The 114538-nt window shown below is 65.4% G+C and carries 106 protein-coding genes and 4 tRNA genes (2 of these 110 only partly in view); 23 read left to right on the forward strand and 87 right to left on the reverse strand.

The window, feature by feature from the left end:
• The 5 genes from pyrH to ACSF9G_RS11960 form a co-directional block, all read right to left on the reverse strand.
• Positions 1 to 215: the start of a UMP kinase gene (gene pyrH, locus ACSF9G_RS11940; RefSeq protein WP_436641789.1), read on the reverse strand. The gene continues 505 nt to the left of window position 1, outside the view; 215 of the gene's 720 nt are visible here — the first part of the coding sequence; it begins with the start codon at positions 213 to 215; the stop codon falls past the left edge of the window.
• 27 nt (positions 216 to 242) lie between these two features.
• Positions 243 to 1169, reverse strand: coding sequence for a translation elongation factor Ts (tsf, locus tag ACSF9G_RS11945; RefSeq protein ID WP_436641791.1), 927 nt, complete (start codon positions 1167 to 1169; stop codon positions 243 to 245).
• Positions 1170 to 1251: 82 nt separating this feature from the next.
• Positions 1252 to 2349: a 30S ribosomal protein S2 gene (locus tag ACSF9G_RS11950; RefSeq protein WP_436641793.1), complete on the reverse strand. Its 1098-nt coding sequence runs from the start codon at positions 2347 to 2349 to the stop codon at positions 1252 to 1254.
• Positions 2350 to 2549: 200 nt separating this feature from the next.
• Entirely contained in the window at positions 2550 to 5978 is a 3429-nt protein-coding gene (gene dnaE, locus ACSF9G_RS11955; RefSeq protein WP_436641795.1) for a DNA polymerase III subunit alpha, read from the reverse strand.
• 130 nt (positions 5979 to 6108) lie between these two features.
• On the reverse strand, positions 6109 to 6237 hold the full coding sequence (locus ACSF9G_RS11960) for a hypothetical protein (protein ID WP_436641797.1): 129 nt from the start codon (positions 6235 to 6237) through the stop codon (positions 6109 to 6111).
• 202 nt (positions 6238 to 6439) lie between these two features.
• Here ACSF9G_RS11960 and ACSF9G_RS11965 point away from each other — a divergent pair, with 202 nt between their 5' ends.
• On the forward strand, positions 6440 to 6910 hold the full coding sequence (locus tag ACSF9G_RS11965; protein WP_436641799.1) for a hypothetical protein: 471 nt from the start codon (positions 6440 to 6442) through the stop codon (positions 6908 to 6910).
• Between the two features lie 8 nt (positions 6911 to 6918).
• On the opposite strand, the gene ACSF9G_RS11970 is transcribed toward ACSF9G_RS11965, so the two are convergent.
• The 22 genes from ACSF9G_RS11970 to ACSF9G_RS12075 all read right to left on the reverse strand — a co-directional run bounded on the left by ACSF9G_RS11970 (position 6919) and on the right by ACSF9G_RS12075 (position 29064).
• A complete protein-coding gene (locus ACSF9G_RS11970) occupies positions 6919 to 7632 on the reverse strand; it encodes an ABC transporter ATP-binding protein (RefSeq protein WP_436641801.1) in 714 nt (237 codons plus the stop codon).
• The gene (locus tag ACSF9G_RS11975) at positions 7632 to 8903 is read right to left on the reverse strand and encodes a lipoprotein-releasing ABC transporter permease subunit (RefSeq protein ID WP_436641803.1); all 1272 of its coding nucleotides are present in this window, start codon (positions 8901 to 8903) and stop codon (positions 7632 to 7634) included. Before ACSF9G_RS11975 ends, ACSF9G_RS11970 begins: the two co-directional genes overlap by 1 nt.
• Positions 8904 to 8949: 46 nt before the next feature.
• On the reverse strand, positions 8950 to 10269 hold the full coding sequence (gene proS, locus ACSF9G_RS11980) for a proline--tRNA ligase (protein ID WP_436641805.1): 1320 nt from the start codon (positions 10267 to 10269) through the stop codon (positions 8950 to 8952).
• A gap of 426 nt (positions 10270 to 10695) precedes the next feature.
• A complete protein-coding gene (locus ACSF9G_RS11985) occupies positions 10696 to 10977 on the reverse strand; it encodes a DUF1467 family protein (RefSeq protein ID WP_436641807.1) in 282 nt (93 codons plus the stop codon).
• A gap of 16 nt (positions 10978 to 10993) precedes the next feature.
• Positions 10994 to 11398, reverse strand: coding sequence for a methylmalonyl-CoA epimerase (mce, locus tag ACSF9G_RS11990; protein WP_436641809.1), 405 nt, complete (start codon positions 11396 to 11398; stop codon positions 10994 to 10996).
• Between the two features lie 42 nt (positions 11399 to 11440).
• On the reverse strand, positions 11441 to 13111 hold the full coding sequence (locus ACSF9G_RS11995; protein WP_436641811.1) for a ribonuclease J: 1671 nt from the start codon (positions 13109 to 13111) through the stop codon (positions 11441 to 11443).
• A gap of 11 nt (positions 13112 to 13122) precedes the next feature.
• On the reverse strand, positions 13123 to 13911 hold the full coding sequence (locus ACSF9G_RS12000; RefSeq protein WP_436641813.1) for a biotin--[acetyl-CoA-carboxylase] ligase: 789 nt from the start codon (positions 13909 to 13911) through the stop codon (positions 13123 to 13125).
• A 2-nt stretch (positions 13912 to 13913) separates the two neighbouring features.
• The gene (gene nuoN, locus ACSF9G_RS12005) at positions 13914 to 15344 is read right to left on the reverse strand and encodes an NADH-quinone oxidoreductase subunit NuoN (RefSeq protein WP_436641815.1); all 1431 of its coding nucleotides are present in this window, start codon (positions 15342 to 15344) and stop codon (positions 13914 to 13916) included.
• Between the two features lie 12 nt (positions 15345 to 15356).
• Positions 15357 to 16868 (reverse strand): NADH-quinone oxidoreductase subunit M, encoded by a 1512-nt coding sequence (locus ACSF9G_RS12010; protein ID WP_436641817.1) that lies wholly within the window; start codon positions 16866 to 16868, stop codon positions 15357 to 15359.
• Position 16869: 1 nt separating this feature from the next.
• Complete coding sequence (gene nuoL / locus ACSF9G_RS12015; protein ID WP_436641819.1) at positions 16870 to 18900, reverse strand: NADH-quinone oxidoreductase subunit L; 2031 nt, start codon at positions 18898 to 18900, stop codon at positions 16870 to 16872.
• A gap of 8 nt (positions 18901 to 18908) precedes the next feature.
• Positions 18909 to 19217, reverse strand: a complete 309-nt coding sequence (gene nuoK, locus ACSF9G_RS12020; RefSeq protein WP_436641821.1) for an NADH-quinone oxidoreductase subunit NuoK — start codon at positions 19215 to 19217, stop codon at positions 18909 to 18911.
• A 2-nt stretch (positions 19218 to 19219) separates the two neighbouring features.
• Positions 19220 to 19834 (reverse strand): NADH-quinone oxidoreductase subunit J, encoded by a 615-nt coding sequence (locus tag ACSF9G_RS12025; RefSeq protein WP_436641823.1) that lies wholly within the window; start codon positions 19832 to 19834, stop codon positions 19220 to 19222.
• Positions 19835 to 19934: 100 nt separating this feature from the next.
• Positions 19935 to 20426: an NADH-quinone oxidoreductase subunit NuoI gene (gene nuoI, locus ACSF9G_RS12030; RefSeq protein ID WP_261617979.1), complete on the reverse strand. Its 492-nt coding sequence runs from the start codon at positions 20424 to 20426 to the stop codon at positions 19935 to 19937.
• 17 nt (positions 20427 to 20443) lie between these two features.
• Positions 20444 to 21466, reverse strand: coding sequence for an NADH-quinone oxidoreductase subunit NuoH (gene nuoH, locus ACSF9G_RS12035; RefSeq protein ID WP_436641825.1), 1023 nt, complete (start codon positions 21464 to 21466; stop codon positions 20444 to 20446).
• Positions 21459 to 23549, reverse strand: a complete 2091-nt coding sequence (gene nuoG / locus ACSF9G_RS12040; RefSeq protein ID WP_436641827.1) for an NADH-quinone oxidoreductase subunit NuoG — start codon at positions 23547 to 23549, stop codon at positions 21459 to 21461. Before nuoG ends, nuoH begins: the two co-directional genes overlap by 8 nt.
• A gap of 12 nt (positions 23550 to 23561) precedes the next feature.
• Positions 23562 to 24863 carry an NADH-quinone oxidoreductase subunit NuoF gene (nuoF, locus tag ACSF9G_RS12045; RefSeq protein WP_436641829.1) on the reverse strand — a complete coding sequence of 434 codons (1302 nt, stop codon included), beginning with the start codon at positions 24861 to 24863 and terminating at the stop codon, positions 23562 to 23564.
• A gap of 3 nt (positions 24864 to 24866) precedes the next feature.
• Complete coding sequence (nuoE, locus tag ACSF9G_RS12050) at positions 24867 to 25865, reverse strand: NADH-quinone oxidoreductase subunit NuoE (protein WP_436641831.1); 999 nt, start codon at positions 25863 to 25865, stop codon at positions 24867 to 24869.
• Positions 25865 to 27055: an NADH-quinone oxidoreductase subunit D gene (locus tag ACSF9G_RS12055; RefSeq protein ID WP_436641833.1), complete on the reverse strand. Its 1191-nt coding sequence runs from the start codon at positions 27053 to 27055 to the stop codon at positions 25865 to 25867. The genes nuoE and ACSF9G_RS12055 overlap by 1 nt, the downstream gene beginning before the upstream one ends.
• The gene (locus ACSF9G_RS12060) at positions 27048 to 27482 is read right to left on the reverse strand and encodes a GFA family protein (RefSeq protein ID WP_436641835.1); all 435 of its coding nucleotides are present in this window, start codon (positions 27480 to 27482) and stop codon (positions 27048 to 27050) included. The genes ACSF9G_RS12055 and ACSF9G_RS12060 overlap by 8 nt, the downstream gene beginning before the upstream one ends.
• Positions 27479 to 28093 (reverse strand): NADH-quinone oxidoreductase subunit C, encoded by a 615-nt coding sequence (locus tag ACSF9G_RS12065; RefSeq protein WP_436641837.1) that lies wholly within the window; start codon positions 28091 to 28093, stop codon positions 27479 to 27481. Before ACSF9G_RS12065 ends, ACSF9G_RS12060 begins: the two co-directional genes overlap by 4 nt.
• Before the next feature lie 33 nt (positions 28094 to 28126).
• Positions 28127 to 28708 (reverse strand): NuoB/complex I 20 kDa subunit family protein, encoded by a 582-nt coding sequence (locus ACSF9G_RS12070; protein ID WP_436641839.1) that lies wholly within the window; start codon positions 28706 to 28708, stop codon positions 28127 to 28129.
• Positions 28699 to 29064 carry an NADH-quinone oxidoreductase subunit A gene (locus ACSF9G_RS12075; RefSeq protein WP_436641841.1) on the reverse strand — a complete coding sequence of 122 codons (366 nt, stop codon included), beginning with the start codon at positions 29062 to 29064 and terminating at the stop codon, positions 28699 to 28701. Before ACSF9G_RS12075 ends, ACSF9G_RS12070 begins: the two co-directional genes overlap by 10 nt.
• Positions 29065 to 29339: 275 nt before the next feature.
• On the opposite strand from ACSF9G_RS12075, the gene ACSF9G_RS12080 reads away from it, so the two are divergent.
• Complete coding sequence (locus ACSF9G_RS12080; RefSeq protein ID WP_436641843.1) at positions 29340 to 29969, forward strand: hypothetical protein; 630 nt, start codon at positions 29340 to 29342, stop codon at positions 29967 to 29969.
• 360 nt (positions 29970 to 30329) lie between these two features.
• Here ACSF9G_RS12080 and ACSF9G_RS12085 read toward each other — a convergent pair whose 3' ends face one another.
• From ACSF9G_RS12085 to ACSF9G_RS12110, 6 genes are all read right to left on the reverse strand, one after another.
• Positions 30330 to 31988: an FMN-binding glutamate synthase family protein gene (locus ACSF9G_RS12085; RefSeq protein WP_436641845.1), complete on the reverse strand. Its 1659-nt coding sequence runs from the start codon at positions 31986 to 31988 to the stop codon at positions 30330 to 30332.
• A 272-nt stretch (positions 31989 to 32260) separates the two neighbouring features.
• Positions 32261 to 32467: a hypothetical protein gene (locus ACSF9G_RS12090; protein ID WP_436641847.1), complete on the reverse strand. Its 207-nt coding sequence runs from the start codon at positions 32465 to 32467 to the stop codon at positions 32261 to 32263.
• Between the two features lie 213 nt (positions 32468 to 32680).
• Complete coding sequence (locus ACSF9G_RS12095) at positions 32681 to 33184, reverse strand: NUDIX hydrolase (RefSeq protein WP_436641849.1); 504 nt, start codon at positions 33182 to 33184, stop codon at positions 32681 to 32683.
• Between the two features lie 532 nt (positions 33185 to 33716).
• Complete coding sequence (locus tag ACSF9G_RS12100) at positions 33717 to 34535, reverse strand: heme ABC transporter ATP-binding protein (protein WP_436641851.1); 819 nt, start codon at positions 34533 to 34535, stop codon at positions 33717 to 33719.
• A 1-nt stretch (position 34536) separates the two neighbouring features.
• Positions 34537 to 35601, reverse strand: coding sequence for a FecCD family ABC transporter permease (locus ACSF9G_RS12105; RefSeq protein WP_436641853.1), 1065 nt, complete (start codon positions 35599 to 35601; stop codon positions 34537 to 34539).
• Positions 35598 to 36584, reverse strand: a complete 987-nt coding sequence (locus ACSF9G_RS12110; protein ID WP_436641855.1) for a heme/hemin ABC transporter substrate-binding protein — start codon at positions 36582 to 36584, stop codon at positions 35598 to 35600. The genes ACSF9G_RS12105 and ACSF9G_RS12110 overlap by 4 nt, the downstream gene beginning before the upstream one ends.
• A gap of 227 nt (positions 36585 to 36811) precedes the next feature.
• Between ACSF9G_RS12110 and ACSF9G_RS12115 the strand changes: the two genes are divergently transcribed.
• Genes ACSF9G_RS12115 through hmuQ form a run of 7 tightly spaced genes read left to right on the forward strand, consistent with a single transcriptional unit; the run spans position 36812 to position 42576 of the window.
• Complete coding sequence (locus ACSF9G_RS12115; protein ID WP_436641857.1) at positions 36812 to 39004, forward strand: TonB-dependent hemoglobin/transferrin/lactoferrin family receptor; 2193 nt, start codon at positions 36812 to 36814, stop codon at positions 39002 to 39004.
• 18 nt (positions 39005 to 39022) lie between these two features.
• On the forward strand, positions 39023 to 39553 hold the full coding sequence (locus tag ACSF9G_RS12120) for a hypothetical protein (RefSeq protein WP_436641859.1): 531 nt from the start codon (positions 39023 to 39025) through the stop codon (positions 39551 to 39553).
• Between the two features lie 12 nt (positions 39554 to 39565).
• Positions 39566 to 40318, forward strand: a complete 753-nt coding sequence (locus tag ACSF9G_RS12125; protein WP_436641861.1) for a MotA/TolQ/ExbB proton channel family protein — start codon at positions 39566 to 39568, stop codon at positions 40316 to 40318.
• Positions 40308 to 40700 carry an ExbD/TolR family protein gene (locus ACSF9G_RS12130; RefSeq protein ID WP_436641863.1) on the forward strand — a complete coding sequence of 131 codons (393 nt, stop codon included), beginning with the start codon at positions 40308 to 40310 and terminating at the stop codon, positions 40698 to 40700. Before ACSF9G_RS12125 ends, ACSF9G_RS12130 begins: the two co-directional genes overlap by 11 nt.
• A 9-nt stretch (positions 40701 to 40709) precedes the next feature.
• Positions 40710 to 41117, forward strand: a complete 408-nt coding sequence (locus ACSF9G_RS12135) for an ExbD/TolR family protein (RefSeq protein ID WP_436641865.1) — start codon at positions 40710 to 40712, stop codon at positions 41115 to 41117.
• Positions 41114 to 42199: an energy transducer TonB family protein gene (locus ACSF9G_RS12140; protein WP_436641867.1), complete on the forward strand. Its 1086-nt coding sequence runs from the start codon at positions 41114 to 41116 to the stop codon at positions 42197 to 42199. The genes ACSF9G_RS12135 and ACSF9G_RS12140 overlap by 4 nt, the downstream gene beginning before the upstream one ends.
• Before the next feature lie 47 nt (positions 42200 to 42246).
• A complete protein-coding gene (gene hmuQ, locus ACSF9G_RS12145) occupies positions 42247 to 42576 on the forward strand; it encodes a heme-degrading protein HmuQ (protein ID WP_436641869.1) in 330 nt (109 codons plus the stop codon).
• A 197-nt stretch (positions 42577 to 42773) separates the two neighbouring features.
• Here hmuQ and ACSF9G_RS12150 read toward each other — a convergent pair whose 3' ends face one another.
• From ACSF9G_RS12150 to ACSF9G_RS12250, 21 genes are all read right to left on the reverse strand, one after another.
• Complete coding sequence (locus ACSF9G_RS12150) at positions 42774 to 43703, reverse strand: ABC transporter permease (RefSeq protein WP_436641871.1); 930 nt, start codon at positions 43701 to 43703, stop codon at positions 42774 to 42776.
• Entirely contained in the window at positions 43696 to 44733 is a 1038-nt protein-coding gene (locus ACSF9G_RS12155; RefSeq protein ID WP_436641873.1) for an ABC transporter permease, read from the reverse strand. The genes ACSF9G_RS12150 and ACSF9G_RS12155 overlap by 8 nt, the downstream gene beginning before the upstream one ends.
• The gene (locus tag ACSF9G_RS12160; RefSeq protein ID WP_436641875.1) at positions 44730 to 46310 is read right to left on the reverse strand and encodes an ABC transporter ATP-binding protein; all 1581 of its coding nucleotides are present in this window, start codon (positions 46308 to 46310) and stop codon (positions 44730 to 44732) included. The genes ACSF9G_RS12155 and ACSF9G_RS12160 overlap by 4 nt, the downstream gene beginning before the upstream one ends.
• 13 nt (positions 46311 to 46323) lie before the next feature.
• Positions 46324 to 47280, reverse strand: coding sequence for a BMP family protein (locus tag ACSF9G_RS12165; protein WP_436641877.1), 957 nt, complete (start codon positions 47278 to 47280; stop codon positions 46324 to 46326).
• Between the two features lie 67 nt (positions 47281 to 47347).
• A complete protein-coding gene (locus tag ACSF9G_RS12170; protein ID WP_261618007.1) occupies positions 47348 to 48019 on the reverse strand; it encodes an isochorismatase family protein in 672 nt (223 codons plus the stop codon).
• 14 nt (positions 48020 to 48033) lie between these two features.
• Positions 48034 to 48603, reverse strand: a complete 570-nt coding sequence (locus ACSF9G_RS12175; RefSeq protein ID WP_436641880.1) for a helix-turn-helix domain-containing protein — start codon at positions 48601 to 48603, stop codon at positions 48034 to 48036.
• Positions 48604 to 48607: 4 nt separating this feature from the next.
• Positions 48608 to 48898: an acetone carboxylase subunit gamma gene (locus ACSF9G_RS12180; RefSeq protein ID WP_436641882.1), complete on the reverse strand. Its 291-nt coding sequence runs from the start codon at positions 48896 to 48898 to the stop codon at positions 48608 to 48610.
• Complete coding sequence (locus tag ACSF9G_RS12185) at positions 48898 to 50706, reverse strand: hydantoinase B/oxoprolinase family protein (RefSeq protein WP_436641884.1); 1809 nt, start codon at positions 50704 to 50706, stop codon at positions 48898 to 48900. The genes ACSF9G_RS12180 and ACSF9G_RS12185 overlap by 1 nt, the downstream gene beginning before the upstream one ends.
• A 5-nt stretch (positions 50707 to 50711) precedes the next feature.
• Positions 50712 to 52826 carry a hydantoinase/oxoprolinase family protein gene (locus tag ACSF9G_RS12190; RefSeq protein WP_436641886.1) on the reverse strand — a complete coding sequence of 705 codons (2115 nt, stop codon included), beginning with the start codon at positions 52824 to 52826 and terminating at the stop codon, positions 50712 to 50714.
• Between the two features lie 20 nt (positions 52827 to 52846).
• A complete protein-coding gene (locus tag ACSF9G_RS12195) occupies positions 52847 to 53422 on the reverse strand; it encodes a helix-turn-helix domain-containing protein (RefSeq protein ID WP_436641888.1) in 576 nt (191 codons plus the stop codon).
• Positions 53423 to 54288: 866 nt separating this feature from the next.
• Positions 54289 to 54365, reverse strand: a tRNA-Asp gene (locus ACSF9G_RS12200).
• 177 nt (positions 54366 to 54542) lie between these two features.
• Positions 54543 to 54618: transfer RNA gene (locus tag ACSF9G_RS12205), tRNA-Val, on the reverse strand.
• A 147-nt stretch (positions 54619 to 54765) separates the two neighbouring features.
• Positions 54766 to 55113, reverse strand: a complete 348-nt coding sequence (locus ACSF9G_RS12210; protein ID WP_495542736.1) for an HU family DNA-binding protein — start codon at positions 55111 to 55113, stop codon at positions 54766 to 54768.
• Between the two features lie 87 nt (positions 55114 to 55200).
• Complete coding sequence (gene lon / locus ACSF9G_RS12215; protein WP_436641891.1) at positions 55201 to 57624, reverse strand: endopeptidase La; 2424 nt, start codon at positions 57622 to 57624, stop codon at positions 55201 to 55203.
• Positions 57625 to 57849: 225 nt separating this feature from the next.
• Positions 57850 to 59118: an ATP-dependent Clp protease ATP-binding subunit ClpX gene (clpX, locus tag ACSF9G_RS12220; protein WP_436641893.1), complete on the reverse strand. Its 1269-nt coding sequence runs from the start codon at positions 59116 to 59118 to the stop codon at positions 57850 to 57852.
• A 256-nt stretch (positions 59119 to 59374) separates the two neighbouring features.
• Entirely contained in the window at positions 59375 to 60019 is a 645-nt protein-coding gene (locus ACSF9G_RS12225) for an ATP-dependent Clp protease proteolytic subunit (protein ID WP_436641895.1), read from the reverse strand.
• A 202-nt stretch (positions 60020 to 60221) separates the two neighbouring features.
• The gene (gene tig, locus ACSF9G_RS12230) at positions 60222 to 61670 is read right to left on the reverse strand and encodes a trigger factor (protein WP_436641897.1); all 1449 of its coding nucleotides are present in this window, start codon (positions 61668 to 61670) and stop codon (positions 60222 to 60224) included.
• 69 nt (positions 61671 to 61739) lie between these two features.
• Positions 61740 to 61824 (reverse strand) — tRNA-Leu (locus tag ACSF9G_RS12235).
• 177 nt (positions 61825 to 62001) lie between these two features.
• The gene (locus ACSF9G_RS12240; protein ID WP_436641899.1) at positions 62002 to 62145 is read right to left on the reverse strand and encodes a hypothetical protein; all 144 of its coding nucleotides are present in this window, start codon (positions 62143 to 62145) and stop codon (positions 62002 to 62004) included.
• A gap of 73 nt (positions 62146 to 62218) precedes the next feature.
• Positions 62219 to 63820, reverse strand: a complete 1602-nt coding sequence (locus ACSF9G_RS12245; RefSeq protein ID WP_436641901.1) for a vWA domain-containing protein — start codon at positions 63818 to 63820, stop codon at positions 62219 to 62221.
• A 112-nt stretch (positions 63821 to 63932) separates the two neighbouring features.
• Positions 63933 to 65384, reverse strand: coding sequence for an NAD(P)H-hydrate dehydratase (locus tag ACSF9G_RS12250; RefSeq protein ID WP_436642142.1), 1452 nt, complete (start codon positions 65382 to 65384; stop codon positions 63933 to 63935).
• Positions 65385 to 65632: 248 nt separating this feature from the next.
• Here ACSF9G_RS12250 and ACSF9G_RS12255 point away from each other — a divergent pair, with 248 nt between their 5' ends.
• From ACSF9G_RS12255 to parE, 4 genes are all read left to right on the forward strand, one after another.
• Positions 65633 to 65971 carry a P-II family nitrogen regulator gene (locus ACSF9G_RS12255; RefSeq protein WP_261618019.1) on the forward strand — a complete coding sequence of 113 codons (339 nt, stop codon included), beginning with the start codon at positions 65633 to 65635 and terminating at the stop codon, positions 65969 to 65971.
• A 120-nt stretch (positions 65972 to 66091) separates the two neighbouring features.
• Positions 66092 to 67501: a type I glutamate--ammonia ligase gene (gene glnA, locus ACSF9G_RS12260; protein WP_436641903.1), complete on the forward strand. Its 1410-nt coding sequence runs from the start codon at positions 66092 to 66094 to the stop codon at positions 67499 to 67501.
• A gap of 901 nt (positions 67502 to 68402) precedes the next feature.
• Positions 68403 to 68795, forward strand: coding sequence for a hypothetical protein (locus tag ACSF9G_RS12265; RefSeq protein ID WP_436641905.1), 393 nt, complete (start codon positions 68403 to 68405; stop codon positions 68793 to 68795).
• A gap of 118 nt (positions 68796 to 68913) precedes the next feature.
• The gene (gene parE / locus ACSF9G_RS12270) at positions 68914 to 70977 is read left to right on the forward strand and encodes a DNA topoisomerase IV subunit B (protein WP_436641907.1); all 2064 of its coding nucleotides are present in this window, start codon (positions 68914 to 68916) and stop codon (positions 70975 to 70977) included.
• A gap of 34 nt (positions 70978 to 71011) precedes the next feature.
• Here the strand turns inward: parE and ACSF9G_RS12275 are convergent, their stop codons facing one another.
• Complete coding sequence (locus ACSF9G_RS12275) at positions 71012 to 71707, reverse strand: alpha/beta fold hydrolase (protein WP_436641909.1); 696 nt, start codon at positions 71705 to 71707, stop codon at positions 71012 to 71014.
• A 153-nt stretch (positions 71708 to 71860) separates the two neighbouring features.
• Between ACSF9G_RS12275 and ACSF9G_RS12280 the strand changes: the two genes are divergently transcribed.
• From ACSF9G_RS12280 to ACSF9G_RS12295, 4 genes are all read left to right on the forward strand, one after another.
• Positions 71861 to 72307 (forward strand): hypothetical protein, encoded by a 447-nt coding sequence (locus ACSF9G_RS12280; RefSeq protein ID WP_436641911.1) that lies wholly within the window; start codon positions 71861 to 71863, stop codon positions 72305 to 72307.
• 155 nt (positions 72308 to 72462) lie between these two features.
• On the forward strand, positions 72463 to 72825 hold the full coding sequence (locus ACSF9G_RS12285; protein ID WP_436641913.1) for an SH3 domain-containing protein: 363 nt from the start codon (positions 72463 to 72465) through the stop codon (positions 72823 to 72825).
• 288 nt (positions 72826 to 73113) lie between these two features.
• The gene (locus ACSF9G_RS12290; RefSeq protein WP_436641915.1) at positions 73114 to 74496 is read left to right on the forward strand and encodes a DEAD/DEAH box helicase; all 1383 of its coding nucleotides are present in this window, start codon (positions 73114 to 73116) and stop codon (positions 74494 to 74496) included.
• Between the two features lie 153 nt (positions 74497 to 74649).
• Positions 74650 to 75711: a GGDEF domain-containing protein gene (locus ACSF9G_RS12295; RefSeq protein WP_436641917.1), complete on the forward strand. Its 1062-nt coding sequence runs from the start codon at positions 74650 to 74652 to the stop codon at positions 75709 to 75711.
• Between the two features lie 6 nt (positions 75712 to 75717).
• Here the strand turns inward: ACSF9G_RS12295 and ACSF9G_RS12300 are convergent, their stop codons facing one another.
• The 8 genes from ACSF9G_RS12300 to ACSF9G_RS12335 form a co-directional block, all read right to left on the reverse strand.
• Complete coding sequence (locus tag ACSF9G_RS12300) at positions 75718 to 76080, reverse strand: TfoX/Sxy family protein (RefSeq protein ID WP_436641918.1); 363 nt, start codon at positions 76078 to 76080, stop codon at positions 75718 to 75720.
• 50 nt (positions 76081 to 76130) lie between these two features.
• The gene (gene sufA / locus ACSF9G_RS12305) at positions 76131 to 76508 is read right to left on the reverse strand and encodes a Fe-S cluster assembly scaffold SufA (RefSeq protein ID WP_436641920.1); all 378 of its coding nucleotides are present in this window, start codon (positions 76506 to 76508) and stop codon (positions 76131 to 76133) included.
• A gap of 46 nt (positions 76509 to 76554) precedes the next feature.
• Positions 76555 to 76965, reverse strand: coding sequence for an SUF system Fe-S cluster assembly protein (locus ACSF9G_RS12310; RefSeq protein WP_436641922.1), 411 nt, complete (start codon positions 76963 to 76965; stop codon positions 76555 to 76557).
• A 12-nt stretch (positions 76966 to 76977) separates the two neighbouring features.
• The gene (locus ACSF9G_RS12315; protein WP_436641924.1) at positions 76978 to 78249 is read right to left on the reverse strand and encodes a cysteine desulfurase; all 1272 of its coding nucleotides are present in this window, start codon (positions 78247 to 78249) and stop codon (positions 76978 to 76980) included.
• Positions 78210 to 79523 (reverse strand): Fe-S cluster assembly protein SufD, encoded by a 1314-nt coding sequence (gene sufD, locus ACSF9G_RS12320; RefSeq protein WP_436641926.1) that lies wholly within the window; start codon positions 79521 to 79523, stop codon positions 78210 to 78212. The genes ACSF9G_RS12315 and sufD overlap by 40 nt, the downstream gene beginning before the upstream one ends.
• Before the next feature lie 23 nt (positions 79524 to 79546).
• On the reverse strand, positions 79547 to 80299 hold the full coding sequence (gene sufC / locus ACSF9G_RS12325) for a Fe-S cluster assembly ATPase SufC (RefSeq protein ID WP_436641928.1): 753 nt from the start codon (positions 80297 to 80299) through the stop codon (positions 79547 to 79549).
• 130 nt (positions 80300 to 80429) lie between these two features.
• Entirely contained in the window at positions 80430 to 81899 is a 1470-nt protein-coding gene (gene sufB / locus ACSF9G_RS12330) for a Fe-S cluster assembly protein SufB (protein ID WP_436641930.1), read from the reverse strand.
• A 43-nt stretch (positions 81900 to 81942) separates the two neighbouring features.
• Complete coding sequence (locus ACSF9G_RS12335) at positions 81943 to 83097, reverse strand: cysteine desulfurase family protein (protein WP_436641932.1); 1155 nt, start codon at positions 83095 to 83097, stop codon at positions 81943 to 81945.
• Positions 83098 to 83382: 285 nt separating this feature from the next.
• Between ACSF9G_RS12335 and ACSF9G_RS12340 the strand changes: the two genes are divergently transcribed.
• Entirely contained in the window at positions 83383 to 84048 is a 666-nt protein-coding gene (locus tag ACSF9G_RS12340; protein ID WP_436641934.1) for an alpha/beta hydrolase, read from the forward strand.
• 111 nt (positions 84049 to 84159) lie between these two features.
• Here ACSF9G_RS12340 and ACSF9G_RS12345 read toward each other — a convergent pair whose 3' ends face one another.
• On the reverse strand, positions 84160 to 85767 hold the full coding sequence (locus ACSF9G_RS12345; RefSeq protein ID WP_436641936.1) for a carboxyl transferase domain-containing protein: 1608 nt from the start codon (positions 85765 to 85767) through the stop codon (positions 84160 to 84162).
• A 164-nt stretch (positions 85768 to 85931) separates the two neighbouring features.
• On the opposite strand from ACSF9G_RS12345, the gene ACSF9G_RS12350 reads away from it, so the two are divergent.
• Complete coding sequence (locus tag ACSF9G_RS12350; RefSeq protein WP_436641938.1) at positions 85932 to 86198, forward strand: hypothetical protein; 267 nt, start codon at positions 85932 to 85934, stop codon at positions 86196 to 86198.
• A gap of 182 nt (positions 86199 to 86380) precedes the next feature.
• On the opposite strand, the gene ACSF9G_RS12355 is transcribed toward ACSF9G_RS12350, so the two are convergent.
• The 6 genes from ACSF9G_RS12355 to ACSF9G_RS12380 form a co-directional block, all read right to left on the reverse strand.
• Positions 86381 to 86716 carry a cupin domain-containing protein gene (locus tag ACSF9G_RS12355; protein ID WP_261618038.1) on the reverse strand — a complete coding sequence of 112 codons (336 nt, stop codon included), beginning with the start codon at positions 86714 to 86716 and terminating at the stop codon, positions 86381 to 86383.
• Positions 86713 to 87135: a rhodanese-like domain-containing protein gene (locus ACSF9G_RS12360; protein ID WP_436641940.1), complete on the reverse strand. Its 423-nt coding sequence runs from the start codon at positions 87133 to 87135 to the stop codon at positions 86713 to 86715. Before ACSF9G_RS12360 ends, ACSF9G_RS12355 begins: the two co-directional genes overlap by 4 nt.
• Positions 87136 to 87616: 481 nt before the next feature.
• Positions 87617 to 88420 (reverse strand): YdcF family protein, encoded by an 804-nt coding sequence (locus ACSF9G_RS12365; RefSeq protein ID WP_436641942.1) that lies wholly within the window; start codon positions 88418 to 88420, stop codon positions 87617 to 87619.
• 98 nt (positions 88421 to 88518) lie between these two features.
• A complete protein-coding gene (locus tag ACSF9G_RS12370; RefSeq protein ID WP_436641944.1) occupies positions 88519 to 88647 on the reverse strand; it encodes a hypothetical protein in 129 nt (42 codons plus the stop codon).
• A 149-nt stretch (positions 88648 to 88796) separates the two neighbouring features.
• Positions 88797 to 90383 (reverse strand): APC family permease, encoded by a 1587-nt coding sequence (locus tag ACSF9G_RS12375; protein ID WP_436641946.1) that lies wholly within the window; start codon positions 90381 to 90383, stop codon positions 88797 to 88799.
• Between the two features lie 153 nt (positions 90384 to 90536).
• Positions 90537 to 91358, reverse strand: coding sequence for an aldo/keto reductase (locus ACSF9G_RS12380; RefSeq protein WP_436641948.1), 822 nt, complete (start codon positions 91356 to 91358; stop codon positions 90537 to 90539).
• 188 nt (positions 91359 to 91546) lie between these two features.
• Here ACSF9G_RS12380 and ACSF9G_RS12385 point away from each other — a divergent pair, with 188 nt between their 5' ends.
• Positions 91547 to 92923 carry a cation-efflux pump gene (locus ACSF9G_RS12385; RefSeq protein ID WP_436641950.1) on the forward strand — a complete coding sequence of 459 codons (1377 nt, stop codon included), beginning with the start codon at positions 91547 to 91549 and terminating at the stop codon, positions 92921 to 92923.
• Between the two features lie 21 nt (positions 92924 to 92944).
• Here the strand turns inward: ACSF9G_RS12385 and ACSF9G_RS12390 are convergent, their stop codons facing one another.
• The 11 genes from ACSF9G_RS12390 to ACSF9G_RS12440 form a co-directional block, all read right to left on the reverse strand.
• Entirely contained in the window at positions 92945 to 94096 is a 1152-nt protein-coding gene (locus ACSF9G_RS12390) for a GGDEF domain-containing protein (RefSeq protein ID WP_436641952.1), read from the reverse strand.
• Between the two features lie 111 nt (positions 94097 to 94207).
• A complete protein-coding gene (locus ACSF9G_RS12395) occupies positions 94208 to 95383 on the reverse strand; it encodes an isovaleryl-CoA dehydrogenase (RefSeq protein WP_436641954.1) in 1176 nt (391 codons plus the stop codon).
• A gap of 345 nt (positions 95384 to 95728) precedes the next feature.
• Complete coding sequence (locus ACSF9G_RS12400; protein WP_436641956.1) at positions 95729 to 97381, reverse strand: acyl-CoA dehydrogenase family protein; 1653 nt, start codon at positions 97379 to 97381, stop codon at positions 95729 to 95731.
• A 130-nt stretch (positions 97382 to 97511) separates the two neighbouring features.
• A complete protein-coding gene (locus ACSF9G_RS12405; RefSeq protein WP_436641958.1) occupies positions 97512 to 97958 on the reverse strand; it encodes a PaaI family thioesterase in 447 nt (148 codons plus the stop codon).
• Positions 97955 to 98344 carry a MerR family transcriptional regulator gene (locus ACSF9G_RS12410; RefSeq protein ID WP_436642144.1) on the reverse strand — a complete coding sequence of 130 codons (390 nt, stop codon included), beginning with the start codon at positions 98342 to 98344 and terminating at the stop codon, positions 97955 to 97957. The genes ACSF9G_RS12405 and ACSF9G_RS12410 overlap by 4 nt, the downstream gene beginning before the upstream one ends.
• Positions 98345 to 98495: 151 nt before the next feature.
• Positions 98496 to 99260, reverse strand: a complete 765-nt coding sequence (locus tag ACSF9G_RS12415; RefSeq protein ID WP_436641960.1) for a glycoside hydrolase family 25 protein — start codon at positions 99258 to 99260, stop codon at positions 98496 to 98498.
• A 203-nt stretch (positions 99261 to 99463) separates the two neighbouring features.
• Positions 99464 to 99934, reverse strand: coding sequence for a GNAT family N-acetyltransferase (locus tag ACSF9G_RS12420; RefSeq protein WP_436641962.1), 471 nt, complete (start codon positions 99932 to 99934; stop codon positions 99464 to 99466).
• Entirely contained in the window at positions 99931 to 101100 is a 1170-nt protein-coding gene (locus ACSF9G_RS12425; RefSeq protein ID WP_436641964.1) for a DegT/DnrJ/EryC1/StrS family aminotransferase, read from the reverse strand. Before ACSF9G_RS12425 ends, ACSF9G_RS12420 begins: the two co-directional genes overlap by 4 nt.
• Before the next feature lie 23 nt (positions 101101 to 101123).
• Complete coding sequence (locus tag ACSF9G_RS12430; protein WP_436641966.1) at positions 101124 to 102107, reverse strand: Gfo/Idh/MocA family oxidoreductase; 984 nt, start codon at positions 102105 to 102107, stop codon at positions 101124 to 101126.
• Between the two features lie 12 nt (positions 102108 to 102119).
• Positions 102120 to 103526 (reverse strand): magnesium transporter, encoded by a 1407-nt coding sequence (gene mgtE / locus ACSF9G_RS12435; protein ID WP_436641968.1) that lies wholly within the window; start codon positions 103524 to 103526, stop codon positions 102120 to 102122.
• 170 nt (positions 103527 to 103696) lie between these two features.
• On the reverse strand, positions 103697 to 104842 hold the full coding sequence (locus ACSF9G_RS12440) for an NAD(P)/FAD-dependent oxidoreductase (protein WP_436641970.1): 1146 nt from the start codon (positions 104840 to 104842) through the stop codon (positions 103697 to 103699).
• A gap of 352 nt (positions 104843 to 105194) precedes the next feature.
• On the opposite strand from ACSF9G_RS12440, the gene ACSF9G_RS12445 reads away from it, so the two are divergent.
• The gene (locus tag ACSF9G_RS12445; protein WP_436641972.1) at positions 105195 to 106421 is read left to right on the forward strand and encodes a sulfotransferase family protein; all 1227 of its coding nucleotides are present in this window, start codon (positions 105195 to 105197) and stop codon (positions 106419 to 106421) included.
• A gap of 293 nt (positions 106422 to 106714) precedes the next feature.
• Here ACSF9G_RS12445 and ACSF9G_RS12450 read toward each other — a convergent pair.
• Together ACSF9G_RS12450 and ACSF9G_RS12455 are read right to left on the reverse strand one after the other, a co-directional pair.
• A tRNA-Leu gene (locus tag ACSF9G_RS12450) sits at positions 106715 to 106801 on the reverse strand.
• 114 nt (positions 106802 to 106915) lie between these two features.
• Positions 106916 to 107299 (reverse strand): FliM/FliN family flagellar motor switch protein, encoded by a 384-nt coding sequence (locus tag ACSF9G_RS12455; protein ID WP_436641974.1) that lies wholly within the window; start codon positions 107297 to 107299, stop codon positions 106916 to 106918.
• Positions 107300 to 107376: 77 nt separating this feature from the next.
• Here ACSF9G_RS12455 and lipB point away from each other — a divergent pair, with 77 nt between their 5' ends.
• Positions 107377 to 108087 carry a lipoyl(octanoyl) transferase LipB gene (gene lipB, locus ACSF9G_RS12460; protein ID WP_436641976.1) on the forward strand — a complete coding sequence of 237 codons (711 nt, stop codon included), beginning with the start codon at positions 107377 to 107379 and terminating at the stop codon, positions 108085 to 108087.
• Here lipB and ACSF9G_RS12465 read toward each other — a convergent pair.
• From ACSF9G_RS12465 to ACSF9G_RS12480, 4 genes are all read right to left on the reverse strand, one after another.
• A complete protein-coding gene (locus tag ACSF9G_RS12465; RefSeq protein ID WP_436641978.1) occupies positions 108068 to 108343 on the reverse strand; it encodes an acylphosphatase in 276 nt (91 codons plus the stop codon). The genes lipB and ACSF9G_RS12465 overlap by 20 nt on opposite strands.
• Positions 108344 to 108781: 438 nt before the next feature.
• Positions 108782 to 110029 (reverse strand): class I SAM-dependent methyltransferase, encoded by a 1248-nt coding sequence (locus ACSF9G_RS12470; RefSeq protein WP_436641980.1) that lies wholly within the window; start codon positions 110027 to 110029, stop codon positions 108782 to 108784.
• A gap of 222 nt (positions 110030 to 110251) precedes the next feature.
• Positions 110252 to 112264: an acetyl-CoA carboxylase biotin carboxylase subunit gene (accC, locus tag ACSF9G_RS12475; protein ID WP_436641982.1), complete on the reverse strand. Its 2013-nt coding sequence runs from the start codon at positions 112262 to 112264 to the stop codon at positions 110252 to 110254.
• Between the two features lie 97 nt (positions 112265 to 112361).
• Positions 112362 to 113645, reverse strand: a complete 1284-nt coding sequence (locus ACSF9G_RS12480; RefSeq protein WP_436641984.1) for an MgtC/SapB family protein — start codon at positions 113643 to 113645, stop codon at positions 112362 to 112364.
• A 142-nt stretch (positions 113646 to 113787) separates the two neighbouring features.
• On the opposite strand from ACSF9G_RS12480, the gene rimO reads away from it, so the two are divergent.
• Positions 113788 to 114538, forward strand: partial view of a 30S ribosomal protein S12 methylthiotransferase RimO gene (gene rimO, locus ACSF9G_RS12485; RefSeq protein ID WP_436641986.1) — the 5' portion only. 566 nt of this gene lie beyond the right edge of the window; the window shows 751 of its 1317 coding nt (coding positions 1-751); its start codon is at positions 113788 to 113790; the stop codon falls past the right edge of the window.

Raw genomic sequence — 114538 nt, forward strand, 5'->3', positions numbered from 1 at the left:
GCGCGGTCCATCCCGCGCGCGGCACCAGCGACACCGCGAAAGAGGTTGCCGCCACCGACGACGATCGCGATCTGAGTGCCGCCCCTTGATGCTGCGACAACTTCAGCGCCGATCCGCCCAAGGACGCCCACGTCTATACCGAAAGCCCCCTCGCCCATCAAAGCCTCGCCCGAGACCTTGAGCAGGACGCGTTTGAATTCGGGAACTTCCGGCATAAGAGGCGGGCCCCTTCGAGTTACGCTTCAGCCACGCGCTGCGGCGGCGACCTCGGCGGCGAAGTCGGCTTCTTCCTTCTCGATGCCTTCACCGAGAGCGAACCGCACGAAGCCGACGACCTTGATCGGCGCGCCGACATCGGCTTCTGCGGCCTTCACCGCCTTCTCGACGGTGTTATCCGGATCGATGACGAACGCCTGCTTCAGAAGCACGGCCTCCTCGTAGAACTTGCGGATGCGGCCCTCGACCATCTTCTCGACGATCTCGTCCGGCTTGCCCGATTCCTTGGCCTGCTCGCGATAGACAGCGCGCTCACGATCGACCACCGAGGCATCGAGGCCGTCGACGTCGACGGCGAGCGGATTGGTTGCCGCCACATGCATCGCGATCTGCTTGCCGAGGGCAGCGAGCTTGTCCTTGTCGCCGGAAGACTCGAGCGCGACGAGTACGCCGATACGGCCAAGGCTCGGCCCGGTGACCGAATGGATGTAGGAGGCAACCGCACCTGGCGTCACTTCGAAACCGGCGCTGCGGCGCAGCGTCATGTTCTCGCCGATCTGGCCGACCATCTCCTGGACGTGGTCCGCGACGGTCCTGTCGGTGCCCGGGAAATTCGCCTGCGAAAGCGCCGCGAAGTCGCCGCCGACGGACAGCGCGACTTCGGCGATCTTGCGGACCATCTCCTGGAACATGTCGTTGCGCGCAACGAAGTCGGTCTCGGCGTTGACCTCGACGACCACGCCCCTGTTGCCGTCACCGGCAACGGCGACCAAGCCCTCGGCGGCCACGCGGCCGGCCTTCTTGGCGGCCTTGGACAGACCCTTGGCCCGCAGCCAGTCGACAGCCGCCTCCATGTCGCCATCGGTTTCGGCCAGAGCCGCCTTGCAATCCATCATGCCGGCGCCGGTCTGGTCGCGCAGCTCCTTCACCATGCTCGCGGTGATGTTAGCCATATCGGCCTCCTGAACTTTTTGACGTCAACGCGGCCGGCCGGGCCGACCGCGCGCGTGATTCCATGACTGCAACGCAGCCGTCTTACTCGGCTTCGCCTTCGGCAAGACGACGGGCCTGGTCGATCCAGCCGTCGCGAGTGATGCGGCCGTGCAGGGTCAGCTCCTCGTCGATCTTCTGGATATCGTCCTCGCCCAGAGCGACGATCTGCCAATAGTGGAAGACGCCCATGTCGTTGAGCTTCTGCTCCAGCACCGGGCCGACGCCGGAGATCTTCTTCAGATCGTCCGGAGCGCCGCGCGGCGCCGCCAGGAGTTCGAAGGTCGGCGCCACCACTTCCGGCACCACGATCGTTTCCTCTGCGGCCGGCTTCGCCTCCGGGGCCGGCTCTTCGGCCTTGGGCTTGGCCTTCGGCTTCGGCGCTTCCGCCAGAGCGGGCTCGATCACGGGCTCCTCGGAGGCGCCGATATCGACGCCCATGTCGCCTTGACCGCGCGAAATGCCGTCGATCGCCGCACGCGCGACCATGTCGCAATAGAAATTTATGGCGCGACCGGCGTCGTCGTTGCCCGGCACCGGAAAGGTGATGCCGTCGGGATCACAGTTCGAGTCGACGATCGCGGCGACCGGGATGCCGAGACGACGCGCTTCCTTGATCGCGATCGATTCCTTGTTGGTATCGATCACGAACAGCATGTCGGGCTGGCCGCCCATGTCCTTGATACCGCCGAGAGACCGTTCCAGCTTCTCGCGCTCGCGGGTGAGCTTGAGGCGCTCCTTTTTCGTCAGCGCCATCGCCTCGCCCGAATCGCCGAGCAGCTGCTCGAGCTTGCGCAGCCGCTGGATCGAATGGGAAATGGTCTTCCAGTTGGTCAGCGTGCCGCCAAGCCAGCGCGCATTGACGTAGTACTGGGCGCTGCGGCGCGCCGCGTCCGCGACCGACTCGGAAGCCTGACGCTTGGTGCCGACGAACAATACCCGGCCGCCACCGGCGACCGTGTCGCTCACCGCCTGCAGCATGCGATGCAGCATCGGCACCGTCTGGGCGAGATCGAGGATGTGAATATTGTTGCGCTCGCCGAAGATGTACGACGCCATCTTCGGGTTCCAGCGGTGGCTTTGATGTCCGAAATGAACGCCCGCTTCCAGAAGCTGACGCATGGTAAAGGTGGGCAGAGTCATGGCCCTAGGTCTCCATATCCGGTTGATCCTCCGCAGGCAGGAGCCGGAACCCTCGGTCCCGACACCGGACAGCGCGGCCACGGCAAAGTGGCACGCGCGGATTTGCCCGCGTGTGTGATGGGCGCCTTATATGGCGTCTTCGGCCTGGTTTCAAGCGGTCTCGGGCAATGGCCGAACGCGCGCGGCGTTCACGGCCGACTTCAGAATTCGTGCACGTCGACGACGCCTGGAGCGGCCCGGATCGCCGCGGTCACCTGCGGCGCGACCCGATAGCGATTGGGCAGGCGGATCTCGACCTCCGAACGCGGTTCGTCGACCATCACCACGATCGAGACCTCGCCGTCACCGGCCTGGTCGAGGCGCCTGGCGACACTTTCGACCGAGGCCTGGCCGCGCACGAAGATGCGGATGCCCCCCGTGACCGTCTCGGCGATATCGTCGAGCTTGCGCAGTGACTGCAGACGGACCCGCTGCATGTCGCCGAACTGGTCGACCTGGACCAGCGCCTCGATGCAGGTGCCCGGCTCCAGTATCGGCCGCGCCTCCGCGAGCAGCTCCGAGAAGGCGACCGCCTCGACCTGACCGGTCGGGTCCGACAAGGTGATGATGCCCATGCGGCTGCCATTGCGCGTGCGGGTTTCCGATTTCGAGCCGATGAAACCGGCCAGCCGCCCCGCGGTCGCCCCGCGGCGCATCGCCTCCTCAAACTCGGCGATCGGCTGGACTCGCCGCCGCTCCAGCACCGCCTTGTAGCCATCGAGCGGATGACCGGACAGAAACATGCCGATGGAATCGTACTCGCGCGCCAGCCGGTCTTCCGGCAGCCAGGGATCGATATCGGCAAGTGGCAGCGGTTCCGGCTTGCCGCCGCCGAACAGCTCGGACTGGCCGTTGATGCGGGCATCCTCGCTGCGCGCCGCCGTCGACAGGATCATCTCGACGCCCTTGGCCACCCGCGCGCGGTTCTTGTCCAGTTCGTCGAAGGCGCCGGCCGCCGTCAGACTTTCCAGCGCCCGCTTGTTGACGAAGCGCGGACTGATGCGGTTCGCGAAATCGGCAAGATCGCTGAACGGCTTGGATCCGCGCAACTCGACGATGTGCTCGACCGCCTGTCGGCCCACGTTGCGCAGGGCGGCGAGCGAATAGCGGATGGCTCCGTTCTCCACCGAGAAATCGGCCAGTGACTTGTTCACCGAGGGCGGCTCGACGTCGATCCCCATCCGGGCCGCCTCGCGGCGGAACAGGTTGATCTTGTCGGCATTGCCCATATCGAGCGTCATCGAGGCGGCAAGGAACTCGGTCGGATAGTTCGCCTTCAGATAGGCGGTCTGATAGGCGACGAGCGCATAGGCCGCCGCGTGCGACTTGTTGAAGCCGTAGTCGGCGAACTTCGCCAAGAGCTCGAAGATGTACTCGGCCTGATGGCTCTCGACGCCATGCTCCACCGCGCCGTCGACGAAGCGCTTGCGCTGCTTTTCCATCTCGGCGCGGATCTTCTTACCCATCGCCCGGCGCAGCAGGTCGGCTTCGCCGAGCGAGTAGCCGGCGAGCTCCTGGGCGATCTGCATCACCTGCTCCTGGTAGATGATGACGCCGAAGGTCTCCTTCAGGATCGGCTCGATCTTGGGATGGATGTAGTCCGGCGTCTCGCGGCCGTGCTTGCGGTCGTTGTAGGTCGGGATGTTGGCCATCGGCCCCGGCCGGTAGAGCGCGACCAGCGCCACGATGTCCTCGAAGCGGTCCGGCTTCATGCCGACGATAGCCGAGCGCATGCCGCCCGATTCCAGCTGGAACACGCCGACCGTCTCGCCGCGCGACAACATCTCGTAGGTTTTTTCGTCGTCGAGCGGCAGCGCGTCGAGATCGATCTTGATACCGCGCTGCGCCGCCAGGTGGATCGTGATATCCAGAACCGTCAGGGTCTTCAGGCCGAGGAAGTCGAACTTCACCAGCCCCGCCGCTTCGGTCCATTTCATGTTGAACTGGGTCGCCGGCATCGCCGACCGCGGGTCCTTGTAGAGCGGAACCAGCTGGTCGAGCGGACGGTCGCCGATGACGACGCCGGCGGCATGCGTCGAAGCATGCCGGAAGAGACCTTCGAGCTTCAGCGCGATATCGAGCAGCCGGCCGATCGCGGCATCCTCGTCCCGGGCCTGCTGCAACCGCGGCTCGCCGGCGATAGCATCGGCCAGCTTCACCGGGTTGGCCGGGTTGGCCGGGATCATCTTCGACAGCTGATCGGCGCGGCCATAGGGGATCCCGAGCACCCGGGCGACGTCGCGCACCACGGCACGCGCCTGCAGCGTTCCGAAGGTGATGATCTGAGCGACCTGGTCGTGACCGTACTTGTCCTGCACGTAACCGATCACCCGGTCGCGGCCGTTCGGACAGAAGTCGATGTCGAAGTCGGGCATCGACACGCGTTCGGGATTGAGGAAGCGCTCGAACAGCAGGCCGAACCGGATGGGATCGAGATCGGTGATGGTCAACGTCCAGGCCACCAGCGAACCGGCACCGGAACCACGGCCCGGCCCGACCGGGATGTCGTGAGCCTTCGCCCATTTGATGAAATCGGAAACGATCAGGAAGTAGCCCGCATAGGCCATGCGCTCGATGACGCCGAGCTCGAATGCGAGCCGTTCGCGATACGTTTCCGCGTCCGTTCCCGGCGCCGTCCCGTGCATGCCGAGCCGCCGCTCCAGGCCCTCTTCGGCCTGCCGGCGCAGCTCGGCCGCCTCGTCGACCTCCGCCCCCTCCCCGTCGCCGACGGTGAAGCGCGGCAGGATCGGGTTGCGCGTCATCGGCCGGAAGCTGCACCGCTCGGCGATCTCGACCGAAGACCGAAGCGCTTCAGGCAGATCGGCGAACAGCGCCGCCATCTCGGCGCGCGACTTCATGTAATGTTCCGGCGTCAGCTGTCGACGGTCGGGATCGGCGACCATGCGGCCTTCGGCGATACAAATCAGCGCGTCATGAGCCTCGAAGTCCTCTCGCGCGGCGAAGAACGTCTGGTTGGTGGCGACGAGCGGCAGATCGAGATCGTAGGCGAGATCCACCAGCGTCGGCTCGACCGCCCGCTCCGCGTCGATACCGTGCCGTTGCAGCTCGACATAAATGGAATTCGGGAATAGCGCCGCCAGCCGTTGCAGCACCTCACGCGCCACGTCGCCGTTGCGCTGCGCTATCTGCCGGTCGATGGGCCCTTCCGGGCCGCCCGTCAGCGCGATCAGACCGTCGGTCCGCCCCGACAGGAGCGCCTCGGGAATGCTCACGTCCCCTGGCCCGTCGCCGTCGATCCAGGCGCGCGAGACCAGGTGCATGAGATTGCCGTAGCCGGTCTCGTCGCGCGCGATCAGCACCAGCGACGGCAGCGGCGCCTTGCGCACGCCGCGATTGCCTTTCTCCTCGAGACCGAAATCAACGGCGAGCGTCACCCCTATGATGGGCTGGATTCCGGCGCCCGCCGCCTTCTCGGAAAATTCTAGGGCCCCGAACAGGCTATTGCGATCGGCGATGCCGAGCGCCGGCATCGCGTCCTTGCCGGCAAGATCGATAAGCCGCGCGATGGGCAGCGCCCCTTCGAGCAGCGAAAAGGCCGAATGGGATCTGAGATGAACGAAGCCCGGCATCGAGGTCTCCCCGGCCGACTATACCGGCCGTTACCGCCACCATACAGGCCCTCTCGATTCGCGCCGCCCGGCCTCTATCCAATTCCGCACGCCACTGTGGACAATCCCCCGTCCACCGTCCGTGCGGCGGTCAGCCCGCGCCGACGGCAAGTCCGGCCCAGACGAAGACCGATTGCGCGAATGCAACGACTGCGAAAAACGCTGCGAGATCCTGGACCATTGTCCCCTCCTCGATATCACTTTCCATAATGATGTTCATGCTTTGTTCCTTATGTCAATATCCGATGGCAATCGCCGATATCAGGCTTGATGATGCGCCGAAGGCGCGGCCGCCAATCCGCCCGATCTGACACGTGCGCAACACTGCCGGAAATTCCAGTCCCTCACGGTATCGCAGCGGAAACGCGACACCGATCTCGTGCTAAGTTCTCGCCCGATCTGTCAGATGGTGGTGCACGCCAATGCGCACAATTCCGAACGCGGCTGTTTCGCTACTCCTTGCCCTGACGGCCACCCCGGCCGCAGCGCAGGAGCGCGCGTGGGTCACCGGCACGTCCGAAACCGGCGTCGAGATGATGTACGGCACGCCGGACAGCGACGACATCGTGTTCGCCATTCGTTGCGACGCGAAGTCCAAGGAAATCTTCGTCGGCTTTGCCCATATGCCGATTGGTGTGCGAAACGGCGACGCGATCGATCTGACGCTGGTCTCCGAAGCCGGCGAAACCGTGCTGCCGTCTCAGGTGACCTATCTGGAGCCGATGGATATCTGGCTTGTCGAGTCGACGGACGCCCCCGCCGACGACCTGCGCCGCATCGTCACCGGAGGCTCGGCGCTGAATGTGATGGTCCGGGATGGCGGGGAGGAAATCCCCCTTGCCGGCGCCGCCGAAGGCTTCGAGGCGTTGTTTTCGGCCTGCAGCCCGCAATAACGCACCCTTCAGAGCTCGATCAGTCTGCCTTCGCGCAGGGTCACGCGCCGGTCCATGCGTTCGGCGAATTCCAGATTGTGCGTGGCGATCAGCGCGGCCAGCCCCGTGCCGTGCACGAGGCGCAGCAGGATATCGAACACATACTCGGCGGTATCGGGATCGAGATTGCCGGTGGGTTCGTCGGCGAGCAGGATATGCGGCGCATTGGCGACAGCGCGGGCGATGGCGACACGTTGCTGTTCGCCGCCCGAGAGCTCGCCGGGCCTGTGGGTCTTGCGCTCGCCGAGACCGAGGAAGGTCAGCAATTCGCCCGCCCTCTCCTCCGCGACGTCCTGGCCGAGGCCGGCGATGCGCTGCGGCAACGTCACGTTTTCGAGCGCGGTGAATTCCGGCAGCAGGTGATGGAACTGATAGACGAAACCGATCTGGCGCCGCCGCACGGCGGTGCGCTGGCCGTCGTCCATCAGCGTGGTATCGACACCGTCGATGAACACAGTTCCCGTGTCCGGCCGCTCCAACAGACCGGCGACATGCAGAAGCGTCGACTTGCCCGCGCCCGATGGCCCAACTAGTCCGACGATCTCGCCGGGCTTCATTTCCAGCTCGATCCCGCGCAGGACGTGCAAGGCGCTGTCGCCCTGCCGGTAGGTGCGTTCCACGCCCGTCAGCGCCAACGCCGGCGCGATCTCGGACTCGCTGTAGCCGCCCTCCGTCATTGCCATCACTCGTAGCGCAACGCGTCGACCGGATCGAGCCGCGCGGCCCGCCAGGACGGATAGAGGGTAGCGAGGAACGACAGGACCAGCGCCATCACGACGACGGAGACCACTTCTTGCACGTCCATCTCGGCCGGCAGTCGGCTCAGGTAATAGAGTTCCGGCGAGAACAGCTCCGTTCCGGTCAGCCGCGACAGGAACTGCCGGATCGACTCGACGTTCCAGCACACCAAAGTCCCCAGGATTAGGCCGGCAAAGGTGCCGACCACCCCGATCGCCGCGCCGGTAATGAAGAACACCCGCATCACCGTTCCGCGCGTCGCCCCCATCGTGCGCAGAATGGCGATGTCGTGGCCCTTGTCCTTCACCAGCATGATCAGGCCCGAAATGATGTTGAGGGCGGCGACCAGCACGATCATCGTCAGGATCAGGAACATGACGTTGCGCTCCACCTCGAGGGCGGAAAAGAAGGTCTGGTTGCGCTGGCGCCAGTCACTGACGAAGATCGGCCGCTCGATAGCCGTGTCGAGCGCCATTCGGAAATCGTCGACGGAATCGGGATCATCCAGGAACACCTCGATGCCGCTGGCCAGCGTGTCGAGGTTGAAATAGGCCTGCGCCTCATCGAACGGCATGAAGATGAAGGCGCCGTCGTATTCGGACATGCCGATCTGGAAGATCGCGGCGACCGGATAGGACTTGATGCGCGGCGTCGTGCCGAACGGCGTCACCGCCCCGCGCGGAGAGATGATCGAGATCCGATCCCCTACCCGCAGCCCCAGCTTTTCGGCGAGCCGGATGCCGACCGCCACGCCGCCGCCGTCGTCGAAGCCATCGAGCGTGCCCTGCAGGATGTTCTGGGAAATCGTTCCCAGCCGCTCCAGGTCCGCCTGCCGCATGCCGCGCACCAGGGCGCCGAAGCCGCCCACGGCGGACGAGGCCATCGCCTGCCCTTCAACGAACGGAAAGGCCAGGGTCACGCCGTCCATCTGGTCGATTTTCGCGTCGACCTCGTCGAAGTCCGTGAACGGCGTGTCGTAGACCTGAACGATCACGTGACCGTTGAGACCGAGGATCTTGTCCATCAGCTCGGTGCGAAAGCCGTTCATCACCGCCATGACGATGATCAGCGTGGCGACACCCAGCATGATGCCGAGGAAGGAGAAGCCGGCGATCACCGAGATGTAGCCCGCCTTGCGCTGCGCCCGCAGGTAGCGCATGGCGATCATCCACTCGAATGCCGCAAATGGCCGGGTTTCGTGGGCAGTGTCGCTCATCGTCCCGCCATTCGTACCAGATTCACGCGTATCGGGTGCGAAAAGCTCAACCGATCAATCTGGCGAGCGCGGAGTCCACCGACAGCGACTGTTTCTCGCCGGTCGCACGGTTCTTCAGCTCGACACTGCCTTCGGCCAGCCCCTTCGGTCCGACAACGAGCTGCCAGGGCAGCCCGATCAGTTCGGCGGTGGCGAATTTCGACCCGGCCCGCTCGGCCGTATCGTCGTAAAGAACGTCGAGCCCGGCCGCCGTCAGTTTCGCGTAGAGGTCCTCGCATGTTCCGTCCGTCGCGGCATCGCCGCTCTTCAGGTTGATCAGCCCCACATCGAACGGGGCGACGGACTGAGGCCAGATGATTCCGGCATCGTCGTGGCTTGCCTCGATGATTGCGGCGACAAGTCGCGACGGACCGATTCCGTACGATCCCATATGCACCGGCTTCTCGGTTCCGTCGGGCCCGGCGACGACCGCCTTCATCGGCTCGGAATACTTGGTGCCGAAGTAGAAGATGTGGCCGACCTCGATGCCGCGCGCCGAGATGCGTCGGTCCTCGGGAATGTCGGCCTCGAACTTCGCGGGATCGTGCTTCTCGTCGGTCGCGGCATACGAGCCGAGCCATTCGTTGACGATCGGCGAAAGGTCGCCGTCGAAGTCGGTGTCCTCGCCCGGGATCGGCAGGTCGAGAAGCGCCCTGTCGCAGAAGACCTCGCTCTCGCCGGTCTTCGCCAGGATGATGAACTCGTGGCTCATGTCGCCGCCGATCGGCCCCGAATCGGCTGCCATCGGGATCGCCTTCAGACCGAGCCGCGCGAAGGTGCGCAGGTAGGCGACGAACATCCTGTTGTAGGAACGCCGCGCCGACTCCTGATCGAGATCGAACGAATAGGCGTCCTTCATCAGGAACTCGCGCGACCGCATGACGCCAAAGCGCGGGCGCACCTCGTCGCGGAATTTCCACTGGATGTGATACAGGTTGAGCGGCAGGTCCTTGTAGGAGCGGACATAGGCCCGGAAGATCTCGGTGATCATTTCCTCATTCGTCGGACCGAACAGCATGTCGCGCTCGTGCCGGTCCTGGATGCGCAGCATCTCCTTGCCGTAGTCGTCGTAGCGTCCGCTTTCGCGCCACAGGTCGGCGGCCTGGATCGTCGGCATCAGCAGTTCGATCGCACCGGCGCGATTCTGCTCCTCGCGGACAATCTGCTCGACCTTCTTCAGGACGCGGTGGCCGAGCGGAAGCCAAGCATAGATGCCGGCAGCCTCCTGGCGGACCATGCCTGCGCGAAGCATCAGTCGATGCGAGACGATCTCGGCTTCCTTGGGTGTCTCTTTGAGGATCGGCAGGAAGTAGCGTGACAGGCGCATAGGGTCTGGGAATCCAATGTGTTGGGTGTCGCGCGCGACACAAGCGCATCGGCGACGAAAAGACAAGGCCGGCGATACCCTCCCCCGCAACGCCCGACTGGCGGCCACTCGAAATTCCGGTCAGCCGGACCGCCAGGCAACGGATGCATAAATGTTCATATTGCGAACAACCGAACGGATTGCGGACGAAATGTTGCGAATGGCATTCACAACAAGAAACATATTGCAACGGTCGAATGGCTGCGTATTGTAGCTTCCACAAAAGACCAAATGCCCACGCGCACCTTCGAAAAGGTGACATCGGCCCAGGTCTCGGGAGGAAACGGCTCGAATGCCGGCGAAGTTCGGCCTAGAGCACTGTGGTCAGGTGGAGGCCGCCGGACCATAGCGGTAGACTTTTAGAAGCAAGGCGAAAGCCTTGCTTTTTTATTTCCAGTCCTTCGGCGTGAAATCCGGCAGCAAGGGGATGTCGTCTATCGTCAGCCCGCCGTAGCCGATGACGACGTACAGGATCGCGAAGATCACGGCCGACACCACCGTCGTGGCGATGAGCTTGCGCACCAGAAGCGGCCGCTCCGGCGCGCTTTCCGTAGACCCCGGAACCACCTCGCCCGTCTCCTCCTGGGAGCGCACGCCCCAGGGCAAAACGGCGAACAAGACGATCCACCAAAGTACGAAATAGACGGCAAGAGCGCTTGTGATCGGCACGGTCAGACCCTCCGGCTCAAGCCTGTTCCAACTCGACGAGCGTACCGCAGAAGTCCTTCGGGTGCAGGAAAAGCACGGGCTTTCCGTGCGCCCCTATCTTCGGCTCGCCGCTGCCGAGCACCCGCGCGCCGTCCGCGAGAAGCTTGTCGCGGGCGGCGATGATGTCGTCGACCTCGTAGCAGATATGGTGGATGCCCCCATCCGGGTTGCGCTCCAGGAACCGCGCGATCGGTGAATTCTCGCCATAAGGCTCGAGCAGCTCGATCTTGGTATTGGGCAAGATGATGAACACCGTGGTGACACCGTGGTCCGGCTGCGGAACGGCTTGCGACACCTCCGCGCCCAGCGTGTCGCGATAGGTGGCCGTGGCGGCCGCGATATCGGGCACGGCGATGGCCACGTGGTTCAGACGCCCGAGCATGATGTCCCCTTTACCAGGCGCGAATACAAACTTCGCCGCGGCTCATACCGCGACGACGAAGACATGACAAACGGGCTTTTTGCCCCAACCCGCCATCACGGCGTTGCGCACGGCCCGCCGGATCGAATCCTCCAGCGCGTCGGGATCGCGCCGCCGCGCCCGCGGCATCCCCGCCATCACCTTCTCGACCGCGTCGTGGACGATCTCGAGGAACGGCTCGTTCTTGCCGTCACGCTCGGGAACGCCGTCGAGCTCCACCTCAACATCGCCGACCAGATCTCCCCGATCGTTGACCGCGAGGGCCACGCCGACGAGGCCGACATAAGCGAGTTTGCGCCGCTCGCGGACCGAATCGCTGTCGGAGCGGACGATCAGCCGCCCGTCCTTGTAGAGGCGCCCGACCGGCACCTTTTCCACGATCTCGGCGGCCTCCGGACCGAGCCGCACCATGTCGCCGTTATAGGCGGTGACGACCTGCCCGACCTTCATATCGCGGGCAAGCCGCGCATGCGCGGCCAGGTGCTGCGCCTCTCCGTGGACCGGAATGGCGATGTCGGGCCGCACCCAGGCATACATGTCGCGCAATTCGTCCTGACGCGGATGTCCCGACGTATGAACGAGCGCGTCACGGTCCGTGACGATCTCGATCCCGGCCCTGACCAGCGCGTTGACGACCGTGCCGATTTCCCGTTCGTTGCCCGGTATGGTGCGGGCCGAATAGACGACGCGGTCGCCTGCGACCAACTTGACGTTCGGGTGGCTACCGGCCGCGATCCGCGTCAGCGCGGCACGCGGCTCGCCCTGGCTCCCGGTACACAGCAGCACGACCTTGTCGCGCGGCAGCGTGTCGTACGTCTCTTCGCCCAGAAATGCCGGCAATCCGTCCAGCAGGCCGTTTTCGCGCGCCACCGTGATCACACGCTTCATCGCGCGCCCGACCACGACGACGCTGCGATCGGCCGAAGCGGCCGCCTCGCCGATCGATCGGATGCGCGCGACGTTGGAGGCGAACGCGGTCACCGCGACCCGATTCGGCGCGTTCGCGATCACCTCGGCCAGTCCCTTGCCGACGTCCCCCTCCCCCGGCGACCGGCCGTCGCGCAGGACGTTGGTCGAGTCGCAGATCATCGCCCGGCAACCTTCGTGCCCGAGCGCGATGAAAGGTGCCGGATCGAAAGGCGCACCGACCACCGGATCCTTGTCGATCTTCCAGTCCGCGGTATGCAGGACCGTGCCCGCCGGTGTGCGGATGACCACGGAGTTCGGCTCCGGGATGGAGTGCGTCACGGGTATCAGCTCTATGTCGAACGGACCGACCGAGAAACGCCCTCCGACCGGAACGGTCTCGATTGGGATATCCGGCGCCCCTGGCTCCTCCTGGATTTTCGCCGCCAGAAGACTGCCGGTGAACGGCGTCGCGTACACCTTCGCCCCGAGTCGCGGCCAAAGGTCGGGGAGCGCCCCGAAATGGTCCTCATGGGCGTGCGTCAGCAGGATGCCGACGAGTTCGCCGCGCTCCGCCTCGATAAACGAGATGTCGGGCAGGATGAGATCGATACCCGGCAGATGCTCCTCCGCGGCGAAGCTGACGCCGCAATCCACCATCAGCCAGGACCGCCGGCCCGGCGTACCGTAGCCGTAGAGGGCGAGGTTCATGCCGATTTCGCCGACACCCCCGAGCGGCAGGAACACGAGATCCGGTTGGCGCGCCATGGTGGGCTCCTCTAATTTGTCCGCGGCATCGATGCGGCATCGCCGAAATGAACGTCCCCGGCCGATACCAGAACGCGCTCGCCGGCGTCGGTACGCACGACCAGCCGGCCGTCGGCATCGAGCGTCTCGAAAGTACCGTGAACCTCGCGCGGTCCCGATTTCACCGCCACCTGCCCGCCGATTCCCGACGCCCGTTCGAGCCAGGTCGACCGGATCGATTCCATGCCCTGACCGTCATTCCATTGAGCACACCGCTCGATCCAGCAATCCGACAGCACGGCGAACAGCTCTTCGGCCGTAACGGTCGCCCCGAGACCGGCGAGGCACACGGCGGGATACGGCACGCCCTGCGGCGCGGCGACGACGTTGACGCCAATGCCGACAACGACGGCGGACGCGTCGTCGTCGCGAGGCTCGCCTTCCAGCAGGATGCCGGAGATCTTTGCCCCGTTGACAAGCACGTCGTTGGGCCATTTGAGCGAGATCGACGCTTCGCCGATATCCAAGCGCATCAACGCATCCGACAAGGACAGTCCGGCAACGAAGCCGAGCGTCGCGGCGATATTCACCGGAACCGATGTCGTCAGAAGCAGGCTGGCAGCGAGATTTCCGGGAGGCCCCTGCCAGGCTCGGCCCCGACGTCCGTGGCCGCTCGTCTGCGAGGAAGTGACCAACCAGATCGGCCCGCTCTCGCCGGCCCGGATGCGCTTCAGGGCCTCGTCGTTGGTCGAGCCGATGGCATCAAAGGATTCGAGGCGATAGCCGGCGCGGGCGGCCGCGGACCCGAGCACGAATCCCATGGTCAGAAGAGCGACTTCGCAGCCGCCCCCGCAGCCTCGACCAGCGGCGCCGGATAGACGAAGTAGAGCAGCACGACAACGCCGCTGACGCCGAGCACGGCCTTCAGTTCGCCGCCCATATGCTCGAACGGCGCCACGGGCTCGTCGAAATACATGATCTTGACGATGCGCAGATAGTAGAAGGCGCCGACGACGCTGGTCAGCACGCCGATGACCGCAAGCGCGTAAAGCTCGGCCTCGATCGCGGCTAGGAACACGTAGAACTTGGCGAAGAAGCCGGCCAGCGGCGGGATGCCCGCGAGCGAGAAGAACAGCACCGCGAGGAAGAACGCCGCTGTCCCGTTGGTCCGCGACAATCCGGCGAGATCGTCGATCGTCTCCACGGTCGTGTCGCCGCGCCGCATGGCAAGGATGAAGGCGAAGGTGCCAAGCGTCATGGCGAGATAGATCGTCATGTAGACGATGACGCCCTGCACGCCGGCCTCGCTGCCGGCGGCCAGCCCGACGAGCGCGTAGCCCATATTGGCGATCGACGAGTAGGCCATCAGCCGCTTGATGTTGCGCTGACCGATCGCGGCGAACGCCCCGAGCGCCATCGATGCGATCGAGATGAAGACGATGATCTGCTGCCAGTCGGTGGTGACCGTCGGAAAGGCTTCGACGACGACACGGATCAGCATGCCGATCGCCGCGATCTTCGGCGCCGAGGCAAAGAAGGCGGTAACCGGCGTCGGCGAGCCCTCGTAGACGTCCGGCGTCCACATGTGGAATGGCACGGCCGAGATCTTGAAGGCGAGACCGGAGAGTAGGAAAACGAGCCCGATCACGACCCCGATCGATGAGCCTCCGGCGGCCACCGCGTCTGCGATCCCCTCGTAGGTGACCGTTCCGCAGAAGCCGTAGATCAGCGAGGCGCCGTAGAGCAACATGCCGGACGCGAGCGCGCCGAGCACGAAATACTTCATGCCCGCTTCTGTTGAGCGCACCGAATCCCGCTGGATCGCCGCGAGCACGTAGGCTGCCAGACTCTGCAGTTCGAGGCCCATGTAGAGCGAGATCAGGTCGGTGGCCGAGACCATGACGAACATGCCCGCCGTCGCAAGCACGATCAGCACCGGATACTCGAACCGGGTGAGCCGGCCGAACCGCATGTAGTCGACAGACAGAAGGATCGCGACGGCCGAGCCGATCGCGATCAGGGTCTTCATGAACTTCGCGAACGGATCGAGCTGGAAGCTGCCGCCGAAAATCGGCTCGGGGTCGGCCGGGACCAGCCAGACCAGCACACCGGCGGCGATCACCAGCGCCATCGAAAGGCCCGCGGTTATGGAAACCGAAGCGCTGTCCTGGCGAAACGCGCCGAACATCAACGCAGCCATAGCGCCGACGACCAGCAGGATTTCGGGGGCAATCGACATGAGGTTCAGGGTCATCGGATCACCTCGTCAATTGCCGATGGTGGCAAGCTGGGCGGCATGCTGCAGGGCCGCTTGGTATTCGGTTACGAGATTTTCGACGGAGACCGCGGTCACGTCGAAGACCGGCATCGGATAGACGCCGAACAGGATCGTCAGGAAGACGAGCGGAGCCAGGATCACCACTTCGCGGGTGGTCAGGTCCTTGATGCCGCGCAGGTTCTCTTTCTCGATCGTGCCGAAGATCACCCGTCGGTAGAGCCACAGGGCATAAGCCGCAGACAGGATTATGCCAAAGGTGGCGAATACCGCGACCCATGTGTTCACGGAGAACGCGGCGAGCAGCGACAGGAATTCGCCGACGAAACCCGACGTGCCCGGAAGGCCGACATTCGCCATGGTGAAGACCATGAACGCGGCGGCATAGAGCGGCATCCGGTTGACCAGCCCGCCATAGGCAGCGATCTCGCGGGTGTGCAGACGGTCGTAGACAACGCCGACGCACAGGAACAGCGCGCCCGAAACGATGCCGTGCGAGAGCATCTGGAAGATGCCGCCCTGGATGCCCTGGACGGTGCCGGTGAACACGCCCATGGTCACGAAGCCCATATGGGCAACCGACGAATAGGCGATCAGCTTCTTGATATCGGTCTGCACCAGCGCGACCAGCGAGGTGTAGATGATCGCCACCACTGACAATGTGAACACGAACGGCGCGAACATGTCGGAGGCTTCCGGGAACATCGGAATCGAGAACCGCAGGAAGCCGTAGCCGCCCATCTTCAAAAGGATGCCGGCCAGGATCACCGAGCCCGCTGTCGGCGCCTCGACATGCGCGTCCGGCAACCAGGTATGTACCGGCCACATCGGCATCTTGACGGCGAAGGAGGCGAAGAACGCAATCCACAGCCATGTCTGCATGTTCGCCGGGAAATCGTGGGCGAGCAGCGTGGGAATGTCGGTCGTGCCGGCGTCCCAGTACATCGCCATGATGGCGAGCAGCATCAGCAACGAGCCGGTCAGCGTGTAGAGGAAGAACTTGAAGGCCGCGTAGACGCGCCGCTTGTGCCCCCAGATGCCGATGATCAGGAACATCGGGATCAGGCCGCCCTCGAAGAACAGGTAGAACAACACGAGGTCCAGCGCGGTGAAGACGCCGATCATCAGCGTCTCGAGCACCAGGAATGCGATCATGTATTCCTTCACGCGAACGTCGATCGCGAACCAGCTTGCCAGGATGCAGGCCGGCATCAGGAAGGTCGTCAGGATCACGAACAGCATCGAGATGCCGTCGACGCCCATGTGATAGGAGATCGCCCCGCCCAGCCAATCGCGCTTCTCGACGAACTGGAAGTCGGCCGTCGAGGGATCGAAGTAGATCCAGATCAGCAGCGAAAGCAGGAAGGTGATTACCGTCGTCCACAGCGCCACGAAACGGGCGTTGCGCACGGCGATCTCGTCGTCGCCGCGGATGGCGAAGATGAACAGCGCCCCGACAAGCGGCAGGAACGTTACGACGGAGAGGATCGGCCAACCGGTCATATCAGTGCGCCCCTCCGGCGAACATGTACCAGGTGATGAGCGCGGTGACGCCGATCAGCATGGCAAAGGCATAGTGGTAGAGATAGCCGGTCTGCAGCTGCACGACCCGGCGCGTCACGTCGATGACGCGCGCCGAGATACCGTCCGGCCCGAAACCGTCGATCAGCCAGCCGTCGCCCTTCTTCCAGAGGAAACGGCCGAGCCACTTCGCGGGCCGGACGAACAGGAAGTCGTAGATCTCGTCGAAGTACCACTTGTTGAGCAGGAATTTGTAGAGAAGGTCGAACTGCCGGGCGAGCGCCGGGGCGGCCGCGGGGTTGCGGATGTACATGTACCAGGCCACCGCGAAACCGGTCAGCATCATCACCGTCGGCATCCACACGACGATCGCGGGAACCTCATGCATGGCGTGCAGGACGTGGTTCTCCTCGCCGAGGAAGATCGCCCCGCGCCAGAAGGCCTCGTAGTCCGCACCGATGAAGAACGACTTGAACGCGAGCCCCGCGCCCAGAGCGCCGATTGCCAGCACGAACAGCGGCACGAGCATCACCATCGGCGACTCGTGCACGTGCGCCTGCACTTCGGCCGAGGCACGCGACTTGCCGTGGAACGTCATGAAGATAAGCCGCCAGGAGTAGAACGCGGTCAGCAGGGCGGCGAACAGCGTCAGGCCGAAGGCATAGCCCGCCATCGGGTTCTCGCCCACGAACGTCGCCTCGATGATCGCGTCCTTCGATACCCAGCCGGCCGTCAGCGGGAACCCGGTCAATGCCAGGGTGCCGATCACCATCATCCAGTAGGTCACCGGGATCTTGGTGCGTAGGCCGCCCATCTTGCGCATGTCCTGTTCGTCCGACATCGCGTGGATCACCGCGCCGGACCCGAGGAACAGGAGCGCCTTGAAGAAGGCGTGCGTGAACAGGTGGAAGATGCCCGCCGAATAGGCACCCACGCCGATCGCGGCGAACATGTAGCCGAGCTGCGAGCACGTCGAATAGGCGATCACCCGCTTGATGTCGTTCTGGACGAGACCGATCGTCGCCGCGAAGAACGCCGTCGTCGCGCCGATGAAGGTGACGACGGTCAGCGCGGAGTAGGACAGCTCGAACAGCGGCGACAGGCGCGCGACCATGAACACGCCCGCGGTCACCATGGTGGCGGCATGGATCAGCGCGGAGACCGGCGTCGGGCCCTCCATCGCATCCGGCAACCAGGTGTGCAGCAGGAACTGGGCCGACTTGCCCATCGCGCCCATGAACAGCAGCAGGCAGACGATGGTCAGCGCGTCGATGTCGCTGCCGAAGATGTGCAGCGTCTTGCCGGTGGCGTCGGCGGCATTGGCGAACACGGCATCGAAATTGATCGAGCCGAACAGCACGAACACGCCGAAGATGCCGAGCGAGAACCCGAAGTCGCCGACCCGGTTGACCACGAAAGCCTTGATCGCGGCGGCGTTCGCCGACGGGCGCTGGTACCAGAAGCCGATCAGCAGGTACGAGGCCAGGCCGACACCTTCCCAGCCGAAGAAGAGCTGCAGGAAGTTGTCCGCCGTCACCAGCATCAGCATGGCGAAGGTGAACAGCGACAGATAGGCGAAGAACCGCGGCCGGTTCGGATCGTGCGACATGTACCCGATCGAATAGACGTGCACGAGCGCCGAAACCGTGGTGACGACGACCAGCATGACCGCGGTCAGCGTATCGATGCGGAAGGCCCAGTCGACCGACAGCGAGCCGGACGAGATCCACGGCAGCACGGAGACCTGAACGTCGCCGTCCTTGAGACCGACGTCGAAGAACGCGACCCACGACAGGATGGCGGCGATGATCAGGAAGCCGGAGGTGATCAGCTCGGCCGCGCGCGAGCCGTGCGCGGCAGGGTCATGGCCGTGCCCGTCGCCATGCGCCTCGCGGCCGCTGTTGTCGGCATGCATGTCGAGGCCGCCGGGATGGCGGCTGTGCGCCCCGACCAGAGAAATGATGCCGCCGAGAATGGCCCCGAGCAGCGGCAGAAAGACGATCGCCGAATACATTTGAGCGCTCAGCCCTTCATCATGTTGACGTCCTCGACCTCGATCGAGCCGCGGTTGCGGAAGAAAACCACCAGGATGGCGAGACCGATGGCCGCTTCGGCGGCCGCGACGGTCAACACCAGCAATGCGAAGACCTGCCCGACGATGTCGCCGAGATGGGTGGAGAAGGCCACCAGGTTGATGTTGACGGCGAGCAGCATCAGCTCGATCGACATCAGGATGACGATGACGTTTTTCCGGTTCAGGAAAATGCCGAAGATGCCGAGCGTGAACAGGATCGCGGCAACGGCGAGAAAATTGGAAAGGCCGATTGCCATGTTCAAATCCCCTTTCCGCTCTCGACCTTGCGCACCTCGATGGCGGTCTCGGGATTGCGCGCCACCTGGGCGGCGATCGACTGGCGCTTGACGTTCGGCTTGTGGCGCAGCGTCAGCACGATCGCGCCGATCATGGCGACCAGCAGGATCACGCCGGCCATCTGGAAGAAGAAGACGTAGCGCGTGTACAGCACCTCACCGATCGCCTGGATGTTGCTGACCGACGGGTCGGCGGGGATCGGCGCGGCGATATTGGCGGCGACGTTCGGCGATATCACCCAGCCGCCAAGGACGAGAAGCAGTTCCACGAGCAGGATGAAGCCGATCAGCGCGCCGACCGGCAGGTAGTTGAGGACACCCTCGCGCAGCTGCACGAAATCCACGTCGAGCATCATCACGACGAACAGGAACAGCACCGCGACCGCGCCGACATAGACGACGATCAGGATCAGGGCGAGGAATTCAGCGCCCATCAGGATGAACAGGCCAGCGGCGTTGAAGAACGCGAGAATCAGAAACAGCACGGAATGGACCGGGTTTCGCGACGCGATCACCATCACCGCGGAGGCGATCATCACCGCGGAGAACAGATAGAAAAAGGCAGTCGCGACGATCATGGTCCGGCAGGTCCCCCGGTGAGGCAGAGCGCCGGGAATCCGGCGAGCGCGGCCTCTATAGAACGGTTACGGATACGCGTCTACCAACCCTCGGAAGGGTTCAGCGGTAGGGCGCGTCGAGCTCGATACTCTTGGCGATCTCCCGCTCCCAGCGGTCCCCGTTCGCCAACAGTTTGTCCTTGTCGAAGTACAGTTCCTCGCGTGTTTCCACAGCGAATTCGAAGTTCGGTCCCTCGACGATGGCGTCCACCGGACACGCTTCCTGGCAGAAGCCGCAGTAGATGCACTTCACCATGTCGATGTCGTATCGGGTGGTGCGGCGGGTTCCGTCGTTGCGCCGCGGCCCCGCTTCGATCGTGATCGCCTGGGCGGGACAGATCGCCTCGCACAGCTTGCAGGCGATGCAGCGCTCCTCGCCGTTGGGATAACGGCGCAGCGCGTGCTCGCCCCTGAAGCGCGGCGAAATCGGCCCCTTCTCGAAGGGATAGTTCAGTGTCGCCTTCGGCTTGAAGAAGTAACGCATCGCCAGAAAGAAGGCGGATACGAACTCCTTCAGAAAGATCGAACGGGCGGCCTGATCCAGCATGGCCATGTTGAAACCTCTTGGTTCTACGGCGCCCAGCCGGTGAATTGCAGGACTCCTGCCACGGCAGCGACCATGAACAGGGAGATAGGCAGAAAGACTTTCCAGCCAAGCCGCATCAGCTGGTCGTAGCGGTAGCGCGGCACGAACGCCTTGACCATGGCGAACATGAAGAACACCGCGCAAACCTTGAGGACGAACCAGACGACGCCGGGGATCCAGGTAAACGGCGCGACCTCGAACGGCGGCAGCCATCCGCCCAGGAACAGAATCGTCGTCAGCGCACACATCAGCACGATGGCGACGTATTCGCCGAGCATGAACAGCAGATACGGCGTGGAGGAATACTCCACCATGTAGCCGGCCACGAGCTCCGATTCGGCTTCGGCCAGATCGAAGGGCGGCCGGTTGGTCTCGGCCAGCGCCGAGACGAAGAAGATGACAAACATCGGCAGGAGCGGCAGCCAGAACCAGCCGAACAGCCCCCACGACCCGCGCTGGGCCTCGACGATGTCGGTGAGGTTCAGCGAACCGACCAACAGCAGCACCGTGATCAGCACGAACCCGATCGAGACTTCGTAGGAGACCATCTGCGCGGCGGCGCGCAGCGCGCTCAGGAACGGATACTTCGAGTTCGACGCCCAGCCGCCCATAATGACGCCGTAGACGCCGAGCGAGGAGATCGCGAAGATATAGAGGATGCCGAGATTGATGTCGGCGATCACCCAACCCGAATTGACCGGGATCACCGCCCAGGCCGAAAGCGCCAGGATACAGGTGACCAACGGGGCGAGCAGGAACACGCCCTTGTTGGCGCCGTCCGGGATAACCGGCTCCTTCAACACGAACTTGAACAGGTCCGCGAAGGACTGGAACAGACCGAAGGCGCCGACGACGTTCGGGCCCCGCCGAAGCTGCACCGCCGCCCAGATCTTGCGGTCGGCGAGCAGCAGATATGCGATGACCACCAGCAGGCAGACCAGCAGCAGAAGACTCTGCGCGGCAATGATGATCAGCGGCCAGAGCCAGGTCCAGAAAAACTCAGCCATGGGTACCGGTCGCCTCCCCTCGGCGCGCCCGAGCCAGCGCGCTCATCTCCGCCATCACGGCCGAGGCGCGTGCGATCGGATTGGTCAGATAGAAGTCGCCGACCGCGCCGACGAACGCCGCCTTGTCGAGCTTGCCGCCCGCCTTCGCCAGCGTGGCGACCGCGTCGGCCGGCGCCGCTTCGACCGATTCGCGCCGCAAGAAATGCGGATGCGCGTCGTACAGCGCGCCGCGCAACTGCGCCAGCGTGTCGAACGGCAGCTTGTTGCCGACCACGTCGGACAGGGCGCGCAGGATCGCCCAGTCTTCCCGCGCGTCACCGGGCGGGAAACCGGCGCGGTTGGCCACCTGCACCCGTCCCTCGGTATTCACGTAGGTACCCGACTTCTCGGTATAGGCGGCGCCCGGCAGGATCACGTCGGCGCGATGGGCGCCGCGGTCGCCATGCGTACCGATATAGACGACGAACGGCCCTGCGGGCACTTCGACCTCGTCGGCGCCGAGCAGGAACAGCACATCCGCGCCGCCGCCGAGCATGCCGGCGACATCATTGCCGCCCTCGCCCGGAACGAAACCGATGTCGAGCCCGCCGACGCGCGCTGCGGCACTATGCAGCACACAAAAGCCGTTCCAGTCGCCCTCGATCGCGCCGCTTTCGGCCGCGATCTTCGCGGCCGTCGAAAGGACCGCCGCGCCATCGGCACGGGCCAAGGCGCCCTGCCCGACGATGACCATCGGCCGCTTGGCCTCCTTCAGCACCTTGGCGAAGGCGTTGCCGCCCGAGGCGATCTCGGAAAGCGTGTCCGGCCCGGCACCGAGATACTCGTAGTCGTAGGTCAGGTCCGGCTGCTCGCCGTGCACCACGCCGACCTTCAGGTCTCCGAGCAGCCAGCGCGCGCGAATGCGTGCGTTCAGCACCGGCGCCTCGTGGCGCGGGTTCGACCCGACGATCACGATCGCGTCGGCCGCATCGATGCCGGCGACGCCCGCGTTGAACAGATAGGACGCGCGGCCCGCCTTCGGATCGAGCTTCGCACCGTCCTGGCGACAGTCGATGGAGGCCGCGCCGAGATCGTCCATCAGGCCTTTCAGCGCGAACATGTCCTCGACGCTGACGAGATCGCCGGCGATGGCACCGATCTGCTCGGGGCTTGCCGCCTTCACCTTCTCCCCGATCGCGGCGAACGCATCGTGCCAGGAGGCCGGCTTCAGCTTGCCGTTCTCGCGCACATAGGGCTTGTCGAGACGCTGGGTTCTCAGGCCGTCCCAGATGAACCGTGTCTTGTCGGAGATCCACTCCTCGTTCACGTCGTCGTTGTTGCGCGGCATCACCCGCATCACTTCACGACCGCGCGTATCGACCCGGATGTTCGAGCCGAGCGCGTCCATGACGTCGATCGACTCGGTCTTGTTCAGTTCCCACGGCCGCGCCTGAAAGGCGTAGGGGCGCGAGGTCAGCGCCCCGACCGGGCACAGGTCGATGACGTTGCCCTGAAGCTCCGACGACATCGCCGACTCCAGGTACGTGGTGATCTCCATGTCCTCGCCGCGACCGATCGCGCCGAGTTCGGGAGCGCCAGCGACTTCCGTTACGAAGCGAATGCAGCGCGTGCAATGGATGCAGCGCGTCATGATCGTCTTGACCAGCGGACCGATATACTTGTCCTCGACCGCGCGCTTGTTCTCGTGGAACCGGCTGGAGTCGAGGCCATAGGCCATGGCCTGATCCTGCAGGTCGCATTCCCCGCCCTGATCGCAAATCGGGCAGTCGAGCGGGTGGTTGATGAGCAGGAACTCCATCACCCCTTCGCGCGCCTTCTTGACCATCGGCGTCTTGGTGAACACCTCCGGCGGCTCGCCGTTCGGCCCCGGCCTGAGATCGCGTACCGCCATGGCGCAGGACGCGGCCGGCTTCGGCGGACCGCCCTTCACCTCGACCAGGCACATACGGCAATTGCCGGCGATCGAAAGCCGCTCGTGGAAACAGAAACGCGGGATTTCGACGCCCGCAACCTCGCACGCCTGCAAAAGCGTGTACTCGGCCGGGACGTCGACCTCGGTGCCGTCGATGAGGATCTTGGTCATCCGTCTCGCCTCTTACTCCGCCGCCACCAGAGCGGGTTCGGCCTTCGGGTTGGCCGCGTATTCGTCTATGCGCCGCTCGATCTCGCCGCGGAAATGGCGGATCAGGCCCTGGATCGGCCAGGCCGCCGCGTCACCCAGCGCGCAGATCGTGTGGCCCTCGATCTGATGGCTCACCTCGAGCAGCATGTCGATTTCGCGCTTCTGCGCCTGGCCGCGCGCCATGCGTTCGACGACGCGCCACATCCAGCCGGTGCCTTCCCGGCACGGCGTGCACTGGCCGCAGCTCTCGTGCTTGTAGAAATAGGAGATGCGCGCGATCGCCCGGACGATGTCGGTGGACTTGTCCATGACGATCACCGCGGCGGTGCCCAGCCCCGTCTTCAGGTCGCGCAGCGTGTCGAAATCCATCGACAGGTTCTGGCAGGTGTCGGCAGGCAGGCACGGCACCGACGAACCGCCGGGGATTACCGCGAGCAGGTTGTCCCAGCCGCCGCGCACGCCACCGGCGTGCTTGTCGATCAGCTCGCGCAGCGGGACGCCCATCTCCTCTTCCACGTTGCACGGATTGTTCACGTGGCCGGAGATGCAGAACAGCTTGGTTCCGGTGTTGTTCGGCTTGCCCAGGCCCGCGAACCAGGCCGCGCCGCGGCGCAGGACTTCCGGAACGACGGCGATTGACTCGACGTTGTTGACCGTCGTCGGGCAACCGTAGAGGCCCGCGTTCGCCGGGAACGGCGGCTTCAGGCGCGGCATGCCCTTCTTGCCCTCGAGGCTTTCAAGCAGCGCGGTCTCCTCGCCGCAGATATAGGCGCCGGCGCCGTGATGGACGTAGATGTCGAAGTCCCAGCCGTTCTTGTTATTCTTTCCGACCAGGCCGGCCTCGTAGGCCTCCTCGATGGCGGCTTCCAGGTGCTCGCGCTCGCGGATGAACTCACCGCGAATGTAGACGTAGCAGGCATGGGCGCGCATGGCGAAGGACGCGATCATGCAGCCTTCGATGAGCTGGTGCGGCTCGAAGCGCAGGATGTCCCGGTCCTTGCAGGTGCCAGGCTCGGATTCGTCGGCGTTGACCACCAGATAGTGCGGCCGATCGCCGACTTCCTTGGGCATGAACGACCACTTGAGCCCGGTCGGGAAGCCGGCGCCGCCACGGCCGCGAAGCCCGGAGGCCTTGACCTGGTCGATGACCCAGTCCTGCCCCTTGGCCAGCATTTCCTTGGTGTTCGACCACGTACCCCGGCCGCGCGCGCCCTTCAGGCGCCAGTCGTGGATGCCGTAGATATTGGTGAAGATGCGGTCCTTGTCGGAAAGCATTGGCTATTTCCTCTTTCCGGTCCGCTTGGAGAATTCGGTCTCGCCGCCCTTCGCAAGGGTCTTGGCCTGGGAAATCCAGTCCTCGCGCCCGATGCGGCCCTTGAACTTCAGGTAGCCGTCGACCCACTCGACCTGATCCGGCGTCAACGCGGCGATCTGGTCGAAGTGGAAGATGCCGAGCGAGTGCAGCAGCCCCTCGATCTTCGGGCCGACGCCCGAGATCTTCTTCAGGTTGTCCGCCTTTCCCTCGCGCGGCGCCTCCAGGCCCGTCGGCTTGTGTTCATCGGACAGCGCAGCCGGCTCGGGCTTCGCCGCCGCCTTTTCCTGCTTCGCCGGTGCCTTCTTCGGCTCCTTGGCTGCCTTCGCGGGGGCCGGCTTCGAGGGGGCCGCCTTGGCGGGCTTCGCCTCGCCGTTCAGAACGGTCGGTCCGCCCTGCGGCGCGGAATAGTGGCGGTCGACCTGCGGACCCGGCTTTGGCGTCCGGCCCGCGGCGAAATCGTCCAGCAGTGCCTCGAAGCTCTCCGGCGTCAGATCCTCATAGGTGTCCTTGAAAACCTGCACCATCGGCGCATTGACGCAGGCGCCCAGGCATTCGACCTCTTCCCAGGAGAAATCGCCGTCGGCGGACAGCTCGTGCGCGTGCCCGGCGATGCGCGTCTTGCAGATCGAAATCAGCTCGCCAGCCCCGCGCAGCATGCACGGCGTCGTGCCGCAGACCTGCACGTGCGCCTTCTTGCCGACCGGCTGCAGCTGGAACATCGTGTAGAAGGTCGCGACCTCCAGCACCCGGATGTTCGGCATGTCCAGCATATCGGCGACATAGCGGATCGCGGGCTCGGAAACCCAGCCTTCCTGTTCCTGAACCTTCCACAGAAGCGGAATCACCGCCGAGGCCTGACGACCTTCGGGATAGCGTTTGATGGCTTTTTCGGCCCAGGCCGCGTTGTCCGCCGTGAAGGCGAACGAGTCGGGCTGTTCGTGCCAAAGACGACGCACAGACATCAGCGATCCACCTCGCCGAAAACGATGTCGATAGAGCCCAAAATCGCCGAGCAGTCGGCGAGCATATGGCCGTGGCTCAGGAAATCCATCGCCTGCAGATGGGCGAAGCCGGGCGCGCGGATCTTGCAGCGATACGGCCGGTTGGAGCCGTCGGAGACCAGGTAGACGCCGAACTCGCCCTTCGGCGCCTCCACCGCGGCGTAGACCTCCCCCTCCGGCACATGAAAGCCTTCCGTGTAGAGCTTGAAGTGATGGATGAGCGCCTCCATGGAGCGCTTCATCTCGCCGCGCTTCGGCGGCACGATCTTCTGGTCGGTCGAGCTGACGGGCCCCTGCCCGTTCGCCGATGAGAGCTTCTCAATGCACTGCTTCATGATGGCGGTCGACTGGCGCATCTCCTCCATACGGATGAGATAGCGGTCGTAGCAATCGCCGTTCCTGCCGACGGGAATGTCGAATTCCATTTCCTCGTAGCACTCGTAGGGCTGCGCCTTGCGCAGATCCCACGCAGCGCCCGAGCCGCGCACCATCACCCCGGAGAAACCCCAGGCCCATGCGTCCTCTAGTTTGACGACGCCGATATCGACGTTGCGCTGCTTGAAGATGCGGTTGTCGGTGAGAAGCCCCTCGATGTCGTCACAGAGATCAAGGAACGTATCGCAGAACGTGCCGATGTCGTCGATCAGGTCCGGCGGCAGATCCTGGTGCACGCCGCCGGGCCGGAAATAGGCTGCGTGCATGCGCGCGCCCGACGCCCGCTCGTAGAAGATCATCAGCTTCTCGCGCGCCTCGAAGCCCCAAAGCGGCGGCGTCAGCGCGCCCACGTCCATCGCCTGCGTGGTGACGTTGAGCAGATGCGACAGGAGCCGGCCGATTTCCGAGTAGAGCACCCGAATGAGCTGCGCGCGGCGCGGCACCTCGATGCCCAGCAGCCGCTCGGCAGCGAGCGCGAAGGCGTGCTCCTGGTTCATCGGCGCGACGTAGTCGAGCCGGTCGAAATAGGGAATCGCCTGCAGATAGGTCTTGGTCTCGATCAGCTTCTCGGTGCCGCGATGCAGCAGGCCGATATGCGGATCGCAACGCACGATCACCTCGCCGTCGAGCTCCAGCACCAGGCGCAGCACACCATGCGCGGCGGGATGCTGCGGACCGAAGTTGATCGAGAAATTGCGGACTTCTGCCTCAGCCATCACGCGACTCCGGCTTTCCAGTCATCATGGCGACCAGTTCCGGGCCGGTCATTCGTTGTGTCTCGTTGGCGAACGCATAGTTTGACGGCTGCTCATCGACGAAAATCTCGCTGACGAACCGGAACGCCGCCGGCTCATCGAGGGCTTGCGCCGATACCGCGATATGCGACCCGTCGCGCATGCGCCAGAACAACGTCGATCCGCATGAAGAGCAGAAGGCGCGCTCGCCCCACTCCGACGACGTGTAGACGCCAAGGCTGCTGTCGTCGCCGACCTCGATGGCGTCGCACTCGACCGCCATGAAGACGCCGCCGGACCAGCGCCGGCACATGCTGCAATGGCAGACCGCCATCTCGTCGCTCTTGGGCGTCGCCGTGAAGCGCACCGCCCCGCACAAACAGTGGCCTTGCCGATTCTCCCCGCTCACGAGCCCGCTCCCTTGCCCGCCTTCTCGTCACCCGGCAGCACGTAGTCGACGCCTTCCCACGGCGACAGGAAGTCGAAATTGCGGAATTCCTGGTTGAGCCTGACCGGCTCGTAGACGACCCGCTTGGCCAGATCGTCGTAACGCACCTCGACAAAACCGGTGAGCGGGAAATCCTTTCGCAGCGGATGCCCCTCGAAACCGTAGTCGGTGAGCAGACGGCGCAGGTCCGGATGGCCGGAGAACAGGATGCCGTACAGGTCGTAGGCTTCCCGCTCGAACCAGTCCGCGCCCGGCCAGATCTCGGTGAGACTGGGCACCGGCGTGGCCTCGTCGACGGCGACCTTTACCCGGATTCGCTGATTCTGGCGCGGCGACAGGAAGTGATAGACGACGTCGAAGCGCTGTTCGCGCTCCGGCCAATCGACGCCGCACACATCGATAATGCAGACGAACTGGCAGCGCGCGTCGTCATGAAGGAAACGCGCGGTCTCGAGCAGCTTGCCGGCGGGCACCGTCACCGTCAGATCGCCATGGGCGATGACCCACGCGACATCCTCCGCCCCCAGGGCGTTGACAATGTACTCGGCAAGTTCGGTCAGGGCCTCGTCCATACCGCTCCTCTCGGAATTCCGCCGGTTCTGGAATCAGCGTTCGATCGTGCCGGTGCGCCGGATCTTCTTCTGAAGAAGCAGCACGCCGTAGAGCAACGCTTCGGCAGTCGGGGGACAGCCGGGAACATAGACGTCGATCGGGACGATCCGGTCACACCCGCGAACGACGGAATAGGAATAGTGATAGTAGCCGCCGCCATTGGCGCAGCTGCCCATGGAGATGACATAGCGCGGCTCCGGCATCTGGTCGTAGACCTTGCGCAACGCCGGCGCCATCTTGTTGGTCAGCGTGCCGGCCACGATCATCACATCGGACTGGCGCGGGCTCGCGCGCGGTGCGAAGCCAAATCGTTCCGCGTCGTATCGCGGCATCGACATTTGCATCATCTCGACGGCGCAGCAGGCCAGTCCGAACGTCATCCACATGAGCGAGCCGGTGCGCGCCCAGTTAATCAGCTCGTCGGTCGCCGTGACGATGAACCCCTTGTCGGCGAGCTGGGCGTTGATATCGGTGAAGAACGGATCGTTGGCGCCGACCGGGCGCCCTGTCGCAGGATCGATGACACCCTTCGGCGACGGCGCAACGAGCGGCTGGTCCTTGTGGATCAATCCCATTCCAGTGCTCCCTTACGCCATTCGTATATGAAGCCGATCGTCAGCACGGCAAGGAAGATCATCATCGACCAGAAGCCGAATAGGCCGACTTCCTTGAAGGCGACCGCCCAGGGAAACAGGAACGCCACTTCCAGATCGAAAATGATGAAAAGGATCGCAACGAGATAGAATCGCACATCGAACTTCATACGAGCGTCGTCGAAGGGATCGAATCCGCACTCGTAGGCCGACAGCTTCTCCGGATCGGGATTCCGGTAGGCGATGACAAAGGACGAGACCATCAGGGCCAGCCCGATTACCGCCGAAATTCCGATGAATATGGCGACGGGCAGATAGTCGTGTAGGATATCCGGCATGTCGCCTCGGTACCGCTTTGCGCCGACGCGGAAATGCCCGGCGCTGGTCGATTAACGGCGGTAGGCTTAGCCCACGCTCCGGATGAGGGCAAGCGTACGAAGGCCCAATTTCCCACGAATTTTTGACTGTTGCCAGCATACTATTCCACCATTGATGGTACATATGCCAAGATGCCGCTCGCGGCGCAGCCTGCTGCACCGCACAACTGCGGCATTTTGCCGGTCCGGCCTCCGGGTGATTCTGTAGCGTGCTGACCTTGTTCCAGGAGGATTGGGTGTCGGTTGGACTGAAAATTCTGCCATTTGCGTTGGCTGGTATGGTGCTCGGCGGCTGTGCGAATACGCAACAAGGCCCCCAGACCCAGTCCTACGGCTTCGCCAGCAACGCCGCGGCCGGTCCGCCTCCGGCATTCCGGCCCGCTTCGGCACCGGTTCCGAACTCGTACGCGCCGTCGGCCGATATCCCTGCCGGAGCGCCAATCGTCGAATTCCGCTCCCGAACCGGGCCGGACATCATAGGACATACTTATCTGATCTTCGGGTATCAGGGCGAGGACGGCTCGATCGTGAAGCCGGACCAGATCGGCCTGTATCCCAAGGATCTGTCCGGATTCGCCGTCGGCGTCAGCGGGATGGCGGAAGCCACCACCGAGCCGGTTTCCCTCGACCTCTCGATTCCGCCCAGCAATGTCTATCGCCACCAGTTGACCGAGGACGAGTACGCACGCCTGTCGGCGGCTGCGGCGGAGGCGCGCGCCAATCCGCCGCAGTGGAACTGGACGCGCTACAACTGCAACACGTTCGTGGCCGACATGGCCGAGACCGTGGGCATGCAGACACCCGCCGGCGGCACGCTGCTTGCCCCCGTGCTGTTCATCCAGCAACTCAGGTCGCTGAACACCTGACCGCTGAATACCTGACCGGCAGGGCCGCCTGGCGGTCCCGGGCGGGCACCGCTATCGCCCGGGACTACTCTTTGTCACGCTGGTGCCCCTGCGATTTCGCTGTGGGATGAAGCCTGTGGTCACTCGGCGGCGAGAAAAGATGTTCCGGAATGACCGCGGGCGAATGGTGCGGCCTCCGGCACCAGGCGCACAGATGAAACGAAAGATCACGGGTTCCCGAACAGGACGGACAGAACCTCGATCCAGACACAGCGATTCTCCATTCTAGGGCTGCATTTAAAGGGAAATATGGTTCGTTCGGCTTTTCCGAAGCCGGCGCGACGTCAGACATTTGAGGGGCTGTATGGTTTCGTCTGCGCCCTACGCCACGTTGCGGCGTTGAAACGGCCCAGACGGGATCTCCGGCGGAGCGAAGCTTTCGGCATCGGCGCGTTCCCAGCGGCCGTGCCAATCGGCAAGCTCGGGGATTTCCGCGCCTGAAACAAGAAAGCCGTCCGGCAGGTAGGGATGGGCCTCGTTACCGTCGACGAAGCTGTTGTCTTCCTGACGGAACATCAGGTGATAGGGCAGGAAATTGCTGGGGTGGCTGAGTCCGGCCGCGCCGGCGATCTCGCCGAGCGCCTTCATGGTGTTGCGATGGAAACGCGCGACGCGGTCGCTCTTGTCCCCGACGTCGATCGCGCGTTGACGAACCGGGTCCTGCGTTGAGATGCCGACCGGACAGCAATTTGTGTGGCAGGATTGCGCCTGGATGCAGCCGATGGCGAACATGAAGCCGCGCGCGGCGTTGCACCAGTCCGCTCCCAGCGCCAGCGTGCGGGCGATGTCGAACGCGGAAACGATCTTGCCTGCCGCACCGATGCGCACCTGATCGCGGATTCCCGCCCCGCGCAGCGTGTTGTGAACGAAGGTCAGCCCCTCCAGCATCGGCATGCCGACCCTGTTGGCGAACTCCACCGGAGCCGCGCCCGTTCCGCCCTCGGCGCCGTCCACGACGATGAAGTCGGGCACGATGCCGGTCTCCAGCATCGCCTTGACCATGCACATGAATTCGCGGCGATGACCGATGCACAGCTTGAAGCCGACCGGCTTGCCGCCGGAGAGGTCGCGCAACTGGCCGACGAACTGCATCAGGCCGATCGGGGTCGAAAAGGTGGCGTGCGCGGCCGGCGAAACACAATCGATCCCCATCGGGATACCGCGTGCCTCGGCGATTTCCGGCGAGATCTTGGCCGCCGGCAACATGCCGCCATGGCCGGGCTTGGCGCCCTGGCTCAGCTTGATCTCGATCATCTTGATCTGCGGATCGGCGGCGAGTTCGGTAAACTTCTCCGGCGAGAAGCTGCCATTCTCGTTGCGGCAACCGAAGTAGCCCGACGCGACCTGGAAGATCAGATCGCCACCGCCCTGGCGGTGATAGCGGCTGATGCCGCCTTCGCCGGTATCGTGCGCGAAGCCGCCCTTTCCGGCGCCGGAATTGAGCGCCAGAATCGCATTTGCCGACATCGAGCCGAAACTCATCGCCGAAATATTGAAGAGGCTGGCGTCGTAGGGCTGCTTGCAGGCCGGTCCGCCGACACGCACGCGGAAATCGGTGTCGGCAATCGTCACCGGCGTCGCGGAATGCGTCAGCCATGCGTAGCCCGAGCCGTAGACATTTTCCATCGTGCCGAAGGGTCGCTTGTCCTCCGCGCCCTTGGCACGTTGGTAGACAAGGCCACGATCTTCCCGGCTGAACGGCACCTCGTCGTGATCGCTCTCGATGATGTACTGGCGGATTTCCGGCCGGAAGCTCTCCAGCAGGAAACGCATGTGTCCCGCGACCGGATAGTTGCGCAGGATCGCGTGCTTGCGCTGGCGCACGTCATAGATGCCGAGCAGGAACAGCGCGCCCGCGAATAGGGCGGGCACGAGCAGCCACTTGCTGTAGACCGCGGCGCCGACAAGCGAGGCGAGCAATACGAGCGCCACGATGACGAAAACGGCATAGCGCTGATAGTTGAAAAGGATTTTCATCATCGCGGTGTGATCAAGCCAAACTTTCCGGGGGGAGACAAGAGACCGTGCGGATCGACATCGTGGTGACCCGGTAGCGACAAACGACAGCCTCGAGCGTCCCGGACCATGGCGGATATTCATGAAGAATTGCTTCCGATCCGAGTCGCGGGCCCGTCGTTTTCCCTGCGCCTTGTCGGCCGCGGCATCGGACCGGGACGTCCTTGCGCGTCCCGGTCCGATCCGCGAACGAAGAGATGGGGCAACGTGCCGCATCCCTCGGGATTCGCAACGATCTAGAAATCCGCGCCTTCCAGCTTGGCGATCAGCGCATTGCGGTCCTCTACCGATTTGATCCGCACCGTCAGTGCCGTGCTTTTCGACGGCACCTGCGGCGGCAACGAAAACGCGACATCCGGCAGGGCCTCGGCCGCCCACAGTTTGAAACGGGGCAGCTTGTTCGGGCCGCGAAGCGGGAAGGTATGGCTGTATCTGAAGCTCATTGCTGGCTCCTGTCTGCAAATGAGGGGGAACCCGCCCGCGCACCCGTGCGCGGCGCCGGCTCTCCAGTCCTTTGTTTCTGGGGAGATGCGTCCGACCTGGTGCCGCCCTTGCCATGGCAGGTGGCGACACCAGGCTGTCAGCCGATTTTCGGGTTGCCCTTGAGAAGAGCCGACGTGGCAGCAAGGAAGACCGGCACCACCGCCGTTTCGGCGTCACAGTCCATCGGGACACCGTTCCACCTGCACCTTTGTGCTCGGTGGCACCCTGCAGTTGGATAGGACGAAATCGGCAAGCCCGGCATCGTCGAGCCGGTCCGCAGCCTCCTCCACGGAAAACCAGCGGCGCTGCCTTTGCTCCTGCTCTCGCCAGGTGCTCAGCGTGCCGTGCACCCTCATGCCGAACACGGTGACGCGGCACGGCTCGACCGAACCGTCGTCCAGGACCTTCATGTAGAGGTAGTCGGTCAACGGGCCGGGATTGATGTCGCCGATGATCCCGGCTTCCTCGAACGCTTCGCGCGAGGCGGCAAAGACCGGCGGCTGATTCTCGATCGGCCATCCCTTGGGAATGATCCAGCGCCCTCGCCTGCGCGAGGTGATCAGCAGGATCCGCATCTTCCCGTCGCGCCTCGTGCGCCAGGGCAGCACGCCGAACTGCTGCAACGCGGTGCTGTCGGTATTGGGATCCGGCTGCCCCACTCGCGTCCCTTTGCTCATTGCAGACCTCCCTCGCCCCGCGGCAGGACGGACGCGGCCTGGGAATCGCGCGCGGTGTCGGCGCGAGGCGTCGCGCGCGGCGTCGGGACCGTTTTAAGGGTCTTGCACCACGGGCAGCGGTTGGCGGCGCGCGGAAGCTGCCTGTTGCACGCAGGACAGAAAGGACGGGATCGGGAAAGGGCCATGGATTCGCTCCGACGCGGCGACACGTGAGCGTCGCAGAAATAAACCGCGGTTTTTGAAGATTGGTCCCCGGAGCGGAGAAATTATTGCGGCGTTATGGGTTCACGGGACGCCCGCTCCGGGTTGCGGAGCGTGCTTGATCCATGAGCCTCGATATCCTGACGAGCGTTTCCATGCACATGGCGTCCATCTAGGCATCGATTGTGGCGAATTGAAGGGCCGCGCCTCTCCTGCCGCCTTGTTTTCTACTTTATTTCAGTGCGTTAGGCCGGTCTGGGCCCGGCAGGCGCGTTTCGACCGGCGCGAGCCGCCGGCGACGGCCGGCCCGCCCGTCGCCTGGAATCGGGACCTAGAGCAAGGCCGGGCGCGTTGCGGCGCTTTCGGCATCCCTTCGCGGGTCACGAAGGACACGCCTGGCGCTGACCTGGAATACGCTTTCGACAAGCTCGTCCGTGAGCACTTCCCTCGCCGGACCGTCGGCGACGATGCGGCCACCGGCGACGACGACGATCCGGTCCGCGTAATCCGCGGCTAGGTTGAGATCGTGCAGAATCGCCAGCCCGCCGCCGCCGGCGCCGACGTGGTCGCGAGCGATATCGAGGATCCTGAACTGATGACGGATGTCGAGGCTCGCCGTCGGCTCGTCGAGGAACAGCCAGTTGGCGACGTCGCCTCCGCCCGCCTGCTCCACGGATGCCGGCTCCACTGGCGGCCCGAGCTGGCAGAGCACGCGGGCAAGCTGGACGCGCTGCTGCTCGCCACCGGACAGTCGCTGATAGTACCGCGCCTCGTAGCCGACTAGATCGACCTGCCGCAGTATGTCGCTGATCGTCGCGTCCGTCCCCCGGCGTGCGTTCACGCCGGCACGCAGGCCGAGCGCCACCACCTCGTGCACGGTGAATGGGAAAGCCAGATGCTGGGACTGCGAGAGAACCGCGCGCCGCCGCGCCAGATCGCGGCCGTCCCAACGCCCGATTGGGGTGCCATGGAATCGAACCTCGCCGGAAGAAGGCTCCAGATCGCCGATCAGCGTGCGCAACAGCGTCGTCTTGCCGGCGCCGTTCGGACCGATGATGACGGTGAACTCCGCCGGAGACAGCCGCAGGCTTGCCCCCCTCAGCACCTCCCGTCCGGCGAGGCGGACCGTTACCGCATCGGCTTCCAGCATCTCAAAGATCCACGATCGAGCGCTGCCGCAGCAGCAGCCAAAGGAAGAACGGCGCGCCGAGAATCGCCGTGACGATCCCGATCGGCAGCTCCGCCGGCGCCACCACCGTGCGTGCGATCATGTCCGCCCACACCAGCAGGACCGCGCCGAACAGCGCACATGTCGGCAACAGCCCCGCGTGGCGAGGGCCGATGACAAGGCGCAGGAGATGGGGCACCACGATGCCGATGAAGCCGATCGGTCCGGCCACGGCGACCGAGGCGCCGACGGCCGCGGCGACAGCGAAGATCGCCAGCTTCTTGATCGACTGGACCGGCGTGCCGAGATGGCGGGCCTCCCCTTCCCCGAGCAGCATGGCGTCGAGCCCCGCCGCCAGTCCCGGCAGCACGGCCAGCACAAGAAACAGGAACACGGCAGCGACGCCGACCTTCTCCCAGGTTGCCCCGGTCAGGCTGCCGAGCGTCCAGAAGGTGAAGTCGCGAAGCTGCCGGTCGTCGGAAACGAAAATAAGCATGCCCGTCGCCGCCCCGGCGAGCGCGCCTATGGCGATTCCGGCGAGCAGCATGGTGGCGACCGACGTGCGCCCCTGCCGCGTCGCGATGGCGTAGAGCAGGGTCGTGGTGATCAGGCCACCGACGAAGGCGGCGAGTGGCAACAAATAGAAGACCAATCCGCCGAGAACAGCGCCGAGCGTCCCGGCACCCAGCACCACCACCGTCACCGCGGCGAGCGCGGATCCGGCGGTCACGCCGACGAGCCCCGGATCGGCCAGGGGATTGCGGAACAGCCCCTGCATGACGGCACCGGAGACCGCAAGCGCCGCACCGACGACGAGGCCGAGCAGCGTCCGCGGCAGGCGGATGTCGAGAACGATCATCGTGTCGCCGGCGCGCGCGCCGAAGTCGAAGAGTGCCCTGGCCGCGCCGGCTGGGGTGAACCCGCTCGGACCGACGGCAAGCGATAGGAATCCGGTGACGACGACGAGACACGCCAGAACGCCTCCAAGAAGAACGGCGTGGCTGGAGCGGTCTCCCGGCGATCGCCGAAGCGAGATGGCCAGGCTCATTGCGCCGCCGCCCATGCGCGCCCCGGCAATTCGGGCAGGTCGTGCCCGGGATAGATCGCCGCCGCGAGATCGCGCACCGCATGGGCGACACGCGGACCGAAGCCGAGCAGGTAGAGCCCGTCCATCGCGACGATGCGGCCATCCTGCGCCGCCGGCGTGTGCGACAGCGCCGGATGCGACCGGACCTCCTCGAGGCTCGCCGCGTGATCCCCGCGCGCCATCATGACGATGACCTCCGGCGCGGCGTCCAGTATCGCTTCGTCGCTGACCGGCTTGAAGCCGGAGAAGCCCGACAACGCGTTTTCCGCCCCGGCCAGTTCGATCATGGCGGCGGCCGACGTGCCCTCGCCCGCCGCCATCACGCGGCCATTGGCGAGCGACAGAATGAACAGGACCTTCGCGGGGCTTTCGATTCGGCCCACGGCCTCCCGAACGGCGGCAAGATCGGCCGACACTGCGCCTGCCAGCGCCTCACCGGCCTCCTCCGCGCCTATCGCCTTCGAAACGAATCGGATCTTGTCGACGACGCCACCGGCATCGGCCCGGCTCGGCACCAGCACGAACGGCACGGACGCGGTTTCCAAGAGCGCGATCGCCTCGGGCGGTCCGGCGCCGTCCTCGGCGAGGATCAGGCTCGGCTCCGTCGACAGCAGGCCTTCCGGCGACAGCGCCCGCATGTAGCCGACATCGGGCTTCTCGGCGAGCGCGCGCGGCGGATAGAGGCTCGTCGTGTCGACCGCAACGATTCGGTCTTCAAGGCCGAGCGCGTAGAGGATCTCCGTGACCGCCCCGCCGACCGAAACGACTCGACCGCGATCTTCGACGACCACCGCGCGGCCGGAGGCATCGGTTACCTCCACCGGTTCTGCCTGAGCCGGTCCGGCAACGATGCTCAGGGCCAGAACGGCCGGCAGCACCGATCGCAAACAGCGGCCGGCCAAGGCATGCGAGGCAAACGATCGAAGCCCTTCGGGCACGGTCATGGGCGGTCTCCCGGTTCGGAAAAAGGACTCACGAACGAGGCGCCGGAACGCCTTCCATTAAACTTGACTGTAATAGTCGTATTAAACTAGAACGCAAGCTATTGGCAATCGACGCCTCCCGCCGGAGACCGTCGAACGCCGCTGTCAGCAAGCCAAAGACCCTCAGGTTGAGTAGCAAGCCGCGCTTTTTCCGAAAGGCGCTTTCGCTAGTCGCACTGGGGGCTCAGATGACGCTGCACCGCAACCGATTCCGCACTTTCCGTTCCACCCTGCTTCTGTCGACGGCGCTTGCCGTCGCCGCCGGCGCGGCCGGCGCACAGCAAGCCGACGCCACCAACGTCCACCTCGACGAGATCACCATCGTTCCCTCCAAGACGGAGGAAGAAGCGGTCGATTCGCTGGCGTCGGTGAGCGTCGTCAATCAGTCGGAGCTGCAGATCCTGCAGCCGACCACCACCCAGGACATCTTCTTCGGGATGCCGAACGTCACCGTCGGCGTATCGCAGGATGCAAGCCACGCCGGCTCGAGCTTCAACATCCGCGGCCTGCAGGATTTCGGCCGCGTACAGGTGATCCTCGATGGCGCCCGCAACAATTTCCAGCGCAACGACCACGGCGCGACCTCCACGGTCTGGATCGAGCCGGAGATGATCAACGCCGTGACCGTGGTGCGCGGACCCGTCTCGAACACCTACGGCTCCGGCGCCATCGGCGGCGTCATCGTCTTCGAGACCAAGTCGGCATCCGACTTCCTGAAGCCCGACGAGACGATCGCCGGTTCGATCAAGGGCCGCTACGAGACCAATGGCGACGGCTGGACGACCGCGGCAACCGGGGCGGCGCGCATCGGCGAGGCCTTCGACGTGATCGGCAATGTCGTCTACCGCGCGGCCGACGACTACGAGGACGGCAACGGCATGACCGTCCCCTATTCGCGCTACGACGTGCTGGGCGGTCTGGCCAAGGCCCGGTTCCGCCCCGCCGACGGCCACGAAATCACGCTGGGCTGGGTCGGCAACCACGACAACTGGTACGAATCCGGCACCGTTCAGGACGTCACGCTGGACGAGAATACCTTTACCGGCAAGTACACCTTCTCCACGCCCGACAATCCCTGGATCGACCTCACCGTCAGCGGATTCCACGTCGACGCGGATCAGTCGCAGACCTCGCAGGATCCCGCGTTCCGCTACAATCCGGCAACGGGCCTGCCGGTGTTCGTGCCCGCCGGCGCAACCCGCGAGTTCACCCTGCAGACGACCGGTTTCGACGGCTGGAACACGTCGCGCTTCGACACCGGGCCGCTACGTCACGCGGTGACCTACGGCGGCGACTGGTTCCGCGACACCGCGGAGACAAACGATCCGCTGGGCGGCGCGCACGTCTACAATCCCTCCGGCAAGCGTACCGCATACGGCGCCTACATCCAGGATCAGATCGAGTACTCGAACTGGCTGGAGGTGATCGGCGCCCTGCGCTGGGACGGCTATGAGCTCACCGGCAGCGGCGTCGATAATTCCGACGACCGCGTTTCCCCGCGCCTCACCATCGGCGTGAAGCCGTTCGAGGAAACCTTCCTGCGCGACGTGCAGATCTACGGCACCTACGCGGAGGGCTACCGCTCGCCGAGCATCATCGAGACGCTGATGACCGGTCTGCATCCCTCCGGCGTCGCCTTCCCCTTCCTGCCGAATCCGAACCTCGTCCCGGAAACGGCGAAGACCTGGGAAATCGGCATCAACGTCAAGCGCGACGACGTGCTGGCCCCCGGTGACGGCTTCCGGATGAAGGCGGTCTGGTTCCACAACGACGTCGACGACTATATCGGCCTCACCTACCTGTCGCCCTTCGATCCGACGGCCGGTTGCCCCATCGTGCCGCTTCCCTGGTCGATCCCGATCTGCGCGCAGTACCAGAACTTCGACCGGGTCGAGATCCAGGGCTTCGAACTGGAGGCGGTCTACGATACCGGCTGGATGTTCGCCAGCCTCCAGGGCTCGGCGATCACCGGGCGGGACTTCTCGACCACGCCCGCCTCGCCGCTCCTGTCGGTGCCGCCCGACCAGGTCACCGGCCGGCTCGGCTTCCGCATGCTCGACGAAAAGCTGACCGTCGGCGGCGAGCTGCAAATGGTGAGGCCCTATCGGGTCGGGAACTACGCGACCAACCCGGTGCTGCAGAGCTCGATCATCGACGGCTACGAGCTGGTGAACCTGTTCGCTTCCTACGCGCCGAACGACAACCTGCGCTTCGACGTCCGATTGGAGAACGTCTTCGACGTCGCCTACGGGAACTACCTCAACGTCGCCGCCGGCTCGCCTATTCTCGAACAGGGCTTCAACGCCAAGTTCGCCGCGACCCTGCGCTTCGGCGTTGACGGGGAGGCGCTGCCGGACGAACCGGCCGCCTACAAGCCGTAACCTTCTGGAGCCCACACCATGAAAGCCCGCGAGCCCGTAACCGGAAACGCCCCCCTGTCACACGACAGAGGGGCGATCCCGCGGTCCCGTAGCCGGTCTCGGCTTTCGTTCCGGGCCGCCCTCGCCACGCTGGCGCTCCCGCTCCTGCCGGTCGGCGCCGGTTCGGCGAACGGCGAAGAAACAGCGATTCTGGTCGAGCTCAACCGGCTCGAAACGGTCGAGAATGCCTGCCGGCTGAGTTTCGTTCTGACCAATGGCCTGGACGCTTCCATCGAGACCCTTTCGGTCGAGGCGGTGTTGTTCGACACAGACGGCCGTGTCGACCGGTTCCTCCTGCTGAAGACCCGCCCCTTGCCAAGCGGGCGTACGCGCGTCCAACAATTCGATGTGGCCAGCCTGTCCTGCGGACGAATCGCGCGCATCCTGCTCAATGATGTGACCGCATGCTCGGGCGACGGTCTGACGCCTTCGGCCTGTCTCGCCGCGCTCCGGCCGGCCAGCCGGGCGGACGTGCCCTTTACGACCGTGCTCGCCCCGACGGGTGACTAGTCAGGAGAAGACATGGACGAGACAACCGCACCTTCCGCGCCATTGCCCGCGCCCGGCCTCGCCGACAGCGGCGTTGGCGGCTCGATCCTCTCGGGCCTGCATCAGATCCTCGACCTGGGAGGTCCGATCGTCGCGCTGTTGCTGGTCCTGTCCGTGGTCGCCCTGACGATCGCACTGGTGAAGGCCTGGCAATTCGTGCGTCTGCGGCCCGCGCGGATCCACCTGATCGCCGCCGTGGAGCGCTGGCGTCGCGGCGAGACCCGGCTGGCTGCGGAACAGGCCGCCCTCTGGAGCGGCCCACTCGCCGACGTCGTCAATTGCGCCATGACCGGACTTCTCTCCGGTGCGAGTGGCGATATCGTCCGTGAGGAAGTCGAGCAGACCGCCGACGAGGCCGTCGGCGAGCTGCGTTCCTATCTGCGCGGGCTGGAGGCGATTGCCCAGGCCGCGCCGCTGCTCGGGCTCCTGGGCACCGTCATCGGCATGATCGACGCCTTCCGGGTGCTGGAATCGAGCGGCGGCGATGTTGACCCGGCGGCGCTGGCCGGCGGCATCTGGGTGGCGCTTCTGACGACCGCCGTCGGCCTCGCCGTGGCGATTCCCGCGGCGCTCCTGTTGCACTGGTTCGACGGACGCGTGGACGGCGAACGACGTACGATCGAGCGGCTGGCGACGCTCATCCTGACCAATCCGCCGCTGGCCGAAAAGGCGGCTCCGGCAACGGTCGCATTGCATCCGGCTGCGGGCCACGGCCATGCGCACTAGGCCCCTGCCCTCCATACGGCGAACGACCAGTCTGACGGCACTGGTCGACGTCGTCTTCCTTCTGCTCTTGTTCTTCATGCTGGCGTCGAGTTTCTCGCGCTTCTCCGAGATCGACGTGACTCTCGGCGGCAGCGGAACGCCGGATATGCCGGTCGCGGAGCTGGCCAATGTCCTGCTTACGGTCGATGCGGATCGCCGTTTTGCCGTAAACGGTCTCGCCGTTGCCGCGGATGCGCTCGTCGAGACCTTGCGCGACCTCGGCTCGGCCGAGACCCAGCGGATCCTGCTCAGGCCGACGGTCCGGGCGACGGCGCAGGATATCATCACGGCGCTGGAAACCGCGCGCGGCGCACGCGCCGGCGACGTCGTCCTGGTGCACTGAGGCGGATCGATGCGACTTTCCGCTCCCCCGAAACGCCGGTCCGACGACGGCATCGTGCCGCTCATCAACATTGTCTTCCTGCTGCTCATCTTCTTCCTGATCGCCGGCACCATCGCGCCGAAACCGGAGATCGACGTCGCCTATCCGGAGACGGAGAAAAGCCCGGGCGCCAACGCGCCGGCGGACGCTGTCTACGTGTCGGCGGACCGTCGGATTTCCTATCGAGGCTTGCCGGTGGATCTCGGCGGGCTGGCGGCGATGGTCGCGACGGTCAATCCCGCATCACAGGAGGCGCCCCTCGCCGTCGTCGTCGATCAAGCGTTGCCCGCGAAAGAGCTGTCTCCCGTACTCGCCACCCTCGCCGCCGCCGGCGTCGTCAGGATCCGGCTGATTACCAGGCGCGGGGGTGGGTCGTGATCGGGGCCAGGCAGTGGGCCATCGCCGCGGCGATTGCGGTCGGATTGCACGGCGTCGCGCTGGGCCTCGCCGGATACCCGTCGAAGGTCACGATGGAAGGCGCCGCCGGCCGGCCCGGAACGGTGTGGGGGTTGCCGGTCGAGACGATCGCGGATGTCGTCGATCTTGCCGCCGAACCGACCGAGACCGGCGAGCCGCAGGCCACGGACACCCCGGAGACGCCAGAAACGCCTGAGACGGCCGAGACGCCGGAAACATCCAAACCTGCCGGGACATCCGACGTTGCCGAAGCCGTGGCCGCGGATACACCGGATGCACTCGAGCCGCCTGTCGGCCCCGAAACAGAACCGCTCGCGAAACCGACCGACGACGCCGCGCGAGGTCCGGAGATCCCGGCACCCTCGTCCTGGGACGGCGGCGAGGCGATCGCGGCACAGGAAACCGAAACGGCCGAACCGGTGGAGCCCGCTGCAACGTCCGGGGTCTCAGGCTCGCAAGTCTCAGACCCGCAAATCTCAGATCCCCGGGTCGCAGCCCTTGCCCCGATCGATGAGGCCGAGCCCGTCACGGCCACCGACATCACGACTCCGGTCCCCAGGGTCCGGCCGGCCGATGTCCCGCGCGTCGCCGCGCCGCCCAAAAAGCCCGAACCCGCAAAGAAGACGGCGCCGCAGCCGAAGGCCGCCGTCAAGCCATCCCCCTCGCGGAGCACTGAGCGCGCGCCTCCCGCGGCTGCGCCCGCCGGCGAACAGGTCGGCGGCGCCGGCAAGCAGCAGTCGGACGGCGGGCGGCAGCTCGTCTCCTCCTATGCCGGCCGCGTGGCCTCGCATCTGCAACGGCACAAGCGCTACCCGAAGGAGGCCGCCGCCAGGCGCCTGTCGGGCACAGCGACCATCACCTTCACTATCGCCGCCAACGGCCAGGTGCGGGCCGCACGCCTGTCTCGCAGTTCCGGAACGAGCGCCTTCGATCGCGAGGTCGTCGCGATGGTCGACCGCGCCGCGCCGTTTCCACCGATCCCGCAGGCGCTCGGCAGGAGCACCATGACCTTCACCGTCCCCATTCGTTTCAAGCCGCGTTGAGAAGACCGGCTCAAGCACCCATGTCTCAAGCAAAAGGGAGAATACCGATGTTCATCGCCATGAACCGTTTCAAGGTCGTCAAGGGCTCGGAAGCCGATTTCGAGAGCGTCTGGCGAAACCGCGACAGCCACCTCGACGACATGCCCGGCTTTGTCGAATTTCACCTGCTGAAGGGGCCGGAACGGGACGATCACACGCTTTATTCCTCCCACACGGTCTGGAAGGACCGCGCCGCCTTCGAGGCTTGGACCCGGTCCGAGGCCTTCCGCCAGGCGCACAAGAACGCCGGCAGCAACAAGCCGCTCTATCTCGGCCATCCCGAATTCGAAGGCTTCGAGTCGGTGGTGGACCTGAAGAAGACGGCCGCAGCCGCCTGAACCGACGGATCGGATCGTTTCGGATCACCGGGGCGCCGACGCGTCGGCGTCAACGAAGAACAGCACGGTCGCACCCAAGCGGCCGAAACACGACGCGGGCCGTGGGCCCGCGTCGTCATGTGCTGGGACGGCTGTGACCCGCAGAGTGTGCCAGCGCCGGGCCACGCATGGTGCCGAAGGTATCCACGCGGCCGGCTTCAGCGCGGCTTGGCGAAGGGAATCCCGAGGGCCGCGGGCATCCGGCTGCTGCGCGAACCGACCGCCAGCGAGACGATGGCCACGACGTATGGTGCGATCACGAAGAACTGGTAGGGCACTGCCGGAAAGATCGTCTGCAACCTGATCTGGGCCGCGTCGGCGATGCCGAAGACCAGCGCGACCAGCACGGCCGCCACCGGATTCCAGCGCGCGAAGACCACGCAGGCGATGGCCAGGAAGCCACGTCCGGCGGTCATGTTCTCCACGAAGCCCCAAAGGTGCGCGGTCGACAGGAATGCGCCCCCCGCGCCCGCGAATCCGCCGGCGACCAGGACGCACAGGAACCTGACGCGGTCGACGTTGATTCCCGCCGAATCCGCGGCAACCGGCGTCTCCCCGACGGCCTTGATGATCACGCCCAGCCGCGTGGCCCTGAACATGTAGGCCATGGCAATTGCGGACGCGACCGCGAGATAGACCAGCGCGTGCTGTCCGAACAGGATGGGACCGATCACCGGGACGTCCGCGAGCCCGAGAATGTCCAGTTCGCGAAATCCGGGGATCTTGACCGCGGTCCCCGCCTCGCCGAGCGTCAGCCGATAGCCGTAGCCGGACAGGCCGAGGCCGAGGAACAGAAGGGCGATCCCCGACACGATCTGCTCGGTCTTGAGGCGCACCACGAAATAGGCATGCACGCCGGACATGGCGATACCGGCCACGATCGCCGCCAGAAGGCCCACCCATGGACTCCCCGAATACACGGCAAACAGGACGGCGACGAAGGCACCGACCAGCATGATGCCTTCGATGCCCACGTTGATGACTCCGGCCCGCTCCGAGAGCGTCTCGCCAATGGCCGCGAGCGCGATCGGCGCGGCGAGCCGGATCCCGGCCGCCAGCAGCGAGCTCAGGAATACCACCTCATCCATTGGCCGATGCCCCCCGCATTCCGCCCGGGCCGCGGCGCAAGGCGATGCTGGCCGCAAGGAAGATCAGGATGATCGCCCCCTCCATGATGTTGATCAGCGGGAACGGCACGACACCGTTGCGCGCCAGCGCGCCAAGGCCTGAGTACAGCAACGAGAAACCGAACGCCGACACCGGAACAAGAAGCGGATTGAGGCGAGCGACCAGCGCCACGGCTATCGCGGCGATGCCGAAGCCCGGCGCGAAGCCTTCCTGAAGGCGTCCGTACAGTCCGGCCACCTCGACGGCGCCGGCCAGTCCGGCCAGCGCCCCGGATATCACCAGCACCGTCGCCGCCATGCGCGACGGGCTGATCCCGGCATACTGCGCGGCATGATCGTTCGACCCGACGACCGCGAGCCGGTATCCGAAGCGTCCGCGCATCACGGCAAGCGCCACGACAACCACGGCCAGCACGGCGACGATCAGCCCCGCGTGTATCCGCGTTCCGTCGAATAGGACCGGCAGGCGCAGCGCCTGGTCGATCGCGTCGGTACGCGGAATGATCCTCATCTTCTCCTGGAGCGGACCGCGTACGAGCCACGACAGCATCTGCACCGCAACATAGTTCAGCATGATCGTCGCGATGATCTCGTTGCCGCCGAACCGCGCCTTGATGCCCCCGGCGATGCCGCCCCAGACGGCGCCCCCCAGGAATCCGAGGCCCAGGAAGAGCACGATCCCTGCGACGTTGGCGGGAAGAAGCGGCGCGGCGACGACGGCGACAACGCTGCCAGCGATCAGCTGGCCGTCCATGCCGATATTGAAGATGCGCGCCTTGAACGCGATTGCGATGCCAAGCCCCATGATGGTCAGCGGAATCGTGCGCAGCAGGGCTTCGAGCAGGCCGGCGCGGGTAAACAACGCCCTCTCGACAATGCCGTAGACGATGTCGGCCGGATTGGCGCCGGCGAGAAGGATCGCGATCACGACCATCGCGACGAGAAACGCCACCGCGACCAGCGCCGGTTTCCGCAGTTCGGTCCCCGTCATGCCGGCACGTCCTCGTGCCCGGCAATCCAGGCACCGATTGTGCGCCGGTCCACCTCGGCGCACCGCGCCGGTCCGAATGTCCGCCCGCCGGCAAACACCACGATCCGGTCGGCGATCTTGAGGATTTCGTCGATGTCGGAAGACAGGAGAAGGATCGACCGGCCCGCCTCCCGCGCCTCGTCGAGCACCTGATGGACGAAGGCGATGGTATTCAGGTCGAGACCACGCGAGGGATGGGCGGCGAGGATCAGCCGGGGATCGCCGTCGAGCTCGCGCGCCAGCACCACCTTCTGCTGATTGCCGCCGGACAGGTTCTTCATGCGTTCGCCGCTGCCGGGCGCACGCACCTTGAACCGGGAAATCCGTTCGTCGACCACTTGCGCCAGGTATCTGTTCCTCAAGAGGCCGAACCGCGTGAAGCCCGGATCGTCGAGATGGCTGAGCAGATAGTTCTTGGCCAGGCTCATGTCGCCCACGATTCCGGATCGCCGTCGGTCTTCAGGAATATGACTGACGCCGGCTCGCCGCAGCCGCGCCGGCGTCCAGTCGTTCATCCGGGAATTGAGGCCGAGGCAGTCGACTTCGCCATCGGCGGGGCGCTGCATGCCAGCAAGGCAGCGGACGAGTTCGCTCTGGCCGTTGCCGTCGACACCGGCGGCGGCGACGATTTCGCCGGCGTGGAGTTCAAGAGACAGGCCGGCGACGGCAACCGATCCGTTCGGCCGGCGCAGGGTCACGTCACGGACGCGGCACACGACTTTTCCGGGCGGATGGGTATGTCCGGCGATGTCATCCGCGGTTGCGCCTTCGGACGGTATCTGCACCTCCGCGCGCGCCTTGGCGTCCGCCCCGACCATATGCGACACGATGGTATCCGCGGACAGACCGCGCACCGGGAGACTGGCGGCCACCGCCCCGTTGCGCAGGATCACCGCGCGGTCGGCGACCGCGAAAATATCCTCGAGTTTGTGGGTGATAAGCACCACGGAAACGCCCTGCCCCTTGAGCCCGCGGACCGTCTCGAACAGGCGTGCCTTGTCTTCCGCGCCCAGCACCGCGGTCGGCTCGTCGAGAATCAACAGGCGGACCTCGTGCATCAGTGCCTTGATGATCTCGATGCGCTGCTGATGCGCGACGTCGAGGCTGTCGATGCGCTGGCGCTTGTCGAACTGGAAACCGAGTGTCTCGGCGACCTTGCCCGCACGCTCTCCCAGAGCCGCGCGATCGATCTTTCCAAGCCCGATTTCCCGGGCCTGGAGCGCGATGTTGTCGAGCGCGGACAGGGTGGGCACGAGCATATAGTGCTGATGCACCACCCCGATCCCCGCCTCGACGGAGTCCGCGGGCGTGGCGAAGACGGTCGGAACGCCATCGATCTCGATGGCGCCCTCGTCCGGCGGGAAGACGCCCGACAGCATGTTGACGATCGTCGACTTGCCGGCACCGTTTTCGCCGACCAGGGCGAGGACTTCGCCCTGGCCGATCTCCAGATCGACGGCCCTGTTTGCGACGACGTCTCCGAACCGCTTCGTCACGCCGCGCAGCGCGACGAGCGGCGTCGCGAGGTTCTCGGTCACGGCTACCGCCGGCTCAGGGCAGATCTTGGATCTTGCCGGCACGGATATCCTCGACCAGCGTGTCGATCCGTGCCTTGTCCTCTGCCGGGATAGCGGCCTCGAAGTCGCGCAGAGGCGCCAGGCCGATACCGCCTTCCTCGAGCCCGAGGACATACGTCTCCGGCTTGAGGGTACCGTCCATCAGCTTGCCCACCGCCAGGTCGATGTTGACGTCCATGTTGATGAGCGCCGTCGTGATGATGGTTTCCGGCGCCATGGCATGGCTGTCGAACGCGGTGCCGATTGCCAGAACCTCGGCCTTCTGCGCCGACTGGATCGTGCCGACGACGTTCTCGTTGCCCGTCGACGTGACGACGTCCGCCCCCTGCTCGATCAGCGAGGTGGTGATCTCCGCGCCGCGCGCGATATCGGAGAACGAACCGACATAGGCCGACAGCACCTCGGTATCCGGGCGCATCGCCTTGGCGCCCCGCTCGAACCCGAGATTGTAGTCCTCGATGACCGGCACCGGGATCGCGCCGATATGGCCGATCTTGCCGTTTTTGGAGAACAGCGCGGCCACCGCGCCGGCCATGTAGCCGGCATCGCCCCAGCGATTGTCGAACGAAGCTACATTGGGCTCGGCGGCAACCTGGGCCGTGTTCACCACGAACCAGGTGTCGGGATACTCCGCATGGATCTCCATCACGGGTTCGGCGAACTGGAACCCGTGGCCGATGACCATGTCATAGCCCTCTTCCGCGTAGGACCGGAGCACGTCCTGGATCTGCGCGAAATCGGTGTTCTCGCGAACAGCCACCTCGATATCGTACTTGGCCTTGGCGGCCTCGATCCCCTTGTTTGCGGCGGAATTGAACGTCCCGTCCGTAATCGGTCCGGGGAGCACCAGGGCTACCCGCTTGGTCTCCGCCTGGCCCGGTGCCGTCGCCATGACGACGGCAAGAACGGTTCCTGCAATTAGCTTCCACATGTCGGTTTCCTCTTTTTTGGCTAGGTGCCGCCTGATTTATTGTTGTTCTGGAGATGGTCTGCCGGCTTCAGCGATTCAGCCTCTCCAGTATCTCGTCCACGGTCATCACATCTCCAAACTGCTGGATGATGTTCTCGAGCGTGCCGCGGTGCTCGGCCTCCGACAGAGCGGCGGTGCCGTCCGAAACCATCACCACCTTGAAATCCATCATCATCGCGTCGCGAGCGGTGGATTCGCAGCACACGTTGGTCTTCGTGCCGCAGATCAGCAGGGTGTCGATGTTCAGGCTGCGCAGGACGCGCTCGAGCTGGGAGGATCCCGGAACGAGCGCGCTGTAGCGGTTCTTGAAGAGCTTGATGTCCGGCTCCTCGACCGTGAGTTCATGCCAGATATCCTGGCCCGAGCCGCCGGGCGAAAGGCTTTCGATGGTCCGCGAGCGGACATCGTCGGAGACGAAGAAATCGAAGAAGTTGCGCCAGTCGCTGCTGTCGCCCGTGCCCACATTGGCGTGCGTGCACCAGACCACGGTGCCGCCGGCGCGGCGCAGGCCGTCGGCGAGCCGGTTGATCGATGGCACGATGTCGCGCGACGCCGGCACCTCCGCCGGCGCGCCCGGCTCGCAAAAGGTCTTCTGCATGTCGATCACGACCAGAGCCGTGCGCTTCGCCTCGAGATCATCGAACAGATGCAGACGTCCGCGGCGCGCCACCACCCGATCGATTATATGCTGACTTATCATTTTGTAGTCCTTCATCAGAATGACAGACCGTCCGAGAAGACCCACAGAAGCTCCGCGGGCCCGTCGCTGTCGTTGTACCAGCGGTGAGGCGTATCCGATTGGAAGTGCAGGGAATCCCCCTGCGCGATTTCAACGATCGTCCCATCGATGTCGTAGGTGATCCGTCCCGACAGGACATGAGCCAGTTCCTCGCCGGGATGGGACATGAACTCCTCGCCGGAATGGGCGCCCGACCCAATCGTGCCGATGCGCGATTCCAGCAGGCCGGGCACGAATCCGCTGCTCAGGTCCTCGAGCACGAGGGCCATTTCGGGGAAGGAGCGCCTGCCCCTTTGGTTGCGCCGGACGACGGAATAGCGCGCATGCTGCGTGCGGGTCCGATCGAGCAGGAAGCCCAGATTGGCCTGCAGCGCCGTGGCCAGGTTGATCGCGTTGACGAGGCTGGGATTGAGCAATCCGTTCTCGATCTTGCTGATCGTGCTGACCGGCACGCCGGACCGCTTGGCAAGCGCCGCTATGCTCAACCCCTGATCCTGGCGCAACTGCCGGATCCGGAGGCCGAGCGTATCCGCGGCCTTGCTCATGTGCCTAGCCCCTCACCCGGTCGATCAGGAACGGCTCGCCCTTGAGGGCGGTTTCCGTATCCAGGGCGACGCCGCAGCCGGGGCAATAGAACCGGCGCAGCATCAGGTTCGGATCGGTCGCCGCGAAGACGGCACCCGCGCTTTCGCAGAGCGGGCTCTCCTCGAGCCGGGCCGCCTCCTTCCAGATGTCATCCGCGGAGCACAGCCGGTGGCCGCAGGAGCGGCAGACCAGCGCCTCGCCGGCACCCTCCGCCGAGCGATCGATCGTCGCAGAGTAAGGTCGCTTCTCGCTCATCACACCAGCTCCCTGCCAAGTCGCGCCGCCATCCGGCCCCTGCGCAGGCGTTCCGTCTCCGCCTGGTCGACCGCGCCGCCTTCGCCAAGCGCAACACCGTAGATTTCCTCGGCAGCCGACCGGCTGACGAGCCCCTCACGCACATCGCCGGCGACCCGGTCGGGATCTCGCGCCAGCGGATCGCCATAGCCGCCGCCGCCGTTCCAGCGCACGTACAGCGCGTCCTTGCCCATCAGCGGAAACACGCCCCAGGACACAGGCTCGGCCCGGCCGTTCAGCCGCTCGTCCTGCGCCCCGTCCTCGCCTGGGGCCTCGTCATGCTTGACCCAGAGGTACCGGTTCGGCGCACCGGGATAACCGCCGGCCAGGCCGTCGCTCATCGGATGGCGGGCGCCCTTGCCGGAAATCACGTAGTGGATTCCTCCGTCCGGCGCCTTGTGCGGAACGATCGCCAGTTCTCCGCCGGTACCGCCGCGCCACTCTCCCGGCCCTCCGGAATCGGTCATCCGCTTGCGGAAGAGATAGCGGACCGGGAAGTTCGCCTCGACGGTTTCGACATTCGCCATCCGCGAAATCGGATTGGGAATTTCGCCGCCGATTTCCACGCCGTCGGCAAACGACCGGGCGCCACCGGCGCCGGCGAACGTCTCCGTCAGAATGCCGATCGACTCGCCGCCCTTCTGGTTGCGGCCGAACTTAAAGATCGCGAAATGATTGGCGTGCCAGACCGCGGTCGCCTGGCCACGATACTTCTCGCTGGCCGCGAGCATCTTGCCGATCGTCGCGCAGGCGGCGTTGTTGACGGACTGGATCGCCGCGACTGTCGCCACCGACACCGGCGCCGGCCGGGTGCAGTTCACGATAGAGCCGTCCGGCGCGATCATCTCGACCGGCTCGATGACGCCCTCGTTCCAGGTGATGTCGTAGCACAGCAGCGGAAACAGCGGCGCGAACAGGCCGCCGAGCGACGCCCATTTCGTGCAATTGATCGCGTAGCGGCTTTGCGGGCTGGACCCGGTGAAGTCGAACACCAGCCGGTCGTCCGACTTGGTCATCGTCAGCCGGACCACCGCGGTCTCGCCGTTCACATCGAGATACTGCCGCGACTGCCAGGACCCGTCGGGAAGTTCGCGAAGCCGCGCCCGGAACAGGTCTTCCGACTGCCGGATCAATTCCGACCCCGCCGCATCCACGGTTTCGGGCCCGTATTTCTCGATCAGCGCCTGCATCCGTTCGCGCGCCACGTTGTTGCAGGCGATCATGGAGCGCAGATCCAGCGTCACCATCTCAGGCGAGCGCACCATATTGAGCATGGTGTCGAGCACGTCGTCGACCATCTCGCCCTGATCGACGATCTTGATGCCCGGAGACGAGAAGCCCTCGGTGAAGATGTCGGGCGACTGCGGGCTGAAGCCCCCCGGATTCATTGCGCCGATGTCGTAGACATGCACGAAGCAGGCGCTCCAGGCGACCAGCTTGCCGTCGTAGTGGATAGGCGCCACCAGGTAGATGTCGGACGTGTGCAGCGCCGCCGTGTACGGGTCGTTGAGAAGGAAGACGTCGCCTTCGCGGATGCGTCCCTCGAACCGTCGGATGATTGCCTTGCAGGCTTCGGCGGCACTGGTCAGATGGTGCAGAAATCCGACGCCGCCCATCAACAGCGATCCGTCCGCCCGGTACAGCGAGACCATCAGGTCGTGGCCTTCGTTCGTGATGGCGCTGCCGGAGACGTGCTTCAGGGTGATCACCGCCTCATCGATGATGCGGAACAGCCGGTGCCGGATAATCGAAAACGTCATCGGGTCCATGATGGTCACCCCTCCAGCTCGAGCACGATGTTACGGTAGCCGTCCATCCGGGCCGTCTGGCCTGCCTGTACGGCGATCGTGGTAATCGGCGTGTGGATGACAGCGGGCCCGGCCAGGCGGTTGCCCGGTTCAAGTCGGGTAAAGTCGTAGATGTCGGCCTCCACCAATGCACCGTGCCTTTCGGAAAAGACGGGGCGCCGGCCGATCTTCGCCGCGCCTGCATCCGTGGCCCCTTCGGCCACCTTCGGAAGTTTCGGACGCTCGATCTTGCCGCTCGCCGTCAGTCGGAACATCGTCATCTCGACGCCGGCCTCGCGATAGGCCGAGCCCTTGCCGAACTTGCGCTCGTACAGGGCCTCGAAGTCCGAGATCAGCGTATCGAGACCGGCCTGGTCGAGCGGCGTCGCCGCGCGTATCGGCGTCGTAACCTCGTGCACCTGCCGGCGATAGCGCAGGTCCACCGACCAGTTCAGGGCGATACGGTCCTCGGGAAAGCCCTCGCTCAGGAGCTGCTCGCGTGCCTGCTCGGCCAGCGGGGCGAAGATCGCGTTGACCTCGTCCGCGGAGGCCTCCGCCGGCAAGGTCGTGGTCGTGGAATACTCGTGACGGACGTCGGCGGTGACCAGCCCGAAGGCGCAGTTGACCGACGCGGTATACGGAATGACGATCCGGCGCACCTGGAGTTCGCTGCCGAAGGCGGATGCCAGCATGCCGCACGAACCGCCGAAGGAATGCAGCACGAACTCGCGCGGATCGAGCCCCCGCTCGACCGTGATCTTTCGGATCAGGTCGGTGATCTGGGCAGAGGCGACCCGATAGATGCCGATCGCCGCCTCCTCGACGGAGACGCCGAGCGGACCGGCAATCCTGTCCTGGAACGCCCGGCGGGCACCGTCGGCATCCAGCGACATGGACCCGCGCAGGAAGTGTCCCGGATCCATGTAGCCGATCAGCAGCATCACGTCCGTCAGCGTCGGTTCGGTGCCGCCCAGCCCGTAGCATACCGGTCCGGGACGGGAGCCGGCCGAGCGCGGCCCGACGGTCGGCAGCTGCGTCTTCGGATCCAGCTGGATAATACTGCCCCCACCGGCGCCGATTGAAACAACATCGATCTTCGGCGCCACATAGTGATACCGGTCGACGAGCGGTTCCCGGGCGAATTCGATCTCGCCCTTCTGAATGACGCCGACCTTGAAGGTCGTGCCGCCCATGTCGGCGGCGATGATGTCGGCGTCGCCCATCATGTCGCCGAGGAACTTCGCCCCGATGACGCCCGCCGCCGGCCCGCACTCGATCATGCCGACCGACCGCTCGGCGGCCTCGTTCACCGGCAGGAGGCCGCCGTAGCCCTGCATCACCATGGTCTGCCCCCGATAGCCGTTGCGGCGCAGCTGGGCCTCGAGATCGTTGAGATAGTCGCGGGCGATCCGGCCCGCATAGGCATTGATGACCGTCGTCGACGTCCGTTCGTACTCGCCGGGAACCGGAGCGATATCGCTCGAAATCGTCACGTAGGTTTCCGGCGAGACCCGTTTGATGACGTCCCGCACGGCGCGTTCGTGTTCGGGATTGAAGAACGACCACAGGAAGGAGACGGCGATTGCCTCGACCTTCTTGTCTTCGACGAGGAACCGCACGGCCTGTTCGGCACTGGCAAGATCGATCGGCTCGACGATGTCGCCGTCGCAATCGACGCGTTCCCTGACGCCGGCAATCGCATCGCTGGCGATCAGCGGCTCTGCCCGGCTGGTCGTCACCGGGTTCTTGATGCCGTCCTCGGTGAGCCCCGACCAGCGGCCGTAGGCCCCGCGGGTGACGAACAGCGTGTCCTCGAAGCCCTGGGTCGCGATGAGGCCGGTCGGCGCGCCGTCCCGCGTCAGCAGCGTGTTGTCGGCAACGGTCGAGCCGTGCATGAAAAGCGTCGTGTTTTCGAGAACTTGCTGCAGCGGTAGCCCCATGACCTCGACGGCGGACCCGATCGAGTTCAGGACGCCCGTGGCGAAGTCCGGAGGCGTCGAAAGCGCCTTGCCGATATGAATGTCCCCGGACGACGATACGATGATCGTGTCGGTGCACGTTCCACCGACATCGGTCGCGACGAGATAGCTGATTTCAGTCATGCGGCCGGGTTTCCTTGTCTTCAGTCTTGCGATGCTGCGCCGTTCGAGCGGACGGCTTCCACGACGAGAACCTGGCTGTCGCCACCGTCCGCGCGCCACGCGCCTTCGACACCGGCGTCGATGTGCAGGCTGTCACCCCGGCGCAGCTTGATCGTCTCTCCATCCACGTCGACGGAAACGGCGCCCTTGAGGACATGATAGAAAACGGGATTGGCGGGGTGCGGTATCGACGCGGCGGGGTTGGACGGCTTGACGATGCGAGAGTTCATCCGCGGTTCCCGCAACGTCCTGACGAGCGGGGTCACTCCGTCACCCAGGTCGGCGGCACGCGTGACATCCGGCAGGGGTGGCTCGGACCGGGCCACCTCGACCAACTCGTCGAGCGTCAGTCCGAGTGAATCAACGACCGCGACCATGGTCGCAAGCGCGGGATTTGAGCGCCCCGCCTCCAGCTCGCGAATTGCCCGCGGCGAAAGTCCCGCGGCGTTGGCAAGCTGGTTCTGCGTCATCCTTTCACGCTCGCGGGCCTGCCGGACCTGATGCCCGATACGGCGCAGTTCCCTGGGACCAAATAGCGGTGAAAGTCGGACGGTCATCGGCAGAAACTTTCATTTGGTTCCGAAGTATGGTCGTAAGTGAAATTTCGTGTCAATGGGGAAAAAATCAGGTCGTACAGCATGTCTTGAGCAAGCCGGTCCTGTCACACGGCTCTTCGCGGCACATTCGCTCTTCAAATGAACTGGCGTTTGCCGCCGGGATCGCTCGTGACGGGCTTGCCCAAATGGAGGCGAGGACGTGCTCGTCGAACGCCCCCCCAATCGGCGAGGCCGGAAAGCAAACATGGATTGATCCCGTGCCTGCCGGCCGAACGGCTGTCGCGAGTTCCTTGATGGCAAGCGGCATGACGATGTGGTGAGGCGCGACGTCTTCCAAACGCCCGAGAGGACACGGCTGCGGACCGGACAATGGTGCCGGATCTACGGCGCGTGGCCCCTGCTCGTCTCGGCACCATCGACCGCCTACCCCCGCAATCACGGGTAGCATGGCTGGAAGCGCATCTGCCTGGGGCGGAATCGCGCGGACGGCCAGCCCCTCGAGTCCCGAAGGGCCATGACGGTCATGCGTTGTGGAAAACTATGACCGCCGTGAGCGACCGCAAGCGGAGACAGGCCCGCCTCTGGACGCGCCAACGGCCGCGGCAGGGCACAGTAGACCGGCAATCAGGAAGCAGGCCCTCCTGTCTGTCAGCAGCCGTCCTGGACGCTATCTCGCCACCTTGGGCACCGAGCCGCACGACGGTGCCGGTCAACGGGCACAACGATCCGGTCGATCGCCAAGGCGCTCGATAACGACACCCAAGGCCACCCGGCGGGAACGGCCCATGCACAAAAGCCCGAACGCACCGACGGGGCTCGGGCTTTTCACGGCCAGACTAAAAGGATGTTGAATTGTAAGGGGAAATTGGCGGGAGTGACGGGACTCGAACCCGCGGCCTCCGGCGTGACAGGCCGGCGCTCTAACCAACTGAGCTACACCCCCGAACGCGCGGGAAGTGTCCCCCGCATCAGGTTGCTTCGACTTAAGTGACCGCCCGATCCAAGTCAAGCGGCCCGATCGCGAATTCGGAGCAATCTCAGCCCCTATTCACGGAAATCTGCCGTCGCTGCCACCGCCCCGCTGTCCGAGACGATTCAAGGAAGCCGACGGCGGCGGAAATGGTGGGCGGTGAGAGGCTCGAACTCCCGACATCCACGGTGTAAACGTGGCGCTCTACCAACTGAGCTAACCGCCCTCGCCCGCGCTTTTCGCGGGTGATCTCGATGTATCGTCCACCCGGCGCTCGCGCAAGGCGCATCGATACATCGAAAAGCCCCGTGCCGTATCCGGTCACGGGGCCTTTCGTAAGTCTGATCAAGCAGGCGCCCGAAGGCGCCGCCAATCACTTCACAGCGTCTTTGAGACCCTTGCCGGCCTTGAACTTCGGCAGCTTGGTCGCAGCAATCTGAATGGGTTCGCCCGTCTTCGGGTTACGGCCGGTCGAAGCCGCGCGCTCGGCGACGGAAAACGTACCGAAACCGGCAATCTTCACTTCATCGCCACTCTTGAGGGCCCCCGTAATCGCGTCCAGCACGGCATCCACGGCACCAGCCGCCTGGGCCTTGGGGAGCGACGAGTCGTTCGCGACCTGCGCGATGAGATCGGCCTTGTTCACGGTCTTATCCTTTCGTCCACGTTTCTGATAGGTGCACTCGGCGAATCGCCGCCTGTACGCGGAGTTTAACGCCAGAGCGCCGAGAAATAAGGTGTTGTCGAACCGACATCTACAAAAAAGAAAACGCCCGCCGGCCCGGCGGGCGCCTTCATATCGCTCAGATCAGTGCGCCACAAGCCCGGACTGCGCGTCGTCGGCCACAACCTGGGAGGTCTCGGCCGGCTCTACCCATTCGATGGCCTCCGGCACCCGCGTCAGCGCAAGCCTGAGCACCTCCTCCATCCGCGACACCGGAATGATTTCCAGCCCGCTCTTGAGGTTGTCCGGGATTTCGGCGAGATCCTTGGCGTTGTCCTCGGGGATGATCACCGTCTTGATGCCACCCCTGAGCGCCGCAAGCATCTTCTCCTTGAGGCCGCCGATCGGCAGGACCCGGCCGCGCAGCGTGATTTCGCCGGTCATGGCGACGTCCTTGCGGACGGAAATGCCGGTCATGATCGACACGATGGCGGTCGCCATCGCCACGCCCGCCGACGGCCCGTCCTTCGGGGTCGCCCCCTCCGGCACGTGCACGTGGATGTCGCGCTTGTCGAACAGCGTCGGCACGATCCCGAAATCGATCGACCGCGAGCGCACATAGGCGGCCGCTGCCTGGATCGATTCCTTCATCACGTCCCGCAGGTTGCCGGTCACGGACATCTTGCCCTTGCCCGGCATCATCACGCCTTCGATCGTCAGCAGCTCGCCGCCGAACTCGGTCCAGGCAAGGCCCGTCACCACGCCGATCTGATCCTCGCGCTCGGCCTCGCCGAAGCGATAGCGCGGCACGCCGAGGAAGTCCTCGAGGTTCTTGCCCGTGACCTTGATCGACTTCTTCTGGGTGACGATCAGCTCCTTGACCGCCTTGCGGGCGAGCGTCGCCAGCTCCCGTTCGAGATTGCGCACGCCGGCTTCCCGCGTGTAACGCCGGATGACGGTGATGAGCGCCTCGTCGTCAATCGAGAACTCCTTGCCCTTGAGGCCGTGCTCGCGAATCGCCTTCGGGATCAGATGCCGCCGCGCGATCTCGACCTTCTCGTCCTCCGTGTAGCCGGCGATGCGGATGATCTCCATCCGGTCCATCAGGGCCGGCGGGATGTTCAGCGTGTTCGCCGTCGTCACGAACATCACGTTCGACAGGTCGTAGTCGACCTCGAGGTAATGATCGCTGAAGGTCGAGTTCTGTTCCGGATCGAGCACCTCGAGCAGCGCCGCGGACGGATCGCCGCGGAAATCCGCACCCATCTTGTCGATCTCGTCGAGAAGGAACAGCGGGTTGGTGTGCTTGGACTTGCGCATCGACTGGATGACCTTGCCGGGCATCGAGCCGATATAGGTGCGCCGGTGACCGCGGATCTCCGCCTCGTCACGCACGCCGCCAAGCGACACGCGCACGAATTCGCGCCCCGTGGCCTTGGCGATCGACTTGCCGAGCGACGTCTTGCCGACGCCGGGCGGGCCGACCAGGCACAGGATGGGTCCGCGCAGCTTGTTGGCGCGCTGCTGAACGGCCAGATACTCGACGATCCGGTCCTTGACCTTTTCCAGCCCGAAGTGATCCGCATCCAGGACGCCCTGGGCGTGGCCCAGATCCTTCTTGATGCGCGATTTCTTGCCCCACGGGATCGACAGCAGCCAGTCGAGGTAGTTGCGCACCACCGTCGCCTCCGCCGACATCGGGCTCATCTGCTTGAGCTTCTTCAGCTCGGCAAGGGCCTTCTCGCGGGCTTCCTTCGACAGCTTGGTCTTGGCGATCTTCTCTTCAAGCTCGGAAATCTCGTCGCGCCCCTCGTCGGAGTCGCCGAGTTCCTTCTGAATCGCCTTCATCTGCTCGTTCAGGTAGTACTCGCGCTGCGTCTTCTCCATCTGACGCTTGACGCGGCTCCTGATGCGCTTCTCGACCTGGAGAACGCTAATCTCGCTCTCCATCAGCCCAAGCACCTGCTCGAGCCGCCCGGTGACCGAGACGGACTCCAGGATCTGCTGCTTCTCGGGGATCTTGACGGCCAGATGCGACGCCACGGTGTCCGCGAGCTTCGAATAGTCCTCGATCTGGGTGACCGCGCCGAGCACCTCGGGCGACACCTTCTTGTTCAGCTTCACGTAGTTGTCGAATTCCGAAACCACGGAGCGCGCGAGCGCCTCGACCTCGACCGCATCGCCCTCTTCCTCGGCCAGCGCGATGGCTTCAGCCTCGAAGTAGTCCTCGCGATCGGTGAACTGGGTGATGCGCGCCCGGCTTTGGCCTTCAACCAGCACCTTGACGGTCGAATCCGGCAGCTTCAGAAGCTGCAGCACGGTGGCGATCGTGCCGACCTCGTAGATAGAATCGGTCTCGGGGTCATCGTCGGCGGCGTTCTTCTGGGTCGCCAGAAGAATCGGCCGCTCGGCCCGCATCACCTCCTCGAGCGCGCGAATCGACTTCTCGCGCCCGACGAACAGCGGGACGATCATGTGCGGGAAGACCACGATATCGCGCAGGGGAAGGACCGGATAGATATCCTGCCCGTCGGGTGTCCCTGTGACGCGCGGCTTCACGTTGGCCATATTCGATGTCCTCTCATATCAGGAGCAGCACACAGCATTACGCCAGGAGGACGCGGCGGGTTACTGACCGGCCCTGAAAACGGCGCGCCGGGCCATCTACGGGCCCGGACCGGTCGACTCGCTTCGCTGCGGTGCCACAGTCGGTTGACCAATAGGTGGCCACGCACCACAGCCAAGTCAAGTGGCGGTCCGGAACCGGCCTGGCGGTCCCGGACGCCGTCAGGATCAGGCGCTGCTTTCGACCGTCTTCTCGGCCCGGTCCGCATAGATGTAGAGCGGCCGCGCCTTGCCTTCGATCACGTCGGGGCCAAGCACCACTTCCTCGACGCCGTCGAGGCCGGGCAGCTCGAACATCGTGTCGAGCAGGATCGATTCCATGATGGACCGCAGGCCGCGGGCACCGGTCTTGCGCTCGATCGCCTTGCGCGCGATCGCCTCGAGCGAATCGTTCGGCAGCGACAGCTCGACCCCCTCCATCTCGAACAGCCGCTGATACTGCTTGACCAGCGCGTTCTTCGGTTCCGACAGGATCTGCACGAGCGCGTCCTCGTCGAGATCGTCGAGGGTGGCGATCACCGGCAGACGGCCGATGAACTCCGGGATAAGGCCGAACTTGAGCAGGTCCTCGGGCTCGACGTCGCGGAAGATCTCGCCGGTGCGGCGGTCGTCCGGCGATTTCACCTCGGCGGCGAAGCCGATCGACGTGCCCTGGCCACGGCCGGAAATGATCTTTTCCAGCCCCGAGAAGGCGCCGCCGCAAATGAACAGGATGTTGGTCGTGTCGACCTGCAGGAACTCCTGCTGCGGATGCTTGCGACCGCCCTGCGGGGGAACGCTGGCGACCGTGCCTTCCATGATCTTCAAGAGCGCCTGCTGGACACCCTCGCCCGACACGTCGCGGGTGATGGAGGGATTGTCCGACTTGCGGCTGACCTTGTCGACCTCGTCGATATAGACGATGCCGCGCTGGGCCCGCTCGACGTTGTAGTCGGCCGACTGCAGGAGTTTCAGGATGATGTTCTCGACATCCTCGCCGACGTAACCGGCCTCGGTGAGAGTCGTGGCGTCGGCCATTGTGAACGGCACGTCGAGGATTCGCGCCAGCGTCTGCGCCAGCAGCGTCTTGCCGCAGCCCGTCGGGCCGATCAGCAGGATGTTCGATTTCGCCAGTTCGACGTCGTTCGACTTGGCGCCGTGGTTGAGCCGCTTGTAGTGATTGTGCACGGCAACCGACAGCACCTTCTTGGCGTGCGCCTGTCCGATCACATAGTCGTCGAGAACCTGGCAGATCTCGTTCGGGCTCGGCACGCCATCGTTGGCTTTCACGAAGGAGTTCTTGTTCTCCTCGCGAATGATGTCCATGCAAAGTTCAACACACTCGTCGCAGATGAACACGGTGGGTCCCGCGATCAGCTTACGGACTTCATGCTGGCTCTTGCCGCAGAAAGAGCAGTAGAGCGTGTTTTTGGAATCGCTGCCGCTGACCTTGCTCATTCGGTCACTCCACTTCGCCCCGCGGGCTTCAGGCCCTCCCGGGAAACCGGTCCGGGGCCGTTTTGGCATCGCCTCGCCCCTTCGGCGACGCACTTCACCTCGGTGTTTATAGCCGCCACGCGACGCTCGGCCAATGCCACCATGCTAGGTACCCACACATCAACAGACTATTAACGCTAATATCGCCGGCCCCCGGTTCAAGTCCCTGCCCGTTCGGCCGTTTCGCGTCAGTGCCTGTCGCGTATGCTCCAGCCCCTTACTTCTTCTCCTGCTCCGGCTCCTGCGTCGGGTCTCCCCGCTTGTCCATCACCTGATCGACAATGCCGAAGTCCTTCGCTTCCTGCGCGGTGAGGAAGTAGTCGCGATCGAGCGTCCGCTCGATGGTCTCGTAGTCCCGGCCCGTGTGCTTCACGTAGACCTCGTTCAGCCGGCGCTTCATTTTCAGGATGTCCTCGGCATGGCGCTCGATGTCCGACGCCTGCCCCTGGAAGCCGCCCGAGGGCTGATGCAGCATGACGCGGGCATTCGGCAGCGCGAAGCGCATGCCCGGCTCGCCCGCCGTCAGCAGAAGCGACCCCATCGAAGCCGCCTGTCCGGTGCACAGCGTCGACACCGGCGGCCGGATGAACTGCATCGTGTCGTAGATCGCCATTCCCGACGTCACAACGCCGCCGGGCGAGTTGATGTACATGGCGATCTCTTTTTTCGGGTTCTCCGCCTCGAGGAACAGAAGCTGCGCCGTCACCAGCGTCGCCATGTGGTCCTCGATCGGCCCGGTCACGAACACGATTCGCTCCTTCAGGAGCCGCGAGTAGATGTCGAAGGCCCTCTCGCCCCGGTTGGTCTGCTCGACCACCATCGGCACCAGGAGGTTCATGTAGGTATCAATCGGATCACGCATTTCGGTCTCCCAGTGTCACTCGTGCTGTGTCGCTCGTGCTGCGTCTTCCTTGCGGCATCGCAGCGCATCGGCGAAACGGTGTCTCCGTCCTCCGGCGCGGGCGCAAGCACCCGGCCCGCCCGGCCCGAACGAATCGTCGACCCGATGATAGGCCCTCGGGCGCACCGTTTGTCGAGCGGCGCGCCCTCCCGTCCTTAACGGATTATTCCTTGTCGGCCTTCTTGGTACGGCGACGCTTGGGCTTCTCGTCGTGAGAATGGCCGTGGTCATGCCCGTGGTCATGGTCGTGGTCGTGATGGTCGTGCTCCTCGTCGGGGTCATGGAACAGCTCATCCCGCGACACCGGCTTCTCCTCGACCTTGGAAAGCTCCAGGATGTAGTCGACGACCTTCTCCTCGAAGATCGGCGCCCTGAGCTCGGCGAGCGCGCCGGGGTTCTTCTGGTAGTACTCCCAGACCATCTGCTCCTGACCGGGGAACTGGCGCACCCGGTCGACCATCGCCCGGTTCAGTTCCTCTTCGGTCACCTTTATTTCGTTCTTGTCACCGATATCTGCAAGGAGCAGGCCCAGTCGCACGCGCCGTTCGGCGATTTTGCGGTAGTCGGCCTTGCTGTCTTCCTCGGTCGAGCCCTCGTCGGCGAAGGTCTTGCCGGCGCGTTCCAGGTCCTGCGTCACCTGCTGCCAGATCGCCTCGAACTCGCTGTCGACCAGCTTCTCCGGCAGTTCGAACTTGCACGCCTCGTCCAGCGCGTCGAGCAGCTGGCGCTTGACCTTGCTGCGGGACTGCGTCTCGAAGTCCTTGCCGATCTGCTCGCGCACGGCGTCCTTGACCTTGTCGAGCGATTCCATGCCGAGCGACTGGGCGAACTCGTCGTCGATCTTGATCTCGCCCGGCGCCTGGATCTCCTTGACCTTGACCTCGAACTCGGCCTCCTTGCCGGCCAGATGCTCGGCCTGATAGGCCTCCGGGAACGTCACCTTGACCACGATGTCGCTGCCCGCCTTCACGCCGGTGAGCTGCTCCTCGAACCCGGGAATGAACGAGTTCGAGCCGAGCTGGATCTGCGCGTCCTGATCGGCACCGCCCTCGAAAGGCTCGCCGTCCAGCTTGCCGAGATAGTCGATGGTCAGCCGGTCGCCGGTTTCGGACGCCTCGCCGTCCTTGCGCGGCACGAAGGGGCGATTCTGCTCGGCGATCCGCTGGATGCTCTCGTCGACCACCGAATCCTCGACCTTCGCCACTTCCTTCTCGATCTTGATCTTCGAGAAATCGGGCATCTCGACCGGCGGCAGCACCTCGAACGTCACCGAATAGGCAAGGTCGGCCTTGCCTTCGAGGATCTGCTCGATCTCGTCCTTGTCCTCTGTCAGCGCGATCTGCGGCTGATAGGCCGGCCGTTCCTCGCGATCGGTGATCGCCTGCTGGCTGGTCTCGTTGACCGCCTGCTCCAGAACCTCCGCCATGACCGAGCGGCCATAGACGCGCTTCAGATGGGCGATCGGGACCTTGCCCGGCCTGAAACCGCGAATGCGGACACGATCCTTCAGATCGGTCAGGCGGTCGTTGAGCCGGGTATCCAGATCTCCGGCCGGGATGGTGATGCGGAGCTCGCGCTTGAGCCCTTCGTTGAGAGTTTCTGTGACCTGCATGACGTCTCGATCGCCTAACTGCGTTGTCCTGAAGTTCGTGTCGGAGGCGGTACGCGGCCGGAACGGGCCTGGTGCGGGCGGAGGGACTTGAACCCCCACGGCTTGCGCCACGAGAACCTAAATCTCGCGTGTCTACCAGTTCCACCACGCCCGCGAAACGGCCGGCGGGCGGCCCACGCATGGCGGCGGTCTATAACACACCGATTCCGACGGACGCCAGCGAAAATGGCCCGAATGTAGGGGAAGCGCCAAATCGACCGTTCTCCCGTTCGGGCCTCCCATTCGGGAACCCGCGGCGGCGGTGCGGAAGGCCCCCGCCGACACCCGGCCGTCAGTCGCGCAGCAGAAACGAGGATAGGACCAGTATGAAGGCGGCCGCGCCGACCAGAAGCAGGGCTATCGGCTCGGGCCCCGAGGATCGAAGAAGGACGAAGAGGCCGGTCAGTCCCAGTATGGTTACGTGAATCTTACCCAATTTCGAAGCTCCTGTGCCGGCCGGGGACAAGACGCTCCCTGCCGGCAGGACCTTCGCAACGGCCGTGCCGATCCTATTTCGCGATCCGCAGTTTGGAGATTCGCGTGGCGATTTCCTTGAACACGGCGTCGAGCGTCGAGGTGCTGGGCGAGTCATAGTACATGTCGGACTGGGTCGCGCAGTTGCGCATCAGCGTTTTCGTGGACTCGCTGGGATCTCCGAACGTGATGGTGAAAAGATCGATCCTCTCGTCCTTCACCGCGTCACAGGCTTCCTCGGTCCGATTATCCATTTCGGCCTTGTAGGTCGAGCTTCTCGTTGTATCGATAAGCCGTCCCGACTTCGCAAATCCCCAGGCACCGAAGTAACTGTTGTTCTCGCCGCTCGAGCTCGAACCGACGCCAGGTCCGGTATTATCGCCGTCGGTAAGCAAGATGATGACCTTGTGATGGTTTACGGTTGCGTACGGCTTGCCTTCCGAAAAAGGTTCCGCCGGAGAAACAACCCTCAACCCCCAAATCAGACCTTCGGCAATGTTCGTATATCCGGCCGCCTTCATGTCATCCAAAGCATTGGTGACCGTGGATTTCCTGTTGGTTAGAGGCGTGATGGGATTGGCCGTGCAGCCGAAATTCGGGCCAGCGAAACCGAGATCCCTGGATAAGTGCCTGTCGTCGGCCGTAACGTTGTTCTTGTATTTGCTTATGTTTTCCTGCCGAACGACATCAGGCTCGCTCTCGTCGATATCGTCGTCGAGATAGGAATTCACATACTCGCCCTCGTATCGGCGGCAGCGACCATCGCGCCGATATGATGTGCAAACCCGATCGGGCTCGTCGGGCGCGAAATACGGCACGAACAGCGTCTCCGGATTGGCGCTGGACGCCTCCGTATCCCTGATGTCGAGCGGGTAGGCCCGCGCCTCGACGCAACCGCCCCAATTCACATTCCGGATGCGGTCGTATAGATCGAAACGGGTCAGATTCTGGTTCTTCATCGCCGTCTCGTCGAAATTGTCGTAGTGGAGCGGATTCAGGCCATCCGTATCCATCCATGACGCATTCGCGTAGGCTGTCCCCACATTCACGGCGTGCGAGAATGGCACCAACGCCATGTCCAGAAGCGGATGGACCGTCGTTTCGCCGAAGAGATTGTCGACCAGCGTTTCGGCCGCGTCTTTCAGCGCCTCGATCTTCGACCCATCCATCGAGCCCGTGTTGTCGAGCACCAGGACGACCTCGAAGGAGTCCTCGGAGCGCACGATCTCGGAATCGACGTTGGCGGGCAGGAATTCCACGCCGGCGAGATGCATGATGTAGGTCTCGACATCGGCCTTGGCGGCGAGGTTGATCTTGTCGGCGGACGCGACGGTCTTCAACTGCTTGATCGTGATGCCCGCGCCCTCACGGAAATTCTCGCGGAAGACTTGAGCGGCGAGCTCGTCGATTTCGTCCTGCGACATCGTGTCGACCTGATGGGCAAGCATGAGGCCGGTCGCGTCGAGCGCCGTCTGAATGCGGGCACGCGCCGCATTGTAGCGGCCATAGTCGAGGGCTGAGCCGACCGCCAGAATGATCGGCAGCAGTGCAAACGCGAAGATGATGCCGACGTTGCCGCGCGCATCCGTGAAAAACGTCCGTTTGCGGTTCCTGACCGCGTTTGACCAGAACGGCATTGTTTGCGCCTTCCCTGTTGAGACAGGAATTGTTTTGCCCTTGCCGCTCTGGTTACCGCAGGGGAATTAAATCTCTATTGAAAATTTGAGTTAATGTCCGTGCACTATAATTTTAGGCGAATTCGGCAAGCACAGCGGGCAATCGTTCGCTTAGATCCTCGGCGATGAGTCCCGGCCCGAAATCGCACGCCACCGCCCCGTGCAGCCAGACCGCGGCCGCCGCGGCCTCGAAGGCCGGCATCGTCTGCGCGAGCAGCCCCACTGCCATCCCCGAGAGAACGTCTCCCGAACCGGCCGTGGCGAGCCAGGCCGGCGCGTCCGCATTGATCGCGGCACGTCCGTCCGGGGCCGCGACGACAGTATCCGCCCCTTTGAGAACGATCACAGCGCCGCTCGTTCTGGCCGCTGCGCGGGCCCTTTCGAGGCGCGTGTCCCCCGCCTTGATGTCGGCGTCCTTGAACAGCCTGCGGAATTCCCCCTCGTGCGGCGTCAGCACGACGGGACGGTCGGCATCCGCTGAAATCGCCCGGAACAGCTGTGCCGGCTCGTCGGCGAAACAGGTCAGCGCGTCGGCGTCGAGCACGACGGGACGTCGGGCTCCGAGTGTGACCTGCACCCGGCGACGCGTTTCCTCGTTGACGCCGGCCGCCGGACCGATCAGCACCGCGTTGCGGCGCGCGTCCTCGAGCGCGCGCGCCAGCCCCGCCACACCTTCAGCCTCGGTCAACATCACGGCGGTGAGATGGGCGGCATTCGACGGGAGCGCGGCGGTGGGACTTGCGACGGTAACGAGCCCGGCACCGATGCGCAGGGCCGCGCGGGCGGACAGACGCGCCGCGCCGGTGTTCCAGGGCCCGCCACTCACCACCAGGGCGTGGCCGCGATCGTATTTGTGGCTCTGTGGACGCGGGCGCGGCAGGCGATCCCCCCACAATCGCGGCCCGTTCGCGTATGTTTCGGGGGCGATTTCCCCCAGGACGCCGTCTTCGATGCCGATTTGGGCCAGTTTCAGCTCGCCGCAGAGTTCGCGCCCCGGCAACAGAAGATGCCCCGGCTTGAGGCGGAAGAAGGTGACGGTTCGCGTCGCCCGCACCGCAATGCCGCGGATTTCGCCGCTGGTCCCGTCGACGCCCGAGGGCACGTCGACGGCCACGACCGGCAATCCCGACCGGTTGACCGCCTCGACAACCGCCGCGACGGGCCCCTCGATCGGCCTGGACAGCCCCGCGCCGAACAGTGCGTCGACGATGACCCCGACATTCCCGATGGTGTCGGCCGACAGCGGCTCGACCGCGCCGGTCCAGCGCGCCGCCATTTCGGCGGCATCGCCCGTGAGCCGCGACGGATCGCCCAGCGACGCGACGCGGACCCTGCGGCCGGCCGCCGCCAGATGCCGCGCGGCGACGAAACCGTCGCCGCCGTTGTTTCCCGGACCGCACAGGACCAGCACCTCGCGACCCCGGTTCAGTGCTAGGGTCGCGGCCGCGACCGCGCGGCCCGCGTTCTCCATCAAAATTTCGGCGGGAACACCGGCTTCGATTGTCAGGCGGTCGGCGTTCGCCATCTGCCCGGTCGTGAGCAACTCGTTCACCCGACACCTCCGAGGAGACACATCGGCTTGACCAATTCTTGTGCGATTGCCTGTTTTTTCATCCCACATTTCCGGAGTAGAATGCCCGTTTCACGGGCACCCTTTCACATCCCCTTGAAAACACGCCGTAATTCCGACTACGCGGATTTGGCACAAGCCATGCTAACCGAAAGCCGGGCATCCTTCCGATCAGGAAGCCCCACGCTAGGAGTCACGTCCAGATGAAAAAAATCGAGGCTATCATCAAGCCGTTCAAACTCGACGAGGTAAAGGAGGCGCTCCAGGAAGTGGGGCTGCAAGGCATTACCGTAACCGAAGCCAAGGGGTTCGGTCGCCAGAAAGGCCACACGGAGCTCTACCGGGGCGCCGAATATGTCGTCGATTTCCTGCCGAAGGTGAAGGTCGAGGTCGTCCTCGGCGACGACCAGATCGACAAGGCTGTGGAAGCCATCCAGAAGGCGGCGCAAACGGGCCGCATCGGCGACGGCAAGATCTTCATTTCGACCATCGAGGACGCCATCCGCATCCGCACCGGAGAGCGCGGCGTGGACGCGATCTGATCGGAGGAACCGGCGCCCGATCGGGGTCGAACCGCGTTTCGCGAGAGTTCGGACCACGAGCAACGGCGCCAAATCCCAACCAGACCCCAGGATCCAGCTGAAAAATTAAGAGGTAGTCACATGGCTGAAGCTAAGTCCGTTCTCAAGTCGATCAAAGAGAACGACGTCAAGTTCGTCGACCTGCGGTTCACCGACCCGCGGGGCAAGATGCAGCACGTCACGATGGACATCGCCGTCGTCGATGAGGAAATGTTCGCCGAGGGCGTCATGTTCGACGGCTCGTCGATCGCCGGCTGGAAGGCGATCAACGAGTCCGACATGACCCTGATGCCCGATCCCGAGACGGCGCATCTCGACCCGTTCTTCGCCGCGCCCACGCTCGCCATCATGTGCGATGTCCTGGAGCCGTCGACGGGCGAGGCCTATGACCGCGACCCGCGCTCGACCGCCCGGAAGGCCGAGGCCTATCTGAAGCAGACCAAGATCGGCGACACCTGCTTCGTCGGCCCGGAGGCCGAGTTCTTCGTGTTCGACGACGTCCGCTTCTCGGTCAGCCCCTTCAACACCGGCTTCGCCATCGACTCATCGGAGCTGCCGTCGAACACCGGCACCGAGTATGAGGCCGGCAACCTCGGCCACCGGCCGCGCACCAAGGGCGGCTACTTCCCGGTTCCGCCGGTCGACTCCGCCCAGGACATGCGGTCCGAGATGCTCTCGGTCATGGCCTCCATGGGCGTTTCCGTCGAGAAGCACCACCACGAGGTTGGCGCGGCCCAGCACGAACTCGGCATGAAGTTCGACACGCTGACGCGCAACGCCGACAAGATGCAGATCTACAAGTACGTGGTGCATCAGGTCGCCAACGCCTACGGCAAGTCGGCCACCTTCATGCCGAAGCCGATCTTCGGCGACAACGGCTCCGGCATGCACGTTCACCAGTCGATCTGGAAGAGCGGCAAGCCGGTCTTCGCCGGCAAGAAGTACGCCGGCCTGTCGGAGCAGTGCCTCTACTACATCGGCGGCATCCTGAAGCACGCCAAGGCCATCAACGCCTTCACCAACCCGCTGACCAACTCCTACAAGCGGCTGGTGCCGGGCTACGAGGCGCCGGTGCTCCTCGCCTATTCGGCGCGGAACCGCTCGGCCAGCTGCCGCATTCCGGTCGCCTCCTCGCCGAAGGCCAAGCGCGTCGAGATCCGCTTCCCCGATCCGGGCGCGAACCCCTATCTGTGCTTCGCCGCCCTGTTGATGGCCGGCCTGGACGGCATCAAGAACAAGATCGATCCCGGCGAGGCGATGGACAAAAACCTCTACGACCTGCCGCCGGAGGAGCTGAAGGAAATTCCGACGGTGGCCGCCAGCCTGCGCGAGGCGCTTGCCTCGCTCGACGGCGACCGGGACTTCCTGAAGGCCGGCGGTGTGTTCTCCGACGACCAGATCGACGCGTATATCGAACTGAAGATGGATGAGGTGATGGCGTTCGAGATGACGCCGCATCCGGTCGAGTTCGACCTCTACTACAGCGTGTGACGACCGGCCGCGAGGCAACACAAAAACGCGACGGGGCGGCCTTGCCGCCCCGTTTTTTTTGCGATCCCGCCCGCTACGCATTCCGGGAAAACGCGGAAAAGACCGGGATATCGTCACCGGACTGTCAAACGAACCCGCTAGGTTGCCCGTGGGATTGCAGCACCGGTGGTCGTGGCGCCCGGATTCTCCTCCCCGAGTCCCGCGGACTTCATCAGCCAAGGCTTGCCCCCGCCCCTGCGCGCAAGCCGATCGCGCCGCCGCCCGAGGCCGTCCCGCGTTGTAGCCTTTCAACAGGGCCGCCCCGCCTGGGGCTGCCCTTTTTTTGCCTGTCGATGGACAATCCGTCCGGCGCGCAAGTCGGTATTGACACCTGCCCCAGCGAGGCGCAGACTTTATTCAAATCCGGAAAGGAGGTCTAAGACAATGAGTCCGCCGACCCGATTTTCGCCGTTTCTACCGCAGTAGACAGATAGAAACGGCCATCCCAACCGACAATTGAATCCATGCTTCGAGCGCTGGAGTGTTTCCGGTGGGCATGCGGAGGCACGAGCCCGATCGGAAGCTCCGCGCGATTACACGGATCTCGACAAGAGACCGAATACCGGCGTCTTGCGTCTGCCCATGAGAGACGAAGCGCACCAGCAATGGCTCCGTAGCCGAAAGCGCGGGGCCATTGTCTTTGGAGAGGGCCCATTGTCTTCAGAGAGGGCATTGTCGTCAGGAGGCATCGTCTCCAGGGATTGTCCTCTTTTAGGGCCCATAGCCTTTCGGAGCCCGACACCCTTCCCTGCCACCAGTCCTTTACCTGCCGCGCGAAATCGACGCCCGGCCGGCCTGCGGACAATCCACGGTGTTTGCTCTATGGTCCACGGCCTAATATTCGACGAAGCAGGCGCTCCCGATGCTCCGTGGCCTGAACTGGATCCTTTTTGTTGCCGGCCTGGCGCTGGTCGCGGTCTCGATCATCAGCGAGACGGACACCGGCATCGGCGTCTTCCTGATACCGGCCGTCGGTTTCTTTGTCGCTTTTGCGTTCGTGCCCTACGTCGCCTTCGGCGTTCTCAACAGACGGCTTACCCGGACGGTCCCGCTGGCGATCTGCACTCTGGGACTGCTGGGCCTGTCCGCCTTCTGGGTCTGGGGCTTCGGCGGTGCCTTCTGGTGGAACGAGAATCCCGACGCGCAGGATGCCCTCATCCTCGTCGTCCTTCCCGCCTACATGATCGCGGCGACAGGCGCCCTCGCTCTTGGCGCCTGGGTGCTGGAACGCTATCTGACGTTCCGAACCACTTGAGTCACGCTTGAACGCGGTCGATTCGGCGCCGGCGAAATGGCACAATCGCAGTTGATTCGCCGACCGCTTCGTCGATTGCGGCAAATCCCTTACCGAAACCGCTTTCTACAAACGGACCATGCCGAAGTCGCAGGACCTGCCCTCGCTGTTTGACGACGCGCCGCAATCGCCAGCCGGGCCGGCCGCCGCACCGGCTGCCAAACCGGCTACCGCGCCCAAGGCGCCTGCGCCGCGTGCCGTCACGCGCGGTGCCGAAGACGCCTACACCGCCGCCGACATCGAGGTGCTCGAGGGGCTAGAGCCGGTGCGCCGCCGGCCCGGCATGTATATCGGCGGCACCGACGAGAAGGCGCTGCACCACCTCTTCGCCGAGGTGATCGACAACGCCATGGACGAGGCCGTCGCCGGCCACGCCACCTGGATCGATGTCAGTCTCGAGGCCGACGGCTTCCTGACGGTCACCGACAACGGCCGCGGCATCCCCATCGATCCGCACCCCAAATACAAGGACAAGTCCGCGCTCGAGGTCATCCTGACCACGCTGCATGCCGGCGGAAAGTTCGACTCCAAGGTCTACGAGACCTCCGGCGGTCTTCACGGCGTCGGCGTCTCGGTGGTCAACGCCCTGTCGGACACGCTCGAGGTCGAGGTCGCCCGCGGCCGCCAGCTCTACCGCCAGACCTATTCGCGGGGAATGCCGCTCGGCCCGATCGAGCCGCTCGGCGAGGTCATGAACCGGCGCGGCACGCGCATCCGCTTCCATCCCGATGCGACGATCTTCGGCAAGATTCACTTCCGCCCGGCCCGCCTGTTCCGCATGACCCGGTCCAAGGCCTACCTGTTCCGCGGCGTCGAGATCCGCTGGAACTGCGCGCCCGAGCTTCTGGCCGAGGACGGCGCGGTTCCCGAAAAGGAAGTGTTCCACTTCCCCGGCGGCCTGAAGGACTTCCTGGCCGCCGAGATCAAGGGCGAGACCACCATCGCCAACGACATCTTCGCTGGCCGCGTCGAACGCGACGGCGGCCATGGCGGTGTCGAGTGGGCGGTCGCCTGGTGCGCCGGCCGCGACGGTTTCGTCTCCTCCTACTGCAACACGGTGCCGACGCCCGACGGCGGCACCCACGAGGCCGGCCTGCGCGCCGCGCTGCTCAAGGGCCTGCGCGCCTACGCCGAACTGAGCGGCCGCAAGCGGGCGACGATCTTCACCGCCGACGATGTCATGGCCTCCTGCACCGCGATGCTGTCGGTGTTCATCCGCGAGCCGGAATTCCAGGGCCAGACGAAGGACAAGCTGGCGACCTCAGAGGCGACCCGCATCGTCGAGCAGGCTGTCCGCGACGAGTTCGACCACTGGCTAACCGCGAGCCCCCAGCAGGCGACCAAGCTGCTCGACTGGGTGATTGAGCGCGCCGAGGAGCGCGCCCGCCGACGCCAGGAAAAGGAAGTCGGCCGCAAGACCGCCGTGCGCAAGCTGCGCCTGCCCGGCAAGCTCGCCGACTGTTCGCACAACAGCAGCGCCGGCGCCGAGATCTTCATCGTCGAGGGCGATTCGGCCGGCGGCTCGGCCAAGCAGGCGCGCGACCGCAAGACCCAGGCCGTGCTGCCGCTCCGCGGCAAGATCCTCAACGTCGAGAGCGCGGCGTCCGGCAAGCTCGCGCACAACCAGCAGCTCGCCGACCTGACCCAGGCGCTCGGCTGCGGCACGGGCCAGCAGTATGCCGAAGACGACCTGCGCTACGACAAGGTCATCATCATGACCGACGCCGACGTCGACGGCGCCCATATCGCCGCGCTGCTGATGACCTTCTTCTACCGGCAGATGCCCAGGCTGATCGAGGACGGTCACCTGTATCTCGCGGTGCCGCCGCTCTACCGGATCAGCCAGGGCGGCAAGACGCTCTATGCCCGCGACGACGCCCACAAGGACGAGCTCATGAAGACCGAGTTCACCGGGCGCGGCAAGGTCGAGATCGGCCGCTTCAAGGGCCTGGGCGAGATGCTGCCGGCGCAGCTCAAGGAAACCACAATGGACCCGAAGCGCCGCACGCTGCTGCGCGTCGCGGTCGAGAACGATCCGGAAGGCACCACGGATGCGGTGCGGCGTCTGATGGGCAACAATCCGGAAGCGCGCTTCCATTTCATCCAGGAAAACGCGGAGTTCGCGGAGGATCTGGATATCTGACGCCCGTCAGAGCGGGTGGCGGGCGCAACCGCCGTTACAGCCCCAGGAACTCCGCCAGCAAGGCGTTCACCGCCTCGGGCTGCTCGAGCGTGCTCAGATGGCCGCTGCCTTCGATCATCGCCAGTCGCGCACCCGGGATGCCCGCGGCGATTTCCTCCGACAGCTCCGGCGGCGTCAATCGGTCCCGGTCGCCGCACACGACGAGGGTCGGGCAACGGATGTCGCCGAGATCGGGGCGCGCGTCCTTGCGGCCGATGATCGCCCTCTGCTGACGGATGAAGGCGTCGACGCCAGTGTCGTCCGCCATTTGCCGGATGGTCGCGACGAGCGCGGCATCGCCAAGGCGGCTCTCATCGACGAACAGCGGTAGCAGCCGGTCCATCACCGGGGCCAGGCCGTCCGCCAGCGCAAGCGCCATCGTCGCCTCGCGAAACGCGGTCTGCTCGGGCCGGTCCGGACGCGCCGTGGTGTCCATTAGCACCAGCTTGGTCATGCGCTCCGGCGCCTGCTCCGCCATCTCCAGCGCGACGTAGCCGCCCATCGACAGGCCGACCAGCGCGAACCGCTCGGGCGCGGCGTCGAGAATCGAATCGACGATCGCCTTCATGCCGTCTTGGCGCGTGTGATCGGCGACGATGCACTGGGCCCTGTCCTCGAACGCGGCGCGTTGCGGCCCGAACAATGCCGCCGTGCAGAGAAGGCCGGGCACGAACACGATCGGATCGGACATCTGGGCGTCTCCACTTGCTGCGGCCCTTGCGGCGGCCCTTGCGGCGGCCCTTGCGGCGGCCCTTGCGGCGGCCGTCGTTTCGACCGTGGCACCGGTCCTTTGAATCGGGCATGAACCGTTCGCCGACAACCACGACCGGGACCCCGATACCACATGCGCGCCACGATATCCGCCCTCCTGCTGGTCTTCCTGTTTCTTGCCCCCGGTGCCCGGGCCGACGCCGTCGCCACCGGCATCGCCGGCATGCCCGCCGAGGTCATAACCCTGCGCACGGGCGGCGAATGGCGCGGCGGCGCCGGAGGCGGCGGCACCGGCTACTATCGGTTCGTGCTCGCGCGATCGCCGGTCCGGCCCTCCGCGGCGCGCCTTTTCGTCCAGTGGATCGAGCGCCGCGGCGCGAGCGAAGGAATCGTGTCGAGCATCGAGGTCGCCGAGATCGCCCGCACGCCGACGCGGATCACCGATCTGCGGCTCGAGACCGTGACGGAGGGCACCAATGCCTTTGTCGACGTGGTCGATCTGGCGACGGGCGCCCCCGACGAGCTCATGCTGATGCTCGGCGGACCGGGGGCCTACCAACTGACCGAACTCGGCAACTGAGCACGGACCCACGAAGGCCGCGGCAAGCGAGCGGGCGCCGGGCGACAGGCGACGGGCACTGTCAACGCCTGGCGCGTCGCCGCAAGACCGCCCTCTTTGGAACGCGGCGCCGATTCTGTACCGTGGCGGTTCCGTCCCGACCAAGGAGACGTCTCATGCGCAAGATCCTATTCTCCCTCGCCTTCACGCTCGCGACGGTCGTCTCTGCTGGCGTGGCAGCGGCGGCCTATGTCACGGCGGATCTGAACATGCGTCGCGGGCCGAGCCCGGGCTACGTACGGATCGCCGTCATTCCGGCTGGCCATCAGGTCGGCATCCTGAACTGCGGCAGCGGCTGGTGCCGGGTGACCTATCGCGGCGCCGTCGGATGGGTTTCCGGGCGCTATCTCGCCGACGGTGGCGGCTATTACCGGCCCGCCCCTCCTCCGCCGGACTACTACGGCCGCCGGGCCTATCCCTACCCGCGCCACCACTACCCGCATCGATGGTGGCACCCGCAGCCCTGGCGCCCCTACTGAGCGCCGAATCCCGCCGGACGCGGCGTCTCGGAGGCGATCGCCTGGCGCGGTCACCAACCGCGAAGCCAGTCCCTCACAGAGGGCGGGCGGACCGCGTTCCTAGTGTCACACGGCCCGGAAATATCGGCCAAATCGGATTTTGCTAACCCAAAAATGTAAATCCGGGCCATCGTGCCGTTGACACAGCACGCTTACCGATTATGTTCCGGCGAAATCCAAGCGGAACAAGCACCCTTGAAATCTCTGTGTTCGCGACAATCCCGCCACACGGATCACAGTGGCCGGTAGATGGCGTTTACTGAACTAGGTCTGAGCCCAAAAGTCCTGTCGGCCGTGGAAGCGGCCGGCTACAAGGAACCTACGCCTATTCAGGCGGAGGCCATTCCGCACGTGCTGTCGCGTCGCGATCTGATCGGCATCGCTCAGACGGGAACCGGCAAGACGGCGAGCTTCGTGCTGCCGATGTTGTCGCTTCTCGAGAAGGGACGCGCCCGGGCCCGGATGCCGCGCACCCTGATTCTGGAACCGACGCGCGAACTCGCCGCGCAGGTCGAGCAGAATTTCACGATCTACGGCCAGAACCACAAGCTGACCGTCGCCTTGCTCATTGGCGGCGTCTCCTTCTCCGAACAGGAGAAAAAGCTTGATCGCGGCGCCGACGTGCTGATTGCCACGCCCGGCCGCCTGCTCGATCACGTGGAACGCGGCAAGCTTTTGCTGACCGGCGTCGACGTTCTCGTCATCGACGAAGCCGACCGCATGCTCGACATGGGCTTTATCCCGGATATCGAGCGGATCTGCCGGCTGGTGCCCTTCACGCGCCAGACGCTGTTCTTCTCCGCCACCATGCCGCCGGAGATCGAGAAGCTCACCGGCCAGTTCCTGCAGAATCCGGTTCAGGTTCAAGTGGCGCGGCAGTCGACCACCGCTGAGACCGTTACCCAGGCGCTGATCACCTCGCCGTCTGTGCCGAAGGACAAGCGTGCGATCCTGCGGCGCGAGATCCGCGACGCCAAGAATCTCACCACCGCCATCGTGTTCTGCAATCGCAAGCGCGATGTCGCCACGCTGCACCGTTCGCTCCAGCGCCACGGATTCAATGCCGGCGCCCTGCACGGCGATCTCGACCAGCGCGAGCGCATGGCAACGCTCGCCAAGTTCCGTGCCGGCGAGATAAACCTGCTGATCGCCAGTGATGTCGCCGCCCGCGGCCTCGACATCCCCGCCGTCAGCCACGTCTTCAATTTCGACGTTCCCACCCACGCCGAGGACTATGTCCACCGCATCGGCCGCACGGGTCGCGCCGGCCGCGAAGGTGACGCGATCACGATCGCGACGAAGGCCGACGAGAAATACGTCGCGTCCATCGAGAAGCTTATCGGCAAGCCGATCCCGCGCCGCGAAGGCGCACCGGATCTGGCGAAGATCGACGCCGAAGAGGACGTCGAGGAAACCCGCGGGCGTGGCCGTAATCGCGGCGGTCGCGGACGCTCCGAGCCTGCGGCGGAGGCCGGAAATGAGGCGCGCAAGCCCAAAAAGGAACCGCGCGGCGAGCGGCCCGGTCGCGGCCGCGACAGGTCCGAGAAGGACGAGCCAGTCGTCGGCCTCGGCGAGCATGTGCCCAGTTTCCTGCTGCGTCCGGTTCGCCGCGCCGCCGAATCCGAAGAATAATTTCGTCTTATCAAATAGTTGCCCTGAACCGTCGAATTCCCGCGCAAATTCCGCTGACTTAACCCTGCGTTAAGGTAGCCGAAAATACTGTGACGGTGCTCCTTACGCTGCGGAGCACGCGGAGAAATGTCGCGTTTCGAGGGAACATCGCCAGTGACACGGACGGACGAATTCGATCGCTCGATTACCTATGGCGAGGCGGCCCTCACCTATCTCAAAGGCAACCGCACGCCGGCCTACCCCCGCAACTACGAGCTTTGGTATATCTACGCGGCCGGGTTCAATCGCGAGCTCAACAAGGCCGTCAACGACGCGCTGAAGCGGCTCGGCCATCTGCCGGAAGACCTGACGGAGCGATTCTACGACGAGTTCCTTTCGCCGGTGCGCCTCAGCGATCGTGTCGGCGAAGTCAGCGCGCGGGTTTCCAAGGAACTCGACGAGATCGTCGTCATGCTGGAGGCCTCCAGCGACAACTGCCAGCAGTACGGCCAGTCGCTGCGCACCGCCGCGAGCGGTCTCGGCAGCACCGAAAACAAGCAGCAGACCCGCGCCATCATCGAGAAGATCCTGCGCGCCACAACGGCAATGGAAGCGCGCAACACCTCACTCGAGTCACAGCTCAAGGACTCGAAGGGCCAGATCACCGACCTTCAGGAAAGCCTCGAGGCGATCCGGTACGAATCGCTGACCGACCAGTTGACAGGGCTCGCCAACCGCAAGCATTTCGACCAGAGCCTGGAGCGGGCCGTCGATATCGCCGTTAGGCGCGGCGAACCGGTGTCGCTGGCGATGTGCGACATCGATCACTTCAAGAAGTTCAACGACACGTTCGGGCACCAGACCGGCGATCAGGTCCTGCGTCTTGTCGGCGCCGCGATCAGGAGCGCGGTGAAGGGTCGGGACATCGCCGCACGCTACGGCGGCGAGGAGTTCGCCGTCATTCTCCCGAGCACGGCCCTGGATGCGGCGATCTATGTCGGCGAAGACATCCGGACCGCCGTCATGTCCAAGGAACTCATCAAGCGCTCCACGGGTGAAAGCCTCGGCCGCATCACCATGTCGGTCGGCGTGGCGACGCTGCGCCACAACGATACCCGCGACAGCCTGGTCGAGCGCGCCGACATGGCGCTGTACGCGTCGAAGCGCAACGGCCGGAATCGGGTCACCTCCGAATCGGAGCTGGGGGACGAGGCCCACGCGTCGGCCGTCGCCTGAGACCGGTCACCCCGCCTTCTTCGACCGCTTTTTCCTGGGATTCCTGGCCTGAGCGGCTGCCTGATAGGCGCGCTGCGCCCACACCGCGATTTCCTCGGGCTCGTCGAGCAGCCGTTCCGGCAGCCGCCAATACGGCATCTCCACCGTTCTGGTCTGGCTCGAATAGACGAACGGCGTGCTTCCTTCCCCGGCCAGGTCGGCGGCCAGCGCGGCGTCGGTGCGCAGGAATATCGTGCCATCGGCGATGAGACCGATCATGACGTCGTCATGGAATATGCCGGCGCCGCCGAACATGCGCCGCAGCCTGACGGGCCCGAACGCTGCGAACAGCTCGGTGACGAATTCGGCATACTCGGATGAGATCGCCATCGCTCGCCTTGTCACCGCCCGCTTTTAAGCAGCGGGGCATACCGTACGGCTCAGGCGTCGAGCGCAACCGGTGTGATCGCCACCGATTCGCCGCAGCCGCAGGCCGACGTCTGGTTCGGATTGTTGAACACGAACCGGGCCGACAGCGTGTCGACCTGAAAATCCATCTCGGTGCCGAGCAGGAACAGCACGGCCTTGGGATCGATCAGGACCTTGACGCCCTTGTCCTCGACGACCTCGTCGAGCGCCGCGATGTCTTCGGCATATTCCATCGTATAGGACATGCCGGCACAGCCGCCGTTCTTGATGCCGACCCGCAGGCCGATGATGGATCTGTCGGAATTGGCGATGATCTCGCGCACGCGCTCGGCGGCCGCTTCGGTAAGCGTCACCACCTGGGGTCGGGGTCGTGGGGTTGCCGTCGTCATGGTTCGAACTGCTTGATCCGTAGCGGTTTCCTAAACCCTATATAGGTCAGAAGAAGTCGAGCGCGACCCTTGCCTCGTCCGACATGCGGCTCGGATCCCACGGCGGGTCGAACACCATCTGCACCTTGACGTCGCCGACGCCGCTGACGGAGCTGACCGCGGTTTCCACCCAGGTCGGCATCTCGCCGGCGACCGGGCAGCCCGGCGCCGTCAGCGTCATGTCGATGGCGACGTTGCGGTCGTCGTCGACGTCGATCTTATAGATCAGGCCGAGCTCGTAGATGTCGACCGGGATCTCCGGATCGTAGACCGACTTGAGCGCACCGATGATGTCGTCGGTGAGTCGGTCCAGCTCGGCCGTTGGAATCGCTGAGCCCGCCTCCGCCCCGGCATCGCCAGCCGAAGCGGCTGACGGTCCGGCGGCCGCGTCGGGCACTGTGTTCCTGATGTCGTTCATCGGTCCGCTCCCCTAGGCGAAGAACTGTTGGGCCTTGCCGAGCGCTTCGGCCAGCCGGTCGACTTCCTCGCGCGTATTATACATTCCGAACGAGGCGCGGCACGTCGACGTCACCCCGTAGCGCTGCAACAGCGGCTGGACGCAGTGCGTCCCCGCCCGCACGGCGACGCCGTAGCGGTCGATTACCGTCGACACGTCATGGGCATGCGCCCCGGTGATCTCGAACGAGATGATCGCGCCCTTGCCCGGCGCCGTGCCGAAGATCCTGAGCGAATTCATCGCGCCGAGCCGCTCTTGCGCGTAGTCGCGCAGCGTCTCCTCGTGCGCCTGAATCGCATCGCGGCCCACCGACTCCATGTAGTCCAGCGCGGCCGCCAGTCCAATCGCCTGCACGATCGGCGGCGTTCCCGCCTCGAACCGGTGCGGAGGATCGCCATAGGTGACCGTTTCCGTGGTCACGTCGCGGATCATCTCGCCGCCGCCGTTGAACGGCGGCAGCGCCGCCAGCGCCTCCTTGCGGCCGTAGAGCACGCCGATGCCCGTCGGCCCGTACACCTTGTGCCCGGTGAAGACGTAGAAGTCGGCGCCGATGTCCTGCACGTCGACATTCAGGTGCACCGCGCCCTGGCTGCCGTCGACCAGCACCGGGATGCCGCGCTCGTGGGCGATCCGCACGACCTCCTTCACCGGCACGACGGTGCCCAGCATGTTGGACATGTGGGTGATCGCCACGATCTTGGTGCGGGGCGTCAGCAGCTTCTCGAATTCCTCGATCAGGAAGCTGCCGTCCTCGGCCACCGGCGCCCATTTCAGGACCGCTCCCTTGCGTTCGCGCAGGAAGTGCCAGGGCACGATGTTGGAATGGTGCTCCATGATCGAGAGCACGATCTCGTCGCCCTCGCCCACGCCCTGGCCATCCATTCCCTGCCCGAGCGAATAGGCGACCAAGTTGATCGCCTCGGTGGCGTTGCGGGTGAAGATGATCTCGTCGGGCGACGGCGCGTTCAGGAACGCGCGCACGGTCTCGCGCGCGGCCTCGAAATTCTCCGTCGCCGTGTTCGACAGGTAGTGCAGCCCGCGATGCACGTTGGCGTACTCGTGCTCGTAGGCGTGGCTGATCGCCTCGATCACCTGCCGCGGCTTCTGCGCCGACGCGGCGTTGTCGAGATACACGAGCGGCTTGCCGTAGACCTCGCGCGCGAGGATCGGGAAGTCCGCGCGAATGCGCTCGACGTCGTAGCCGCTCACGAGACGGGCTCCTGCCGCGCGTGCTGCATGACCCAATCGTGAGCGAGGCTCGAAAGCGCCTCGCCGACCGCCGCGTGGCCGATTTCCTCGACCACCTCGCCAACGAACGCCTCGATCAGAAGCGCCTTGGCGGTCAGTTCGGGGATGCCGCGCGCACGCAGATAGAACAGCAGGTCCTCGTCGATCCGGCCCGACGTCGAGCCGTGACCGCATTGCACGTCGTCGGCGTAGATCTCCAGCTCCGGCTTGCTGTCGACCTCTGCCTGGTCGGACAGCATCAGCGCCTGCATCATCATTCGCCCGTCGGTCTTCTGGGCGTCCTGGCGCACCAGGATCTTGCCCTGGAACACGCCGCGCGCCTGCTCGTCGAGCACCGACTTGAAGAGCTCGCGGCTCTCCCCGTCCGGCAGGGCGTGGTCGACGAACAGCGTCGTGTCGCCATGCTGGCGGTCGCCCAGGAGCTGCACACCGGCCAGGTTCACCTCCGCGTGCTCGCCGATGAAGGCGATCGCGAACTGGTTGCGCGACAGCGCGGCGCCGGTGGTGAACGGCGCCATCGTCAGCTTGCTGCCCTGGCCCACGTCCGCGGCGACGGTCGAGAAGTGCATGGCGGCGTCGCCGTCGTGCTGCACCTTCACCCACGTCAGCGCCGCGTCGCGGTCCGCCGACAGGCGCGTCGCGGAATTGACGAGATAGCCGATCCCGTCCGGCCCCTCGAAGGTCTCGACGACGGTCAAGGATCCGCCGGCACCGACATCGACGCGATTGCGCAGGTAGATCGACGCCGCCGTCGGCACGGTCGTGACGCAGGCGATCTGGATCGGCTTGTCGATATGCACGTTCTCCGGGACGCGGATCCCAACGCCGGTGGAGACGAAGGCCGTGTTCAGGTCGAAAATCGCCGACCCGGTGCCTTCCGGCCATTCGCCTTCGAGCGTGCCGGCGGCCAGCGTCTCGCTGAGACGGGAGACCACCACGCCCTGATCGGCCAGTTCCTTCGGCAGCCGCGGCTCGCCGCCGTCGACGATCACGATCCGCCAGGCATCGAGTTCGCCCAGCGTGTCGGCCCCGATCGGCGCGTCCGACGCGGTTGCCGGCGGCGGCAGCTCGCGCAGCGCGGCGCGCAGGTCGGTATATTTCCACTCCTCGACGCGCCGATGCGGCAGGCCGCTCGCGGCAAAGCGCGCGATCGCCTGCTTGCGAACGGCCGCGACGGCTTCCGTGCCCGGCAGCATCGCGGCAACGGCGTCGAACTGCTCGCTCGCCGCCTGTTCGGCGGCGGTCTGCTTGTTGCGGACCTCGACGTTCATGGTTGTATCTCCCGCCATCCGTCTCACGCGGCTTCCGTGAAGGCCGCGTATCCGGACCGCTCGAGCTCGAGCGCCAGATCCTTGCCGCCGGTCTTCACGATCCGGCCCGCCGACATGACGTGCACCACGTCCGGGACGATGTGATCGAGCAGGCGCTGATAGTGGGTGATGACGACCATCGCGCGCTCGGGCGAGCGCAGCGAATTCACGCCGTCGGCGACGATGCGCAGCGCGTCGATGTCGAGACCGGAATCGGTCTCGTCGAGCACGCACAGCTTCGGCTCCAGCAGCGACATCTGCAGGATCTCGCTGCGCTTCTTCTCGCCGCCGGAGAAGCCGACGTTCACCGGCCGCTTCAGCATGTCCTGGGTGACGTTCAGAAGGCCCGCCTTCTCGCGCACCACGCGCATGAAGTCCGGCGTCGACAGTTCGCCCTCGCCGCGCGCCTTGCGCTGCGCGTTGAGCGCGGTCTTCAGGAACGTCATGAAGGCGACGCCCGGGATCTCGACCGGGTACTGGAACGCCAGGAACAGGCCGGCGGCGGCCCGCTCGTCGGGTTCCATCTCAGTGAGGTCCTGTCCCATGAACAGGATCTGGCCGTCGGTGATCTCGTAGTCGTCCTTGCCGGCGAGCACATAGGACAGCGTCGACTTGCCCGATCCGTTCGGGCCCATGATGGCGTGCACTTCGCCGGCGTTCACGGTCAGATCGAGTCCGCGCAGGATCTCCGTGTCTTCGTCGGCGATCTTCACGTGCAGGTTCTTGATCTCAAGCATATCGGGTTCCAACAGTTTGCGTATCGAATAACGGTGTCGCGTTTCGGTGCGGTTCGGTAGCTGCGGCTTTCGCGGGCGTTGTATGGCCGTGCCGGATGCGATGGATCATCGATCCGTCCTCGTGCCCGCCTCAGCCCACGCTGCCCTCGAGGCTGATGCCGATCAGCTTCTGGGACTCGACCATGAACTCCATGGGCAGGTGCTGCAGCACGTCGCGGACGAAGCCGTTGACGATCAGCGCCACCGCTTCCTCCTCCGACAGGCCACGCTGCATGCAGTAGAACATCTGGTCGTCGGAGATCTTCGAGGTGGTCGCCTCGTGCTCGAAGACGGCCTGCGAGTTCTTCGCCTCGATATACGGCACGGTATGCGCGCCGCAGCGGTTGCCGATCAGCAGCGAGTCGCACTGGGTGAAGTTCCGCGCGCCGGTCGCCTTGGCGTGCGCCGAGACGAGGCCGCGATAGGTGTTCTGCGAGTGGCCCGCGGCGATGCCCTTGGAAATGATGCGGCTCGACGTGTTCTTGCCGAGATGGATCATCTTGGTGCCGGAATCGACCTGCTGATAGCCGTTCGACACCGCGATCGAGTAGAACTCGCCGCGCGAGTTGTCGCCGCGCAGGATGCAGCTCGGATACTTCCAGGTGATGGCCGAGCCGGTCTCGACCTGCGTCCAGGAGATCTTGGAGTTCCGGCCGCGGCAGTCGCCACGCTTGGTGACGAAGTTGTAGATGCCGCCCTTGCCGTTCTTGTCGCCCGGATACCAGTTCTGCACCGTCGAGTACTTGATCTCGGCATCGTCCAGCGCCACCAGCTCGACCACCGCGGCATGGAGCTGGTTCTCGTCGCGCATCGGCGCCGTGCAGCCTTCGAGGTAGCTCACGTAGGCGCCCTTGTCGGCGATCAGCAGCGTGCGCTCGAACTGGCCGGTGTTGCGCTCGTTGATGCGGAAATAGGTCGACAGCTCCATCGGGCAGCGCACGCCCGGCGGCACGTAGACGAACGACCCGTCCGAAAACACGGCAGAGTTCAGCGTGGCATAGAAGTTGTCGCTGGTCGGCACCACCGAGCCCAGGTACTTGCGCACGAGGTCGGGATACTCGCGGATCGCTTCCGAGATCGAGCAGAAGATGATGCCGTGCTTGGCCAGTTCCTCGCGGAAGGTCGTCACCACCGAGACGGAATCGAACACCGCGTCGACGGCCACCCTGGCGCCCTCGACGCCGGCCAGCACCTCCTGCTCCTTCAGCGGGATACCGAGCTTCTCGTAGGTGGCGAGCAGCTCCGGATCGACCTCGTCGAGGCTCTTTGGCCCCGGCGCGGTCTTCGGCGCGGCATAGTAGTAGAGATCCTCGAAGTCGATCTTCGGGTACTCGACCTTGGCCCAGGTCGGCTCGGTCATGGTGCGCCAACGCCTATAGGCGTCGAGCCGCCACTCGAGCATCCACTCGGGCTCTTCCTTCTTGGCCGAGATGAACCGGACGATGTCCTCGTTCAGGCCCTTGGGCGCCTTCTCCGTCTCGATGTCGGTGAAGAACCCATACTTGTACTTGTCGACGTCGATCTCGCTGACATGCTCGATCGTTTCGCGCACTGCAGGCATCAATTGCTCCTTCACTCGCGGTTTCAAGGACCACGGGTTTCGCTTATGCCGCTTCCACCACCTCCTGCCGACGGCGGTCGCGTTTTTCCTGTACGCGCCGCCAGGCCTTGATGAAGCTTTCCACGTCACTCTTTTCGCTCGACCAGCCGAGGCTGACCCGGATCGCGCCGGAGGCAAGGTCCGGCGAGACGCCCATTGCCGAGAGCACATGCGAGGCACCGACCTTGCCCGACGAGCAGGCCGACCCTGAACTGACGCATACACCGTCGAGATCGAGCGCAATCATGGCGGTTTCCGCCGAAATCCCTTCAACCGCAAAGCAGCTAGTATTGGCGAGCCGCGCCGTTTCTCCGGCGAACACCACCACACCCGGCGAGATAGTGCGTAGCGCCGACTCGAACCAGTCCCTCAGCCCCGCGATTTCGCCACTTTTTTCGATTTCGCCGGCCGACAGCCGCGCCGCCACCCCGAATCCGGCGATCACGGCCACCGCCTCGGTGCCCGGACGCTGCGACCGCTCCTGGCCGCCACCGCGATAAAGCGGCGTGATCGCGACGGTCTTGTCGCGACGCACCAGCGCGCCGGCGCCCTGGGGGCCGCCGATCTTGTGGGCAGACAGGGTCAGGTAGTCGACACCCAGCAGGGCGATATCGATCTCCAGCCGACCGGCCGCCTGAACGGCATCGCAGTGAACCAGCGCGCCGGCGTCCCGCGCCAGTCGCGCAACCTCGCGCACCGGCTGAATCGCGCCGGTTTCGTTGCTGGCGAGCATAACAGAGACGATCGCCGGGACGGGCGCGGCGGAAAGCCGCTTCTCGAGCCAGTCGAGATCGATCACGCCGGCCGGCGTCACCGGAATCGTTTCGACGGAATCGGCCGGGAACCGTCCGCCGCCGAGCACGGAGGGATGCTCGATCGCCGAGGCGAGCAGGATTGCGCCGTCGCAGCGCCGCCCCAGTGCCAGCGCGTTGGCCTCGGTGCCGCCGCTGGTGAAGGTGACATCCGCCGGCGCCGCACCGACGAGCGCGGCCACTTCGCGGCGCGCATCCTCGACCAGCTTGCGGGCGGCACGGCCCGCCGAGTGCACGGACGACGGGTTGCCGGTCACGCGCATGGCCTGCGTCACCGCCTCGATCACCTCGGGGCGGACCGGCGCCGTCGCGTTATGGTCCAGGTAGGCGACGCTCGCCCCCACCATGTCGTCCTCTCAACCTTCGGCACCGCCTCGGTGCCTTGAACTCTTGCATTCCACACAAGATATGTGGTGTGTGTCGAAGCTTCCGGACTGGCCTCGCGCGTGCAGCGTCGAGCCGCGATCCGGTGAAGCACAGTTTCGAAAACTTCTAAAGAGTTTGTAGGAGGGTGTCGGGTAGGTGTCAAGGAAACGCCAGCGCGCCGACAACCGTCGAAAGCGCGCGACCGGATAATCCGAACCGCCAGCCACCCGAGTCCTGCCAACCATAAAAAGAGGACATCGCGTTCAATGCCGGAAGTCATCTTCACCGGGCCCGCAGGCCGCCTGGAAGGACGCTATCATCCGCCGAAAACCAAGAGCTCGCGGATCGCGCTGATTCTCCATCCGCATCCCCAGTTCGGCGGCACGATGAACAATCAGGTCGCCTACCAGATGTACTACATGTTCGCCGAGCGCGGATTTGCGGTACTCCGGTTCAATTTCCGCGGTGTCGGGCGCAGCCAGGGCAGCTTCGACCACGGCCTCGGCGAGCTGTCCGACGCCGCCGCCGCGCTCGACTGGGTGCAGAGCTTCAACCCGGACGCGCGCGCCTGCTGGATCGCCGGCTTCTCCTTCGGCGCCTGGATCGGCATGCAGCTGCTGATGCGCCGCCCCGAGGTCGAAGGGTTCATCTCGGTCGCGCCGCAGCCGAATCTCTACGACTTCTCGTTCCTGGCCCCCTGCCCGTCGTCCGGCCTGATCGTCCACGGCGCCGCCGACCGGGTCGTGACGCCCAACGACATGCAGTCTCTGATTGACAAGCTGAAGACCCAGAAGGGCATCGTCATCGACCAGCAGATCCTCGAAGGCGCCAACCACTTCTTCGAGGACAAGGTCGACGAGCTGATCGGGGTCTGCGGCAATTACGTCGACAAGCGGCTCGAAGCCGCCGCCGCGGAAGAGGACGCGGCCTGAGGGTCGTCGATTCACGCGCAATGCCCGGGTTCAAGCCCGGGTATCTTCAGGTATCGTCTCCACGTCATTGCCGGGCTCGTCCCGGCAATTTCGTTTCGCGATACCGCCGCCTCACATCCGGAACACGCCGAACTTCGTCTCCGGCACGGGCGCGTTGAGCGTAGCCGACAGCGCCAGCGACAGCACGCGGCGCGTCTCACCCGGGGTTATGATGCCGTCGTCCCAGAGCCGGGCGCTGGCGAAATACGGATGCCCCTCGGCCTCGTAGCGGTTGCGGATTGGCGCCTTGAACGCCTCTTCCTCGTCCGCGCTCCACTGCCCGCCGTCGGCCTCAATATTGTCGCGCCTGACCGTCGCCAGCACCGAGGCGGCCTGCTCGCCGCCCATCACCGAGATGCGCGCGTTCGGCCACATGAACAGAAAGCGCGGCCCGTAGGCGCGCCCGCACATGCCGTAGTTGCCGGCGCCGAACGAGCCGCCGACGATCACCGTGATCTTCGGCACCTGGGCACAGGCGACCGCCGTGACCAGCTTGGCCCCGTCCTTGGCGATGCCGCCGGCCTCGTAGTCGCGTCCGACCATGAATCCGGTGATGTTCTGCAGGAACAGGATGGGAATGCGCCGCTGGCAGCACAATTCGATGAAATGCGCGCCTTTCAGCGATGATTCCGAGAACAGGATGCCGTTGTTGGCCAGAATGCCCACCGGCATGCCCGAAATCCGCGCGAACCCCGTCACCAACGTCGTGCCGTAGAGCTTCTTGAACTCGTCAAACTCCGAACCGTCGACCAGCCGGGCGATCACCTCGCGGATGTCGTACTGCTGGCTCAGCGCCGCCGGCACCACGCCGTCGAGTTCGCGGGGATCGTAGGCGGGCTGAATCGGTTCCTGAAGATCCAGGTCTATGTCCTTGCGCCGATTCATGTTCGCGACGATCCGCCTGGCCAGCTTCAGGGCATGATCGTCGTCCAGCGCGTAGTGGTCGGCCACTCCGGACAGGCGCGTGTGCACGTCGGCGCCGCCGAGGTCCTCAGCCGACACCACCTCGCCCGTCGCCGCCTTCACCAGCGGCGGGCCGGCGAGGAAGATCGTGCCCTGCTTGCGCACGATGATGGTCTCGTCCGACATCGCCGGCATGTAGGCGCCGCCCGCCGTGCACGAGCCCATGACCACGGCGATCTGCGGAATGCCGGCCGCCGACATGGTGGCCTGATTGTAGAAAATCCTGCCGAAATGCTCGCGATCGGGGAACACGTCGGTGTGGTTGGGCAGGTTCGCGCCGCCGGAATCGACCAGATACAGGCACGGCAGGTTGTTCTGCATCGCCACTTCCTGGGCGCGCAGATGCTTCTTCACCGTCATCGGATAGTAGGTGCCGCCCTTGATCGTCGCGTCATTGCAGACGATGACGCATTCGCGCCCCTCGACACGGCCGATACCGGTGATGACGCCGGCGGCATGGATATCGTCGTCATACATGCCGTGGGCGGCCAGCGGCGACAGTTCGAGGAACGGAGCGCCGGGATCGAGCAGCCGCGTCACGCGGTCGCGCGGCAACAGCTTGCCGCGGCTCAGGTGGCGTTCGCGCGCCCGGTCCGGGCCGCCGCGCGCCGCGGCCGCGCGCTTGGCCTCGAGGTCGGCGACAAGCTCCGCCATCGCATCGGCATTGCGCCGGAAGTCCTCGGAAGTCGTACTGATTTGAGACTGCAGACGCGGCATTGACGATCCTCCCGGGGCCAAGCGTTAGACCATGGCTTGGCACGCGGCAAGGGACCGGGGAGATTCGCGAAAAATAAGTTCCGGGCCGTCTCCTCCCGCCTTGATTCCGCCGTGAGTCGCGCGCAACGCTCGCGGCATCGTTTCCGTCCAACAGGAGCTTTGAAGTGATCGCCAGAAAAGCCAAGGTGATTGCCCCCCTCGCCTTCCTCGTCGTGGCCCTGGCCGGCCCCGCGGCGGCGAAGAGCGGCATACCGCTCACCGGCGCGCCCGTCCTCGATCAGGAGGCCGGCGCCGTCATCCTCGCCGTCGACAAGAAAAAGGCCGCGACCGAAACCAAGCAGGGCAAGAAACAGACCGCCGACAATCCCGACCAGAAAAAGAAGAAGAAGAAGAAGGCCGGAAAGAAGAACAAGAAGAAGGCCGCCGGCTGAGGCCTGCAACGTTAGCACCTACGGTCGGGCTCATCCCGGACGACACACCGACTACCGATACCCGGGGCTCCCGTCTCGCCGCGAGCGGGAGCCTCGGGACGCGGTTTTCAGGAATGAGATTCCCGGACCGGCGCATTCCGGAATAGCGGGCCCCGGACCAGCGAGCCCCGCAACGGGGACGCTCAGATCGGCTCGGTCAGGAACACGTGCGCGGTTTCGCCGTCGGGCTGGCGCACCTTGTGCCGCCCACCCGTGCCCGGCGTGAAGAACAGCCCCTGGCCCGGCTCGAACACCTCGACACCGCTGTCGAACTCGACCGTCAGCCGGCCAGACACCACGAAGCCGACGTGGCCCTTCTCGCACCAGCCGGGCTCCACGAAGCCGCCCTGGAATTCGACGAGCCGGATGGTCCTCGGGCCTTCCTGCACCGCCTTGACGCGCAGCCCCGGCAGCACCTCGCTCCAGGCCACGTCGTCGAAATCGATCTTGCGGTACGCCGCCATCGCCTGCTCGTTCATGCCCGTTTCTCCCCCGGCGCCATTTCCGGTTTCTCGATCGGCCCTCCGGCCTTCTCCCAGCCGCCGAAGCCGCCGTCGATGTGGCAGACGGGCGCCAGGCCCATCTTCTTGGCCGTCAGCGTGGCCAGCGCCGAGCGCCAGCCGCCGGCGCAGAAGAACACGAAGCGCTTGTCTTCGGCGAAAACCGGCTTGTGATAGGGGCTCGCCGGGTCGATCCAGAATTCCAGCATCCCGCGCGGCGCATGGATCGCGCCCGGTATCTTGCCGGTCCGCGACAGTTCCCGCACGTCGCGAATGTCGACGAACACGACGTCGTCGCCACCGTGCAACGCCATCGCCTGTGCTGGCGACAGCGTCTCGATCTGCTCGAGCGCGTCGTCGACGAGTTTGCGGAATCCGACGGTAATGGTCTGCGACATCGTGGCGTCTCCCTGCTTCGAGACGCTCATATAGCAGACGTGCCGGCCGACGACAGGGGCCCACCGCGTGCCGAGGCGAAAATGCCCCGGACAAACGCGAAGCGGCGCGGTCCTTCCGGACCGCGCCGCCTGCAAAACCGTGATAATACTCAGCGCGCCGCGATGGCGTTCGGTTCGAACCCGCCAAACAACGCAGCAACAAGCATAACGCCGACCAGTACAGCGAGCGACCAGGCGGTTACACGCAGATAGGACGGCCCTACATCACGCTCCATTCGGAACCCCATATTTTTGGTCGGCCAAGACTTGAACGATACGTGAGTCGCCGACGCGGTGCGCTTGGTTACGCTTTCTTAACTTATTGCGCAAGGGCATATTGCGCTGCAGCATAACCGTCCACAGCCCCATCAACAGATACGGTTACCGGCCACGCACAGGCCCCACATGTGGGGGGTGCTTTGACGCGGCGCGAGGCCGTGCCTCAAGGAGTCGGGCCGGGAAGGAGCTCGGGAATGCGTCCTGTCAGCCAGTAGACCAACAATCCGGCCCATTCGCGCGCGGCCGTATCGACGCGCCGCAGCCCCTCCGACGCGGTGGTGAACGGCCGCCACAGATCCGACCAGCCGCGGGTCCGGTAGTCGACGGGATAGGCCTCGACATCGAAGCCGACGGCCCTGAAGCAGCCGATGGCGCGCGGCATGTGCCAGGCCGACGTCACCAGCAGCCAGCGCTCGCCTGGCGCGGGGTCAACCAGCTCTTTGGTGTAGAGGGCGTTCTGCCAGGTATTGCGCGACCTGTCCTCGAGCACGATCCGGTCCCGTGCCAGGCCGATGCCGTCGAACAGCCGGCCGGCGATGTCGGCCTCGCTGGACCGGTCGAACAGGATCTGTCCGGATCCGCCGGTGAACACGAGCTTGGCGTCCGGAAACTGCCGCGCCAGGTCGGCGAACGCGGTCAGGCGCTCTCCCGCCTCGTTCAGCGCGACGATCCCCCGCCCCGCGCTGACGGCGGTGTCGAACGAGCCGCCCAGCACGATGATTCCGTCCGGCGGAGGTCCCTCGCCCTGCGCCCAGACCGGGAACCGGTCGTCGAGCGGCAGCACCAGCAGATTCCCGAAGGGCGAGAACCCGCAGACCACCAGCCCGAACAGCCCCAGCCCCAAGAGCCACCTGCCGAACCGGCGAAAGCGGCCGAGCAGCAGCAGCGCGCCCGCCAGCGACACCGCGACGAGCAGGTTCGAGGGCTGCAGGAAGAACCAGCCGATCTTGGACAGGTAGAAGAACATGCCGGCTCGAAACTAGCCGGATTCGCCATCGGCCGCGCCTGCCGGGCGCCACCGGACACCGGCCGGACGTCGCTGCGCGATGTATCGTCCAGGCTTGTTTACAGGGAGCGCATCACTGGGGTTTCGGCCTCTGCGACAGCCTGGGTCGCGCGTGTGCCGAGTCCGATGACCGTGGTCGCCAGCAGCGCGGCAAGCACGATGGTCAGGAACGCGGTTCTCGGTCGCATCTTTCGGTCCTCGGATTAACATCCCAGGTCCTACGCCCCCGTTTATGAACGGAGGCTGAATGGTTCGCCGCCCGAGCCGGGCGATCGGGATTCCTTGTTAATTTCAAGTTACCGGCCAGGTCGGCGGCCAGGTCGGCGATCGGGCCGAGTCAGGGGCCGTGCAGCGCCTCGTCGACCAGTTCCACGGTGCGCTGCGCCGGCAGGGCGTCGGCCAGACCGATGCGGAAACAGACCAGCGCGACGGCCGCCAGCACCGCCATGTCCCAGCCGAACGGCAGCACGCCCAGCCCGCCGCCGAAATCGCCGAGGACGGACCCCGCGTTCACGCCGGCGATATAGACGAAGAACCACCGGGCATGGCCGATGTCGACGGGCCCGACCTGCGGTTCCCACCGCAGCTTCAGCGCGAAGATGGCGACACCGGCGGCAAGGCCGATATCGAGGCGCCAGATCGTGTTCCAGCCGCTCCAGTAGATGATCAGCGTGGCGATCACGAAGGCCGCCGGCGCGACCACGTGAACGAAGGGGATCCGTATTGCCCGCGCCTGGTTCGGGATCTGGCTGCGCAAGGCCACGACGGTGAGCGGCCCGACGCAGAACGACAGCACGATCGCCGACGAATTGAGGGCGACCATTTCCTTGAACGGCAGGCTGAGCATCAGCATGCCGACCACCGCGCCGAGCATCAGCGCCCTGAACGGAATGCCGCGGGCGGACAGCCGCGCGAACATCGCGGGGAAGAAGCCGTTGCGGGCGAGCGCCATGCCGAGCCGCGCATTCGAGCCGGTGGCGATCAGCGCCGAGCCGAACGGCCCGAGCACGGCGCCGCCATAGAGCAGGGCCAGCAGCCAGGACGCGCCGATCACGGTGGCGATCCCCGCCATCGGGCCGAGATGATGGCTGAAGTCGAGCGACGTCCAGCCGCCGTGAAACGCGCTCGGCGGCACGCCGCCGATGAAGGCGAATTGCAGCAGCACGTAGATGACAAAGCAGCCGAGCACCGTGAACAGCAGCGCCAGCGGCACGAACAGCGCCGGGCGCCGCGCCTCTCCGGCCAGGTCGATGATGTGGCGGAACCCCGCGTAGGCGAAGATCACGCCGCCGGTCGATATCGCGCCGAGGATGCCGATCAGTCCGTAGGGGGCGAAGCCACCGTGGGCCGAGAAGTTCGACCAGTGGAAATCGTGGCTGATGAAGGTCAGCACGACGATCAGCGGCACCAGCACCTTCACGGTGGTGATGATCGCGTTGGCCTTGTCGAGCCAGGCGACGCCCAGCGCGTTGATCGCCACCATCAACAACAGGATGCAGACGGCGACGGCGTATCCCAGCGGCGTCGGGCCGACGACGTCGCCGATGTCGCCCCCGCCCCCGGCCCCGCCATAGATGCCGGGAAGCAGCGGCCCGATATACTTGAGGATCGCTACCGCCTCGATCGGCGGCAGGGTGGCGTAGCCGAGCCACGCCGACCAGCCGATCAGCATGCTGGTGAAGCTGCCGTGCGAATAGCGCGGCAACCGGGCGATAGCCCCGGCTTCCGGCAGGCAGCCGGCAATCTCGGCGAACGGCAGCGCGATCATCAGGATCAGCACGCCGCCGATGGCCCAGGATATCAGCGAGGCCGGGCCGGCCTGCTGCGCGGCGAGCAGCGGCGCGAACAGCCAGCCCGAGCCCAGCACCGCGCCGATGCCGATGAAGGTCAGCCCGCCGAGCCCGATCGAACGCTTGAGCGCCATCGATGTCCCCCCGCCCCGGCCGCGCGCGTCCACCGACTCGCCTGGCCGTGCGGGGCATCGTGACTCATCGCGGCGGCGGGTAGAACCCCGCACAGCCGCAAACCGGAGGGCGGGGACCCATAGGGCGGGGACCCGGACCGGCGGGCCCCCCGATCAGTCCCAATCGGGCGCCCAGCTCGCCCGCACCAGGCGTCCGTCCGCATGCGCCAGGCCGGCGATCTCGGTCATCTCGGCCTCGGACAATTCGAAACCGTCGATATCGAGGTTTTCCGCCAGCCGCGCCTTCGAGCTGGTGCGCGGGATGGCGATGACGCCGGGCTGCTGGACGAGCCACCGCAGCGCGACCTGCGTGGCGGTGCGGCCGTGCCGTTCGGCGATCGCCTCCATGACCGGGTCGCCGACCACCTTGCCGCGGGCGATCGGGCAATAGGCGGTGACCGAAATGCCGTGCCGGCGGCAGGCGTCCATGATCTTGGCCTGGTCGAGATAGGGGTGATACTCGATCTGGTTGGTGACGATCGGCTCCGGCGACACGGCGACCGCCTCCTCGACGAGCGCCGCGGTGAAGTTGGATATGCCGATGTTCCGGGCAAGGCCGGCGCGCTTGACCCGGGCGATCGCCTCCATCGTCTCCTTCACCGGCACCGCCGGGTTCGGCCAGTGCACCAGCAGGAGATCGACGTGATCGACACCGAGCCGGGCGACGCTCTCCTCGGCGGAGGCCTCCAGCTCGCCCGCCATGATCCGGTCGTACCAGACCTTGGTGGTCAGGAAGACGTCCGCGCGCGCCACGCCGGAGGCGCGGATGCCCTCGCCCACCTCGCGCTCGTTCTCGTAGGAGGCGGCCGTATCGACGTGCCGATAGCCGAGCCTTAGCCCCTCGGCGACGATCTCCACGCACTGCGCGCCGCGAATGTCCCAGGTTCCCAGACCGAGCGCGGGTATGCGGGCGCCGTTGCTTTCGACAATGTGCATTCTCTTCCTCCCTCGGCCCGGGCGAGCGACACGCCCGTACAGGCCGACTTTACCGACAACCTGTGCCATGGTTATTCACCGTGCGAAGCGCCCCATAGCAGGAAACGGCTCGCGGTACGAACTTCCGGGGCGCGAACGCCCCCGCGGTGCGCCCCATCGGGCGTGATCTCCGTACAGGACCATTGCCGGTGTCGCAGGAAAAGCAGACCGTCGCCCTGATATCGCTGTTCGCCAGCGGCTTCCTGGCCGCGTCGAAATTCGCCGTCGGCCTGATGACCGGCTCGCTCGGCATCCTGTCGGAGGCCGTGCACAGCCTGCTCGACCTCGGCGCCACCGCGATCACCCTTACCGCCGTACGCATCAGCGACCGTCCGCCGGACCGGACCCACCATTTCGGCCACGGCAAGATCGAAAGCGTCGCCGCGCTCGCCGAGACCGGGCTTTTGTTCCTGACCTGCGCCTGGATCGTCTGGGAGGCCGGCAAGCGGCTCCTGTTCGAGGACGTGCATGTCGAGGTGACGTGGATCGCGATCGCGGTGATCGTCGCCTCCATCGCCATCGACTTCAACCGCGCGCGGGTGCTGCGCCGGGTGGCCAGGAAGTACAACAGCGAGGCGCTGGAAGCCGACGCCCTGCACTTCTCGTCCGACATGCTGAGCTCGATGGTCGTACTCGTCGGCCTCGCCCTGACCTGGGCCGGCTATCCCTGGGCCGACGCCCTCGCCGCCATCGGCGTTTCCATCTTCGTCTGCCTGGCCGGCTGGCGGCTCGGCAGGCGCACCATCAACACGCTGATGGACGCCGCGCCGACCGGCGCCTACGAGCGCATCGCCGATATCGCCGGCGAGACCGACGGCGTCCTCGCCCTCGACCGGCTGCGCGTCAGGCCCGGAGGCGCCACCTTGTTCGTCGATATCGACGTGCTGATCGCCCGCACCCTTCCCTTCGACCGGGTCACGGCGATCCAGAACCGGCTCGTCGCCGAGATCCGCACAGCGTTCCCCGAGGCCGATGTCAGCGTCACCGCGCGGCCGATCCAGCTCGACGACGAGACGATCTTCGACAAGGTGATGCTGATCTCGCGCCGGCGCGGCCTCGCCGTGCACCACGTCACCGTCCAGCATATCGGCGAGCGGCTGTCGGTGAGCTTCGATATCGAGGTCGACGGCCAGATGCCGCTCGGCCAGGCCCACGAGCTCGCGGACTCGCTGGAGCGGTCCATCGCCGCCGAGCTCGGCACCGACGTGGAGGTGGAAAGCCATATCGAGCCGCTGCACGTCGCCACGCTTGCCGGCAGCGACGTTCCCGAAGACCGCCGCGACGCCTATCTTGCCGCGCTGAGGCGGCTGGCGCCGGACACGCGGATGCTGACCGACGTCCACAACGTGCGGGCGCGCGAGACCGAGCACGGCGTCTTCGTCACCTTCCACTGCCGCGTCGACCCGGCCGTCCGCGTCGAGGACGTGCACGAGGCCGTCGATGCCCTGGAGCACGCGTTCCGTGAGAAAATGCCGGAGGTCCGCCGCGTCATCGCCCACGCCGAACCGCTCGGCGCGACGGTGTGACCCGCTTCGCGGTCCGGCCGCTCAGGCGGCCCTGGGAACAAAGAACTGCACGCGGTCGCGACCGTTTTCCTTGGCCAGGTAGAGCGCCCGGTCGGCCTCGATCAGCAACGGATCGAAATCGTCGGCCGCGGCGCCGGACACCGCGATCCCGATGCTGACGGTCGCCTGCATGTGCGCGCCGTCATTGTCGATCATCGTATTGGCGAACTCGGCCCGGATCCGCTCGCCGACGGCCATGGCGTCGATCCTGCCAGCGCCGGGCAGGAAGGCAAGGAACTCCTCGCCGCCGATGCGGCCGAACACGTCGCCATCGCGCAAGTTGGCCTCGGCGACGGCGGCGAAGGCAACGAGCACCCGGTCGCCGGCCGGATGGCCGAACCGGTCGTTGATCTGCTTGAAGCGATCCAGATCGAACAGCAGCATCGCGCCCGACCCCTTCGCCAGGCGCTCCGAGGCCGCCGCCAGCGTCGCGCCGCGATTGCGGGTTTGCGTCAGCTGGTCGGTCTCGGCGAGCCGGCGTTGCTCGGCCTCCGCCCGGTCCTTGGTGGCGGCGATGACGAGAACCGCGTTGGCGATGCAGAGCACGATCGGCAACATGACGAACAGGGCGGTAAACGGATCGGGTTGCAGATAGGCGTCGGCGGCCTTCGGCGGCACGAACACGGCGGCCAGCGACCGAAGCAGGAAGATTCCCGAAATCAGCAGGAAGGTCGCCGCGAGTGCGGTGCGCGAGGCCAGCCCGTCCACGCGGCCGCGCCAGTATTCGTGCGCCAGCGCCCCGGTATAGCCCGCGTACATCGCCGAGAACACGGCCACCCGCACGGGAAGCGAGTCATGGATCGCCGGCACGGCGCACAGCACGAGCCACACCGCCGGCCCCAGGAAAATCACGAACGGCGAGATCCGACTTCCGTTGAAGGCGCGCGCCCCGGCCCAGCCGAGGGAGATGCCCAGCACCAAGAGGGCGTTGGCGATATCGATGGACAGTATTTCGCTGATATCTCCTTCCAGGACCAAGAGCGTGAGCCCCACCGAAGCGGCGAACAAGCCGCCGCTCCACCACAGCAGCGTGCGCTCCGCCCGGTTTTGCCGCCACGACAGGAACAGCAGCCCCGCAACGGGAAAGCACATGGCCGCCGCCGTGAAGAAAATCGTGGGGGTATCGAGAAACATTGAGGGTAGCACCGTCGGTCGTGAGGACACGGCCGACCATGCCAAAGGGGTCTTAACGATTGGCCAAACTATTTGATTAATTAAATTAATCGGGACTTAGCCGCCGTAACGTCATTTCGTTTCCTCGAACAGTTCGCGACCGATCAGCCAGCGCCGGATCTCGCTGGTGCCCGCGCCGATCTCGTACAGCTTGGCGTCGCGCAGCAGACGTCCGGTCGGGTAGTCGTTGATGTAGCCGTTGCCGCCCAGGACCTGGATCGCCTCGAGCGCCATCCAGGTCGCGGTCTCGGCGGCATACAGGATCGCGCCGGCGGCGTCCTTGCGGGTGGTCTCGCCCCGGTCGCAGGCCTTGGCGACCATGTAGATGTAGGCCCGCGAGGCGTTCATGCGGGTGTACATGTCGGCGAGCTTGCCCTGCATCAGCTGGAACGAGCCGATCGCCTGACCGAACTGCTTGCGCTCGTGCATGTAGGGTACGACCGCGTCCATGCACGCCTGCATGATACCGATCGGCCCGGCGGCGAGCACCACGCGCTCGTAGTCGAGGCCGGACATCAGCACGTTGACGCCCCGGCCCACCTCGCCGAGTACGTTTTCCTCGGGCACCTCGCAGTCCTCCAACACCAACTCGCCGGTATCGGAGCCGCGCATCCCGAGCTTGTCGAGCTTCTGCGCCGTCGAGAAGCCCTTGAAGCCCTTCTCCACTAGGAAGGCGGTGATGCCGCGCGGACCGGCGTCCGGATCGGTCTTGGCGTAGATCACCAGCGTATCGGCGCCGGGCCCGTTGGTGATCCACATCTTCGAGCCGTTGATAACCCAGCGGTCGCCCTTCTTCTCGGCGCGGGTGCGCATCGAGACGACGTCGGAGCCGGCGCCGGGCTCGGACATCGCCAGCGCGCCCAGGCTCTCGCCCGAGATCAGGCCGGGCAGATACCGCGCCTTCTGGTCCTCGGTGCCGTTGCGGCGGATCTGGTTGACGCAGAGATTGGAGTGCGCGCCGTAGCTCAGGCCCACCGAGGCCGAGCCGCGGCTGATCTCCTCCATGGCGATGCAGTGCTCGAGATAGCCCATGGCGGAGCCGCCGTATTCCTCCTCCACGGTAATGCCGAGCAGCCCGAGCGCCCCGAGTTTCGGCCACAGCTGGCGCGGGAACTCGTTGGTCCGGTCGATATCGGCCGCGATCGGCGCGATCTCGTCGTCGGAAAACGAGCGCACCGTGTCGCGCAGCATGTCGGCGTGCTCGCCGAGATCGAAGTTCAGGCTCGGATAGTCGTTGGGGCGTGTCATCGTCAGCCTCGTTTCCCTGGAGTTTTCCCTGAAAGTGTCACTATCTCGCGCCCCGGACCTGATCCGGGGCCCAGCCCGGCGACTGCCGCGTCTCTGGGGCCTGGATCAAGTCCAGGACACGAGGCCTGTTTCGTATTACCGGTCGTGCGTACCTGACGTCTCTCGGCGTGCATCGGCATGGCCGTGCCGTGTCGCTCTGGATTCCCGCTTTCGCGGGAATGAGCGGCTGGGGGAACGGTCTCGCCTCCTCTCCGCTCACCCCCGCGAAAGCGGGAGCCCGGAAGCCGCGAGCATCGGAGCCGGACGTCTTGTCGAACCGATCCATCACACCCATTCGCCTGCCCCTCAGTCCAGCTTTGGCCGGGCGCGGTCGACGATCGCCGCCTCGTCCAGCCCATCCGGAAGCAGGCCGAAGGCCAGGCCGATGCCCTCCCCCAGCCGCGTCGCGCAGAAGGCGTCGGCCACGAAGTCCGGTGCGTATCGCAGTATCAGCGAGCCCTGCAGGCCGAGCGCCAGCTCCATCGCGATCTGGCGGGCATCCGCCTCGCCGAACCGCTTCGCCGCGATGCGCTCGCCGAGCCTGTCCAGATGCGCGTCGAAGCGCCTGTCGACGCCGGCGGCGAGCCTCATCTCGGCCGACAGCGCCTCCATCGCGCCCGGCTCGCGGCCGATGGCGCGCAGCACGTCGAGCGCCATCACGTTGCCCGAGCCTTCCCAGATGCCGTTGAGCGGTGCCTCGCGGTAGAGCCGCGCCATCTCGCCGGTCTCAACGTAGCCGTTGCCGCCGTGCAGCTCGAGCGCCTCGGCGACGAGCGCCGGCGTGCGCTTGCACAGCCAGAACTTGGCGACGGCGACCGCGATGCGGGCGAACGCCTGCTCGGAGTCGCTTATCGCCGACTCGTCGAAGGCGCGCGCGACCCGCATGGCGAGCATGGTCGCCGCCTCGCTTTCCACCGCGATGTCGGCGAGCACCCGGCGCATCGCCGGCTGGTCGACCAGCTTTCGCTGGAACGCCGTGCGATGGCTGGCGTGATGGATCGCCCGGGCGACCGCGGCGCGCATGATGCCGGCCGCCGAGATGCCGGTGTCGAGGCGGGTGTGATGCACCATCTCGATGATGGTCCTGACGCCGCGCCCCTCCTCGCCGACGATCCGCGCCCAGGTGTTGCGATACTCGATCTCGGAAGACGCGTTCGACTTGTTGCCGAGCTTGTCCTTCAGCCGCTGGATCAGGAACACGTTGCGTTCGCCGTCCGGCGTCCAGCGCGGCACGAAGAAGCAGGTGAGCCCGGCCTCGGTGTTGGCCAGCGTCAGGAACCCGTCGCACATCGGCGCCGAGCAGAACCACTTGTGGCCGGTCAGCAGATAGTCGCCGCCCCCGTTCCCGCCCGCGGGTACCGCCCGCGTCGTGTTGGCGCGCACGTCCGAGCCGCCCTGCTTCTCGGTCATCGCCATGCCGATGGTCGCCCCGGTCTTGCGCGGCATCGGCATGAAGCGGGGGTCGTAGCGGTCGGAGACGATCTTCGGTTCCCACTCGGCGGCGAGATCGGGCTGCTGGCGCAGGGTCGGCACCGCCGCGTATGTCATCGTCACCGGGCAGAGCACGCCGATCTCGGCGAAGTTGAACAGGAAATGCAGGCCCGCGCGCACCACCTGCGCGCCCGGCCTCGGCTCGGCGAAGGGCAGCGCGTGGATTTCCTCGGCCACCGCCTTGCCGATCAGTTCGTGATAGCTGGGATGGAACGTGACCTCGTCGATGCGGTTGCCGACCCGGTCGAAGGTGTGGAGCTCCGGCGTATAGGTATTGGCCAGCCGGGCGAGTTCCTGCGTGCGCCCGCTCGCCACCCACTCGCCCAGCGACACGTGCCGCTCGCGGCCCCACGCCCCGCCCTCGCGGTCCATCGCCTCGACCAGCGCGGCATCGTGCAGGAAGGCATTGAAGCCCTCCAGCGGCGGCACCTGATTGAAGACCTCGTGGGTCGCGCCCGGATCGCGCATGGTTGTCTCCCTGAAAGCGACCGCCTTATGGTTGGGGCCCGCCTCGATCATACCTCATGAACTAGGGTCCGATCCCCCGTCGTCGCGTTCGCGCAACGGCGGTGCATCGTTCGTTATCCCGATGGCGGCCTTAGTCATCGAGCCCCTCCAGACAGATCATCGAGAACAGCCCCGTCGCCACGTGGGTCTCGCGCTCCCCCTCGATGCCGTAGACGTCGCCCCGGCAGATCGTCAGCGTCCGGCCCGGCTTGACGACGCGCCCGCGCGCGATCAGCCGCTCGCCCTTGCCCGGGTTGAGCAAGTTGAGCTTGAACTCGGTGGTGAGCACGCCGGTGCCCCTGGGATAGAGCGACAGAGCGGCGTAGCCGGCCGCCGAATCGACCAGCGTCGTCGTCGTGCCGGCGTGGAAGAAACCGTGCTGCTGGGTGAGTTCGCGCCGGAACGGCAGCGCCAGGTCCACCGCCCCCGGCGCCAGATGCGCGATCTCGGCGCCGAGCATGGTCATGAACGCCTGGCGCGCGAGGCTCGCGCGCACGCGCTTTTCCCAATCCGGATCGCGGGGCTCGAAGCCGCTCATGGTCTTTCCTTTCCCAGCGAGGCAAGCCGTTCGTGGCACCCCGTCTCCACGTCATCGAGATCGGCCAGCGTCAGGTCGATGTCGCGGCGCTTGGCCAGGAGCTCGGCGCGCCGCTCGGCGATGCGCGCGATCAACAGGTCGAGCTGGCCGCGCTCGCCCGGCGGCGCGTCGTACATGTCGACGATCTCGCGGATTTCTGACAGCGAGAAGCCGAGGCGCTTGCCGCGCAGGATCAGCTTCAGCCGCGTCCGGTCGGCCGGCCGGTACAGCCGCGTGCGCCCCCGCCGCAGCGGATCGATCAGGCCCTGCTGCTCGTAGAAGCGCAGCGTCCGCGTCGTCACGTCGAACTCGCGGGTCAGGTCCGTGATCGTGTAGTGCGCGCGAATGCCCGCCTCCCGGGTTACAGGAGGCAGCTTCAATTACCTTGACGTAAAAGTCAATTTTTTCAAATATATAAGCAAAAACAATGACATATAAAGATTTCCCGAGACACATACGGTCGCGCGGACCGCATTCCGGAGGGGCGCGATCCGCCCCTCAGTAGCGGTCCTGCAGGAACAGCCGCCAGTCCGTCTTGGTGCCGACGAAGGCATTGCGGTCGACGTTGCCGTCGACGCCCGGTACCCGGCCCTCGGCCGTGTACTGCCAGAACGTCCAGCGCCGCTTGCCGTATCTCAGGCTCGGATAGCCGGCGACGCTGCGCACCCAGAAATGGTGGCCGGTGAACAGGCCCTCGAGGATGTCCTCGTGGAAGTCGACCGAGGTGTAGATGACGGGCCGCTTGCCGTAATACTTTTCGAGCCCATCGGCCATGATCTGCATGTCGCGCAGCAGTTCGTCGCGCGGCGGACGGCGGCGGCAGGTCGTGGACTCGTTGTTCCACTCCATGTCCATCACCGGAGGCAGCGCGTCCGGATCGTAGGGCACGTTGGCGATGAACCAGGCGAGCTGCTCCTCCACCGGGCGGCAGAAATACCAGAAGTGATAGGCCCCGCGCGGCACGCCGGCCGCCTTGGCGCCGTTCCAGTTGTCCATGAACTTCGGGTCGACGTAGTCGCCGCCCTCCGTCGCCTTGATCCAGGCGAAGGCGACGCCGCCATGTCCGGCCTTCACCCAGTCGACGTCGCCCTGGTAGCGGGACAGGTCGATGCCGTGCACCTGATAGTCGTTGGGACGCGGCAGCCGCGGCTCCAGCCCGGCGCACGAGGCCGCGACCAGCGCGAGCGCCAGCGCGGCGATGGGGCCGCGCTTAACCGTCGCGCCGCGCGGCGCGCGCAACAAACTCAAAACCGGGAATCGCATTGCCTGTCCGTACCGTCCGATAGCGCAAGAATCCGGCGGCCCACCCCTGAAGCCACACGCGCCTACCCAGCCGCCTTTAGGTTAAGGCAGAGTAACCGAGTTCGGTAAATTTTTGGACAAGAGCGCGCGGGAGCCGCCGGGCATCGCGCCCCGCTCCCGCCGCGGCACGGGCTTCCCGCTTCGGTCTCGAACGCCGCGGCGTTTCAGCGCGCGTACTGGACGAAGGGCGTCAGCCTGGCGATGCGGTCGTAGAGTTTGCGGGCGGTCTCGTTGCCTTCCTGCGTCGCCCAGTAGACCCGCTCGGCCTTGCGGTCGTCGGCCGCCGCATAGACCGCCTCGATCAGCGCCCGGCCGCAGCCACCAACGCGCGCGTCGGCGTCGACGAACAGGTCTTCAAGATAGCAATACGGCCCGTCCGCCCAGGTCGAGGGATGGAACAGGTAGTGGCAGAGGCCGGCCATCCGGTCGCCGTCGTGGACGCAGAGCCCATGCAGATCGAACTGGGGATCCATGAGCCGCGCCCAGGTGCGCTCGGTGATCGCCTCGGACAGCGGCTGTTCGTAGAAGGTCAGGTAACCCCGCCACAGCCGTTCCCACGCCGCCCGGTCGGCCGGCTCGAGCGGTCGCGCGCGGGGCTTGGCCCCGGACGTGACGCCGGGCGGGGTGCTGTTCAACCGACCGCTTTCCGCAGGCAGTCGACGACGAACCGGACCTCGCGCGCCTCGATGTCGCCGTGGATCGGCAGGCTCAGCACCTCCTCGGCGAGCCGCTCGGAGACCGGCAGCGACAGGCCGTCCGGCGCCCACTGCTCGAACGCGGGATGCTTGTGCAGCGGCACGCGGTAGAACAGACCCGTGCCCACGCCCATCTGCGCCAGCCGCTCGCGCACCTGGTCGCGATTGGGCACGCGGATTGTGTAGAGCGCCCAGGCGCTGCGCATCCCGGCGGGAACCACGGGCGTCGCGAAATCGCCGGCGAGCAGCTCGGTGTAGAGCGCGGCCATCTGTTCGCGCCGGTCGAGCTCGGCGGCGAAGGCCTCCAGCTTTATCAGCAGCACCGCCGCCTGGATGGTGTCGAGCCGCGCCGTCATGCCGATGCGCATCGCCTCGTCGCCCGATCCCTGGCGGCCGTGCGTGCGGATCATCTTGATCGCCTCGGACAGCTCCTCGTCCTCGGTCAGGATCGCGCCGCCGTCGCCGTAGCAGCCCAGCGGCTTGGTCGGATAGAAGCTGGTCGCGGTGATTGGCGCCAGCGTGCCCACCCGGCGATTGCCCATGATGGCGCCGAAGCTCTGCGCCGCGTCGGCGAGGACGCGCATGCCGCTCTCGGCCGCGATCGCCGATATCCGGTCGTAGTCGGCCGGAAGGCCGTACAGATCGACCGGCATGACAACCTTCGGATTGAGCCGGCCCTCCGCGATCACCGCCGCGATCGCGGCCTTGAGCGCGTCCGGGTCCATGTTGAAGGTGTCCTCGTCGACGTCGACGAAGACCGGCACCGCCCCCAGCGGCGCGACGGCGGCCGCGCTGGCGGAAAAGGTGAAGCCGGGCACGAACACCGCGTCGCCGGGCTGGACGCCCAGCGCCATCAGCGCCATGGTCAGCGCGTCGCGGCCGCTGGACACGCCGATCGCGTGACGCGCCTCGGCGAAGGCCGCCAGCTTCTCCTCCAGCTCCACGACCTCCGGGCCGAGAATGAACTGGCCGTGCCGGAGCACGTCGTCGATGCGCGCCTCGATGCGCGCGCCGAGGCGGTCGCGCTGGCGCGTGAGATCGAACAGGCCGACGGACGTGACCGTCTCTTCGGTGGCGACAGGCGCCAGGGTCTCTGCTGTAGCCACGCGGCAATGCTCCTTTTGGTCGTTCAGCCCGCCAGCTTCGCTTCGACGCGTGCGCGGTGGCTGCGAATGCTGTCTGTGATCATGGTCGCGACGTTGAGCGCCTCGCGGCCGACCCGTCCATCGACGGTCGGGCGACGCCCCGTCTCGACGCACTCCAGGAATTCGGCGATCTCGTTGCCGAGGCTGTCCTCGCGGGCGATATCCCACGATTCCACCGAGATCGCATTGGGGCCATCCGCCGCAGCCTCCGGATTCCGGGTGAACCGGGTCACCTGGTGGTCGGCGAAATCGCAGATCAGGTAGTTGTCGAGCTGGAACATCCGCAGCTTCCGCTCCGTGTGCCCGGCGATTCGGCTCGCGGTGATGTCGGCCACGGTGCCGTTCTCGAACGTGATCCGGGCGTTGGCGATGTCCTCGGAGCTGTTGAGCACCGGCGCGCCGAGCGCCTGCAGCGTCTCGACCGGGGAATCGACCAGACCCAGAACCAGATCGATGTCGTGGATCATCAGGTCGAGCACCACGTCGACGTCGGTCGCCCGCGGCTTCCACGGCGAGATCCGCCGGCTCTCGATGAACAGGGGCCGGCTCACCTTCTCCGCCAGCGCCTTGAAGGCGGCGGAAAAGCGCTCGATATGGCCGACTTGCAGAACGACGCCATGCTTTTCGGCGAGTTTGACCAGCGTATCGGCATCGGACACGCTTTCGGTGATCGGCTTCTCGACCAGCACATGCACACCGTTCTCGATGAAGAACCGCGCCACCTCGTAGTGCTTCGAGGTCGGCACCGCGATGGACACGGCGTCGACCTGGCCCGGCAACTGGCGATAGTCGGATACCGGCGCGCCGCCGAACTCGGCAGCGATCTCCTCGGCGCGCGCGGAATCGGCGTCGCACACGGCGACGAGGTTGGCCTTTTCGTTGCCGGCATAGTGCCTTGCGTGGAACCGGCCGAAATAGCCAAGGCCGACCACCGCTGTCCGGATGGGCAATTGCATGATGCCCGTCATGGCACTTCCGTTTCACATAAGCAAGACAGTGGCGAGACCCAGAAAAGCAAAGAATCCAACAACATCTGTAACAGTTGTGAGGAAGACGGTTGACGCGATGGCGGGATCGATACCCATCTTGTCCAGGCCGACCGGAATGGCGATCCCGAACACGCCGGCGCAGAACAGGTTGACGATCATCGCGGCGGCGATCACCGCCCCGAGCTGAATGTTGGCGAACCAGGTCGCCGCCACCACCCCGATGATCACCGCGAACAGGACACCGTTGATCAGCCCGACCATCAGCTCGCGGGTGACGAAACGGCGTATGTTGTAGCCGGCCAGTTCACGGGTCGCCAGCGACCGGACGGCGACCGTCATCGTCTGCGTGCCGGCGTTGCCGCCCATCGAGGCGACGATCGGCATCAGGATCGCCAGCGCCACCATCTGCTGCAGCGTCGCGTCGAACAGCGCGATGACGCCCGAGGCCAGGATCGCCGTGGCCAGGTTGACGAAAAGCCAGGTGAACCGGCTGCGCGCCGTATAGGCGACCGTATCGGAGATCTCCTCGTCGCCGACACCGGCCAGGCCGCGGATATCCTCCTCGGCCTCCTCCTGGATGACGTCGACGATATCGTCGAACATCAGGACGCCCACAAGGCGGTCGTGGTCGTCGACGACGGCGGCGGAGACCAGGTTGTAGCGTTCGAAGACGCGCGCCGCCTCCTCCTGGTCGAGATCGGCCCGGATCGACTGGACGTCCGGGTCCATGATCGTTTCGATCGGGACCGGGCGCTTGCTGCGCAGCAGCGTGTTGAGGGCGACGGTGCCGACCGGCTTGAACTGCTCGTCGACGACGATGATCTCGTAGAACTCGTCCGGCAGGTCCTCGGATTCGCGCATGTAGTCGATGGTGCGCCCCACGGTCCAGAACGGCGGCACCGCGATCAGGTCCGTCTGCATGCGCCGGCCGGCGCTGTCTTCCGGGAAGTCGAGGCTACGCTTGAGGACGGCGCGCTCGACCGCCGGCATCCTGGCGAGGATCTCGGCCTGATCCTCCGCTTCCAGGTCTTCGAGGATGTAGACGGCGTCGTCCGATTCCAGGTCGCGAACGCCTTCGGCCACAGCCTCGTTGGGCAGTGCCTCGATGATCTGTTCGCGGACGGTGTCGTCGACTTCGGTCAGGACCGCGTAGTCGAAGTCCTCGCCGAGAAGCGCGACGAAGCGGGGACGCTCGTCCTGGTCGAGCATCTCCAGGATGTCGGCGATGTCGATCTCGTGCCGGTCCGCGCACAGCGACCGCAGCGCCGCGCCATCACCGGCCCCCACGGCCTCGGAGACGGCCTGGAGAAACGGCGCGGCGATCTCGCCGTCCGCGTCACGCACGGCCATGCTGCCGCCGGTTTCGGCCGGCGCCGCCTGTTCCGCGTGCTCCTGCACGTCGCTCTCCTCGGATGGTCTGCTCCCGGCCGGCCGGGACCGCTCAAGTTCTATAGAAACCGGTGCTGTTCGGCAAAGGCTCCCGCCGCGCGCGGAGGAAACTTGAATCGATTTGTGAGCAGAATACGGCGAGCCGTTACGATATCGCCGGTTTCCACACCGAAATGACTCTAGGTCACGCCACGAGCGGCCAGGTTCGCGACCCGCGCCGCGACCGCCAGCGACGCGGTCAGCCCCGGCGATTCGAATCCCAGCAGATTGATCAGCGCCGGTCCGCAGGTGGTGTCCATGCGGAAATCCGGGCTCGCCGCGCCATCGAGTTTCACGCGGATGCCGCTGTAGTCGGGATGCAGCGATCCGTCGGCCAGGTCCGGCCAGTAGGCGCGGATCGCCGCGTAGAACGGCTCCGACCGGGCCGGATCGACCGCGTAGTCGATGTCCTCGCCCCGCTGGACATCACCGTCCCGGACATCACCGTGCTGGACATCGCCCAGCCATTCGACGTCCGGGCCGAACCGCGCCTGCCCGCCCATGTCGAGCGTCAGGTGCACGCCGAGCCCGCCGGCCTCCGGCACCGGATAGATCAGGCGGGAGAACGGGCATGTCCCAGTCAGCGAGAAGTAGTTGCCCTTGGCATAGGCGACCCGTGGCACCGCCTGCGGCGGAACGCCCTCGATCGACGCCATGACCCGATGGGCGAACAGTCCGGCGGCGTTGACGACGAGACCGGCCTTCAGCGCGAACGGATCGTCACCGCCGAAACGCAGCGCGACGCCTGTCTCGCTCAGGCGGCCGCCGATGACCGACGTCCGGAACGCGAAGGCCGCGCCCGCGTTTTCCGCGTCGCCCTGCAGCGCCAGCATGAAGGCGTGGCTGTCGACGATTCCCGTCGACGGCGACAGCAGCGCGCCGGCGCCGCGCAGGGCCGGCTCCAGCCTTGCCAGCCCGGCCCTGTCGACGAACATGAGATCGTCGACGCCGTTCGCCGCGGCGCGCCCCTTCAGGTCTTCCAGGTCAGGCAGCTGCGCCTCGGTCGCGGCGACGATGAGCTTGCCGATCCGGGCGTGCGGCACGTCGCGGGCGGCGCAATAGGCATAGAGCCGCTGCTTGCCCTCGACGCACAGCCGCGCCTTCAGGCTGCCCGCCGGATAATAGATGCCGGCATGGATCACCTCGCTGTTACGGCTCGAGGTCGCGGTGCCGATCGCCGATTCGGCTTCGACGACGATCACCTCGCGGCCGGCCAGCGCGAGCGCCCGGGCAACCGCCAGGCCGATCACCCCGGCGCCGATCACCACGCAGTCGACCTTGTCCACCCGCCATCTCCGCAAACTTCACGCATCCCCGCGGCCAAAGCCGCGAATCGCGACTCCGCCATGCTGGACCAGCCAGCCATGGCGGCATCGTTCAAACAACTCGCATCCGGAAAAGCCGGGGCGGCACTGGTGACTGTTCCAGCACCAGGCGCGACCGCCTCATCCTATCACAGGGCGATGCTGGACCGGGCGTACCGAACCGGCTTAGGTTATTGCGCACATTCCGCTGGAGGCTCAGTCGTTTCGAGCCACGGAAACACTCGGAAAGCAGCCGAGCCACAATTACCGCCACCAGACCAGGGAATAGACGGCCAAAACGCAACCGCTAAAGCAGAAAAGGCGCGACCTGTTCATGCGCAAGTATGGATATTTCTTCCATCCTATTGTTGGAGAATCATTCTGCTACAGTCCCACGCTGAATTTCTTGTACCTCAACAATGCGAAAAGCGGCTGTTCGACCATAAAATCCGCGCTTGTTCCCGAAGTCATAAAGCGGGAGAGACTGACCTTTCCCGACCCGCTCCCAGCCGCCTATCTGCATAGCGGTAGATTCTGGAGCAGATCGTACCAGGGCATTTCGGAAAACCGGCCGTTCACATTCAGCGTCGTGCGGAATCCTTTCGCCCGGATCCTGTCCGCCTATCTCGACAAGATCTGCAAGCAGGGAATCCTGAGAAACAAGCATTTCATACAGAATGATATCCCGCTGGACGCGAACATATCCTTCGTGGACTTCCTGGAATCTCTGGACCCGAATACGTCTGTTTTTGACCGGCATTGGCGCCGGCAAGTCGACAATCTTTTTGTTGGCCAGATCGATATCGACAAAATCTACTACTTGGAAAATTTCGATGAAACGGCCGATGACCTGGCAGGCGCGTTGAGCGTCAAGCCGCGTTTTCAAAAGCGCGCGCCCCATGCAACCGGCGCATCCGGCGAATTCAAGCGGCACTATAACGATCGAGCCATTGAACTGGTCCTGGATCTATACGCCGCCGACTTCGAAATATTCGGATACTCGAAAAATATAGACGACGCGATGCACGCGCCGAAAAGCACAATAAGCTGTCCTGCCGAAACCGAGTCCGGATACGTTTCCCTGACTCTTCTCGCGCTCAGCCTGATGCCCGAGAACAAGAACACGCTTCTGGAACTGGCGAAAACATCGGAACTGGATTTCGTCGACAAGGCGCTTGTGGCGAATAAGGCCCCAAACTCGCCTTTTGGCGATGCGTTCGACGCGGAGCTGGATGCGCGACTACCCGGAGGAAGCGCGTTCGAGAAGCTGGTCGGATTCGCCTTCAAGGCGACACGCGCGCGGCGGCGCAAGCAGCTGGGCACCGAGGCGGACTGCCTCAGGGAGGTGGTTCGCCTTGCCCCCTACCTTGCCCGGAACCGATCGCGGCTGGCTCGTTGCCTGGAGGAACAGGGCAGACACGACGAGGCCCTCGAGATACTCGACCAGCTCAAACGCACGACGTGGCGAGAAGATCTGATCCAGCAGGCCGAGGACACCGTTTTAGCCGCCCATTCCGGAAGGAACGGCGACCGATCGTCCGCGCCGAAGGCGCTTCGCTAGCCGCCACCGTCAGGACGGGACGGCCCTGTTCGCCAGACGTCAGCCAGCGCGGCGCCCTCAACGTCGCCCTGCAGCCCTTCAGGCCACCGGCGGGATAGGCATTGCCGGTCTGGATGACCTCGCCGGCGAGGTTCGCGGTGCCGATTGCCGATTCGGATTCGGCGACGATCCCGCAACGCTGATCACCGACCCGCCGATCCTGTCCACGCGCCCACCCCGCCCGCCGGGCTGCGGATACGAAAAACCCCCAAAAGCGATGTGCTTTCAGGGGCCCGAATTCAACACGTTCAATTTGGTGCGGTCGAGAAGACTCGAACTTCCACGGGTTTTACCCCACAGCGACCTCAACGCTGCGCGTCTACCAATTCCGCCACGACCGCGATTGTCCGCAAGGCCGCAAGGGCCGCGAACACGGCGGTGATGTAGCAAAGGAACACCGCGCTCACAAGGGGGGCGGAGGCGTTTGCCAACCGGAATGACGCGACGATGACGGCTCAGACCGTCTGGTCGTCGGGCGCCACCGCGTCATCGGTCCGGGATTCCGCCGCGTTTGCCTGGTCAGCCGCTGCCGCGAGCGCGTCCGTCGCGGCACTGGTCTCGGCATCTCCGCCCGCCGGATCCGCCGGTCTCGTCGAGCGGCGGCGCTCCGGCGGCAACGGCAGCATCCGGGTGATCGTCACCTTGATGTTCTCGCCCTGCACCATCACCTGCGCCTTGGCGATCGGCGTGTTGTGGGCGAGCAGCACCACGTCCTCGGATTCGAGCTGGTCGAGCGCGATCACCGCGCCGCGGCCCATCCGCAGGAGCTGGTGGACCGGCATGGTCGCGGTGCCGAGTTGCACCGCCAAATCGATCGTGACGTTCTCTACGGTGGACATGAACGCCGTCCGCCCTTCATTTAGTGCTGATATGTCGCCTGGACGCGGCCCAATGCTTGGTCGAACGTGGTTAGCGGATGGTTAATTTCCTGGAAACGGAACCCGAGAATCGGCAGGACATCGCGGTTCCCGCAATCGAGTGGCAGGTCAGCGACGATCCTGTCGCCTACGAGGATGCGTTGGCGCGCATGGAGGCGCGCGTCGCCGAAATCCATGCCGGCACCGCGCCCGAGCTCGTCTGGCTGCTCGAACATCCCCCGATCTACACCGCCGGGACGACGGCGTCCGACTCCGAGCTGACCGACCCGACGCGATTCCCGACGGTGCGCACCGGCCGCGGCGGCCGCTGGACCTATCACGGCCCCGGCCAGCGCATCGCCTACGTCATGCTCGATCTGAACCGGCGCGACCGCGACGTCCGCCGCTTCGTCGCCGACCTGGAAGACTGGGTGATCCGCACGCTGTCCGACTTCGCCGTCGACGGCGAGATCCGCGAGGGCCGCGTCGGCGTCTGGGTCCGCCGTCCCGACAAAGGCCCTGGAATCGAAGAGAAAATCGCGGCGATCGGCATCCGTGTGCGCCGCTGGGTGTCGTTCCACGGCATCGCCATCAACGTCGAGCCGGACCTCTCGCACTTCTCCGGCATCGTGCCGTGCGGCATCGCCGAACACGGCGTCACCAGCCTGGCCGATCTCGGCCGCATCGTCTCCATGCCGGAAGTCGACATGGCGCTGCGCGCCCGCTTCGAGGACGTCTTCGGAAAAACCGTCAGCCCGAACGGCGGATAGAAAACCCGTCCGGAATCGCGCCGCCCTCGGACATTACCGTCACGTTGGCGACGATCGCGTCGCGCGGGCCATCCTCGCAGCGCCTCAGCATCGTCGCGACGGCGCCCGGATCACCCGAGAACACCGCCTCCACCGCCGCGCCGCGGCAGTTCTGCACCCAGCCCGAAAGCCCGAGGGCGCGTGCGTTCTCCGCCGTCCAGGCGCGGAAATAGACGCCCTGAACCCTGCCCTCGATTCGGACATGGACGGTCCTCATCGGCTGCGCGTCGGTCATGAGACTAGGCGAGCAGGATAGGTGCGGCGGGTCAAGGGGGGAGGCAGCACAGGATTGATAGGGCCGCGTTCCGATTTCCACGTCATTGCCGGGCCTGACCCGGCAATGACGGGATAACGGCACAAGATGCCCGGGTCGAGCCCGGGCATGACGTTTCCTGTCTCAGCCCCTGCCCCGCGGCCCCGGATTCCCGCTTTCGCGGGAATGAGCAGGCGGGGCGAGGCCGCGCCATCGGCCACTCGCGTCATGCTCGGACGTGTTCCGGGCATCCAAGCGCGGCGCCGGCGAAAGACGAAACCGTGGATGACCCGGACAGCCCCGGCTAAGACGGCCTCTGTCTGTGGCCGAGCCGTTCCCCAATCTCCGCTCATTCCCGCGAAAGCGGGAATCCGAAGCGTTTCGAGAAGAAAAATGCGCGGCCTATTCCGCCGCCTTCTTCCGCGTCCGCATCGGTTTCACGAGCGCGCGCTCGTCGTCGACGATGAAATCGCGGATGATCGGCACCGCGTCCCGCTCCCGCGACAGCAGGAGCTGGAACACCATGTTGGAGCCGTGCAGGAAGCCGAGCTCGACGGCGGAGAGATAGAACTCCCACATCCGGCAGAAACGCTCGTCGTAGAGCACCTTGGCCGCCTCGCGGTTCGCCGCGAAGCGCTCCCGCCAGTGCCGGATCGTATAGTAGTAATGCAGCCGCAAGATCTCGTTGTCGCAGGCCCAAAGGCCCACCCGTTCGAGCGAAGCGAACACCTCCGACATGGCCGGCACGTAGCCACCCGGGAAGATGTACTTGCGGATGAACGGCCCGGTCGTGCCCGGCGGCGTCATGCGGCCGATCGCATGGATCATGGCGTAGCCGTCATCGGTCAGAAGATCGCGCACCTTGCCGAAATACTCGTCGAAATAATTGACGCCGACATGCTCCATCATGCCGACGGAGACGATGCGGTCGAATTTGCCGTCAAGCTCGCGGTAGTCGCGCTCGAAGAACGTCACCTTGTCGGCGACCCCGGCCTCCTCGACACGCTGGCGCGAGATCTTGAGCTGTTCGGGCGAGACGTTGATCGCGGTGACCTGCGTGCCGCATTTGGCGAGCTGGATCGCCAGCGACCCCCAGCCCGAGCCGATCTCGGCGACCTTCATGCCGGGCTCGAGACGCAGCTTCGCGGCAATGTGGATGAGCTTGGCCCGCTGCGCCTCCTCCAGCGTCTCGTTGTCGGGATCGCGGAAATAGGCGCAGGAATAGTTGAGCCCCTCGTCGAGGAACAGCCGGTACATGTCCGTCGACAGGTCGTAGTGGTGGCGGGCATGTTCCGCGGCGACGCCAAGCGGATTGGCCTGCTGCCACCGCTTCAGGCCGCGCCAGGCGCGGCGCAACAGCTTCTGCGATCCGGCCGACGCCAGCCCCGACCGGTTGACCGAGAACAGCTCCAGGAACTGATGGACGTTCGAGCCGTCCTCGAAGGTCAGCGTGCCGTCCATATAGGCTTCGGCGGCGATCAGCTCGGGATTGAAGGCGAGCTTGTGGTGCAGTGCCTTGTCGTGCAGGCGAACGGTGACTGTCGGTCCGTTTTCGCCGGAGCCGAATTCGTGCAGGGCCCCGGAGGCGTCGTAGAGCCGCATGCGACCGTTGCGCACGAATTTTCTCAACAGGCCCGACAACATCCGCATGCCGTTCCCCTTTCCGCCGGTTGAAATGCTGTCGCGTTATAGCGAACGCGCGACGTTTGGATAGCCGCGTTGTGAAACGGCCTTGGACGCCTTCGGCACGCCGCCCGTCACAGGCTGCTGGAGCTGAGCACGGGCAGAACTCAATTTTTCGCGGAACTCTCCGCGCTCCCCCGAGCCGCCAACGAACCGGCCCAAGCCGGCCGAATGCGACGGCCGGCGACTCTACTCGAATTCCATGATCACCGCGTCGACGGCGAGGCTGTCGCCCTGGGCGGCGTGAACCTTGGAGACCGTCGCATCGCGCTCGGCGCGCAGCACGTTCTCCATCTTCATCGCCTCCACGACGGCAAGCGTCTCCCCGGCCTTGACCTCCTGGCCCTCGGCGACGGCGATCGACACGACCAGCCCCGGCATCGGGCAAAGCAGCAGCTTCGAGGTATCCGGCGGCTCCTTGATCGGCATCAGGGCGGCGAGCTCGGCTTCCGTCTCGGTGAAGACGTCGGCTTCGAGCGATACCCCGCTATGGGCAAGCGCGTAGCCGGTCAGCGTCGGCTTGACCTGTACAGAGACGCCCTCGCCGTCGATGGTTCCCATCCATACCGGTTTGCCCGGAACCCAATGGGAATGAACGTGCACGGGCTTGTCGTCCCCGTCCTCCAGGAAGGCGATCGAGTAATCCGGCATTTCGCCGGACACGGACAGATGAACCTCGCGCCCGTCGAGCCGGACGATGCGCCGGTTCGGGAACCGGTAGCCCTCGCCGTTCAGCTGACCGGTGATGGCCCGCCTGCGCGTATTGTTGAGATGGTCGACACAGGTCGCGACCGCGCAGATCACGCGCTCGGCACGGCCGGAGGGCGCGCGCGGATGGAAACCGTCGGGATATTCCTCGGCGATGAAGGCCGTCGACAGATTGCCGGAGATCCAGCGCGGGTGCTCCATCAGCGCCGACAGGAACGGGATATTCTGCTGGATGCCCTCGATATAGAAGGCGTCGAGCGCGCGGCTCATGTGCTCGATGGCGCTCTTGCGATCCGGCCCGTGGGTCACCAGCTTGGCGATCATCGGGTCGTAGAACATCGAGATCTCGCCGCCCTCGTAGACGCCAGTGTCGTTGCGGATCGTCAGACCGTCATCGTCGGTGCCCTCCATCGGAGGCTGGTAGCGCACGAGACGGCCCGTCGAGGGCAGGAAGTTGCGGAACGGGTCTTCCGCGTAAACGCGGGACTCGATCGCCCAGCCGTTGAGCTTGATGTCGCCCTGGCCGAACGGCAGATTCTCGCCCGCCGCGACCCGGATCATCTGCTCGACCAGATCGATGCCGGTGATCATCTCGGTCACCGGGTGCTCGACCTGCAGGCGGGTGTTCATCTCCAGGAAATAGAAGGACTTGTCCTGGCCGGCGACGAACTCGACGGTTCCCGCTGAGAAGTAGTCCACGGCCTTGGCCAGCGCGACCGCCTGCTCGCCCATCGCCTTGCGGGTCTTCTCGTCGAGAAGCGGGCTCGGCGCCTCCTCGACCACTTTCTGGTTTCGCCGCTGGATCGAGCATTCCCGTTCGCCCAGATAGACGACGTTGCCGTGCTTGTCGCCGATCACCTGGATCTCGACGTGGCGCGGGTTCTCGATGAACTTTTCGATGAACACGCGATCGTCGCCGAACGAGGACTTCGCCTCGGATTTCGCACGGGTGAAGCCTTCGGCCACCTCGTCGGCCGAATAGGCGACGCGCATGCCCTTGCCGCCACCGCCTGCCGACGCCTTGATCATCACCGGATAGCCGATCTCGTCGGCGATCTTGACGGCTTCCGTCTCGTCCCCAATCACGCCGAGATAGCCTGGCACGGTCGAAACGCCGGCGGCGTCGGCGGCCTTCTTGGATTCGATCTTGTCGCCCATCGCCTCGATGGCGCCGACCGGCGGGCCGATGAAGGCGATACCGGCCTTGTCCAGCGCCTCGGCGAACTTCGAATTCTCCGACAGAAAGCCGTAGCCCGGATGCACCGCTTCCGCGCCTGTCTGGCGGCAGGCGTCAAGAATCTTGTCGATGATCAGATAGGACTCCGCGGCCGGCGGCGGGCCGATATGCACCGCCTCGTCGGCCATCTCGACGTGCAGCGCATCCTTGTCCGCATCCGAATAGACCGCGACGGTCGCGATGCCCATCTTCCGGGCGGTCTTGATGACCCGGCAGGCGATCTCGCCACGGTTGGCGATCAGGATCTTTGAGAACATCTTCTGTTGGAGCCCCTCGGAATTGCGCGGTCTGGCCGAACGCCAGTCGGTATGGCGCCCCGTCTTTTAATCGTGCCGGGCGCGCCCGTAAATGCTCCTAACCGGGTATCAGGCCCGGCTGGAGCACCGTGATCCAATAGACTGCGACAGCGACACCGACCGACAGCACCATCGCCACGGCGAAACGGATCGAAAACGCCAGGCTGCCGGCAATAGCCCCCATCACCGCCTTGGAGAAGGAGTTGGAGAAGCCGACGACCAGAATGGCCAGCACCGCGGTATCCATCGGCATTTCCCCGCCCGCGTGCCGGGACATCGACAGCGTAATCGCGTCAACATCGGCAAGACCGGCCGCGGCCGCGAGCCAGACCGCGCTGTCGGGCCCGAACCATGCCCGCAGCGCCGCAGCCAGCAGCATGACGACCCCCAGCAGCGCCGCGAACCGCAGAACGAACCGCAGATCGAAGGGATTGCCGAGATCTGGCGAGGCTTCCGCGTTGTGCGGATCGATCTGGTGGTTGGCGAACAGAAGCCCGATTCCGCCGGATACCAGGGCGGCTGCACCCAGCGGCAACACGAGCTTCTCGAACAACGCATTGTCGATCACGGTCGCCACGACGAGGATACGCAGGAACATCACCGCGCCGGCCACCACGGCGCCGCCGGCCAGCAACGCGCTTCGACCGCCATCGTCCTTGGAGCGCCGCGCCAGGTCGAGCGTCACGGCGGTGGAGGCGACCAGGCCGCCGGCCGCCCCGGCAATCAGCACGCCGCGTTTCTCGCCGACCAGGCGGATAACCACATAGCCCGCGAACGAAACGGCGGCAATGAGCACCGCCATCAGCCAGATCTCGTAGGGGTTCAGCGCGTCGAACGGCCCGTAGCCCCTGTTGGGCAGGATCGGCAGCGCCACGAAAGTCATGGCCAGCAAGATCACGGCCGAGCGGATCTCCGGCCATGTCAGACGGTTCAGCCAGCCGTGCAGCATGCTCTTGAACGCCAGAAGGGTGGCGGTCGCGACGCCGCCGGCGGCGGCCACCGTCATGTTGCCGAGAACAGCATAGGCGCCGAGCACGAAGACCAGCATGGCGGCGACCACCGCGGTGACGCTGTAGTCGTTCTCCGCCTGCCCCTCACGCCACTTGTAGGCGGCGAAGACGGCGCTGAAGGCGACGAAGATCAGGCCGACCGCGATTTCGCTGATTTCCCGTCCAATCAACCCCGCGATTCCGCCGAGAAGACCGCTCAGCGCAAAGGTCCTCAGGCCCGCCGTCCGGCTGCCCTCCGCGCCGCTGCGCTCCTTCCAGCCACGCTCGACGCCGACGAGAAAGCCGATCGCGAGTGCCAGGCCCAGACGCTGGAAAAGTTCGAAAAGATCCATATCTGTTCCGAAACCGTTTTGGCGGATCATAAGCCCAGATCGCCGGGCGGTCAGTGATATTGAGCGATTTGCCGGAAACACTGGTTTCCGAGCCATAGATTGGTGTAGGCAAAGCGCCTTCAACCCGATTGGACGCCACTTCATGCCCAACGACACCCCGACCGTCGGCATAGTCAGCCTCGGCTGCCCCAAGGCACTGGTCGATTCCGAGCGCATCCTGACCAAACTGCGCTCGCAAGGCTACGCCGTCTCGCCGGACTATGACGGCGCCGATGTCGTCATCGTCAACACCTGCGGCTTCCTCGATTCCGCCAAGGAGGAGTCGCTGGAAGCGATCGGCGAAGCGATTGCCGAGAACGGCCGGGTGATCGTCACCGGCTGCTTGGGCGTCGAGGAATCCCGTATCCGCGACCAGTTCCCGGACGTCCTGTCCGTCACCGGCCCGCACCAGTACGAGGCCGTTGTCGGCGCGGTGAACGAGGCGGTGCCGCCCAGGCACGACCCCTTCGTCGACCTCGTTCCGCCGGAAGGGCTTCGTCTGACCCCGCGCCACTATGCGTATCTGAAGATTTCCGAGGGCTGCAACAATCGCTGCACCTTCTGCATCATCCCGCACATCCGCGGCGACCTGGTCTCGCGACCGGCCGACCGCGTGCTGATGGAGGCCGAGAAGCTGGTCAAGGCCGGCGTGAAGGAACTGCTGGTGATCAGCCAGGACACCTCGGCCTACGGCGTCGACCTCAAGTATGAAGAGAGGGAATACCGGGGACGCCCTGTAAGGACTCGCTTTTTCGACCTGGCCAAGGAACTGGGAGAACTCGGCGTCTGGGTCCGGATGCACTACGTCTACCCCTATCCGCACGTCGACGAGGTGATCCCGCTGATGGCCGACG

This window comes from Microbaculum mangrovi (assembly GCF_051390635.1).
In the GTDB taxonomy this organism is placed as follows: domain Bacteria; phylum Pseudomonadota; class Alphaproteobacteria; order Rhizobiales; family Tepidamorphaceae; genus Microbaculum.

Bases quoted from the DNA above. Each gene is read 5' to 3' on its own strand.
- ACSF9G_RS12280 (WP_436641911.1), top strand. From the start codon at position 71,861: ATGCGCGCCACGATATCCGCCCTCCTGCTGGTCTTCCTGTTTCTTGCC.
- glnA (WP_436641903.1), top strand. From the start codon at position 66,092: ATGGCTGAAGCTAAGTCCGTTCTCAAGTCGATCAAAGAGAACGACGTC.
- ACSF9G_RS12365 (WP_436641942.1), bottom strand. From the start codon at position 88,420: ATGTTCTTCTACCTGTCCAAGATCGGCTGGTTCTTCCTGCAGCCCTCG.
- ACSF9G_RS11950 (WP_436641793.1), bottom strand. From the start codon at position 2,349: ATGACTCTGCCCACCTTTACCATGCGTCAGCTTCTGGAAGCGGGCGTT.
- ACSF9G_RS12175 (WP_436641880.1), bottom strand. From the start codon at position 48,603: ATGAGCAAGGCCGCGGATACGCTCGGCCTCCGGATCCGGCAGTTGCGC.
- ACSF9G_RS12465 (WP_436641978.1), bottom strand. From the start codon at position 108,343: ATGAGGACCGTCCATGTCCGAATCGAGGGCAGGGTTCAGGGCGTCTAT.
- ACSF9G_RS12395 (WP_436641954.1), bottom strand. From the start codon at position 95,383: ATGACACGCCCCAACGACTATCCGAGCCTGAACTTCGATCTCGGCGAG.
- tig (WP_436641897.1), bottom strand. From the start codon at position 61,670: ATGCAGGTCACAGAAACTCTCAACGAAGGGCTCAAGCGCGAGCTCCGC.
- nuoE (WP_436641831.1), bottom strand. From the start codon at position 25,865: ATGTCTGTGCGTCGTCTTTGGCACGAACAGCCCGACTCGTTCGCCTTC.
- ACSF9G_RS12250 (WP_436642142.1), bottom strand. From the start codon at position 65,384: ATGGCGAACGCCGACCGCCTGACAATCGAAGCCGGTGTTCCCGCCGAA.
- hmuQ (WP_436641869.1), top strand. From the start codon at position 42,247: ATGTTCATCGCCATGAACCGTTTCAAGGTCGTCAAGGGCTCGGAAGCC.
- ACSF9G_RS12115 (WP_436641857.1), top strand. From the start codon at position 36,812: ATGACGCTGCACCGCAACCGATTCCGCACTTTCCGTTCCACCCTGCTT.
- parE (WP_436641907.1), top strand. From the start codon at position 68,914: ATGCCGAAGTCGCAGGACCTGCCCTCGCTGTTTGACGACGCGCCGCAA.
- nuoI (WP_261617979.1), bottom strand. From the start codon at position 20,426: ATGGCCATGCTGGATCAGGCCGCCCGTTCGATCTTTCTGAAGGAGTTC.
- sufD (WP_436641926.1), bottom strand. From the start codon at position 79,523: ATGAACGTCGAGGTCCGCAACAAGCAGACCGCCGCCGAACAGGCGGCG.
- ACSF9G_RS12375 (WP_436641946.1), bottom strand. From the start codon at position 90,383: ATGGCGCTCAAGCGTTCGATCGGGCTCGGCGGGCTGACCTTCATCGGC.
- ACSF9G_RS12470 (WP_436641980.1), bottom strand. From the start codon at position 110,029: ATGCGGATGTTGTCGGGCCTGTTGAGAAAATTCGTGCGCAACGGTCGC.
- ACSF9G_RS12110 (WP_436641855.1), bottom strand. From the start codon at position 36,584: ATGACCGTGCCCGAAGGGCTTCGATCGTTTGCCTCGCATGCCTTGGCC.
- ACSF9G_RS12185 (WP_436641884.1), bottom strand. From the start codon at position 50,706: ATGGACCCGATGACGTTTTCGATTATCCGGCACCGGCTGTTCCGCATC.
- tsf (WP_436641791.1), bottom strand. From the start codon at position 1,169: ATGGCTAACATCACCGCGAGCATGGTGAAGGAGCTGCGCGACCAGACC.
- accC (WP_436641982.1), bottom strand. From the start codon at position 112,264: ATGTTCTCAAAGATCCTGATCGCCAACCGTGGCGAGATCGCCTGCCGG.
- ACSF9G_RS12075 (WP_436641841.1), bottom strand. From the start codon at position 29,064: ATGCCGGATATCCTACACGACTATCTGCCCGTCGCCATATTCATCGGA.
- ACSF9G_RS12445 (WP_436641972.1), top strand. From the start codon at position 105,195: ATGCGCAAGTATGGATATTTCTTCCATCCTATTGTTGGAGAATCATTC.
- ACSF9G_RS12170 (WP_261618007.1), bottom strand. From the start codon at position 48,019: ATGATAAGTCAGCATATAATCGATCGGGTGGTGGCGCGCCGCGGACGT.
- ACSF9G_RS12430 (WP_436641966.1), bottom strand. From the start codon at position 102,107: ATGACGGGCATCATGCAATTGCCCATCCGGACAGCGGTGGTCGGCCTT.
- ACSF9G_RS12085 (WP_436641845.1), bottom strand. From the start codon at position 31,988: ATGATGAAAATCCTTTTCAACTATCAGCGCTATGCCGTTTTCGTCATC.
- nuoH (WP_436641825.1), bottom strand. From the start codon at position 21,466: ATGGCTGAGTTTTTCTGGACCTGGCTCTGGCCGCTGATCATCATTGCC.
- ACSF9G_RS12100 (WP_436641851.1), bottom strand. From the start codon at position 34,535: ATGCTGGAAGCCGATGCGGTAACGGTCCGCCTCGCCGGACGGGAGGTG.
- ACSF9G_RS11960 (WP_436641797.1), bottom strand. From the start codon at position 6,237: ATGAACATCATTATGGAAAGTGATATCGAGGAGGGGACAATGGTCCAG.
- ACSF9G_RS12400 (WP_436641956.1), bottom strand. From the start codon at position 97,381: ATGCGCGATCCGGGCGCGACCCACGAGGTCTTCAATCAGGTGCCGCCG.
- ACSF9G_RS12150 (WP_436641871.1), bottom strand. From the start codon at position 43,703: ATGGATGAGGTGGTATTCCTGAGCTCGCTGCTGGCGGCCGGGATCCGG.
- ACSF9G_RS12405 (WP_436641958.1), bottom strand. From the start codon at position 97,958: ATGAGCGGCTTCGAGCCCCGCGATCCGGATTGGGAAAAGCGCGTGCGC.
- ACSF9G_RS11975 (WP_436641803.1), bottom strand. From the start codon at position 8,903: ATGAGCGACACTGCCCACGAAACCCGGCCATTTGCGGCATTCGAGTGG.
- ACSF9G_RS12300 (WP_436641918.1), bottom strand. From the start codon at position 76,080: ATGGCGATCTCATCCGAGTATGCCGAATTCGTCACCGAGCTGTTCGCA.
- nuoN (WP_436641815.1), bottom strand. From the start codon at position 15,344: ATGACCCTGAACCTCATGTCGATTGCCCCCGAAATCCTGCTGGTCGTC.
- ACSF9G_RS12055 (WP_436641833.1), bottom strand. From the start codon at position 27,055: ATGGCTGAGGCAGAAGTCCGCAATTTCTCGATCAACTTCGGTCCGCAG.
- ACSF9G_RS12180 (WP_436641882.1), bottom strand. From the start codon at position 48,898: ATGAGCGAGAAGCGACCTTACTCTGCGACGATCGATCGCTCGGCGGAG.
- ACSF9G_RS12225 (WP_436641895.1), bottom strand. From the start codon at position 60,019: ATGCGTGATCCGATTGATACCTACATGAACCTCCTGGTGCCGATGGTG.
- ACSF9G_RS12025 (WP_436641823.1), bottom strand. From the start codon at position 19,834: ATGATCGTCGCGACTGCCTTTTTCTATCTGTTCTCCGCGGTGATGATC.
- nuoK (WP_436641821.1), bottom strand. From the start codon at position 19,217: ATGGCAATCGGCCTTTCCAATTTTCTCGCCGTTGCCGCGATCCTGTTC.
- ACSF9G_RS12105 (WP_436641853.1), bottom strand. From the start codon at position 35,601: ATGAGCCTGGCCATCTCGCTTCGGCGATCGCCGGGAGACCGCTCCAGC.
- sufC (WP_436641928.1), bottom strand. From the start codon at position 80,299: ATGCTTGAGATCAAGAACCTGCACGTGAAGATCGCCGACGAAGACACG.
- nuoG (WP_436641827.1), bottom strand. From the start codon at position 23,549: ATGACCAAGATCCTCATCGACGGCACCGAGGTCGACGTCCCGGCCGAG.
- nuoF (WP_436641829.1), bottom strand. From the start codon at position 24,863: ATGCTTTCCGACAAGGACCGCATCTTCACCAATATCTACGGCATCCAC.
- lon (WP_436641891.1), bottom strand. From the start codon at position 57,624: ATGGCCAACGTGAAGCCGCGCGTCACAGGGACACCCGACGGGCAGGAT.
- ACSF9G_RS12290 (WP_436641915.1), top strand. From the start codon at position 73,114: ATGGCGTTTACTGAACTAGGTCTGAGCCCAAAAGTCCTGTCGGCCGTG.
- ACSF9G_RS12455 (WP_436641974.1), bottom strand. From the start codon at position 107,299: ATGTCCACCGTAGAGAACGTCACGATCGATTTGGCGGTGCAACTCGGC.
- ACSF9G_RS12480 (WP_436641984.1), bottom strand. From the start codon at position 113,645: ATGGATCTTTTCGAACTTTTCCAGCGTCTGGGCCTGGCACTCGCGATC.
- ACSF9G_RS12095 (WP_436641849.1), bottom strand. From the start codon at position 33,184: ATGAGCAAAGGGACGCGAGTGGGGCAGCCGGATCCCAATACCGACAGC.
- mce (WP_436641809.1), bottom strand. From the start codon at position 11,398: ATGCTCGGGCGTCTGAACCACGTGGCCATCGCCGTGCCCGATATCGCG.
- lipB (WP_436641976.1), top strand. From the start codon at position 107,377: ATGGTTAATTTCCTGGAAACGGAACCCGAGAATCGGCAGGACATCGCG.
- dnaE (WP_436641795.1), bottom strand. From the start codon at position 5,978: ATGCCGGGCTTCGTTCATCTCAGATCCCATTCGGCCTTTTCGCTGCTC.
- ACSF9G_RS12120 (WP_436641859.1), top strand. From the start codon at position 39,023: ATGAAAGCCCGCGAGCCCGTAACCGGAAACGCCCCCCTGTCACACGAC.
- ACSF9G_RS12415 (WP_436641960.1), bottom strand. From the start codon at position 99,260: ATGCGATTCCCGGTTTTGAGTTTGTTGCGCGCGCCGCGCGGCGCGACG.
- sufA (WP_436641920.1), bottom strand. From the start codon at position 76,508: ATGACGACGGCAACCCCACGACCCCGACCCCAGGTGGTGACGCTTACC.
- ACSF9G_RS12370 (WP_436641944.1), bottom strand. From the start codon at position 88,647: ATGCGACCGAGAACCGCGTTCCTGACCATCGTGCTTGCCGCGCTGCTG.
- clpX (WP_436641893.1), bottom strand. From the start codon at position 59,118: ATGAGCAAGGTCAGCGGCAGCGATTCCAAAAACACGCTCTACTGCTCT.
- ACSF9G_RS12245 (WP_436641901.1), bottom strand. From the start codon at position 63,820: ATGCCGTTCTGGTCAAACGCGGTCAGGAACCGCAAACGGACGTTTTTC.
- ACSF9G_RS12125 (WP_436641861.1), top strand. From the start codon at position 39,566: ATGGACGAGACAACCGCACCTTCCGCGCCATTGCCCGCGCCCGGCCTC.
- ACSF9G_RS11970 (WP_436641801.1), bottom strand. From the start codon at position 7,632: ATGGCAATGACGGAGGGCGGCTACAGCGAGTCCGAGATCGCGCCGGCG.
- ACSF9G_RS12285 (WP_436641913.1), top strand. From the start codon at position 72,463: ATGCGCAAGATCCTATTCTCCCTCGCCTTCACGCTCGCGACGGTCGTC.
- ACSF9G_RS12380 (WP_436641948.1), bottom strand. From the start codon at position 91,358: ATGCACATTGTCGAAAGCAACGGCGCCCGCATACCCGCGCTCGGTCTG.
- ACSF9G_RS11965 (WP_436641799.1), top strand. From the start codon at position 6,440: ATGCGCACAATTCCGAACGCGGCTGTTTCGCTACTCCTTGCCCTGACG.
- ACSF9G_RS12355 (WP_261618038.1), bottom strand. From the start codon at position 86,716: ATGAACGAGCAGGCGATGGCGGCGTACCGCAAGATCGATTTCGACGAC.
- ACSF9G_RS12195 (WP_436641888.1), bottom strand. From the start codon at position 53,422: ATGACCGTCCGACTTTCACCGCTATTTGGTCCCAGGGAACTGCGCCGT.
- ACSF9G_RS12335 (WP_436641932.1), bottom strand. From the start codon at position 83,097: ATGGTGGGGGCGAGCGTCGCCTACCTGGACCATAACGCGACGGCGCCG.
- nuoL (WP_436641819.1), bottom strand. From the start codon at position 18,900: ATGTATTCGGCGATCGTCTTTCTGCCGCTGCTCGGGGCCATTCTCGGC.
- ACSF9G_RS12155 (WP_436641873.1), bottom strand. From the start codon at position 44,733: ATGACGGGGACCGAACTGCGGAAACCGGCGCTGGTCGCGGTGGCGTTT.
- ACSF9G_RS12390 (WP_436641952.1), bottom strand. From the start codon at position 94,096: ATGTTTCTCGATACCCCCACGATTTTCTTCACGGCGGCGGCCATGTGC.
- ACSF9G_RS12065 (WP_436641837.1), bottom strand. From the start codon at position 28,093: ATGGACGAGGCCCTGACCGAACTTGCCGAGTACATTGTCAACGCCCTG.
- ACSF9G_RS12265 (WP_436641905.1), top strand. From the start codon at position 68,403: ATGCTCCGTGGCCTGAACTGGATCCTTTTTGTTGCCGGCCTGGCGCTG.
- ACSF9G_RS12135 (WP_436641865.1), top strand. From the start codon at position 40,710: ATGCGACTTTCCGCTCCCCCGAAACGCCGGTCCGACGACGGCATCGTG.
- ACSF9G_RS12010 (WP_436641817.1), bottom strand. From the start codon at position 16,868: ATGACCGGTTGGCCGATCCTCTCCGTCGTAACGTTCCTGCCGCTTGTC.
- ACSF9G_RS12000 (WP_436641813.1), bottom strand. From the start codon at position 13,911: ATGGGATTCGTGCTCGGGTCCGCGGCCGCCCGCGCCGGCTATCGCCTC.
- proS (WP_436641805.1), bottom strand. From the start codon at position 10,269: ATGCGCCTGTCACGCTACTTCCTGCCGATCCTCAAAGAGACACCCAAG.
- ACSF9G_RS12165 (WP_436641877.1), bottom strand. From the start codon at position 47,280: ATGTGGAAGCTAATTGCAGGAACCGTTCTTGCCGTCGTCATGGCGACG.
- sufB (WP_436641930.1), bottom strand. From the start codon at position 81,899: ATGCCTGCAGTGCGCGAAACGATCGAGCATGTCAGCGAGATCGACGTC.
- ACSF9G_RS12070 (WP_436641839.1), bottom strand. From the start codon at position 28,708: ATGGGATTGATCCACAAGGACCAGCCGCTCGTTGCGCCGTCGCCGAAG.
- ACSF9G_RS12255 (WP_261618019.1), top strand. From the start codon at position 65,633: ATGAAAAAAATCGAGGCTATCATCAAGCCGTTCAAACTCGACGAGGTA.
- ACSF9G_RS12340 (WP_436641934.1), top strand. From the start codon at position 83,383: ATGCCGGAAGTCATCTTCACCGGGCCCGCAGGCCGCCTGGAAGGACGC.
- ACSF9G_RS12360 (WP_436641940.1), bottom strand. From the start codon at position 87,135: ATGTCGCAGACCATTACCGTCGGATTCCGCAAACTCGTCGACGACGCG.
- ACSF9G_RS12310 (WP_436641922.1), bottom strand. From the start codon at position 76,965: ATGAACGACATCAGGAACACAGTGCCCGACGCGGCCGCCGGACCGTCA.
- ACSF9G_RS12190 (WP_436641886.1), bottom strand. From the start codon at position 52,826: ATGACTGAAATCAGCTATCTCGTCGCGACCGATGTCGGTGGAACGTGC.
- ACSF9G_RS12275 (WP_436641909.1), bottom strand. From the start codon at position 71,707: ATGTCCGATCCGATCGTGTTCGTGCCCGGCCTTCTCTGCACGGCGGCA.
- ACSF9G_RS11995 (WP_436641811.1), bottom strand. From the start codon at position 13,111: ATGGCGCGCCAACCGGATCTCGTGTTCCTGCCGCTCGGGGGTGTCGGC.
- ACSF9G_RS12345 (WP_436641936.1), bottom strand. From the start codon at position 85,767: ATGCCGCGTCTGCAGTCTCAAATCAGTACGACTTCCGAGGACTTCCGG.
- ACSF9G_RS12130 (WP_436641863.1), top strand. From the start codon at position 40,308: ATGCGCACTAGGCCCCTGCCCTCCATACGGCGAACGACCAGTCTGACG.
- ACSF9G_RS12090 (WP_436641847.1), bottom strand. From the start codon at position 32,467: ATGAGCTTCAGATACAGCCATACCTTCCCGCTTCGCGGCCCGAACAAG.